The sequence below is a fragment of the Citromicrobium sp. JLT1363 genome (assembly GCF_000186705.1).
GTDB lineage: Bacteria > Pseudomonadota > Alphaproteobacteria > Sphingomonadales > Sphingomonadaceae > Alteriqipengyuania.
On the sequence record NZ_AEUE01000001.1, the window covers coordinates 393,908 to 507,217 of the forward strand.

General features: G+C 64.5%; 105 protein-coding genes, 1 tRNA gene and 1 riboswitch (2 of these 107 only partly in view). Of the genes, 54 read left to right on the top strand and 52 right to left on the bottom strand.

Translation table 11 applies throughout. From position 1 onward, the window contains the following. From ADAD_RS0101815 to ADAD_RS0101835, 5 genes are all read right to left on the bottom strand, one after another. Window positions 1-17: the 5' end (the start) of an NUDIX domain-containing protein gene (locus ADAD_RS0101815; protein WP_010408621.1), read on the bottom strand. It extends 448 nt beyond the left edge of the window; the window shows 17 of its 465 coding nt (coding positions 1-17); its start codon is at window positions 15-17; the stop codon falls past the left edge of the window. An 81-nt stretch (window positions 18-98) separates the two neighbouring features. Then, window positions 99-560 carry a Dps family protein gene (locus tag ADAD_RS0101820; RefSeq protein ID WP_010408622.1) on the bottom strand — a complete coding sequence of 154 codons (462 nt, stop codon included), beginning with the start codon at window positions 558-560 and terminating at the stop codon, window positions 99-101. Window positions 561-717: 157 nt separating this feature from the next. Then, window positions 718-1,269: a TMEM165/GDT1 family protein gene (locus tag ADAD_RS0101825; RefSeq protein WP_010408623.1), complete on the bottom strand. Its 552-nt coding sequence runs from the start codon at window positions 1,267-1,269 to the stop codon at window positions 718-720. Window positions 1,270-1,287: 18 nt separating this feature from the next. Beyond that, complete coding sequence (locus tag ADAD_RS0101830; RefSeq protein ID WP_010408624.1) at window positions 1,288-2,286, bottom strand: GGDEF domain-containing protein; 999 nt, start codon at window positions 2,284-2,286, stop codon at window positions 1,288-1,290. A 212-nt stretch (window positions 2,287-2,498) separates the two neighbouring features. Then, window positions 2,499-4,835: a YadA-like family protein gene (locus ADAD_RS0101835; protein ID WP_010408625.1), complete on the bottom strand. Its 2,337-nt coding sequence runs from the start codon at window positions 4,833-4,835 to the stop codon at window positions 2,499-2,501. Window positions 4,836-4,950: 115 nt separating this feature from the next. Here ADAD_RS0101835 and ADAD_RS15380 point away from each other — a divergent pair, with 115 nt between their 5' ends. After that, window positions 4,951-6,678 carry an alpha/beta hydrolase gene (locus tag ADAD_RS15380; protein WP_010408626.1) on the top strand — a complete coding sequence of 576 codons (1,728 nt, stop codon included), beginning with the start codon at window positions 4,951-4,953 and terminating at the stop codon, window positions 6,676-6,678. A gap of 154 nt (window positions 6,679-6,832) precedes the next feature. Then, window positions 6,833-6,944, top strand: a riboswitch (TPP riboswitch). 49 nt (window positions 6,945-6,993) lie between these two features. Then, window positions 6,994-8,889, top strand: a complete 1,896-nt coding sequence (gene thiC, locus ADAD_RS0101845) for a phosphomethylpyrimidine synthase ThiC (protein ID WP_010408627.1) — start codon at window positions 6,994-6,996, stop codon at window positions 8,887-8,889. 69 nt (window positions 8,890-8,958) lie between these two features. On the opposite strand, the gene ADAD_RS16270 is transcribed toward thiC, so the two are convergent. Beyond that, on the bottom strand, window positions 8,959-9,777 hold the full coding sequence (locus ADAD_RS16270) for a hypothetical protein (RefSeq protein ID WP_010408628.1): 819 nt from the start codon (window positions 9,775-9,777) through the stop codon (window positions 8,959-8,961). Between the two features lie 272 nt (window positions 9,778-10,049). On the opposite strand from ADAD_RS16270, the gene ADAD_RS0101855 reads away from it, so the two are divergent. Beyond that, complete coding sequence (locus ADAD_RS0101855; RefSeq protein ID WP_010408629.1) at window positions 10,050-10,655, top strand: hypothetical protein; 606 nt, start codon at window positions 10,050-10,052, stop codon at window positions 10,653-10,655. Then, complete coding sequence (locus ADAD_RS0101860; protein ID WP_010408630.1) at window positions 10,652-11,017, top strand: hypothetical protein; 366 nt, start codon at window positions 10,652-10,654, stop codon at window positions 11,015-11,017. Before ADAD_RS0101855 ends, ADAD_RS0101860 begins: the two co-directional genes overlap by 4 nt. 52 nt (window positions 11,018-11,069) lie before the next feature. On the opposite strand, the gene ADAD_RS0101865 is transcribed toward ADAD_RS0101860, so the two are convergent. Together ADAD_RS0101865 and ADAD_RS0101870 are read right to left on the bottom strand one after the other, a co-directional pair. Further along, window positions 11,070-11,888, bottom strand: a complete 819-nt coding sequence (locus tag ADAD_RS0101865) for a hypothetical protein (protein ID WP_010408631.1) — start codon at window positions 11,886-11,888, stop codon at window positions 11,070-11,072. Between the two features lie 17 nt (window positions 11,889-11,905). Continuing rightward, a complete protein-coding gene (locus tag ADAD_RS0101870) occupies window positions 11,906-12,883 on the bottom strand; it encodes an asparaginase domain-containing protein (protein ID WP_083825532.1) in 978 nt (325 codons plus the stop codon). Between the two features lie 327 nt (window positions 12,884-13,210). Between ADAD_RS0101870 and ADAD_RS0101875 the strand changes: the two genes are divergently transcribed. Then, window positions 13,211-13,501: a hypothetical protein gene (locus ADAD_RS0101875; RefSeq protein ID WP_010408633.1), complete on the top strand. Its 291-nt coding sequence runs from the start codon at window positions 13,211-13,213 to the stop codon at window positions 13,499-13,501. A gap of 274 nt (window positions 13,502-13,775) precedes the next feature. Here the strand turns inward: ADAD_RS0101875 and ADAD_RS0101880 are convergent, their stop codons facing one another. Next, window positions 13,776-14,213, bottom strand: coding sequence for a PRC-barrel domain-containing protein (locus tag ADAD_RS0101880; protein WP_010408634.1), 438 nt, complete (start codon window positions 14,211-14,213; stop codon window positions 13,776-13,778). A gap of 319 nt (window positions 14,214-14,532) precedes the next feature. Between ADAD_RS0101880 and ADAD_RS0101885 the strand changes: the two genes are divergently transcribed. The 3 genes from ADAD_RS0101885 (at window position 14,533) to ADAD_RS0101895 (ending at window position 15,992) form a co-directional block, all read left to right on the top strand. Next, a complete protein-coding gene (locus ADAD_RS0101885; protein ID WP_010408635.1) occupies window positions 14,533-14,745 on the top strand; it encodes a cold-shock protein in 213 nt (70 codons plus the stop codon). 85 nt (window positions 14,746-14,830) lie between these two features. Beyond that, window positions 14,831-15,040 carry a hypothetical protein gene (locus ADAD_RS0101890; RefSeq protein ID WP_010408636.1) on the top strand — a complete coding sequence of 70 codons (210 nt, stop codon included), beginning with the start codon at window positions 14,831-14,833 and terminating at the stop codon, window positions 15,038-15,040. A 370-nt stretch (window positions 15,041-15,410) separates the two neighbouring features. After that, a complete protein-coding gene (locus ADAD_RS0101895; RefSeq protein ID WP_029139833.1) occupies window positions 15,411-15,992 on the top strand; it encodes a fasciclin domain-containing protein in 582 nt (193 codons plus the stop codon). A 99-nt stretch (window positions 15,993-16,091) separates the two neighbouring features. Here ADAD_RS0101895 and ADAD_RS0101900 read toward each other — a convergent pair whose 3' ends face one another. Continuing rightward, window positions 16,092-16,586 carry a hypothetical protein gene (locus ADAD_RS0101900; protein WP_010408638.1) on the bottom strand — a complete coding sequence of 165 codons (495 nt, stop codon included), beginning with the start codon at window positions 16,584-16,586 and terminating at the stop codon, window positions 16,092-16,094. A 166-nt stretch (window positions 16,587-16,752) separates the two neighbouring features. Between ADAD_RS0101900 and ADAD_RS0101905 the strand changes: the two genes are divergently transcribed. After that, the gene (locus ADAD_RS0101905; protein ID WP_010408639.1) at window positions 16,753-17,178 is read left to right on the top strand and encodes a COG3650 family protein; all 426 of its coding nucleotides are present in this window, start codon (window positions 16,753-16,755) and stop codon (window positions 17,176-17,178) included. Between the two features lie 9 nt (window positions 17,179-17,187). Here ADAD_RS0101905 and ADAD_RS0101910 read toward each other — a convergent pair whose 3' ends face one another. After that, window positions 17,188-17,532, bottom strand: a complete 345-nt coding sequence (locus tag ADAD_RS0101910) for a DUF962 domain-containing protein (protein WP_010408640.1) — start codon at window positions 17,530-17,532, stop codon at window positions 17,188-17,190. 158 nt (window positions 17,533-17,690) lie between these two features. Here ADAD_RS0101910 and ADAD_RS0101915 point away from each other — a divergent pair, with 158 nt between their 5' ends. Then, a complete protein-coding gene (locus tag ADAD_RS0101915) occupies window positions 17,691-18,767 on the top strand; it encodes a PAS domain-containing protein (RefSeq protein ID WP_010408641.1) in 1,077 nt (358 codons plus the stop codon). Then, entirely contained in the window at window positions 18,764-19,141 is a 378-nt protein-coding gene (locus tag ADAD_RS0101920; RefSeq protein ID WP_010408642.1) for a response regulator, read from the top strand. The genes ADAD_RS0101915 and ADAD_RS0101920 overlap by 4 nt, the downstream gene beginning before the upstream one ends. A gap of 50 nt (window positions 19,142-19,191) precedes the next feature. Here ADAD_RS0101920 and ADAD_RS0101925 read toward each other — a convergent pair whose 3' ends face one another. Then, window positions 19,192-20,604, bottom strand: a complete 1,413-nt coding sequence (locus ADAD_RS0101925) for a S41 family peptidase (RefSeq protein WP_010408643.1) — start codon at window positions 20,602-20,604, stop codon at window positions 19,192-19,194. A gap of 164 nt (window positions 20,605-20,768) precedes the next feature. Here ADAD_RS0101925 and ADAD_RS0101930 point away from each other — a divergent pair, with 164 nt between their 5' ends. Continuing rightward, window positions 20,769-21,353 (top strand): YbhB/YbcL family Raf kinase inhibitor-like protein, encoded by a 585-nt coding sequence (locus tag ADAD_RS0101930; RefSeq protein WP_010408644.1) that lies wholly within the window; start codon window positions 20,769-20,771, stop codon window positions 21,351-21,353. Here the strand turns inward: ADAD_RS0101930 and ADAD_RS0101935 are convergent. Together ADAD_RS0101935 and ADAD_RS0101940 are read right to left on the bottom strand one after the other, a co-directional pair. Continuing rightward, a complete protein-coding gene (locus ADAD_RS0101935; protein ID WP_010408645.1) occupies window positions 21,350-21,748 on the bottom strand; it encodes a DoxX family protein in 399 nt (132 codons plus the stop codon). The two genes, ADAD_RS0101930 and ADAD_RS0101935, sit on opposite strands and share 4 nt — an antisense overlap. 15 nt (window positions 21,749-21,763) lie before the next feature. Further along, window positions 21,764-22,201 (bottom strand): cupin domain-containing protein, encoded by a 438-nt coding sequence (locus tag ADAD_RS0101940; protein WP_010408646.1) that lies wholly within the window; start codon window positions 22,199-22,201, stop codon window positions 21,764-21,766. A gap of 70 nt (window positions 22,202-22,271) precedes the next feature. Between ADAD_RS0101940 and ADAD_RS0101945 the strand changes: the two genes are divergently transcribed. Then, on the top strand, window positions 22,272-23,543 hold the full coding sequence (locus ADAD_RS0101945; RefSeq protein ID WP_010408647.1) for a dipeptidase: 1,272 nt from the start codon (window positions 22,272-22,274) through the stop codon (window positions 23,541-23,543). A 21-nt stretch (window positions 23,544-23,564) separates the two neighbouring features. Here the strand turns inward: ADAD_RS0101945 and ADAD_RS0101950 are convergent, their stop codons facing one another. From ADAD_RS0101950 to dapD, 4 genes are all read right to left on the bottom strand, one after another. Next, window positions 23,565-23,756, bottom strand: coding sequence for a DUF3008 family protein (locus ADAD_RS0101950; protein ID WP_010408648.1), 192 nt, complete (start codon window positions 23,754-23,756; stop codon window positions 23,565-23,567). Between the two features lie 3 nt (window positions 23,757-23,759). After that, window positions 23,760-23,990, bottom strand: a complete 231-nt coding sequence (locus ADAD_RS0101955) for a DUF2945 domain-containing protein (protein WP_010408649.1) — start codon at window positions 23,988-23,990, stop codon at window positions 23,760-23,762. Window positions 23,991-24,040: 50 nt separating this feature from the next. Then, on the bottom strand, window positions 24,041-24,328 hold the full coding sequence (locus ADAD_RS0101960) for a hypothetical protein (protein WP_010408650.1): 288 nt from the start codon (window positions 24,326-24,328) through the stop codon (window positions 24,041-24,043). A 70-nt stretch (window positions 24,329-24,398) separates the two neighbouring features. Continuing rightward, window positions 24,399-25,220 (bottom strand): 2,3,4,5-tetrahydropyridine-2,6-dicarboxylate N-succinyltransferase, encoded by an 822-nt coding sequence (gene dapD / locus ADAD_RS0101965; protein WP_010408651.1) that lies wholly within the window; start codon window positions 25,218-25,220, stop codon window positions 24,399-24,401. A 281-nt stretch (window positions 25,221-25,501) separates the two neighbouring features. Between dapD and ADAD_RS0101970 the strand changes: the two genes are divergently transcribed. Next, a complete protein-coding gene (locus ADAD_RS0101970; protein ID WP_272941318.1) occupies window positions 25,502-27,856 on the top strand; it encodes a S8 family peptidase in 2,355 nt (784 codons plus the stop codon). 4 nt (window positions 27,857-27,860) lie between these two features. On the opposite strand, the gene ADAD_RS0101975 is transcribed toward ADAD_RS0101970, so the two are convergent. The 4 genes from ADAD_RS0101975 to ADAD_RS0101990 form a co-directional block, all read right to left on the bottom strand. Further along, complete coding sequence (locus ADAD_RS0101975; RefSeq protein WP_010408653.1) at window positions 27,861-28,931, bottom strand: phosphotransferase family protein; 1,071 nt, start codon at window positions 28,929-28,931, stop codon at window positions 27,861-27,863. Continuing rightward, window positions 28,931-30,016, bottom strand: a complete 1,086-nt coding sequence (locus ADAD_RS0101980; RefSeq protein ID WP_010408654.1) for a Zn-dependent alcohol dehydrogenase — start codon at window positions 30,014-30,016, stop codon at window positions 28,931-28,933. Before ADAD_RS0101980 ends, ADAD_RS0101975 begins: the two co-directional genes overlap by 1 nt. A 139-nt stretch (window positions 30,017-30,155) precedes the next feature. Continuing rightward, the gene (locus ADAD_RS0101985; RefSeq protein ID WP_010408655.1) at window positions 30,156-31,448 is read right to left on the bottom strand and encodes an acyl-CoA dehydrogenase family protein; all 1,293 of its coding nucleotides are present in this window, start codon (window positions 31,446-31,448) and stop codon (window positions 30,156-30,158) included. A gap of 99 nt (window positions 31,449-31,547) precedes the next feature. Continuing rightward, a complete protein-coding gene (locus ADAD_RS0101990) occupies window positions 31,548-33,014 on the bottom strand; it encodes an MFS transporter (protein ID WP_010408656.1) in 1,467 nt (488 codons plus the stop codon). Between the two features lie 225 nt (window positions 33,015-33,239). Between ADAD_RS0101990 and ADAD_RS0101995 the strand changes: the two genes are divergently transcribed. The 3 genes from ADAD_RS0101995 (at window position 33,240) to ADAD_RS0102005 (ending at window position 36,532) form a co-directional block, all read left to right on the top strand. Further along, entirely contained in the window at window positions 33,240-34,418 is a 1,179-nt protein-coding gene (locus tag ADAD_RS0101995) for an acyl-CoA dehydrogenase family protein (protein ID WP_010408658.1), read from the top strand. 4 nt (window positions 34,419-34,422) lie between these two features. Continuing rightward, window positions 34,423-35,562: an acyl-CoA dehydrogenase family protein gene (locus ADAD_RS0102000; RefSeq protein WP_010408660.1), complete on the top strand. Its 1,140-nt coding sequence runs from the start codon at window positions 34,423-34,425 to the stop codon at window positions 35,560-35,562. A 163-nt stretch (window positions 35,563-35,725) separates the two neighbouring features. Next, window positions 35,726-36,532, top strand: coding sequence for an SDR family oxidoreductase (locus ADAD_RS0102005; protein WP_029139834.1), 807 nt, complete (start codon window positions 35,726-35,728; stop codon window positions 36,530-36,532). A gap of 234 nt (window positions 36,533-36,766) precedes the next feature. On the opposite strand, the gene ADAD_RS0102010 is transcribed toward ADAD_RS0102005, so the two are convergent. The 5 genes from ADAD_RS0102010 to ADAD_RS0102030 all read right to left on the bottom strand — a co-directional run bounded on the left by ADAD_RS0102010 (window position 36,767) and on the right by ADAD_RS0102030 (window position 40,077). Continuing rightward, a complete protein-coding gene (locus tag ADAD_RS0102010; RefSeq protein ID WP_010408663.1) occupies window positions 36,767-37,861 on the bottom strand; it encodes a hypothetical protein in 1,095 nt (364 codons plus the stop codon). 57 nt (window positions 37,862-37,918) lie between these two features. After that, complete coding sequence (locus ADAD_RS0102015) at window positions 37,919-38,311, bottom strand: hypothetical protein (protein ID WP_010408664.1); 393 nt, start codon at window positions 38,309-38,311, stop codon at window positions 37,919-37,921. Window positions 38,312-38,382: 71 nt separating this feature from the next. Continuing rightward, window positions 38,383-39,060 (bottom strand): guanylate kinase, encoded by a 678-nt coding sequence (gene gmk, locus ADAD_RS0102020; protein WP_010408667.1) that lies wholly within the window; start codon window positions 39,058-39,060, stop codon window positions 38,383-38,385. A gap of 56 nt (window positions 39,061-39,116) precedes the next feature. Continuing rightward, window positions 39,117-39,515: a hypothetical protein gene (locus tag ADAD_RS0102025; RefSeq protein WP_010408668.1), complete on the bottom strand. Its 399-nt coding sequence runs from the start codon at window positions 39,513-39,515 to the stop codon at window positions 39,117-39,119. A 52-nt stretch (window positions 39,516-39,567) separates the two neighbouring features. Next, complete coding sequence (locus ADAD_RS0102030; RefSeq protein ID WP_010408669.1) at window positions 39,568-40,077, bottom strand: SspB family protein; 510 nt, start codon at window positions 40,075-40,077, stop codon at window positions 39,568-39,570. Between the two features lie 85 nt (window positions 40,078-40,162). On the opposite strand from ADAD_RS0102030, the gene hisB reads away from it, so the two are divergent. The 15 genes from hisB to ADAD_RS0102105 all read left to right on the top strand — a co-directional run bounded on the left by hisB (window position 40,163) and on the right by ADAD_RS0102105 (window position 51,837). Continuing rightward, complete coding sequence (gene hisB / locus ADAD_RS0102035) at window positions 40,163-40,756, top strand: imidazoleglycerol-phosphate dehydratase HisB (RefSeq protein ID WP_010408670.1); 594 nt, start codon at window positions 40,163-40,165, stop codon at window positions 40,754-40,756. After that, on the top strand, window positions 40,749-41,366 hold the full coding sequence (gene hisH / locus ADAD_RS0102040; RefSeq protein WP_010408671.1) for an imidazole glycerol phosphate synthase subunit HisH: 618 nt from the start codon (window positions 40,749-40,751) through the stop codon (window positions 41,364-41,366). The genes hisB and hisH overlap by 8 nt, the downstream gene beginning before the upstream one ends. Next, on the top strand, window positions 41,363-42,091 hold the full coding sequence (gene hisA, locus ADAD_RS0102045) for a 1-(5-phosphoribosyl)-5-[(5-phosphoribosylamino)methylideneamino]imidazole-4-carboxamide isomerase (RefSeq protein WP_010408672.1): 729 nt from the start codon (window positions 41,363-41,365) through the stop codon (window positions 42,089-42,091). Before hisH ends, hisA begins: the two co-directional genes overlap by 4 nt. Further along, on the top strand, window positions 42,088-42,357 hold the full coding sequence (locus tag ADAD_RS0102050) for a hypothetical protein (RefSeq protein ID WP_010408674.1): 270 nt from the start codon (window positions 42,088-42,090) through the stop codon (window positions 42,355-42,357). Before hisA ends, ADAD_RS0102050 begins: the two co-directional genes overlap by 4 nt. Next, window positions 42,354-43,142: an imidazole glycerol phosphate synthase subunit HisF gene (hisF, locus tag ADAD_RS0102055; protein WP_010408676.1), complete on the top strand. Its 789-nt coding sequence runs from the start codon at window positions 42,354-42,356 to the stop codon at window positions 43,140-43,142. The genes ADAD_RS0102050 and hisF overlap by 4 nt, the downstream gene beginning before the upstream one ends. Before the next feature lie 35 nt (window positions 43,143-43,177). Further along, on the top strand, window positions 43,178-43,516 hold the full coding sequence (locus ADAD_RS0102060; RefSeq protein WP_010408678.1) for a phosphoribosyl-ATP diphosphatase: 339 nt from the start codon (window positions 43,178-43,180) through the stop codon (window positions 43,514-43,516). After that, window positions 43,506-43,880, top strand: a complete 375-nt coding sequence (locus ADAD_RS0102065) for a histidine triad nucleotide-binding protein (protein WP_010408679.1) — start codon at window positions 43,506-43,508, stop codon at window positions 43,878-43,880. The genes ADAD_RS0102060 and ADAD_RS0102065 overlap by 11 nt, the downstream gene beginning before the upstream one ends. A 107-nt stretch (window positions 43,881-43,987) precedes the next feature. Further along, window positions 43,988-44,470, top strand: a complete 483-nt coding sequence (locus ADAD_RS0102070) for a YbgC/FadM family acyl-CoA thioesterase (RefSeq protein ID WP_010408680.1) — start codon at window positions 43,988-43,990, stop codon at window positions 44,468-44,470. Continuing rightward, the gene (gene tolQ / locus ADAD_RS0102075) at window positions 44,471-45,190 is read left to right on the top strand and encodes a protein TolQ (protein WP_010408682.1); all 720 of its coding nucleotides are present in this window, start codon (window positions 44,471-44,473) and stop codon (window positions 45,188-45,190) included. Between the two features lie 109 nt (window positions 45,191-45,299). Then, window positions 45,300-45,743 carry an ExbD/TolR family protein gene (locus tag ADAD_RS0102080; protein ID WP_010408683.1) on the top strand — a complete coding sequence of 148 codons (444 nt, stop codon included), beginning with the start codon at window positions 45,300-45,302 and terminating at the stop codon, window positions 45,741-45,743. Window positions 45,744-45,818: 75 nt separating this feature from the next. Beyond that, window positions 45,819-46,565, top strand: a complete 747-nt coding sequence (locus ADAD_RS0102085; protein WP_337442405.1) for an energy transducer TonB — start codon at window positions 45,819-45,821, stop codon at window positions 46,563-46,565. Between the two features lie 2 nt (window positions 46,566-46,567). Continuing rightward, window positions 46,568-47,992: a Tol-Pal system beta propeller repeat protein TolB gene (tolB, locus tag ADAD_RS0102090; RefSeq protein WP_029139836.1), complete on the top strand. Its 1,425-nt coding sequence runs from the start codon at window positions 46,568-46,570 to the stop codon at window positions 47,990-47,992. Between the two features lie 75 nt (window positions 47,993-48,067). Next, window positions 48,068-48,577 carry a peptidoglycan-associated lipoprotein Pal gene (pal, locus tag ADAD_RS0102095; RefSeq protein WP_010408687.1) on the top strand — a complete coding sequence of 170 codons (510 nt, stop codon included), beginning with the start codon at window positions 48,068-48,070 and terminating at the stop codon, window positions 48,575-48,577. Window positions 48,578-48,797: 220 nt separating this feature from the next. Then, entirely contained in the window at window positions 48,798-49,331 is a 534-nt protein-coding gene (locus ADAD_RS0102100) for a J domain-containing protein (protein ID WP_010408688.1), read from the top strand. 103 nt (window positions 49,332-49,434) lie between these two features. Continuing rightward, window positions 49,435-51,837, top strand: a complete 2,403-nt coding sequence (locus tag ADAD_RS0102105) for a TonB-dependent receptor (RefSeq protein WP_010408689.1) — start codon at window positions 49,435-49,437, stop codon at window positions 51,835-51,837. A 58-nt stretch (window positions 51,838-51,895) separates the two neighbouring features. Here ADAD_RS0102105 and ADAD_RS0102110 read toward each other — a convergent pair whose 3' ends face one another. Further along, window positions 51,896-53,212, bottom strand: a complete 1,317-nt coding sequence (locus ADAD_RS0102110; protein WP_010408690.1) for a cystathionine gamma-synthase family protein — start codon at window positions 53,210-53,212, stop codon at window positions 51,896-51,898. Between the two features lie 163 nt (window positions 53,213-53,375). Beyond that, window positions 53,376-54,782 carry an SLC13 family permease gene (locus ADAD_RS0102115; protein ID WP_010408691.1) on the bottom strand — a complete coding sequence of 469 codons (1,407 nt, stop codon included), beginning with the start codon at window positions 54,780-54,782 and terminating at the stop codon, window positions 53,376-53,378. A gap of 127 nt (window positions 54,783-54,909) precedes the next feature. Between ADAD_RS0102115 and ADAD_RS0102120 the strand changes: the two genes are divergently transcribed. Further along, window positions 54,910-55,569: a hypothetical protein gene (locus tag ADAD_RS0102120; RefSeq protein ID WP_010408692.1), complete on the top strand. Its 660-nt coding sequence runs from the start codon at window positions 54,910-54,912 to the stop codon at window positions 55,567-55,569. Between the two features lie 9 nt (window positions 55,570-55,578). On the opposite strand, the gene ADAD_RS0102125 is transcribed toward ADAD_RS0102120, so the two are convergent. From ADAD_RS0102125 to pdeM, 3 genes are all read right to left on the bottom strand, one after another. After that, window positions 55,579-56,181: a hypothetical protein gene (locus ADAD_RS0102125; RefSeq protein WP_139020297.1), complete on the bottom strand. Its 603-nt coding sequence runs from the start codon at window positions 56,179-56,181 to the stop codon at window positions 55,579-55,581. 65 nt (window positions 56,182-56,246) lie between these two features. Then, on the bottom strand, window positions 56,247-56,789 hold the full coding sequence (infC, locus tag ADAD_RS0102130) for a translation initiation factor IF-3 (RefSeq protein WP_083825533.1): 543 nt from the start codon (window positions 56,787-56,789) through the stop codon (window positions 56,247-56,249). Window positions 56,790-56,899: 110 nt separating this feature from the next. Next, on the bottom strand, window positions 56,900-57,616 hold the full coding sequence (pdeM, locus tag ADAD_RS0102135; protein ID WP_010408697.1) for a ligase-associated DNA damage response endonuclease PdeM: 717 nt from the start codon (window positions 57,614-57,616) through the stop codon (window positions 56,900-56,902). A gap of 72 nt (window positions 57,617-57,688) precedes the next feature. On the opposite strand from pdeM, the gene hemF reads away from it, so the two are divergent. The 3 genes from hemF to ADAD_RS0102150 all read left to right on the top strand — a co-directional run bounded on the left by hemF (window position 57,689) and on the right by ADAD_RS0102150 (window position 62,735). Next, window positions 57,689-58,543, top strand: a complete 855-nt coding sequence (hemF, locus tag ADAD_RS0102140; RefSeq protein ID WP_010408698.1) for an oxygen-dependent coproporphyrinogen oxidase — start codon at window positions 57,689-57,691, stop codon at window positions 58,541-58,543. 72 nt (window positions 58,544-58,615) lie between these two features. Further along, window positions 58,616-60,538: a M1 family metallopeptidase gene (locus ADAD_RS0102145; RefSeq protein WP_010408701.1), complete on the top strand. Its 1,923-nt coding sequence runs from the start codon at window positions 58,616-58,618 to the stop codon at window positions 60,536-60,538. 106 nt (window positions 60,539-60,644) lie between these two features. Continuing rightward, window positions 60,645-62,735, top strand: coding sequence for a RelA/SpoT family protein (locus tag ADAD_RS0102150; RefSeq protein ID WP_010408702.1), 2,091 nt, complete (start codon window positions 60,645-60,647; stop codon window positions 62,733-62,735). Window positions 62,736-62,761: 26 nt separating this feature from the next. On the opposite strand, the gene ADAD_RS0102155 is transcribed toward ADAD_RS0102150, so the two are convergent. Continuing rightward, window positions 62,762-63,850: a peptidylprolyl isomerase gene (locus tag ADAD_RS0102155; protein ID WP_010408703.1), complete on the bottom strand. Its 1,089-nt coding sequence runs from the start codon at window positions 63,848-63,850 to the stop codon at window positions 62,762-62,764. A 147-nt stretch (window positions 63,851-63,997) separates the two neighbouring features. Further along, window positions 63,998-64,408, bottom strand: coding sequence for a metallopeptidase family protein (locus tag ADAD_RS0102160; RefSeq protein WP_010408704.1), 411 nt, complete (start codon window positions 64,406-64,408; stop codon window positions 63,998-64,000). A 77-nt stretch (window positions 64,409-64,485) separates the two neighbouring features. Here ADAD_RS0102160 and ADAD_RS0102165 point away from each other — a divergent pair. Continuing rightward, window positions 64,486-64,576 (top strand) — tRNA-Ser (locus tag ADAD_RS0102165). Between the two features lie 147 nt (window positions 64,577-64,723). Here the strand turns inward: ADAD_RS0102165 and putA are convergent. The 7 genes from putA to ADAD_RS0102200 form a co-directional block, all read right to left on the bottom strand. Beyond that, on the bottom strand, window positions 64,724-68,305 hold the full coding sequence (putA, locus tag ADAD_RS0102170; protein ID WP_010408705.1) for a bifunctional proline dehydrogenase/L-glutamate gamma-semialdehyde dehydrogenase PutA: 3,582 nt from the start codon (window positions 68,303-68,305) through the stop codon (window positions 64,724-64,726). A 95-nt stretch (window positions 68,306-68,400) separates the two neighbouring features. Continuing rightward, window positions 68,401-70,047 carry a hydantoinase B/oxoprolinase family protein gene (locus tag ADAD_RS0102175; RefSeq protein ID WP_010408706.1) on the bottom strand — a complete coding sequence of 549 codons (1,647 nt, stop codon included), beginning with the start codon at window positions 70,045-70,047 and terminating at the stop codon, window positions 68,401-68,403. After that, window positions 70,044-72,065 (bottom strand): hydantoinase/oxoprolinase family protein, encoded by a 2,022-nt coding sequence (locus ADAD_RS0102180; RefSeq protein ID WP_010408707.1) that lies wholly within the window; start codon window positions 72,063-72,065, stop codon window positions 70,044-70,046. The genes ADAD_RS0102175 and ADAD_RS0102180 overlap by 4 nt, the downstream gene beginning before the upstream one ends. A 42-nt stretch (window positions 72,066-72,107) precedes the next feature. Next, the gene (locus ADAD_RS0102185; protein ID WP_029139839.1) at window positions 72,108-72,617 is read right to left on the bottom strand and encodes a peptidylprolyl isomerase; all 510 of its coding nucleotides are present in this window, start codon (window positions 72,615-72,617) and stop codon (window positions 72,108-72,110) included. Between the two features lie 74 nt (window positions 72,618-72,691). Next, on the bottom strand, window positions 72,692-74,944 hold the full coding sequence (locus ADAD_RS0102190; protein ID WP_010408710.1) for a TonB-dependent receptor: 2,253 nt from the start codon (window positions 74,942-74,944) through the stop codon (window positions 72,692-72,694). A gap of 170 nt (window positions 74,945-75,114) precedes the next feature. Continuing rightward, complete coding sequence (locus ADAD_RS0102195) at window positions 75,115-77,799, bottom strand: LuxR C-terminal-related transcriptional regulator (protein WP_010408712.1); 2,685 nt, start codon at window positions 77,797-77,799, stop codon at window positions 75,115-75,117. Between the two features lie 101 nt (window positions 77,800-77,900). After that, window positions 77,901-79,130, bottom strand: coding sequence for a metal-dependent hydrolase family protein (locus tag ADAD_RS0102200; protein WP_010408714.1), 1,230 nt, complete (start codon window positions 79,128-79,130; stop codon window positions 77,901-77,903). Window positions 79,131-79,564: 434 nt separating this feature from the next. Between ADAD_RS0102200 and ADAD_RS0102205 the strand changes: the two genes are divergently transcribed. The 8 genes from ADAD_RS0102205 to ADAD_RS0102240 all read left to right on the top strand — a co-directional run bounded on the left by ADAD_RS0102205 (window position 79,565) and on the right by ADAD_RS0102240 (window position 86,318). Next, window positions 79,565-79,993, top strand: a complete 429-nt coding sequence (locus tag ADAD_RS0102205) for a nuclear transport factor 2 family protein (RefSeq protein WP_010408716.1) — start codon at window positions 79,565-79,567, stop codon at window positions 79,991-79,993. A gap of 41 nt (window positions 79,994-80,034) precedes the next feature. Then, on the top strand, window positions 80,035-80,829 hold the full coding sequence (locus ADAD_RS0102210) for a CoA-transferase (protein ID WP_029139841.1): 795 nt from the start codon (window positions 80,035-80,037) through the stop codon (window positions 80,827-80,829). A 115-nt stretch (window positions 80,830-80,944) separates the two neighbouring features. Then, window positions 80,945-81,721 (top strand): enoyl-CoA hydratase/isomerase family protein, encoded by a 777-nt coding sequence (locus tag ADAD_RS15390; RefSeq protein WP_010408719.1) that lies wholly within the window; start codon window positions 80,945-80,947, stop codon window positions 81,719-81,721. A 60-nt stretch (window positions 81,722-81,781) separates the two neighbouring features. Next, window positions 81,782-82,675, top strand: coding sequence for an SDR family NAD(P)-dependent oxidoreductase (locus tag ADAD_RS15395; protein ID WP_033193086.1), 894 nt, complete (start codon window positions 81,782-81,784; stop codon window positions 82,673-82,675). A 5-nt stretch (window positions 82,676-82,680) separates the two neighbouring features. Continuing rightward, window positions 82,681-83,850: a thiolase C-terminal domain-containing protein gene (locus tag ADAD_RS0102225; protein ID WP_029139842.1), complete on the top strand. Its 1,170-nt coding sequence runs from the start codon at window positions 82,681-82,683 to the stop codon at window positions 83,848-83,850. Window positions 83,851-83,854: 4 nt separating this feature from the next. Further along, window positions 83,855-84,277, top strand: coding sequence for a Zn-ribbon domain-containing OB-fold protein (locus ADAD_RS0102230; protein ID WP_010408724.1), 423 nt, complete (start codon window positions 83,855-83,857; stop codon window positions 84,275-84,277). A gap of 34 nt (window positions 84,278-84,311) precedes the next feature. Next, complete coding sequence (locus ADAD_RS15400) at window positions 84,312-85,199, top strand: CoA transferase subunit A (protein ID WP_010408725.1); 888 nt, start codon at window positions 84,312-84,314, stop codon at window positions 85,197-85,199. Window positions 85,200-85,325: 126 nt separating this feature from the next. After that, complete coding sequence (locus ADAD_RS0102240) at window positions 85,326-86,318, top strand: AraC family transcriptional regulator (protein WP_158005181.1); 993 nt, start codon at window positions 85,326-85,328, stop codon at window positions 86,316-86,318. Between the two features lie 6 nt (window positions 86,319-86,324). Here ADAD_RS0102240 and ADAD_RS0102245 read toward each other — a convergent pair whose 3' ends face one another. Next, window positions 86,325-87,128: an enoyl-CoA hydratase/isomerase family protein gene (locus ADAD_RS0102245; protein ID WP_010408730.1), complete on the bottom strand. Its 804-nt coding sequence runs from the start codon at window positions 87,126-87,128 to the stop codon at window positions 86,325-86,327. Between the two features lie 285 nt (window positions 87,129-87,413). Between ADAD_RS0102245 and ADAD_RS0102250 the strand changes: the two genes are divergently transcribed. The 3 genes from ADAD_RS0102250 (at window position 87,414) to ADAD_RS0102260 (ending at window position 92,762) form a co-directional block, all read left to right on the top strand. Beyond that, window positions 87,414-89,075, top strand: a complete 1,662-nt coding sequence (locus tag ADAD_RS0102250; RefSeq protein WP_158005182.1) for an AMP-dependent synthetase/ligase — start codon at window positions 87,414-87,416, stop codon at window positions 89,073-89,075. Between the two features lie 69 nt (window positions 89,076-89,144). Then, complete coding sequence (locus ADAD_RS0102255) at window positions 89,145-90,320, top strand: acyl-CoA dehydrogenase family protein (protein ID WP_010408737.1); 1,176 nt, start codon at window positions 89,145-89,147, stop codon at window positions 90,318-90,320. Between the two features lie 195 nt (window positions 90,321-90,515). Then, window positions 90,516-92,762, top strand: coding sequence for a TonB-dependent receptor (locus tag ADAD_RS0102260; protein WP_010408739.1), 2,247 nt, complete (start codon window positions 90,516-90,518; stop codon window positions 92,760-92,762). A 264-nt stretch (window positions 92,763-93,026) separates the two neighbouring features. Here the strand turns inward: ADAD_RS0102260 and ADAD_RS0102265 are convergent, their stop codons facing one another. From ADAD_RS0102265 to ADAD_RS0102275, 3 genes are all read right to left on the bottom strand, one after another. Continuing rightward, window positions 93,027-94,109, bottom strand: coding sequence for a DUF2855 family protein (locus ADAD_RS0102265; RefSeq protein WP_010408742.1), 1,083 nt, complete (start codon window positions 94,107-94,109; stop codon window positions 93,027-93,029). 135 nt (window positions 94,110-94,244) lie between these two features. Next, window positions 94,245-95,372, bottom strand: coding sequence for a serine hydrolase domain-containing protein (locus ADAD_RS0102270; protein WP_010408744.1), 1,128 nt, complete (start codon window positions 95,370-95,372; stop codon window positions 94,245-94,247). Continuing rightward, window positions 95,372-97,630, bottom strand: a complete 2,259-nt coding sequence (locus ADAD_RS0102275) for a TonB-dependent receptor (protein ID WP_010408747.1) — start codon at window positions 97,628-97,630, stop codon at window positions 95,372-95,374. The genes ADAD_RS0102270 and ADAD_RS0102275 overlap by 1 nt, the downstream gene beginning before the upstream one ends. A 150-nt stretch (window positions 97,631-97,780) precedes the next feature. Between ADAD_RS0102275 and ADAD_RS0102280 the strand changes: the two genes are divergently transcribed. The 5 genes from ADAD_RS0102280 to ADAD_RS0102300 all read left to right on the top strand — a co-directional run bounded on the left by ADAD_RS0102280 (window position 97,781) and on the right by ADAD_RS0102300 (window position 105,935). Further along, the gene (locus tag ADAD_RS0102280; RefSeq protein WP_083825537.1) at window positions 97,781-99,049 is read left to right on the top strand and encodes a TetR/AcrR family transcriptional regulator; all 1,269 of its coding nucleotides are present in this window, start codon (window positions 97,781-97,783) and stop codon (window positions 99,047-99,049) included. Between the two features lie 314 nt (window positions 99,050-99,363). Further along, the gene (locus ADAD_RS0102285) at window positions 99,364-99,912 is read left to right on the top strand and encodes a nuclear transport factor 2 family protein (RefSeq protein WP_010408752.1); all 549 of its coding nucleotides are present in this window, start codon (window positions 99,364-99,366) and stop codon (window positions 99,910-99,912) included. Between the two features lie 83 nt (window positions 99,913-99,995). Then, complete coding sequence (locus ADAD_RS0102290; RefSeq protein ID WP_010408754.1) at window positions 99,996-102,242, top strand: TonB-dependent receptor; 2,247 nt, start codon at window positions 99,996-99,998, stop codon at window positions 102,240-102,242. A 19-nt stretch (window positions 102,243-102,261) separates the two neighbouring features. Continuing rightward, window positions 102,262-104,085: a DUF885 domain-containing protein gene (locus tag ADAD_RS0102295; protein WP_010408757.1), complete on the top strand. Its 1,824-nt coding sequence runs from the start codon at window positions 102,262-102,264 to the stop codon at window positions 104,083-104,085. Window positions 104,086-104,102: 17 nt separating this feature from the next. Continuing rightward, window positions 104,103-105,935, top strand: coding sequence for a M14 family metallopeptidase (locus tag ADAD_RS0102300; protein WP_029139846.1), 1,833 nt, complete (start codon window positions 104,103-104,105; stop codon window positions 105,933-105,935). Between the two features lie 107 nt (window positions 105,936-106,042). Here ADAD_RS0102300 and ADAD_RS0102305 read toward each other — a convergent pair whose 3' ends face one another. From ADAD_RS0102305 to ADAD_RS0102330, 6 genes are all read right to left on the bottom strand, one after another. Beyond that, window positions 106,043-106,447 carry a RidA family protein gene (locus ADAD_RS0102305; protein WP_010408762.1) on the bottom strand — a complete coding sequence of 135 codons (405 nt, stop codon included), beginning with the start codon at window positions 106,445-106,447 and terminating at the stop codon, window positions 106,043-106,045. Window positions 106,448-106,473: 26 nt separating this feature from the next. Next, window positions 106,474-106,959 carry a VOC family protein gene (locus ADAD_RS0102310; RefSeq protein ID WP_010408763.1) on the bottom strand — a complete coding sequence of 162 codons (486 nt, stop codon included), beginning with the start codon at window positions 106,957-106,959 and terminating at the stop codon, window positions 106,474-106,476. A gap of 84 nt (window positions 106,960-107,043) precedes the next feature. Continuing rightward, entirely contained in the window at window positions 107,044-108,453 is a 1,410-nt protein-coding gene (locus tag ADAD_RS0102315; RefSeq protein WP_010408766.1) for an FAD/NAD(P)-dependent oxidoreductase, read from the bottom strand. Next, the gene (locus tag ADAD_RS15405) at window positions 108,446-108,745 is read right to left on the bottom strand and encodes a 2Fe-2S iron-sulfur cluster-binding protein (protein ID WP_010408768.1); all 300 of its coding nucleotides are present in this window, start codon (window positions 108,743-108,745) and stop codon (window positions 108,446-108,448) included. The genes ADAD_RS0102315 and ADAD_RS15405 overlap by 8 nt, the downstream gene beginning before the upstream one ends. Further along, a complete protein-coding gene (locus ADAD_RS0102325) occupies window positions 108,742-109,995 on the bottom strand; it encodes an NAD(P)/FAD-dependent oxidoreductase (protein WP_237700710.1) in 1,254 nt (417 codons plus the stop codon). The genes ADAD_RS15405 and ADAD_RS0102325 overlap by 4 nt, the downstream gene beginning before the upstream one ends. Beyond that, window positions 109,934-110,860, bottom strand: a complete 927-nt coding sequence (locus ADAD_RS0102330) for a dihydrodipicolinate synthase family protein (protein ID WP_010408771.1) — start codon at window positions 110,858-110,860, stop codon at window positions 109,934-109,936. The genes ADAD_RS0102325 and ADAD_RS0102330 overlap by 62 nt, the downstream gene beginning before the upstream one ends. A gap of 135 nt (window positions 110,861-110,995) precedes the next feature. On the opposite strand from ADAD_RS0102330, the gene ADAD_RS0102335 reads away from it, so the two are divergent. Further along, window positions 110,996-111,886, top strand: a complete 891-nt coding sequence (locus ADAD_RS0102335) for a LysR family transcriptional regulator (protein ID WP_237700711.1) — start codon at window positions 110,996-110,998, stop codon at window positions 111,884-111,886. Window positions 111,887-111,902: 16 nt separating this feature from the next. Here ADAD_RS0102335 and ADAD_RS0102340 read toward each other — a convergent pair whose 3' ends face one another. Next, a protein-coding gene (locus ADAD_RS0102340; protein WP_010408775.1) for a sodium:solute symporter family protein crosses the window boundary here: on the bottom strand, window positions 111,903-113,310 show its 3' portion. Its footprint extends 50 nt past the window's final position; the window shows 1,408 of its 1,458 coding nt (coding positions 51-1,458); the start codon falls outside the window, past its right edge; the stop codon is at window positions 111,903-111,905.

Sequence of the window (113,310 nt, forward strand, 5' to 3'; positions counted from 1 at the left end):
GGGAGAAGGTGGCGCACGCTTGCCGAGGATAAAGCAAAGGGCCGACCCGGCAAGCGCCGGATCGACCCATGATGACGTTCGAAAAGCAGAGGTCGCGATCAGCCGAGCGTCGACTTGAGGAACCAGGCGCGTTCTTCCGCCATGTCGGTCCAGTCGTCCAGCAGGCCGTCGGTCGCGTTGTCGCCAGCCTCTTCGGCCAGCGGCTTCATGCCCTTGAGGCGCTTGACCATCGCCACATTGTCGTCGTGCAGTTCCTTGACCATCGCGTCGCCGTCCAGATCGGTCGAATCCTGGTCCTTCACCTGCGTTGCGCGCGCGACCGACCCGATGGAGGTCAGCGTGACTTCGCCCAGCTTGCGCACACGCTCGCCGATCGCATCGATCTGGTCGCGCAGTTCGATCGCCTGTTCGTCGAACAGCAGGTGCAGATCGCGGAAACGCGGGCCCTTCACATGCCAGTGGAAGTTCTTGGTCTTGAAGTAGAGCGCAAGGTGATCGGCGAGCAGGCCGTTGAGTTCCTGCACGAGTGCGGTTTTCGAATTATCGCCGGCTTGGGCCATGATCGGTCTCCTTTTTCTGGTCTTTTGGCTCGATGCTCCAAATGGGGGCTCGGAGGCTTCGTTTCCATAACGAGCGGGCGCGCGCGGGTTTCCCTCAAGAGCTTCGATCACAGTGATTGGTGCCGCACGGATCGGCGATGCAGGCCTCGACGTGCCGTCAGATGAGCCCGCGCGCGCCAAGGCCCAGCAGCAGCCCGCCGATCAGCACGATCGCCCCCATCGCCAGCCGGAAGCCCCGCAGCGGCAGCGCTTCGAGCTGATCGCCCAGAGCCCATCCCCCCGCCAGCGCGAGCGCGGCGCCCGCCGCCCCGCCAAGCGCGACATATTCGGGCAGGGCCGTGGCCGCCGCCAGCGCGAACAGCAGGAACCGCGCGGCGTCCCCCCATTGCCGCGCCATCAGCACGACGAAGGCCGCGAACGGCGAGCGGGTGGGCTCTTTGGGGCGTTTCTCCCGCGTCGGCCAGAACAGCTCCGCCGCCGCGACCAGCAGCGCGATGGCCACCAGCATCTGGCGCGCGGCCACCGGCAGCAATTGCGCAATCGTATCGCCTGCCAGCGCCATGAGGCCCGCGGTAAAGACCGCCGCCAGCAGGCCGGCGAGCAGGATCGCAGCGCCGAGATGCTGGCTCAGCCGCGCCACCAGCAGCTGGTCGCGAGCGCCGATCGTCAGCAGCAGGGCTGCGGCAAATCCGAAGAGGAAGGACGACATGCCCGGGTTGCGCCCGCCTCAGGCCGCGTCCTGCGCCGCGTCGCCGGGCCCGGCGCCTTCGACCAGCACCTTGTTGCGCCCGGTCTTCTTCGCTTCGTACAGCAGGTCGTCGGCCTTGCGCAGCGTGGCCTCGCTGGTCTCCGCATTGACGGCGACCCCGGCGGAAAAGGTGATCGGCGACATTGGCTCGTCCGTCTCGCGCACCTTGAGATTGCGTTCGGACAGGGCTTCCTTGGCCGCCTCCACCTGCTCGGCAAGCTTTGCGGCGTCGGGCGTTTCGGCAAGGACGAGGAACTCCTCGCCGCCCCAGCGCGATACGGGCCATGGCTCCAGCGCTTCGGTCAGCGCCTCGGCCACCAGCCGCAGCGCACGGTCTCCCACTGCGTGGCCGTAGGAATCGTTGATCGCCTTGAAATGATCGATGTCGATGATCGCGGCGCAATAGCGGACCTTGCGGATTTCGAGATCCTGGATCAGCCCGCGCGTCGCGCGGCGGTTGGGAATGCCGGTCAGCTCATCGACCAGCGCCTTGTTGCGCGCCTCGTCCAGATCGCGCTGGAGGCGGTCGATCCGGCTGGAAGCGGTGGAAAGCTCACGCTCGGCCTCGGACGCGCGGTCCAGAATTCGGCGGATCGCGCCCTTCAGGTCCTCCCCCTCGGCGCCCGCGCGGATCGCCTGGCTTTCCTCGGCAATATCGCGCCCCACGCCATCGGCCTGCCGCTTGGTTTCGCGCGCCAGGTCTCCCGCAGCGTTGAGAAACATCTCCACCGCTTCGTCGCGCGCCGCAATGCGTTCTTCGGGATCGTCGGAAGCAGAGGCGTGCTTGCCCATGATCTCCACGATCGTCTCCTGCTTCATGCGCAGGCCGTTCTCGATATAGGTGTCCGTCTCGTGGCAGATCACCTTGCTCGACCGGGTGAGGTAGAGATAGCCGAAGCGATAGTTCAGCGGTGTGGGATCGAGCAGATTCCCGGAAAGAAAGGCGAGTACGTCGCGCCCGATTGCATCCTGTTTCATGCGCCAACCATTGTGTCTGCCCCCGGTGCGGGGGCGCCAATGCCGCCCGCACGAAGCGCAACCATACGACCCGCAGGTGAATTTTTACTCAAGGGAATCCTTGAGCGCCAGAGGCTTGGGCCCTGGAAAAGGGGATATCTGCGTCGAGCGCGCAGGCGGCGGCGAGACGATGTCTTGCGATCGCCCCGCCGCCGTCATCGCCTTGCGTCGTATCAGAAGCCGAAACTGGCCGACACGGTGCCGCCGAAGCTGTCGTCGCCCGTGTTTCCGGAGACGCCGGCGGAGATATAGACCTTTTCCGAAACGCGCCCCGTCAGCGAACCGGCGAAGCCCTGCTGGCCGTTATAGGTCGCCCCCGCGACGGTGACCGAGAGATTGCTGTCGGGCACGATCCTGGCCTGGCCCAGCGCCATGGCCGCCGCGATGCCGCCCGAAAGCGCGCGGTCCAGTTCGTCCATCCGGAAATTGTTGAGCGTGACCTGCCCCTCCAGCGTGCCGACCCGGTTGGTGAGGCCGCCCATCTGCCCTTCCAGCGTGCCGACGCGGCTGTCGAGAGCGTTGAACTGCGCATCGGTGACGGCCGCGACGGGCATGGCAGCGGCGAGGCCACGCTGGAAACCCGCGCTGCCGCCAAGACTGCTCATGTTGAAGGCGGTGCGGCCTAGCGTGCCCGACTCGTCGGCGGTGACGAGGTAGATCGTGCCTTCCTGCTGCGCGGTGGCATTGTCCAGGCTGGCGACTTCCACCGTGCTGGTCGACGTGCCGATAGCGATCTGGTTCGCCGCACTGGTGGTCGCGCCCGCGCCCAGCGCGGTGGAACCGGTAAAATCGGCGGTCGCGCCGGTGCCGAGCGCGGTGGCGCCAGAGGCGCGGGCCAGTGCAGCGCGGCCCAGCGCGGTCGCGTTCTCCCCGGTCGCTTGCGCGCGATTGCCTACCGCCGTCGCCTGCAGCGCCGGGGCAAAGCTGGAATAGCCCAGCGCGGTCGAGAAATTGCCACGCGCCTGCGAAAACGCACCGAAGGCCAGCGCTCCGGTCCCCGATGCGCCGGCACCCGAACCGAAGGCGGCGGCCTGCACGCCGGAGGCGGTCGTGCCCTGGCCCACGGCGGTGGTGTTGAGGCCGGTCGCCGAAGAGTTCGCGCCCATCGCCGTCGTCAGATCGCCGTCGGCGAGCGCTTGCCGACCCATCGCGACCGAATACTCGCCCGTGGACGAGGCATCGTTGCCGATCGCGATCGCTCTGTTGCCAACGGCTTGGGCGCCTTCACTACCAGTTTCACCGCCGCCGATTGCGATCGCGTATGACCCGGTGGCCCGCGCCCGGTCATTGGGGCTCACTGACGCGCCCAGAGCCACCGATCCCCGCCCTTCGGCTGCAGCCCAGGCGCCCACCGCAAGGGCGGCCGTACTGCTTGCGACAGAGGATTTCCCGAGAGCCTGGGAATTGCCCCCGCTGGCGGTCGCACCCTGACCCAGCGCTGTCGCTCCGATAGCGCTCGCGCTTGCCATCTGGCCGAAAGCGCTGGCGCCGGACCCCGTGGCTTCCGCACGCGAGCCCATGGCGGTGCTGCGATCACCTCCGGCCTCGACGCTGTAGCCGACCGCGGTCGTCTCGGAGCCCGTCGCCGCCGCCAACGTGCCGATTGCAGTGCCGCTTTCGCCGGTGGCCGACGCACTGGCACCGACTGCCACATTGTAACGGTCCGTCGCTTCGGAATTGCTGCCGATCGCGACCGTATTCACGTCCGTGGCGCCACTTCCTTCCCCGATCGCGACCGCACCGGTCGATGCTTCGGAATTGGCCCCGAAAGCAACGGCTCTGAGCGCAGCCTGGGCGGAATGGCCGACTGCGGTTCCCCCGCTTGCGCTGCTGTTGGCGCCGATCGCGATGCCGGTGGTGCCCGAAGCCGTGGAAAGGGACCCTATGGCAATGGCGTCGTCGTCGGTCGCAGAGCTGTTAATCCCGAGGGCAACCGAGCGAAATCCCGTTGCACTGGCCAGCGTACCCAGCGCGGTGGCATCGATCGTCGCCTGCGAATCCGACCCCACGGCCACACCATTGTTGAATGCCACGCTGATGAAACCGATCGCGGTGCCATTTTGCAAGGAACTTGCGCCGCTGCCGAATGCCGAGGCCCCGTCGCCGCTCGCCGAGGTCTGACCGCCGCCGTTATTGTCCGAATCGCCACCGACCGCCACGGCGCCGATGCCGTTCGCCGAAACGTCGTTACCGATGGCCGTCGTGCCCGGGCCGCGCGCGGCTGCGTTGTGGCCAAGTGCGACCGCACCATCGCCCTTCGTGTTTTCCGGGTCGGCCAGCGAATTGGTTCCGCAGGCGAGCGACTGCCCGTTGGAGGTGCTCGCGTCATTGGCGCCGCCTGTCGTATCGACACCGTCGTCGGCATCGCCGTCGCCATTGGTGTCGAGCAGACATTCGGCCGCCGCAACCTCGCTGGTCGGCATGCCGAGCGAAAGGATCGCGGCAAAGCCGAAAGCCGCTCCGCCGATCGCCGTCCGCACCGAAAGTCCCGCCTTTTTTGAAATTGCCATCGTCAGTCTCGCTATTGCTGGTCGTGATGGCGCGGCTTTTGTTAGAGGCGGGGGGACGTGTCATATCCCGTTTGGGGTATGCGGCGGCGACCCGGACACGGCATGGAAGGACGCGATGCCCGATCGTGAAATCGACCTGGAGATCGTCTCCGCCTCGTGGCAGTCGCTGACCGACACCGAGGGCTATGATCGGATGATGCAGGCGTGGGACCGCAAGCTCGCCCATGCCGCTCGTTCGCCCGGGCTGCTCGACCGGATCCTCTCGCGCCAGTTGCATGCGATCGACGATCTCCTGTCGAGCGACATGGATATCAAGGTGGAGGACCCGATAGAGGCGGCGGTGCGCGAAACCCCGGCGCCCGCTATGGTGCTTTCGCCCGATGGCCGGGTCATCACGACCGGCGGCGGGGGAGAGCACTGGTTCGGGGTCAAGCAGGGCGCCCTGGCGGGGACGGAATGGCTGCGCGACGATTCCCGTAGGAACTACGAAGCGGTCCGGCGCACCGCAGGCGGACGCGGCAATGCGGCCTATGCCATCGTGCGGACGGTGAACGGGAACGGCGGCGAACAGCTGGCCGAGGTCTATGCGCTGACGGTGCGCGGGCATGACCGGGGATACACCGTGGTCCGCTCGCTCGAGCTTGAATGGTATCCCGAAGTCTCCGCCAATCTGTCGCAGGCCTTCGGGCTGACCGATGCCGAGACCGAGATATGCAAGTTGCTGTTCCGGCTGCGCGAAACGCCGTTGATCGCGGACGAACGCGGCGCGCAGGCCGAAACGGTGCGCACCCAGCTCAAGCGGATCTATGCCAAGGTGGAAGTCGGATCGAAGGTCGATCTGGTGCGCATGCTCGGCCTGCTGTGCGCACGCGCCGCGCTCAATCGTGAAACGCGCTCCATGCATTATGCCGATCCGCTGGGGCGCGAAACGATCCTCCATCGCGCGGACCGCAGACGGCTTGCCTATACCTGGTGCGGGGCGGAACACGGGACGCCGATCCTGTTCGTCCACGGTGAAATCCCCTACTTTGCGCTGCCGGAATCGACCCGTGCCATGCTGCGCGCGCGCGGGCTGAAACTCATCTGCCTGTCGATGCCGGGGCACGGGAATTCGGATCCCGATCCATCCCGGGAGCAGATCGACGATGGCGTCGCCGCGATTGCCGAGTTCTGCGATCGCCTGGGGCTTCGGGGGCTCGGCGCCTTTGCCAGCTATAGCGGGCAGTTCCCGCTCACCCGGGCCGCCGCGCGCCATCCGCGCCTGTTCTCGGGCGTGATGGTGCTCGGCTTTCCGTGGAACCTGTGCGAGACGCGGTTCAGGGCAATGCCGCTCGCCCAGCGGACGCTGGCCGGGCTGGCGCGCAAGGCGCCCGTAGCGTTCGAGCTGGTGATCCGTCTGGCGCTGCGGCGAATGCAGGAGGAAGGGCCCGATTTCTACCTCTCGCGTGCGTTCGACGGCACGCCGATCGATCTCGCCGCGATCCACGATCCCGAAATGCAGGCGCCGCTGCGTTCCGGCTGCCGCCACCTTGCCAATCAGGGTCACCACGCCTTCGTCCGCGAACAGCTGATGGTGGCGCACAACCATCTTTCGGACTGGTTCGGCGAGATTGAATGCCCGGTGCATTACCTGCTGCCGCCCGACCTTGGCCGGTTCCGGCGCGAGGACTACGAAGCGCTCAAGGCGCTCGGCCCGACGGTGACGGTCGAGCAGGTGCCCGATGCGGGGGAGCTTCTGCCCTACCAGCGTCCCGAACTGTTCGTCGAACGGCTTGCCGATCTCGCGGGCGAGGCACCGGGCCACGTGTTCGCCGCGCGCGACAGCGGCGTGGCGGCGACCTGATCGGGCGCGGAAAGAGGGGCGGCGGAACAGCGTTCTTGCCCGGAATGATCGGCGTATTGTCCATCCCCCATGCTTCGCGGAGGGCATGACCGGGCTGAGTGGGCGTTCGACCGCCGCTGGGCGGTTTACCTGTGGCCGCGAAACGCCTACACCTCTCCCATCCCCGGGGAGCCTGCCGCGCAAACGCAGGTTGAGAGCGGAATACACCGCGACCCGTCGAACCTGATCCCGGTAATACGGGCGGAGGGAGGGAGCGGTTTTCGGAAAAACGCCCGGTCTCCGCCCTCGCTCCGACTTTGTAAGGAGCGTTTTTTCATGGCCGACATTCCCGCACGCACAGAAATCGGCGTCACCACCGGGCCCATTCGCGGCAGCCGCAAGGTCCACGTCGCCGCGCGCACCGGCTCCGGCGTGCGCGTCGCGATGCGCGAGATCGACCTGGAGGGCGGCGAGCCGTCCTTGCGCGTCTACGACACCTCCGGCCCCTACACCGATCCGAACGCCGCGATCGACATCAATGCGGGGCTTCCCGAACTGCGCCGCGAGTGGATCATGGGCCGCGGCGATGTGGAGGAATACGACGCGCGCGAGGTGAAGCCGGAGGATAACGGCCAGCTTGGCCCCGATCGCTCGGGCGGCGTTCCGCAGTTCCCCAACGTGGTGAAGCGGCCTCTCCGGGCCAAGGCGGGCCAGAACGTCAGCCAGATGCACTATGCGCGCAAAGGCATCATCACGCCCGAGATGGAATATGTGGCCGAACGCGAGAATCTGGGCCGCGAACAGATCGCTGCCGAGCGCGATGGGCAAAGCTGGGGTGCCGAGATCCCCGACTTCATCACCCCCGAATTCGTCCGCGACGAGGTTGCGCGGGGCCGCGCGATCATCCCCAACAACATCAACCACCCCGAGAGCGAGCCGATGGCGATCGGGCGCAACTTCCTGGTCAAGATCAACGCCAATATCGGCAACTCCGCCGTGGCATCGGATGTCGCCAACGAGGTCGACAAGATGGTCTGGTCGATCCGCTGGGGCGCAGACACGGTCATGGACCTCTCCACGGGCCGCAACATCCACGACACCCGCGAATGGATCATCCGCAACAGCCCCGTGCCGATCGGCACCGTGCCGATCTACCAGGCGCTGGAAAAGGTCGGCGGCGTGGCCGAGGATCTGACCTGGGAAATCTTCCGCGACACGCTGATCGAACAGGCCGAGCAGGGCGTCGACTACTTCACGATCCACGCCGGGGTGCGCCTGCCCTATGTCCCGATGGCGGCCAAGCGCATGACCGGGATCGTCAGCCGCGGCGGCTCGATCATGGCCAAGTGGTGTCTCGCGCATCACAAGGAATCGTTCCTGTACGAGCGCTTCGACGAGATCACCGAGATCATGAAGGCCTACGACATCGCCTACTCGCTAGGCGATGGCCTGCGTCCCGGATCGATCTACGACGCCAATGACGAAGCGCAGTTCGCCGAACTTTACACGCTGGGCGAACTCACGAAAAAGGCGTGGGAGCAGGACGTGCAGGTGATGATCGAAGGGCCGGGCCACGTGCCCATGCACAAGATCAAGGAGAACATGGACAAGCAGCTCGAAGCCTGCGGCGAAGCGCCCTTCTACACGCTCGGGCCGCTCGTCACCGACATTGCGCCCGGCTACGACCACATCACCAGCGGCATCGGCGCGGCGCAGATCGGCTGGTATGGCACGGCGATGCTCTGCTACGTGACGCCGAAGGAACACCTCGGCCTGCCTGATCGTGATGACGTGAAGGTGGGTGTGGTCACTTACAAGCTCGCCGCCCACGCGGCGGACCTCGCCAAGGGCCACCCGGCGGCGCAGGTGCGCGACGATGCGCTGAGCAAGGCGCGCTTCGAGTTCCGCTGGCGCGACCAGTTCAACCTCTCGCTCGACCCCGATACCGCCGAGCAGTACCACGACCAGACGCTGCCCGCAGAAGGCGCCAAGACCGCGCATTTCTGCTCGATGTGCGGGCCGAAATTCTGCTCGATGAAGATCAGCCAGGAAGTCCGCGAGTTCGCCGCCAGGCAGAACAGCGACAGCTATCTGGCGAGCGAGGATCTGAAGGGTGAAAACTCGCCCGACCAGCGCGCCGAGAACGAGAAGGGCATGGAGACCATGAGCGAGGTCTACCGCGCCAAGGGCGAGCGTCTGTACCTGCCGGAAGAGGAAACGAACGAGGGCTGAGGGCGCGCCCTTCAACTGATACCGCGTGGTCGGGCGGTCTCATCCCCGCCCGACCGCGCTCGGTATCGCTCACGGCTCATACATCGGATCCTGCAAGCCGCGCGGTTCGACCTGATCGAGCCCCTGCTGGATGCTCAGCGTCTGCTGGGTCATCGCCGTCATCAACGACTGGCTTTGCAGGATGAAGGTCATGAACTCCCCGAAATGCTCGGCGATTTTCTGCGCCGCTTCCTCGTCGGGCAGCGTGCCGTGGCGGCGCAGGTCGACCTGGTCGGGATGTTCGAACGAGACATCGAAATAGCGCGCCGTGGGCACGAACCAGCCACCCATTGCCGCAAAGGTATCGCGCGGCGCGACGAACATCTCGAAGCTCGCGCCCGCTTCGGGGCCCGTCGGGGTCTGCAACCAGAGCCCCGCCACGCGCACCGGGCCCTCGCGCCCGGTGGCATCGGCTATGAAGGTGGAATAGCGCCCGCCCGCATTGTCGATCGCCTCGCTGAACATGTCCGGAATGGAGCCGGTGAGGTCACGGCGTGCAACCACTCTTGGCCCGGTCACGCCCTCATGCGCCAGCGCCTCGCGCAAGCCCTGTTCGAAATCGACCGGCGCACCTTCCACCGTGAAGATTGCGGCACCGGCAAAGGCCGGATCGTCGGGCAGGATGCGATTGGAGGAATAGGCGGTCGGCGCGTCGTGCCATCCGGCCAGAATGGTGTGCGAGCCGTCGCGCTGTACCGGCTCGGGGACGAGCCGCGGGAAGTCCCGCGACGCCGGGGTAGCTGCGCTCTCGTCCGAGACGCCCTCCGACCCGTTCTGGGCGGATCCGCTTTGGGGCGCGCAGCCCGCTATCAGCAGCGCCAGCATGGCATGGCGGAACGAGACGGGCATGGACGATTCCTCTGGCAAGTTTGCTTCGGCGCGAGGCGCTAGCTACTTCTGCCGTCCGGGCAACAGGCGAAGGGCGAGCCGTGGCTCGGTCCGGACGGCTGCCCCTGACGCAGGGTGAGGCGGAGTAGCCGCCCGATCCGGGGCGCAGAACGAGAAGGGCATGGAAACCATGAGCGAAGTCTACCGCGCGAAGGGCGAACGGCCGTACCTGCCCGAAGGGGAAGCGGAATAGGACGCAGGAGAATGCCGGGGCGGGCTGGAGGGCGGGGCGAATGGAAGAATACCTGATTTTCTTCGCCCTCGTTCTCGGCGTGAACATGCTTCCCGCCTTCGGGCCGCCGACCTGGTCGATCATCGCGCTTTACGCGTTCAACAGCGACCTCTCGCTCGCCGCGCTGGTCGGGACGGGCGCGCTGGCGGCGGCGAGCGGGCGTTTCCTCCTCGGCCATGCGACCCGCGCGCTGGGCACGCGCTTCCTGCCCGCAAAGACCAAGGCCAACCTCGCCGCCGCGCGACGCGCGCTGGAAGAGCGGCGGCGCGGCGGCCTGCTCGCCCTCGGCCTCTTCGCACTCTCGCCCGTGCCCTCGGCGCAACTGTTCGAGGCCGCCGGGCTCGCGCGCCTGCCGCTGCTGCCCTTCACCGCCGCCTTCTTCGCCGGGCGGATCGTGAGCTATTCGATCTACGGCCTCACCGCGAAGACCATCCGCGCGACGAGCCTGGGCGACGTGCTGCGCGAGGCGGTCAGCAGCCCGCTGGGCATTGCGCTGCAGGTCGCAATGCTGGGCGCGCTGGTGTTGCTCGCGCGGATCGACTGGAGCAAACACCTGCCATCGCGCGGCCAGCGCGGGGGAGAGCGCGCAGGAGAGGATCGACCGTGAGCGACCAGCCGACCGACACCGATGCCGAGGCCATTCTCGACGACCCCTACGAGGAGGAACGCCGTGAGCGCCGCCGCCTGCCGGTGATCGGCCTGTGGCTGACCGCGCTCTATGGGGTCGGGCTGGTGATCTACCTCGTCGCGCAAGGGCAGAACCCGGCGGACCTCAAGCTGAACGAGCTGGGCGACTTCCTCGGCGGCATATCCAGCCCGCTCGCCTTCCTGTGGCTGGTCCTCGGCTTCTTCCAGCAGAGCCGCGAGATCCGTCTGAGCAACAAGGCGCTGCATCTGCAGGCACGCGAAATGCGGCGCAGCGTTGACGAGCATCGGCGGATCGCGGGTGAAGTGTCACAGCCCGAGTAGCCGCAGTATAGTGCGCGTCGTGGAGAGCAGATTGCGTTTCGCTGCTGTGTGCCTAAGCCCCGCCGTCGTGCTCGGCGTCCACGATTTCCAGATTCGCGAGAGAGGAAAACAGTTCCGGTCGATAGTCGCAGTTCTTGTCGCTCGATGACAAACAGGTGACTAGCTCGGGATCGATGGGAGCGTAGTGTGTCGGGCCCAGAGCAAGCGATTTACGCTCGTTCCAGAGTTTCTGCCGCAGCGCCTCGAAGTCGTCTGCACCGAGGCACGTGGTGAGGTCGTCATTACGGATCGACTCGATCAAGCGTCGACCCCGATTCGACTTCGCCTGATGCCCCAGTACGAAGGCAAAGTCGTGCGGCTCCGTTCCTCTGGCGAGCATCGGGCCGCTTACCATTTGCTGTTCGAAAACCGTCTTGCGCGTACCGGCGTCGATGACGCAGAACATGCCAATATTTTCGAATGAACTATTTATATATACGAAGAATTGGTCGGGATAGGCTCGTTTGAGCCGTTCCAGTCGCATTAGGTAATTGACCGTCATCGTGCTGACGATCTGATAGCGATGAACAGTAATGCCACGGCCCAGGGCGCGCTCGATTGCCGATTCTATCGGTGCGGCATTCTTGAGGCTTTCGGCGTTTCTGAGATTAAAGCCGTCGCCGGTGATAACGATTTCCGATTTGGCCTTGTCGATGCATTTGCGGAAATAGGCGTAGAAATCTCTTTTATCCGTCGGGAATTTGACCTGGGTGAACTTGTGCTGCCGGCGTTTGGAGCGCCACAGAAGGATCGGCGAAATTATCGCCCATCCGAAAACCGCCAGTGAGATGAACGTCTCAAGGTAGCCGATCTGTTCGAAAAAATCTGTCATACCCCCCCCGAGGAAACCTACCTTGTAAAGAACTTCTCCAGATAAGGCTCTACTTCGAATCCGCTCATTCTCGCGGAAAGATCTATTTGCAGCTTCATCCGTGCTTTGAGATAATTGAGTGTGAAAAATTCGCGATAGATGAACCGGCCCCTGTCCAGCTTCTCGGTCGAGTTTCGATAGAAATACTCGTTGAAAGCCGAGCCGCTCGGGCAGCGTGTTGAAACGACGCATGGGATATGGGCGGTCAGGTCTTCCTCGATTTTGGACCGGACGTCGTCGGGCATGGATCCGGTTCCCATTCCTGCAATGACGAGACCATCGAGCCGCCCCAGGCTCTTCGTGTCCAAGTCCATGTCAACGTGTGTCATCAGCACGCCGACACGCGCGATCTTTTCGAAGGTCTTACCGTCGTTGAGCGTAACGCCATGGGTCGCTGAATCGCGCGAGCAATTGAACGGAATGCTCGCCTGCCCGTTGCGCATCTCGCCAATGGGTCCCGGCGAAGCGGAGAACCCGTCGAGCAATTCGGAATCCTGCTTGAACAGCCTCGAGGCGTCGAAAAAGCGGTCCGCGATCGTGAACACCACATCCCCTGCCCGAAGAGCCGAACTCTGGAGCGCCGTGATCGCATTGTAGAGGTTCGAAACGCCATCATAACCCTGAACCTGGGTCGGCTTGCTCGCCCCCACCAACACTACTGGCCTGGGATAGGGGCCAAGATAATCGATGGCGAAGCCTACTTCCTCGGCAACGTCGGTCCCGATCGTAATGATGGTACCGGCCACGTCGTCGGCCGAATGCAGCACGTGGGCCACCTGCATGATATCGCGAAGGGTGAAATTCGCCGCTAAGCCTGAAAACAGCTCCTCTTCGCGAAAGTCGATATCGAGCCCGGTTCTCTCGATCAGATTTGCAAGGGAAGCTGTCCAGGCCATTTTCGCATCACTGTGCTCTTGAACGATCGTGCCGCCGCAATTGAGGAACAGTAATTTCATGCAGTCAGTCTCATCTATGGACGTGCGTGGCAGCCCGGTGATGGGCGGGACCGGAGTTGACTAACATGCCCCCCGTGGTGCGGCTAGGTCGGAAACCCTTCCGGATAGGAGCCGCATTGTCGGCTCACGGTATCGTGCGGCGATACGTTGTTCATGATCGAGAGAATGACCGTGATGCTGTCGGCGACGCGTACACGGAGAGCAGCAGAGCCAGGCGCAAACCATCGCCTATTTAAGTGTTGCGGGTTCCGTCGGTCACATACCGGGTGCCGACCAGGCTCCCCCGCCGTTACCCCTCCGCAGCACCCGGCTGCCGGAGTGCCCCCAATGACCAAGCCCGCCCCCAAGACCTGGCCCGAACTCGCGGTCGAGAGCTGGATGCTCGGTGCCGAGATGGGCATGGTCGTCTGGCTTCGCTCGCTGCGAATGATGGCGGGCGGGAAGCTGGCCGAGCGGGAGGCGCAGCGGATGGTGAGCGAGAAGGTGAGCGCCGCGATGACCTTGTGGCCTGCGATGATGGCTGGGGGCTTCAGCCAATCTCCCGAGGAGGCGACGGGCCGCGCGCTGGCGCATTACGGCAAGCCGGTACGCGCCAACCGCAGGCGGCTCAGCCGGTAGGGATCGCTCGGCCAACTTCGCAGCCTCTTCGCGTCTCCGCATGAATAGAACGCTGGAGCCCGGATCCCCCGCCTGCGCGGGGGCAGGCAAGTCCGGGGTGACGATTGGGGGGCATGACGCGCGGCGGCGCGGTTCGGCAAGGGCGGCGCGCGTAATCGGCGCTTCTGTCACCCTGTCGCCCCGGCGACAGCGCGAAAGCCGGTCACACGAAAAACCCGCCCCGGCGCGGGTGGCCGGGGCGGGCATGTGTCGCAAGCTATCGTGCTGCGCGTGTTTACATCGCGGCGGGCATCTCCGCGTCGGGCAGTTCGGCGAGCTGGCGCGCGCTCTGGGTGGTCTGCACGTTCATGTCCCGATCCATGTCGTCGTCGTCGGTTTCGGGACGCGCGACGAGATCGTTCATGGGCACGAGGACGTAGCGTTCGGTGCCTTCGAGTTCGACGACCAGACCTTCGACCGTGCCCATGGCGTTGCGGCGGACCTGCTCGATATCGCCCAGATCGTTGCCGTCGGCATCCACGAGGTCGGCATCGATCAGCTGTGCTTCGGTCATGCCGAGGGCCGCTTCCTCGTTGCCCGATTCGGCTGCGCTCTGTTCGGCCTGCATCTCCATCTGGTCCTCGGCCATGTCGGCTTCCTGCTCGGCCTGGGATTCGCAGGCGGTGATCGCCAGAGCGGCCAGCGGAAGGACGACGAACTTCGAAAATTGCATTGGTTTCTCCTCTTGAAAGCGACAGAATGAGCCGCGCGCCCGTGCGTTCCTGACAAATGTTACGCAGAGCGGACGGAAACCGGCGCGCCGAAAATCCATCGTTAGGTTATCGGGCGAAGGCGTGCTAAAGAGCTTGGGCTGACGTCGAAATTTGCGACGGACTTCGGAATTTGCCTCGCCGCTTGCCACAAGAGCCACCAGCTCAGAACCGGCCCCGGCGTAAACCAGACGACGTTTTCCTTTCTTCGGACGACCTGATGCACGACCCAGGGGGCACTCTGCCTTGCGGGCAACCCTACGTTCTCGAAAGGAACATCACATGGCCAAGACTGGCACCGTAAAATTCTTCAACGCCGACAAGGGCTACGGCTTCATCCAGCCCGACGATGGCTCGCCCGACAGCTTCGTGCACATCACCGCCGTGCAGGCGGCGGGCATGCAGTCGCTGGATAAGGAACAGCGGCTCAACTACGAAGTCGAGCAGGGCCGCAATGGCAAGGAAAGCGCGGTCAACCTTTCCGCCGCCGACTGAGCGTTTTCAAGGGGCGTCGCATCGATCGGATGCGGCGCCCTTTTTATTTTTCCGACACTCCCCCCTCCAGCACGGAAGACAGCCCATGGCCCAGAGCTACGAATTCTACTGCCAGCGCGCGGACGAAGCCGCCGCTGCCGCCAGCGCCGCCAAGCTCGACATGGTGCGCGAACGCGAATTGCGGGCCGAGAAGACCTGGCGCGGTCTGGCCGAACACGCGCGCGGGGTGGCCGAGGAACGCGCCAAGATCGTGCGCGACAAGGCGGAAGCTGCCACCAGCGACGAGGCTGCCTGAGGGGCCCTGCCTGAAAAGCCTTTCCTACACCGGCCCGCCTGTGGCCTATCGTCCCCGATGATTGCGCTGCCAGCCATCCCGGATCCCATGGAGAATTCCGCGAGATAGGCCTGGCGCATCCGAAGCACTTTTTCCTGTCCTGAACACTGTGTCAGGTGTGTCAGGGGGCTGCGCATTTGGCCTGGCCCACATGATACCGATTTTTGCATGGGTCCCCCTGGACGCGGCCCGGACTACCTCCTTTGGTGCCATGTTGTCGCCATTATCGGAACATCGCCCCGAGCGATCGATTGGTTGGGTGGACGGCGCGACTATCCTGTTGTGCCGCAAAGCCAAGCCCCCAAAAAACGACCCCGAGGATGACAACCCCATGAAAAAGCTTAGCATTATGCTCGCCTCTGCCGCGGCTCTCTCGCTTGCAGCCTGCGCGGAAACGGACACCACCGCAGACGATACCGCAATGGCGGACGACATGACGGCCGATCAGATGGCCGTTGACGACACCGCGGCCGGCACGATCGTCGAAGTCGCGCAGAACAATCCCGATTTCTCGACGCTGGTCGAAGCCGTGACCGCGGCCGATCTTGGCGAAACGCTCTCGAGTGGCACCTACACCGTCTTCGCGCCGACCAACGCCGCGTTCGATGCGCTGCCCGACGGCACGCTGGAGACGCTGACCACCGAAGATACGGACCAGCTCGGCTCGATCCTGACCTACCACGTGATCGAGGGCGAAACGATGGCCGACGCGCTGACCGCCGCGATCGAAGGTGCGGGTGAGGAAGGCTACACGCTGACCACCGTGAACGGCGCCGAACTCACTGCGATGATGGAAGACGGCAATGTCGTCCTGCGCGATGCGGCCGGCAACACGGCAACCGTGACGCAGACCGACATCGACGCCTCGAACGGGGTGATCCACGTGATCGATACGGTGCTGATGCCCGAATAAGGCACGCCGCCATACCAACGCAAAAGGGCTCCCGGACGGGAGCCCTTTTCATGTGCGCTGTGCTCATGTTGCCCGCAAAGGGGCATGACCTGCTGCGGTTCAGTGACCCGCCCCGCTGGTGTCCTGAACCACCGGGCGGGAGACATAGCGGACCTTGGCTTCGGAGACTTCCGCCGGACGGTCGAGCTGAAGCGGGCGCTGCGCGGTCGTCGTGGTCACGACGCGCGTCCGGGTGCCTGCCCGCCGCTGCTCGGCTTCCCAGCGCTGCTGGTCGGTCTGTGCGGCGGCAAAGTCGAAATCCTCGGCCTGCGTCTCAGGTTCATAGGTCTCGTAGGCGTCGGCGTAGCGCTTCTGGCTGTAGAGCCCGCGTTCGCGCAGCTCGGCCACGTCGTAGGTCTCGCCGTCGGTTTCGAGGGGGTAGTGATTGGCGGTCAGCGCCCGCTTGCCGCTCGTCATGTCGATGTCGTTGCCGGGGGTGGGCAGATGCGATGAATCGAAGATCTCGCGTGGGGTCGTGTCGATTGCGGCGCCTGCGACCGCGCCGCCGATTGCAACGATCACGGCGGTACCCGCGAAATAGGGCAGGACGCGCATGTTCTTGGACTCCCACAATGAATTGCCTTCGTGGACCCAACCGACAATACGCGCCTGGCGTTCCCCGAAGGTCCGGAGCCTCGGCCCACTTCCGCTGCGCCGCGCGACACGATAGTGAACGCAATGCATACGCCAAGCCCCGAGATGTTGCCGGAGAGACCCTGCCATGCGCCTGCTGCTGATCGCCACCTCCCTGCTGCTCGTCGCCTGCCAGACGGAAAACGGCGCGAACGCGCCCGGCAACTCGCCCGAAGGTTTCACCGGCATCGGCCCGGACGAGACGATCCACTTCCTGGGCACGGAACCCTTCTGGGGCGGATCGACCACCGGCACGCAGCTGACCTACGAGACGCCGGAGAATATCGAGGGCACTACCTTAGCGGTCGAGCGCTTCACGGGGCAGGGCGGGCTGGGCTTGTCCGGCCGCCTAGATGGCGCGCCTTTCGACATGACCGTCACGCCCGGCGCCTGTTCCGACGCCATGAGCGACCGTACCTATCCCTACACGGTGACCCTGCGGATCGGCGAAGACATGCGCCGGGGTTGCGCCTGGACGGATGCGCAGCCGTTCGAAGGGCCCGAGCAGCCCTGACGATAAAGCCTAGCGCTTCTTGCGGGCGACACCCGCGCGGTCGAGCTCGGGGCCGAGCCGCCCGCCGAGCCACATGAAGAACATGCGGAAATCGGCTGCCAGGCTCCAGAGCGGATAGGTGAAGGTCGCGGGGCGATTGCGCTCCACCCTGAAATGCGCGACCCAGGCGAAGAAGTACCCGGCGACCGGCAAGGCCACCAGCAGCCACCATGTCCCGCTGGCCACCGCCAGCACCGCCAGCGCGATCACCAGTGCAGTGCCGATATAGTGCAGCGTCCGGGTGGCGGACCGACTATGTTCGCGCAGGTAGAAGGGCCAGAATTCGGCGAAGGTATCGTACGCGCGTTCGGCCATGGGCTTTCTCTCCTCCATTCTCGGAACGCGTCCGGCGCCAGATTTGTTTCATTCTGGCGCGTTTATGCAGGTTGCGTGGAACGGGTGGCGTGCATCGTCGTTCAGCAAGTTCATGCTCATTCCACCTGCCAAAATACGGCTGAATCTACTGGATTTCTATGGCTGACTATCCCGAGGTGCCCAGCCAGGCCAGCACCAGCGATCCGCAGGCGCGCCCGCGCCGCGACATGAAGGAGGTCGGTCAGGAGGATCGGTTCTCCGACAGTTCCGGCGTGCTCTTCGAGCAGGCGATGGCGCAAACCCGCATGGCCGTGTGCCTTAGCGATCCCCATCAGCCCGACCAGCCGATCGTGTTCGCTAACCGCGCTTTTCGCCGACTTACCGGGTACGAGGAAGAGGAAATCCTCGGCCGCAATTGCCGGTTCCTGCAAGGCGCGAAGACGGACCGCGATGCAGTCGCCCGGGTGCGCGAGGCCATCGAAAATGAAGACGTGCTGGTCATCGAACTGCTGAATTATCGCAAGGACGGCACGCCTTTCTGGAACGCGCTCCACCTCGGTCCGATCTACGATTCCAACGGCAAGCTGATCTACTTCTTCGGCAGCCAGTGGGACGTGTCCGATGTACGCGCGGCGCGCGCGGAAGAACGCCATGCGCGTGAAATGGCGCGCGAACTTTCGCACCGGATGAAGAACATGTTCGCCGTGATTTCCGGGATCGTGAACGTGGTGGGCAGGGTGCGCGGCATCGAGGATGCCACTGGCGAGATCAACAGCCGCATTCACGCCCTTGGGCGCGCCTACGAGACGACGCTGGACGAAGCGTCCGTCGGGGTGATCGAACTTGGACCCGCAGTGAAGGCGATCCTGGAGCCCTACGCGGTGGGCGAAAGGCTGAAGTTCCTGGGCAATGGCGTACAAGTGCCGTTTTCGGCCATGTCGCTGATCGGGCTTGTGCTGCACGAACTGGCAGGCAATGCCACGCGCTTTGGTGCTTGGGCCGAAGAGGGCGATGGGCAGGTGAAGCTGGATTGGCAGCGGCATGGCGGGCAGGTGGTGCTGACCTGGATCGAGAGCGGTGGCCCAACGCCGGGTGGCCCGCCGGAGGAAACAGGGCCGGGAGCGGTCATCATGGACAGGATGGTGGCCGCCGCACGCGGTACGATCGAACGGGAATGGAAATCCGGTGGTCTGCACGCCGTCCTCACCGTACCCATCGAGGGAGAGCAAGCGTGAGCGAAGGGTGCCGTATCCTGCTGCTGGACGACGAGCCGCTGATCCTGATGGATCTCGAGTTTGCCGCAGAGGACAAGGATTGCAAGCCGCTGACGGCTACCAACGTGAAGGAAGCCCTGGCCCATATCGAGGCCCATGGCGGTGTTTCCTGCGCGGTGCTGGATGTGACCTTGCGCGATGGAGAAACCTGCGTGCCCGTGGCGCGCGAGCTTGAGCGTCGGTCGATCCCCTACATTCTGCATTCGGGCGATCTCAACCGGCAGGAAGGCACGCTGGCGTCGCTCGATGCGCAGCTGATCGCCAAGCCTGCCTGCTCGCGCAGGGTGGTGGATACGGCGCTGTCTCTCGCGACGGAAACGACCAGACCCAACTGAGACCGGCCGCGTCAGATCACTTGTGGGACGCGCCGCCTGGTCGGCAGGTTCTAGAACAGGCCGGGTATCTGGTACTGCGCGGCTGAGGGTGCATCGGACTTCATTACCTGAACCCTGCGGCCCGAGGCCGCACCCTGCGTTCCGCTCGCTGTGATCGCGGTACATGTCCCGCCGCGAAGGAAGCTCAGAGAGGTTGCGGTGGAATCCTCTGCCACCGATCCCAGCTGATTGAGGTAATCGTCCCGCGCCGCGCAGGTCGCCGGATAAACTTCGGCGAGGCCATTATAATAGTCTCCGCCGCCAGCCGCGTTCACCGTGCGGAAGGCGAGAACGCGCAGCCGATCGTCGCACGCGGGACGATCGCGTGCGATCTGGCCGGAGGGCTTGCCGAACGTATTGCTGCCGACCAGCGCGGTGTCGTTGCCCAGATAGGGGATGAAGGCATTGCCGACCAGTTCGCTGGCCGAGGCCGTGGCGCCGGTCCCGATCAGGGCGATCCTGGTTGCAGGGATGGCCCCGGCTGCCGGTTGGAAATACTTGATCTCGTTGTTGTTCGACAGCGATTGCCGGAAGAGCGTCTGGCTGAAAACATTGCGATTCTGGGCAGGGGTCGCATCCGTTGTCGCCTTATCGGCGCCGAGCAGATCGCCGAGCAACTCGGCCACCGAAACCAGTCCGCCACCATTATAGCGGAAATCGAGGATGACTTCGGTCACACCCTGCTGGCGAAACCCGTCGATCGCGGTGCGCAGCTGCGGCCCCGCGCTCTCCACGATGAAAGTCCGCAGGTTGATATACCCCACCAACGTCCCGTTGTTATCGATCACCTGCGCCCCGTAGCGGTCGGAAATCGGATCGAGAGAATATTCGGCCTTGGTGACCGTCACGCTGCTTTGCGTGCCCCCGGGCTGCCGGACCGTGAAGCTGCGCGTCACGTCGGGCTCGCTGGGGCCGAGCGCGGCGCTGAAGGCAGCGGAGCCGCCCGAGGCGAGCAGACTGGCGGTCGTTTGATCACCGACCGAGAGGATTTCGGTGCCACGATCGAAACCCTGCGGGAAGGCGGGCGCATTCTCGAAGGCTTCCAGAACGAAGACGCGGTTGTTGACCGTGTCGTATCCCAGACGGAAACCGAACCCTGCCGAGGAGCCGGAATTGATCAGATCCTGCTCTTCCTGGATCGAGGTTATGTAGGTGAACCCGCGATCGCGGCCCGCAGCGCGCGCAGGGGCGACGAGCGCATCGATGTAGCTCTGCACCGAGGCGTAATTGTCCGGATTGACGTTGGCCGCCAGCAGATCGGGAAAGAGATAGTAGGTCTGCAGCTGGTCGAGCACCCAGGCCTTGCGGTCGGAAAGCGAACATGCCGTGGGGGTGTTTGCCCTGGGCGGTGTGGCGCCATCGCTCCCACAGGCGGCCAGAGCGCCGGCAAGGAAGAGCGAAAGCAACGCGCGAACGGCGGACATTCTTGACATCCTCTCCAAAACTTTAACCTCTAATCTATTCGGAGGGGCCGCAGATTGTCCATCAGCAATCGCTTGCGGCTCCATGGGTTGAGGAGTGCACCACCACCCTTACATCGCTGCGCACAAACGCCTAGCAAGCCCCTCAAGTTACGGAGAATCGACGCATGACCGACTGGCTTTCCGCCATTCTGCCCTCATCCTGCCCGGCCAATAGCGGGCTTGCCGTGGCCCGGCTCGCTTCGCGCGAAGTGATCGGCAAGGGCGGCTTTTCGCTTTCGAGCCCTGCTTTCGGGCAGGGCGAGGAACTGGACCCCTGCTTTACCGCGGACGAGGAAGACGCTGTCGCTCCGCCCATGGAATGGACCGCGCCGCCCAAGCTGGCGGAGGAAATGGTTCTCGTGGTCGAGGATGCGAGCACGGATGAACCGACCTGCCACTGGCTCGTCTGGGGGCTGACGGCCCAGCACGGCAAGCTGCTGGAAGGCGAGGCGCCGCCGCGTACGGGGAAGAACGACCAGGGCAATTCAGACTGGCTGCTCCCGCGGGTCGATCCAGAGGGCAAGCCACATAATTTCGTGTTCCAGCTCTTTGCTCTCGACCTGCCGATCGCTCTGATGCCCGGCGCGGGCAAGGCGGAGCTGTTCGCTGCGATGGAGGGGCACGTCATCGCCGCCAGCGTGCTGACCGCGACCTATAGCGGGTCGGACGAAGAGGACTTCGTCGATCTGGAAGACGACGCCGAAGGCTAGGCGCGTGGCGTGAAGGGCCAGTCGATTACGCGGCCTGCCCACAACGCGGCCCAGATGATGATCGGTTGCGCGATCATGCGGGGGATGTGGTAGGCAGGGCCGAGCCCGCCACTGCCGCCCAGATCGTCTATCATGTGCTGGATATTGGCGGGCCACACACACAGTGCGTAAAGCGCCAGGCCGATGGCGGCCGCACGCCTCAGGCCAGGCGACGCGCCCTGCGCCAAGCCGATCGCACCGAGGATTTCGGCCACGCCCGTCCAGAAAACGACCGTTTCGGGCAGGGGTACGAAGCGCGGCATGATGCCGAGGAACGGTGCTGGCACCGCAATGTGCAGCACCCCCGCCGCAAGGTAGGCGGCCACCAGAAACCAGCGCGTGATGATGCGTGCCACAGGTCGGGTCCGCGATCAGGCGCGTCTGGGCGCCCAGCCGGGCGCGGCCAGTTCGAACCCGGCGAATTCGAAACCGGGCGCGACGATGCAGCTGACGAAGGCATAGCCATGCGGCCCGGGCAACGGCTGCGCTGCCTGCCACTGGTCTTGGGGCACGACACCCTGCCACAGCCGCACGGGCCCTTCGGTATCCCCCAGAACGAGGGTTTCGACCGCTGCGTCCTCGTCCTCCGCGATCCGCAGGGCGAGTGGATCGCCCGCGTGCCACAGCCAAAGCTCGTCGGCATCCACCCGATGCCAGTGAGAGCTCTGGTGCGCTTCCAGCAGGAAATGGATCATGGTCGCGGTGGCACGGCCATCGGGTGCCGGCCCCCGCCAGGTCTCGCGGTACCAGCCGCCCTCGGGGTGGGGTTCGAGCCCGTGGGCCTCGATCAGGGTGCGTGCTTCGGTCATCTCGGTCTGCTGCTTCCCTTTTGCTCGCGCGGCGGTATGCCTAGCCGCGAACTTGTCCGGGAGTCACCACATGCTGCACCGTTGCACCACCAATCTTCTTGGCGCCTGTGCGCTTGCCGCCCTCGCGTGTGCACCGCTCGCCGCCCAGAGCCCCGAGGAAATCGCCGAGGCAGCGCTGGAAGCCGCGCCGGTGTGGGATGGTCATAACGATGTCCCTATCCAGCTGCGCAGCCGCGCGGGCAACGAGATCGAGGATTTCGATTTCGAGCATACCGGGCACACGCAAACCGACACGCGCAGCGCGATGCATACCGACCTTGCGCGGCTGAGGGCGGGCAAGGTCGGGGCTCAGTGGTGGTCCGTATACGTACCCGCTTCTCTCGACGAGCCCGAAGCGGTGCAGATGACGCTGGAGCAGATCGACGTGACGAAGCGCCTGATCGCCCGCTATCCGGAGGACATGTCGCTCGCGCTGAGTGCGGACGACGTCGAGCAGGCACGCACGCAGGGCAAGATCGCAGGTCTGCTGGGTATGGAAGGCGGCCACTCGATCGGATCGAGCTTCGCGGTTCTTCGCCAGATGTACGATCTGGGTGCCCGCTACATGACACTCACCCACAGCCGCAACACCCCCTGGGCCGACAGCTCGACCGACGATCCCGAGCATGGCGGGCTGACCGGCTTCGGCAAGGATCTGGTGCGCGAGATGAACCGGATCGGCATGGTGGTGGACCTGAGCCACGTGTCCGAAGCGACCATGATGGACGCGCTCGATGTGGCGCGCGCACCCGTGATCTTCAGCCATTCTTCCGCGCGCGCGCTCAACGGCCATGCGCGCAATGTGCCCGACGCCGTGTTGCGTCGCCTGGGCGAGAACGGCGGAATCGTGATGGTGACTGCGGTCCCCGGCTTCATCAGCGAGGATGCGCGTGTGTGGAATGCAAACCGCGATGCGGAGGAAGCCCGACTCAAGGCATTGTGGCAAGGCCAGCCGGAAGCGGTCGCGGCGGCTCTGGCGGCCTGGGACGAGGCGAACCCCTATCCGCCTGCCGACCTTGGCGACATGGCCGACCACATAGACCACGTGCGGGCGGTCGCCGGGATCGATTCGATCGGCATCGGGGGGGATTACGATGGCATCCCCTTCGCGCCCGACGGGCTGGAGGATGTCTCGACCTATCCAGCGCTCTTCACCGAGCTTGCCCGGCGCGGCTACAGCCAGGCCGATCTGGAAAAGATCAGCTTTCGCAACATGATGCGCGTGATGCGCGCGGTGGAGGCGGCCAGCGCGGCGATGGCGGATGTGCCGCCCTACGAATATGCGATCGATGAGGAGCGCTGACGGGCGCTCCAGCGTGCGAGACTAGTCGTCGTCGGCTTCTTCGGGCAGGTCGTCCCGGTCGGTCGACGCCATTTCCTCAAGCTCGTCCTCGGTCATGCTTTCGTACATGCCGACCGACGCACCCTGAAGGTCTGACTTCTTCTGCTCGCCGCGCTTGGCGGCGAGCGCTGCGCCCGCCGCCTGTTGCTGTTTCTTGGATTTTGCCTTCGGCATCGTTCAGGTCTCCTGTGCTTCGATTTCGGAGCCCAGCTTGAGCACCTCGTCACCGTCGTCCTGTTTGATGAGGTAGGCCGGATTATCCTCGCTGCCCTGCTTGGTAATCTCGCTTCCCTGCAGGGTGCGGGTCACTTCACGTTCGAAGCGTTCGGTGATCTGGCCCTTGGCGGTGCCATTGCCCCAGTCCCACTGGACGTACTGGTCGCTCTGGAAGCTGTTGGAATTGCTCATCGAAAAGAGGCTCCTGGCCGCTGTCACGTCTCGACCGGATCAACCCGCAGTCAGTCGGCGGGTTCCTCGCTGAAGCCTTCGTCGCCGAGGTCTTCTTCAAGGACGACGCCGTCCGTGTCGTTACCTTCGCTGTCGCTCGTCGCTTCCATCGTCCCGGCAACGGTCGCTTCTTCCTCTGCATCGCCCTGCGTCAGCGCGGGGATGATCCAGATGAGGGACAGGGCGACCACCGCGAGCACGAGGCCCACGCCAAGGACCCAGCGTACCACGCCTTCCTTGCTGCCCCCGGTTACGTCCTGTTCGCTGATGTGAGTTTCGCCGTTCTTGTTCTGAGTCATTGTTTTTCCTTTCCCGTCCACCGCGCTCATCAAACGGCTTGGCCGCCGCGCAGTTCCGCTATGGGTCTTGTCAGTCGCGCAGCAACTCGTTGATTCCGGTCTTCTCGCGGGTCTGCGCATCAACCGTCTTGACGATCACCGCGCAGGCGAGCGCCGGACCGCCATCCTTCGCCGGGAGCGTACCGGGCACCACGACCGAATAAGGCGGAATATGGCCGCGCAGCACTTCGCCGGTCTCGCGCACCACGATCTTGGTCGACTGGGTGATGAACACGCCCATGGCGATCACGCTGCCTTCGCCCACGATCACGCCTTCGACGATTTCGGAGCGCGCGCCGATGAAGCAGTTGTCTCCGATAATGGTCGGGTTCGCCTGCAAGGGCTCCAGCACGCCGCCGATCCCGGTTCCGGCGGAAATATGGCAATTTGCACCGACCTGCGCGCAGCTGCCCACGCTTGCCCAGGTGTCGAGCATCGTGTTCTCACCGACATAGGCACCAATATTGGTGAAGCTGGGCATCAGCACGCAGTTCTTGCCGATAAAGCTGCCGCGCCGTGCGATTGCGCCCGGCACGACGCGGAAGCCCGCTTCGCGGAAGCGCTCTTCCCCCCAGCCGGCGAACTTGCTCGGCACCTTGTCGAAGGCGGGCGAGCCCACGGCACCGTCCATCAGGCGATTGTCGCTCAACCTGAAAGACAGCAGCACCGCCTTCTTGAGCCACTGGTTGACCTGCCAGCCGCCTTCTCCGTCCGGCTGCGCAACGCGGGCGCTGCCATCATCGAGGCTGGCAATCGCCGCATCGACCGCATCGCGCAGATCGCCATCGCCGGTATCCAGGTCGGCACGATTGTCCCACGCCTGTTCGATCACCAGCCGCTGGTCGTCACTCATCCTCGCATGCTCCTGTCGCTTCTCGCCCCATATTCCGGCGTCCGCCCACGCGTCCGCGAGGGCAGGGGCAGGTTGCTAGCCGCGCGGTGACAGCGGCACAAGCCGCCCTCGCGTGCCATGATATTGTTCCGAACCCTCCGGCCAGTCTTGATGCAGAGCCCTGATCCGCGCCCGGCTGGTTCAGCCATCGTTTACCACATGGCTCTAGCGTGCGTGCCACCGTCGAAAAAACACTGGCACAATAGGGGCTTGTCTTGATCTCATATCACCGCGGAACGGTCTTGAAGACCGGCGTTGCCCTCAGCGCCATTGTGCTGCTGGGCGCCTGTTCCGGCGGCTCCGGAGGCGGCGGCGTCTCCACCCTGCCACCTCAGCCGGCCCCGGCGCCCGCGCCTCCACCACCTCCCCCGCCGCCGCCGCCACCGCCGGTAACCAGCTTCGATACGCGGGAAGTGGAGCGGTCCGACGGGCCGGAGTTTCACAATGCCATAACCCCCTGGCAGCAGGGCATCACGGGCCGGGGCTCCGCGATCGCGATCATCGACACCGGCATCGACAGCGATAGCCCCGAATTTACCGGCCGCATCCTGCCGGCATCGCGCGATGTCGCAGGATCGCGCGGTATCGACGGGGTCGACGATCACGGGACCAATGTCGCGCTGATCGCGGCCGCCGCGCTCGACCACGCGGGCATCGTCGGGCTGGCCTACGAGGCCAGCCTGCTCGTCCTGCGTGCCGACCGGCCGAACAGCTGCACGGCAGACGAAGGCGACGGCGATCTCGCCGGGTGCAGGTTTGCCGACGCCGACATCGCCCGCGGCATCGATGCTGCAATCGCCGCCAACGCGCGGGTCGTGAACCTCAGCCTGGGGGGTGGGACGCCCAGTCAGGGCCTGGTGGACGCGGTCCGCCGCGCCGCGCAGGCAGGTATCGTCATCGTCGTGGCCGCGGGGAATGACGGCGACACTACGGACCCCGCGCTCGACCCCGATAATCCCGATCCTTTTGCTGTCGGCACGCTTGCAGGGGGCAATGGCGCGGTCATCATCGTCGGGTCGGTCGACGAGAATGGGCAGATATCCGATTTCAGCAATCGGGCTGGCAACTTCGCCACAGACTATCTCACCGCCCGGGGGGAGAGACTGTGCTGCGCCTACGAGAACGGCGTCCTCAAGGTCGAACAGCAGGGCAATTCCAGCTTCGTGACGCTGTTTTCCGGCACCAGCTTCGCCACCCCTCAGGTCGCGGGGGCGGTGGCTCTGCTGGCGCAGGCCTTTCCCAACCTGACGGGCCAGCAGATCGTGGAAATCCTGCTCGATACCGCCCGCGATGCAGGGGCAGCCGGCACCGATGCTATCTACGGGCGGGGCATCCTCGATCTGGTCGGAGCCTTCGCTCCGCAAGGGGCTACGAGCATGGCGGGAACGCAGCGCCCGCTTTCGCTGGCAGACGATATCGTGATCGCCTCGGGGCCGATGGGTGACGCGATGCGTGGGGCGTCGCTTCCGGGGATCGTTCTCGACAAGTACGACCGGGCCTATACCTACGATCTGGCGTCGCGCGCGCGCGTGGCGAGTGCCGACCGATTGCTTGAAAGGGCGGCGCAGACCGGGTTGCGGCGCGTTGCGGTGGGCAGTGAGCAGGTGGCGATGGCCTTCACGCTGGACCAGCGGCGCATGGACGAGCGTGAAACGCCTCTGACACCCCTTCGCCTTTCGCATGAGCAGAGCGACGCGGCGCGCGTTCTGGCGGCCAGGGTGGCTATGCGGATTGCGCCCGATACCAAAATCGGCCTCGCCTTTGCCGAGGGACCCGAAGGGCTTTCGGCCCAGCTGCAGGGCCGCGAGCGGCCGGCATTCCTGATCGCACCGGGGGCTGCGGGCGAGCTGGGCTTCGCCCACCGCGACCGCCAGAGCGCGGCGGTTCGCCGCGACCTCGGCCCAGTCGCCATCACCCTGAGCGCGGGAACCGGCGAGGCGCTGACCGGCGCGGCACGGCAGGGGCGCGATATCATCGGGCTGCGGCGCGAAGGCTTCGGCCTGACGCGGGTCGGCGTGACGGCGGACCGGCAGTTCGGCCCGCTCGACCTGACGCTGGGTGTGGACCTGCTGCGCGAGAATCGCACCGTGCTGGGTGCGTATCTGCATGACAGTTTCGGATCGCGCGGCGCGCAGAGCATCTTTGCCGATGGGGCCGCCGCGCTCGATCTGGGCGATGGCTGGAGCCTTGGTGCGCAGGGCCGATACGGCACGACCAGCGCCAATGCCGGTGGAAACGTGGACGCGGGTACACGCTTCAGCAGTCTCGCCTTTTCCTTCGACGCCAGCAAACGGGGCCTGTTCCAGGCGGGGGACCGGCTCGGCTTCCGGTTTGCCTCGCCGCTCAGGGTAACGACTGGCGCTCTGGTACTCGATCTGCCCGACAGCTACGATTACGCGACGCAAAGCGCGGATTTCGCCCTGCGCCGCGTGTCTCTGGCGCCCGACGGGCGCGAGCTGATGGGCGAAATCGCCTGGACGGGCGAGGTGCTCGATGGCGTGCTCGCCACCAGCCTGTTCTACCGCAGCGAGCCCGGCCACATCGCCGCCGCGCCCGACGACGCGGGGCTGATCGTGCGATGGAGCCGGGGTTTCTAGCGGATCAGTCCATCCCCGCGCGTTTGGCGAAGCCGTAGGCGGTCTGCACCAGCGGGCGCACGCGTTCGCTCATCTGCTTGGCATGGGCCGAGGATGCCGTGCCGTCGATCACGCGCTTCTTGATGCCCTGAATAATGCCCGCGAACTTGAACAGGTTGAAGGCGAAGTACCAGTCCATGTCGGGCACGGGGTAGCCGGTCCGCTCGACATAGCGCTGCGTCACCTCTTCCGCCGACGGGATGCCGAGCTTTTCGATATCGACCCCGCCCAGGCCCGCGCGGCCATCGGACGGATTGTGCCAGTTGAGCACGAAGTAGCTGAAATCCGCGATCGGATCGCCCAGCGTCGACAATTCCCAGTCGAGCACGGCGGCAACCGAGTTGGCCTGCGGCTGGAAGATCATGTTGTCGAGCCGGTAGTCGCCATGGACGATGCCGCTTGCGTGCTGTTCGGGCACGGTTTCCGGCAGCCACGCGATCAGCGCTTCCATTTCCGGTATCTCTTCGGTCTCGGACAGCTTGTACTGCTTGGTCCAGCGGGCGATCTGGCGCGCGCAGTAATCCTGCGGCTTGCCGTAATCGCCGAGGCCGATTTTCTGCGGATCGGTGGTGTGCAGATCGGCGAGCGTATCGACCATGGCGTGGTAGATCTCGCGGCGCTCCTCCGGCGAGGAATCGGGCAGCGAGCCGTTCCAAAGGTTGCGCCCCTGGATCAGTTCCATGACGAAGAACTTGGAGCCGATCACGTCGGTATCCTCGCACAGGCCGAAGGTGCGCGGTACGGGGAAGCCGGTCGGACCCAGCGCGCTCATCACCTTGTATTCGCGGTCCACCGCATGGGCGGAGGGCAGCAGCTTGCCGAAGGGCTGGCGGCGCAGCACGTAGTTGCGGTTGCCGGTTTCGACCTTGTAGGTCGGGTTGGACTGGCCGCCCTTGAACTTCGAAAGCGCCATCGGCCCTTCGAAATCGTCGACATTCGCTTCGAACCAGGCGGTCAGCGCCGCTTCGTCCAGCTTGTCGGCCTCGGGCACGTCGATCGTGCCGACCATTTCCTTTTCGTAGTCGATCTTCGCCATCAGTCGAACATCACAATGCTGCGCGCAGAGTGCCCCTCTCTCAATTTGTCGAAGCCCGCGTTGATGTCTTCCAGCCCGATCCGCTCGGCGATGATCGTGTCGAGATCGAGCAGGCCGCGCATGTAGAAATCGACGAGGCGCGGCAGGTCGACCGGGAAGTGGTTCATCCCCATGATCGCGCCCATCAGCTTCTTGCCGCCGAGCAGGTCCATCGCGCCGAGGCCCACCTTGCAGTCGAGCGGCATCATGCCGAGCACCACCGCGGTACCGCCGCGTCGCAGACAAGCGACCGCCAGGTCCGCCGAGGCCTGCCTGCCGACCGCCTCGATCCCGTAGTGCACGCCGCCGCCGGTCAGTTTGACGATCTGCGTCGCCGCGTCCTCGGCCAGCGCGTCTACCGTGTGCGTCGCGCCCAGCGTCTCGGCGAGCGCGCGTTTCTCGGGGAGCGGGTCGGCGGCGATGATCATGCCCGCGCCCGCGATCTTCGCGGCGTTGATCGCGGCAAGGCCCACGCCGCCGCAACCGATCACTGCGACTGTTTCGCCCGGCGTCAGGCTGATCGCATTGAAAATGGTACCCGCGCCGGTGGTCACCGCGCAGCCGAGCACCGCCGCACGATCCATCGGCATGTCCTTGTCGATGGCCACGCAGGCGTGTTCGTGGATCAGCATCTGTTCGGCAAAGGCCGACAGGTTGAGCAGCTGGTGCACCGGCGCCCCATCCTTCGACAGGCGCGGAGCGGCGTCCTTGGCGCGCCGGGTGCCCTGGCCAAGGCACAGCGCCATGCGACCGGTGACGCAGAATTCGCACTGGCCGCAGAAGGCGGAAAGGCAGGTGACCACGTGGTCGCCGGGCTTCACCATGGTCACTTCGCTGCCCACCGCGCGGACCACGCCCGCGGCTTCGTGCCCAGGGATCAGCGGCAGCTGGTGCGGATACTTGCCGTCGATGAAATGCAGGTCAGAATGGCACAGGCCGCACGCCTTCGTGTCGATCAGGACTTCATGCGGTGCCGGGTCGGCGACTTCGATCTCGCCGATCACCATCGGTTCGCCGGGTTTTTCGAGAATGGCTGCTTTGGTCATTTTTCCTCCTGAGCCCCCCTCTTCCTCGCAAGGAGGGGCAGCGAGACTTGGCGGCGTGCTGCCTGGTCGAAGCGGGGTGGTGCGCGGGTTGGCGCTGGCATCCAGACCCCCTCCTCAGCTGAGGAGGGGGTGAGTTGCGTTAGCGCGTGGCGCCCATGTCGCCCGAGCTGTAGGTCTCCATCTCGTCCTCGCTCGGCGCGTGGCGAGCGAATTCCATGCGCGCGATCGAGCGGGCGTGGACCTCGTCCGGGCCATCCGCCAGCCGCAGCGTGCGCTGGTGGGCGTAGGCCTGCGCCAGGCCGAAGTCGTTCGACACGCCCGCGCCGCCGTGGGCCTGGATCGCATCATCGATAATCTTGAGGGCCATGGTGGGCGCGGCGACCTTGATCATCGCGATTTCCTGCTTGGCGGCCTTGTTGCCGACCTTGTCCATCATGTCGGCGGCCTTGAGGCAGAGAAGACGCGTCATCTCGATATCGATGCGGGCCTGCGCCACGCGCTGTTCCCAGATCGAGTGCTTGTAGATCGGCTTGCCGAAGGCTTCGCGCGCCTGCAGGCGCTTGCACATCTTTTCCAGCGCCTCTTCCGCTACGCCGATCGTGCGCATGCAGTGGTGGATGCGGCCCGGGCCGAGGCGGCCCTGCGCGATCTCGAACCCGCGGCCTTCGCCCAGCAGCATGGCCGAGGCGGGCACGCGGACATTCTTCAGCGTGATTTCCATGTGCCCGTGCGGCGCATCGTCGTAGCCGAATACCGGCAGGTGACGGTCGACCGTCACGCCTTCCGCGTCCAGCGGCATCAGGATCATGGACTGCTGCTGGTGACGCTGGGCGGACGTATCGCTCTTGCCCATCACGATGGCGACCTTGCAACGCGGATCGCCGGCGCCGCTGGACCACCACTTGCGCCCGTTGATGACGTATTCGTCGCCCTCGCGGATGATCGAGGTTTCGATGTTGGTCGCATCCGAGCTGGCGACCTGCGGTTCGGTCATCAGGAAGGCGCTGCGAACCTTGCCGTTCATCAGAGGGTCGAGCCACTGTTCCTTCTGCTCGCGCGTGCCGTAGCGGTGGAGCACTTCCATATTCCCGGTGTCGGGCGCGGAGCAGTTCATCGTTTCGCTGGCAAAGCCGATCCGGCCCAGCTCCTCGGCAACCATCGCGTATTCAAGGTTCGTGAGGCCGGGGCCCTCGAACTCGAACGTCTCGTCAACGTGATGGTGGCTGTCGTTGCGCGGGGGCATGAACATGTTCCACAGGCCCTTGGCCTTGGCCTTTTCTTTCAGCTCTTCGACCACAGGGATCACCTTCCAGCGATCGCCCTCGGCATCCTGCGCCTTGTAGGTCGGGACGGCGGGGCGCACTTCCTTCTCGATGAAATCGCGCACGCGGTCGCGCCAGTGGGTCTGCCGTTCGGTCGGTTGGAAATCCATGGATGGCCTCTCTTGTTTCGGACTGTCTTCGAATATCAGGTATGCGATTAAAACGTCTGGTGGCAGAGCCGCGCGCCTGCGCCAACCCTGTTGCGTCAATTATGGCGGCAGCACCTCGCCTTCCGCGTCGGCCCGTGCCGCATCGTCGAGGAGCGCGAGCCGCGCCTCGTGGCTTTCGCGCGTGATCGGGAAGCGGGCGAGCCAGTAGGCGGCGATCACCGCGAGGATCAGGGATACCCCTCCGTAAAGCAGGATCATCGGGGTCAGCACGTCCATCCCGACCTCGCCGGCCTTGGCCTTTGCGGGCATCTGGGCGAGCGCGATGATCTGGCCGGAAATGAAGATCCCCGCGCCGGTCGCGCATTTCTGGACCAGCCAGTTGCCTGCATAGAACTTGCCCTCCGCCCGCTCCCCGGTGCGTTCCTCGAACAGCTCGATGATCTCGGCCACCATCGAGGACGCGGAGATCATCGAGACGATGCCCGATGCGTTGGCGAAGACCAGGAACAGGTAGAACAGCATGGTCGAATTGAGCGTGCCGACCTGCGGCCATGCGCCGAGCAGGAACAGCATATAGGGGATGAAGGCGAGCACGAAGGCCGCCAGCGCGCCGCCCGCGGCGGTATAGGCCTTGCCGAAGCGGCGGTGCAGCGGGCTGACCACGATGAACATCAGTACCGCGCTGAGGAACAGCACCAGTGGATAGGCGGTCAGCCCGGTCAACCGGATCGGCAGGCCGGGAATCTCCACCTGGTCGAGCTGCCAGACGAACACGTTGAGATAGTTGGAGATCGAAAACGTGGTCCCCTGGCTGATATAGGCCGCCATCGCCCCGGCGGCGAAGATCAGGAACGCCTTCTCGCTGAACGCCTCCTTGATCTCCGCAAAGGCATCGCGCCAGCGGAACGGGGGCGGGCGCTTGGCCGGCGGATGCGCGACCAGCTTGTGCAGGCCCAGCGCCGATCCGATGACGGAGAGTGCCATGATCGCCGCGCCTGCGATACCGAAGCCGACATAGCCTTCCGGCTCCAGTATCCCGTCCGGCCCGCGCATGAACACAGTGTAGGCCAGCACCATCATCAGGATACCGCCGCCCCAGCCCATCAGGTAACGATACCGGAACAGCGTGGTTCGCTCGTCATAGTCGGCAGTGATTTCGGGCAGCAGGCTGACCTGCGGCACCTCGCAAGCCGACAGCAGCACGCGCACGCCCACTGCGATGCCCAGCAGGCCCAGGAAGCTAGGGGCTTCGCCGCCCGGCGGCGACCACAGCAAGATCCACATGATCGCCAGCGGCCATGGCGCGATGTACAGCCACGGCAGGCGGCGGCCCCATTTGGTATAGGTCCGGTCGGAGAAATAGCCGATCAGCGGGTCGAGCACCGCGTCAACCACCAGCGCCAGTGCCAGCGCCAGCCCGACCAGCCCGGCATCCATGCCGAGCACCTGGTTGTAGAAGATCAGCAGGAAGAAGGAAAAGCCGCTGTCCTTCACGCCGAAGGCCATCGCGCCAAGCCCCTGGGTCAGCCGCAGGCGGATCGGCAGCGGGCCTTGGGTGAAAGCCATGGTGTGAAAATCTCTCCCGGCGGCGCTTTTCTGGCCGCGTCTTACGTACACGTAACACTAAGGGCTGTGTCGTTGCGTGCAAGCGCAATCGCCCTGCCGCTACGGCATACCCGTTTTACGAATGTGCGCTTGCAGCAGGGGCTCGCTTGCCTTTACGAAGGCGTCAGCAAAGCATCGGCGGCGAGAGTCTACGACCGCTCCGCCGCGTACCGAGGAGAGAGATACATGGCCGATCTGGAGCAATTCCGCGCGGAAACGCGCAGCTGGCTCGAAGCCAACTGCCCGCCCGAAATGCGCGAGCCGGTGGAAACCGACAAGGACGTCTACTGGGGCGGGCGCAACGCCCAGTTCAAGAACGACGCGCAGAAGGCGTGGTTCGAAGCCTGCCGCGACAAGGGCTACACCGTGCCCATGTGGCCGAAGGACTATGGCGGCGCCGGACTTTCGGCGCCCGAGGCCAAGGTCCTGCGCGAGGAAATGGCGCGGATCAACGCGCGCCCGCCATTGAGCTCGTTCGGCATCTGGATGCTCGGCCCGGCGCTGCTGCACTTCGGCACCGAAGGCCAGAAGCAGCGCTTCCTCAACGAAATCGCCCGCGGCGAGATTCGCTGGTGCCAGGGCTATTCGGAGCCGGGCAGCGGATCGGACCTCGTCTCGATGCAGACCTATGGCGAGGACAAGGGCGATCACTGGATCGTCAACGGCCAGAAGATCTGGACCTCCTATGCCGACGAAGCAGACTGGATCTTCTGCCTCGTCCGCACGGACAAGGACAACAAGTACCAGGGCATCACCTTCATGCTGTTCGACATGACCAATGACGGTGTGTCGACCAAGCCGATCAAGCTGATCAGCGGCAACAGCCCCTTCTGCGAAACCTTCATGGACGATGTGAAGGTGCCCAAGTCCTACGGCGAGGATATCCCGGCCTATGTCGGCGAGATCAACCGCGGCTGGGATGTCGCCAAGTACCTGCTCGGCCACGAGCGCGAGATGATTTCCGCCACCGGTGGCGTCGACCGTGCATCCTCGCTGGGTGCCGTCACCAGCCGCCAGGGCGAGCTCGACCCGGTGCTGCGGTCCGAGATGGCGCTGTTCGATGTCGACGCGCTGGCCTTTACCGCGATGAGCGAGAAGTTCCTCGACGAGGTGAAGATCGGCAAGGGCCATCCCGCCCAGCCCAACATGCTCAAGTATGCGGGCACCGAAATGAACAAGCGTCGTCACGAACTGCTGATGGCGGCGGGCGGCTCCCGCACCCTCGAATGGGAAAGCGAGGAGACCGAAAACGGCAAGCCCGCGCGCAGCTGGCTTCGCACCAAGGCGAACAGCATTGAGGGCGGCACGTCCGAAATCATGCTGAACGTCATTTCCAAACGTATCCTCGAACTCCCGGGAGCCTGAACCCATGCCACTTTACTACGACGACGATCAGGCGATGCTGGCCGACAGCGCCAGCGATTTCATGCGCGAGGAAGGCGCAATCGCCAAACAGCTGCGCCACTGGCGCGACCGCGACTGCAAGGATGGCTTCGGCCATGGCCTGTGGGAGCAGTTCGGCGAGATGGGCTTCACCGGCATCCTGCTTCCCGAAGAGGATGGCGGACTGGGCATGGGCCAGGTCGAGGCGAACATCGTGCTGGAGGAGATCGGCGCGAACCTCACCCCGTCGCCCTTCCTTTCCAGCTCCGTGCTCGCCGCCACCGCCCTGAAGCACGGCAGCGACGATACGCGCGGCCGCTGGCTGCCCGATCTGGTCGCGGGCAAGAACGTCTACGCGGTCGCGATCGACGAAGGCCCCAAGCACCGGCCCGAACGCATCGCCTGCAAGGCGGAGAAGTCGGGCAACGGCTTCAAGCTCAGCGGCAAGAAGGACTTCGTGGTCTACGGCGCCAGCGCGGAGATGATCGTGGTCGCCGCCCGCACCTCGGGCAGCGATAGCGACACCGACGGCATCACGCTTTTCGCCGTGCCGCAGGATGCGAGCGGAATGAGCCATGACAGCGTGCGACTGGTGGACTCTTCGATGGCCAGCCACATCACTTTCGACGGCGTCGATCTCGATGGCGATGCGGTGATCGGCGAGGTCGATGGCGGGCGCGAAGTTCTCAACGCGATGCTGCGTGCGGGCCGCGTCGGCGCGGCTGCCGAAGGCGTGGGCGTGGCGCGCGGGGCGATGGACATGACTGTCGATTACCTCAAGCAGCGCAAGCAGTTCGGCACGCTGATCGGCACGTTCCAGGCGCTCCAGCACCGTGCCGCGCACCTTTACTCCGAGGTCGAGATCGCGCGGGCCGTGGTCCTCAAGGCTGCACAGCTGGTCGACGGCGAGAGCGAGAAGGCCGAACTGATGACCTCCGTTGCCAAGGCCAAGGTCGCCAAGGCGGCCGGCCTTGCGGTGCGCGAAGGCGTGCAGATGCACGGCGGCATCGGGATGACCGACGAATACGACATCGGCCTGTACATGAAGCGCGAGCGCGCGCTGCAGGAATTCCTCGGCGACATGTACTACCACGCTGGCCGCGTTGCGGAACTCAGCGGGTATTGAGTCTTTCACTCCCCCTCCTTTCAAAGGAGGGGGTTGGGGGGTGGTTCGCGACGCGCCAGCGTCGTTCTGCGTGATCGCACCACCCCGTTGCGACTAGGCGGCAAGCCGCCAAGTCTCACTGCCCCTCCTCTCAAGAGGAGGGGGTAAGGGAGAGAAAACAATGATGAAACTCACCGACCTTTTCGGTCTCGAAGGCAAGATCGCGCTGGTTACCGGCGGCAGCCGCGGGATCGGGAAGATGATCGTGGAAGGCCTGCTCGAAGCGGGCTGCGCCAAGGTTTATATCGTCGCCCGCAAGAAGGAGCAGGTGGACGAAACCAGCGCCGAACTGGGCGACAAGGTGATCGGCCTGGTCGGCGATCTGTCGCAGATGGAAGGCATCCAGAAGCTGGCCGATGAACTCGCTGCCCGCGAGGACAAGCTCGATCTGCTGGTCAACAATGCGGGCGCCGCCTGGGGCGAACCCTTCGAGGATTTCACCGAGGCTGGCTGGCACCGCACGATGGACCTGAACCTGAAAACGCCGTTCTTCCTCACCCAGAAGCTGCACGGCCTGCTGAAGGCCGCGGCGACGCCGGAGCGCCCGGCCAAGGTGCTGATGATCGCCAGCATCGACGGGATGAAGTCCAACCCCTGGGAAACCTACCCCTATCAGGCGAGCAAGGCGGGCCTCATCCACCTCACGCGCAGGATGGCCGCGCGCCTCATCAACGACAACATCGTGGTCAACGGGATCGGGCCGGGCGCCTTCCCCAGTGCCATGAACCGCGCCGCGCGCGACAATGCGGAGACCGTGAAGCGCGGCATTCCTTCGCGCCGCGTGGGCGTGACCGAGGATATGGCGGCAGGCGCGATCTACCTGCTGAGCCGGGCGGGCGACTACGTGGTGGGGACGACGATCCCGATCGACGGCGGCGTGGTCAACGCCAATATCGGCGCGGGCAACTTCGCCGATGCGTCCGGCGAATAGCGTGGGCCTGACACACCTGACACAGTGTCCAGGGGGTGAAAAACTGCTGCCCTTGCGAAGGGGGCAGACCGCGATTTCTTCAGAAGGGGCGGGCCGCAAGGTTCGCCCCTTTCTGCGTAAAGTGCGCCAACGATGCGAAAGAGCCCACCCCGTGCCTAGCGCAGCTGCGCGAAGTAGGAAAATCGGCGCTGAACAGGGGAGCGGACCCTCGCAAAAGCCCGCTCCCCCGCGCGATCAGAATGCCTTCTGGTAGCCCAGCGTCAGCATCCAGTCGCCCGCCATCTGCGGGCCGTTGAGGTCCTGATAGACCGGCGCGCCGATCTCCAGCGCAAGGCGATGGCCGGCCAGCGGGCCATGCGTGCCGACAAGGTTGATCCCGCCGATCAGATCGATGCGTTCACCGCCCTGGAAATCGGGATTGGCGGTCTGCACCGGCCCCATGATGTTCGGATCGATTCCTTCGACCTGCCCCATGGTGCGCCCCTTCACGCGGCCCGACAGGCTGAGCCACTGCGCGGGCCGATAGCTGAGCCATGCGGTCCCTTCGTACGCATCGCCGAAGGCATAGCCCCACTTGTTGTCGTCCAGCCTGATCGACGCGCTGGCCTGCGCGCCGAAGCCGATCCTTCCGCGACGGCCCTTGTAGGTGATCGCCGGTTCCAGATCGAAGGTGCCGCTGCCCGCCTGCATCATGTAGGGCGCACGCACGGTCGGCGTGCCACCCATGGGCGTGAGGATCTGCGCGGTCTCGTCGGTCGATCCGGTCGGCAGGCTGACGCCCGCCTTCAGGGTCAGCTCGTCTGTGTCCATGGAGCCCGCTTCCGGGTGGCCTAGCAGCGGGAACAGTGCCGAAACCTTGGTATCGCCCAGCGCCTTGGGGTTGGTCTGGAACGTGCCCCGCACATTCGTGCCCATGCCGCCCATGTAGGTGACGTGGTCCATCTCCTTCTCCAGGTAATTGGCCATCACCATCAGCGTCACCGCGTCGGCCGGGGCGTACATCGCGCCCAGCATCACCATGTCGGTGCGCATTTCGGTCGGCACGATCCGCAGCGTCGGCGGCTGGCCCGGCATTCCCGCAAAGCGGTTGGGCACGGTGGTGACGATGGTATCGGGCGACACATCGTCGGTGCCGATCTGATTGCCGCTCATCTCCATGTGCATGACGCGGGCGGAGATCATGAATTCGCCCTTCTTGTGGGCATGATCGCCCATAACCCCGATCGGGGCATGGTCGTCCGCATGGACATTATGTGCAGAGGCGGAGGTGGCATTGGCGGACAGGGCGAGAGCCAGCGTGGCCCCCGCCAGAAAGTTGACGGTCTTCATGTGATATTTTCCTGTCTGAAAGGGAATCGAAACCGGCTTTCGCGCCGGAAACGTGTGTCAGACAGTGGGCGGCGGCCCGGTGGATGGCGGAAGGCTGGCAGGAAAAATCCCGGTCAGCGTATCGGGCAGGTCCGGCACCTCCATCGCAGGCACCGGCATGCTTTCGGGTACCACGGGGCCATCGGGCAGCGACGCGACGGCGGCGACCGCGTAGTTGCACCGCGTTTCATGGTCCGAAGCAGCGTCCGGGCTGTCGCCGGGGGCATGGCCGTCCGCATGCATCGCCATCGCGCTCGCTTCACCGGCGGCGCCGTGATCCATCGGCATCGTGCCGTCGCATATCCGCAGCACGAACGCGCCGTTCTCTGCCCGGTCCGGCATGTAGCCGAACGGCATGCTCGCCAGCGAGACGATTGCGAGGATCGAGAGGAAGACGAGGGCGCGAAGCACGATCGGCCCGCTAGCCGCTCGGCGCAGCCATTGCCAGCGGGACGCGACGAATTGCAGCGCGTATTGCCGGCCTAGCCCATCAGATCGCGGACGAAGTCGATCAGCCCGGTCTGGCGCTGGCGCTTCATCCGCTCCGCATTCAGGATTTCACGCACCTTGGCAAAGCACGTGTCGACGTCGTCGTTGACGACCACGTAGTCGTAACCATCCCAGTGGCTGATCTCTGCCCGCGCGCGGTCCATGCGGGCATCGATGATTTCCTGGCTGTCGGTTCCCCTGCCGGTCAGGCGGCGGCGCAATTCCCCAAGGCTGGGCGGGAGGATGAACACGCGGACCACATCCTGCTGGTCCTTCTGGTAAAGCTGCTGCGTGCCCTGCCAGTCGATATCGAACAGGAAATCCTGCCCGTCCTTCAGCGCGGCGCGGATATGGCCCTTGGGCGTGCCGTAGCGGTGGCCGAAGACATGCGCCCATTCGTAGAAGCCGTCTTCTTCCAGCAGCCGGTCGAACTCCGCATCGTCCACGAAATGGTAATGCACGCCGTCTTCCTCGCCCCGGCGCATGGGGCGGGTGGTGGCGGAAACCGACAGCTTGATCGCCGGGTCCGCTGCCAGCAGCATGTTGGAAATGGTCGTCTTGCCCGCGCCCGAGGGGGAGGAGAGGATGAACATCAGCCCCCGGCGGTGCAGGGTGTCGGGGGAAGCGCTGGGTGCTGCGGGAGTATGCGAAAGCTCGGCCATGTCCGCCATTGGACGCCGCAGGGGCCATAGATCAACCCCGCGTTTTGCCGCGTTCCCCCGTGGGGTCAGTCTTCGGCGGCGCGTTCCAGTATCTCGGCATCGCCCTTGGCGCGCGCCTTCTTGGCCTGCCGCCGGTCGTACAGCGTCTTGGCCAGCATGCCGCTGCCGACCATGATCGCACCCGAGGTGGAGCGCGATGCCATCTTCGAAAGCGCGAGCGCGGTCAGAGTCGATCCCAGCCCCTGGTTTTCCGCCGCCGCTTCGGCGGTTTCCTTGCCGTAGCGGTTGCGAAGCATGCGCTTGTCGACCGCCTTGCGCAGCAGGATGGAGCCCGTGCGCACGATCGCATTGGCCATGATCAGGTTGCTGGCCGGATTGGGCGAGAGGCCGGTCACAGGCTCACCACGCGCGCGTGCCTGGCCGCGGGCGACTTTCCTGCGCAACTCTTCACGCTTCTTGCTCATGCTGGTGGGCCCCCATGCTGGCGGGCCGTGCGCACCAATCGCGGCGCGAGCCCTATTTCTTGCGGCCGAAATCGACCGTCACGACGTTCGATCCGTCCTCGCTCTTGCCAACGGCCTCGTCGCGCGCGTGTTCCGAGTCATCGCCGTCGTTCTCCGCCGGGTCGATGGGGGTGGCCGGCTCTTCGGCGGCGGTCGCCTGGAACTGCAGGCCGAAATCGACCGCCGGATCGACGAAGGCGGTAATGGCGGAGAATGGCACCACCAGGTGCGAGGAAATCTTGTTGAAGCTCAAGCCCACCGAAAAGCCGACATCGGTGACGTTCAGGTCCCAGAACTTGTTCTGGAGGACGATCGTCATCTCGTCGGGGAAGCGCTGGCGCAGGTGATCGGGAATCTCCACGCCCTGCACCCCGGTCTTGAAGGTGATGTAGAAATGGTGGTTGCCCGGCAGGGTGCCGCCGCCCGCCTCGATCTCACCCAGCACGCTGCCGACCACGGCGCGCAGGGCCTCCTGCACGATCTGGTCGTAGGGGATCAGGCTGTCGGGCGCGTCATCACTCATAGTGGGGTTTAGGTGAAGGGGAGCGGGCGTGTGGTCAAGCGCAGAATGCTTGCGCACGTGCCTTGCGGGAGATAGCGCGCTCACCATGCGAACAGGCTCGATCGAACGCGATACCAAGGAAACCCGCATCCGCGTGGCCGTGAACCTCGACGGGACGGGCAGCTACGATGTCCATACCGGGATCGGCTTTCTCGATCACATGGTGGAACAGTTCTCCCGCCATTCGCTGATCGACGTGGAAATGCGCGTCGAGGGCGACCTGCATGTGGACCAGCACCACACGACGGAAGACAGCGCGATCGCGCTGGGCCAGGCGCTTTCGCAGGCGCTGGGCGACAAGGGCGGCATCGCGCGCTACGGCCAGGCCTTCTCGCCCATGGACGAAACGCTGGCGCGCGTCGCGCTCGACATTTCGGGGCGGCCCTGGTGCGTGTGGCGCGCCGGCTTCAGCCAGACGAAGCTGGGCGAATGGGACACCGAGCTGATCGAGCACTGGTTCCAGTCCGTCGCGCAGACCGCCGGGCTGACGCTGCATGTCGAGCTGCTGTACGGCAGCAACAACCACCATATCTGCGAAGCGATCTACAAGGGCTTCGCGCGCGCCATGCGGCAGGCGGTGGAGATCGACCCGCGCAAGGGCGGGGCCATTCCCTCGACCAAGGGCATCCTGGGTGGCTGAGGCTGTCGCGCTGATCGATTACGGCGCCGGGAACCTGCATTCGGTCGAAAACGCGCTGAAGCGCGTAGGCGCGCAGGTCGCTCTGGTGTCGGACGGCGATGCGCTGGCGCGGGCGGAGCGGATCGTGCTGCCGGGCGTGGGCGCGTTCGGCGCCTGCTATAACGGGCTGGCCGGCCTGCCCGGTGTGATCGACGCACTCGAACAGCGGGTGTTGCGCGATGGAGTGCCCTTCCTCGGCATATGCGTGGGCATGCAGCTGCTCGCCGACCGTGGGCTGGAGCATGGCGAGACACCGGGTCTCGGCTGGATCGGCGGCACGGTGCGCGCGCTGGAGCCGTCCGAACACGTAAAGGTGCCGCACATGGGCTGGAACGATGTGGTCGTGGCCGACGATGCGTCGGGCCTGATCCGTCCGGGGGAGGCCTATTTCCTCCATTCCTACGCCTTCGATGTGACGAATAACGCCCACGCCGCCGCGCGCACCGACCATGGGGGATCGGTGACGGCGGCGGTGGCGCGGGACAATATCCTGGGGGTGCAGTTCCACCCGGAGAAGAGCCAGGCCTACGGGCTGGCACTGCTGGAGAGGTTCTTGAGGTGGCAACCATGATCATCTTCCCCGCAATCGACCTGAAAGCAGGCAACGTCGTGCGTCTCGCGGAAGGCGATATGGACCGCGCGACCGTGTACGGCGACGATCCGGGCGAACAGGCCGCGCGCTTCGCCATGGCGGGCGCGAGCTGGCTGCATGTCGTGGACCTCGACGGAGCCTTCGCGGGCGAGCCGGTCAACGCGCATGCGGTCGAGAGCATTCTCACCCGCTTTCCGGGCAAGGTGCAGCTGGGCGGCGGCATCCGCACGCGCGAGGGCGCGGAACGCTGGCTGGAGCTGGGCGTGGCGCGCGTGGTGATCGGCACCGCGGCGCTGAAGGACCCCGAACTGGTCAAGGCGCTGGCGAAGGACCATCCGGGCAAGGTCGTGGTCGCGGTCGATGCGCGCGACGGCATGGTCGCGACCGAGGGCTGGGCGAGCGTGTCGGATCTGCCGGTGGAAGACCTTGCGCGCCGCTTCGAGGATGCAGGCGTTGCCGCGCTGCTGTTCACCGACATTGGCCGCGACGGGCTGCTCAAGGGCTGCAATGTCGAGGCGACGCTTGCGCTGGCAAAGGCGCAGTCGCTGCCGGTGATCGCGAGCGGCGGGGTCGCGGGAATCGAGGATATCCGCGCGCTTGCCCCGCATACGCAGGACGGCATCGAGGGCGTGATTACCGGCCGCGCGCTCTACGACGGGCGGCTCGATCTGGCCGAGGCCTTGCGGCTCGGGGCGGAGATGTGACCATCGCCGATATCGCCCTGATTGCCACGGTCGTGATTCTCTGCGTCGCTGCGATCGACGCGGTGCGTGGGAAGACCGCGCTGGGCAAGTTCCGGCTGAGCAAGAAGGACGAAGACCCGACGCGCTTCTGGTTCGCCATCGTACTCTACATCAACATGGCGTTCGGCATGTTCTGGCTGGCGGGGCAGGTGCAGCAGGACGAGCCGCCGCAGGCCACGCCCGCCGACGAATCCTCAACCATTACCGTAACGGCAGCCAGCCTATGACCGTCCGCATCCGCGTCATCCCCTGTCTCGACGTGGCCGAGGGCCGCGTGGTCAAGGGCGTCAACTTCGTCGATCTGCGCGATGCGGGCGATCCGGTCGAGCAGGCGCATGCCTATGACCTCGCCGGGGCGGACGAGCTGTGTTTTCTGGACATTTCCGCCAGCCATGAAGGGCGCGCGACGCTGGCCGATATCGTCCGGCGCACGGCTGAAGTCTGCTTCATGCCGCTGACCGTGGGCGGGGGCGTGCGCAGCGTCGAGGATGCGCGCACGCTGCTGCTTGCAGGCGCAGACAAGGTTGCGATCAACTCCGCCGCCGTGGCGCGGCCCGAACTGGTCGACGAGATCGCGCAGCGCATGGGCAGCCAGTGCGTCGTCGCGAGCGTGGACGCGCGGAAGAACGAGAGCGGACGCTACGAGATATTCACCCACGGCGGCCGCCGCGCGACGGGGATCGACGCGCTCGAGCATGCGACAAGGCTCGCCCGGCTCGGCGCGGGCGAACTGCTCGTCACCTCGATGGATCGCGACGGCACGAAGGACGGCTACGACCTGGACCTGACCCGGATGATCGCGGATGCGGTCGATATTCCCGTGGTCGCCAGCGGCGGGGTCGGCACGCTCGATCACATGGTTGCAGGCGTGCGCGAAGGCCATGCCAGCGCGGTGCTCGCCGCAAGCATCTTCCATTTCGGCCACTACAGCATCGCACAGGCGCAGGATGCGCTGCGCGCGGCGGGCTTGCCTGCGCGCCACCCGGAACCCTACGCAGGCACGCGCGCTTGAGCCGAAGCGCAAAACCAGAAAGAGGCCCACTGCCCATGGAAACTCTCGCCCGCCTTGAACAGATCATCCTCGAACGTCGCAGCTGCGATCCGGAAACCAGCTACGTCGCGCTGTTGAAGCGCGAAGGGCGCCCGACGATGGCGCGCAAGCTGGGCGAGGAAGCGGTCGAGGCAACGGTTGCCGCGCTTTCCGGCAGCGATGAGGACATGGTGGGCGAATCCGCCGACTTGCTGTTCCACCTGATGGTGCTGCTGGCCGACCGCGACATCGCACTGGCGGACGTCATGGCCGAACTCGACCGGCGCGAAGGCATTTCGGGGATCGAGGAAAAGGCGAGCCGCCCGAAGCAGGGGGAGACGACGAATGCCCATTGATCCGACCGCACCCTATGATGACGACAATATCTTCGCCAAGATCCTGCGCGGGGAGATCCCGTGCACCAAGGTGTACGAGGACGAATGGGCCTTCGCGTTCGAGGATATTGCCCCGCAGGCCGAAATCCACACGCTGGTGATCCCCAAGGGCAGGTATGTCAGCTGGGACGATTTTTCGGAGAAGGCCTCCGACGAAGAGATCGCCGGGCTGGTCCGCGCGGTCGGCACGGTGGCGCGGGCCAAGGGCCTGGTGGAGCCAGGCTACCGCCTGCTCGCCAATGTGGGCGAGAACGGCGGCCAGGAAGTGCCGCACTTCCACGTGCACATCTTCGGCGGGCAGAAGCTGGGGCGGATGATCGCCTGATCGCTGGCATCCGGCGCACTCGGCGCGCCAAATCGCTCCCACACTGCGACAGGCCGCGCGATAGTGATTGCCGCGAAGACTCGCTTTGCCGTAAAGGCGCGGCCTGCATGACCAGCTCGACCAATCCAGTGGCCCCGAACCCTCCGGGTGGCGTATTCGACGGTACGCTGCACCTCTATGCCGTGCGGGTCTATTACGAAGACACCGATCTTTCGGGCATCGTCTACCACGCCAATTACCTGCGCTGGTTCGAACGTGCCCGGTCCGACGTATTGCGCATGCTGGGAATAGACCAGCGCGCCGCGATCGAGGCGGGGGAAGGGGCCTATGCCCTCGCGGATGTGCAGCTGAAATATCTGCGCCCCGCCTTGCTGGACGACGATATCGTCATTCACACGCGGTGCAGCGAACTGCGCGCAGCAAGCGTGCGGATGGCACAGGAAGCGAAGCGCGATGGCGAAACGATCTGCACCGCTGAAATGCGGGTCGGCTTCGTCGCACCCAATGGCCGCCCGCGCCGCCAGCCCGAGGCGTGGCGCGATGCCTTCAAGAAGATTCTCGATGATCGCTCACCAGGGGAGCATGCCTGAATGCTGTTGTTAGACCTGCTTGCCGCCGCCACGCCCGCTTCGGTTCCGGCGCCGCCGACCCGGCTCGAGCCGGTGGAGCTGTTTCTCGATGCCGATATCGTCGTGCAGGCGGTGATGGCGGGGCTGCTGCTCGCCTCGATCTGGAGCTGGATGATCATCATCTCCTTCGCGCTCAAGATCGGCGGGGCGAAGAAGCGCGCGCGCAAGTTCGAACAGGACTTCTGGGCCTCGGAAAATTACGAGGAAACGCTCGACGCCTATCGTGACCGGGATGTGGCTCCCGCACGCATCGCGTGGGGTGCGATTACGGAGTGGAAGAAGTCCACCAAGGGCGGCGTGAAGGACGTGCGCGGCGCGCAGGGGCGGATCGCGGCGGCGATGGACAGCCATGTGGCCGAAGAGGCGGACCGGCTGGCCAACCGTCTGACCTTCCTTGCGACGCTGGGCTCTGTCGCGCCTTTCGTGGGCCTGTTCGGCACCGTGTGGGGCATCATGAACAGCTTCTTCCAGATCGGCGCGCAGCAGAACTCCTCGCTCGCAGTGGTGGCGCCCGGCATTTCAGAGGCGCTGTTCGCCACCGCCATCGGGCTGTTTGCCGCCATCCCGGCAGTGATTGCCTACAACCGCTTCGGCGCGAGCGTGAACCGCTACGAGGCGATCCTGCAGCGCTTCGCCGACCGCTTCAACGCGAACCTGGGCCGCGAGCTGGAGCGCGTGTGATGGTGTTGATTTCGGCACCAGCCCACACCCCCGCCCGGCCAGCCCAACAGGATAATGCCATGGGTTGGCCGGGCGGGGGTGTGGGCCGGCACCGCGAAGGAGAATTCTGATGGCGATGGGCGTTCACACCCACAAGCGCGGGCGCAATGCCAAGCGCGCGCCGATGGCGGAGATCAACGTCACCCCGCTGGTCGACGTGATGCTGGTGCTGCTGATCATCTTCATGGTCACGGCCCCGCTGCTGACCGCTGGTGTGCCGGTCGATCTGCCGGACAGCCGAGCCAACGCGCTGCCGCAGGAAGACGAGCCGCTCAATGTGGCAATCGCCAGCGACGGGACGATCTACGTGGGCGAGGATGCGGTGCCGCAGGGCGAGCTGGGCGCGGCGCTGGCCGCTGCCAGCCAGGGTGTTGCCTGCTCCGAGCGGGAGGTCGTGCTGCGCGCCGATCGTACGCTCGACTACGGCCGGGTGATGGGCGTGATGGGCGAACTGAACCGCATGGGCTGCAACGCGATCTCGCTGGTCACCAACAGTTCAAGCGAATCGCTTTAGGCCGACAGGTCGATGCAGGCGAAATCGTCTCTGGGCCTCGATGCCGTTGCGCTGATTGTCGCAGGGCTCCTGCATGTGGCGCTGGTCGCGGTGCTGCTGCTGCAAGGCGCGACGCGCGAGCCGATTCCTGTCCCGGAACGGATCACCGTGAATTTTGCCGAGGAGGTCGGGATGACCTCTGCCGCGCCCGATCCGGTGCGCGAATCGCAGGCCTCCGTCGCGCCCGAACTGGGCGAGCAGGCGGCCCCACCACCGATCGAATACACACCGCCTCCGCCCCTGCCGCAGCCCACATCCGCCCCTGCGCCGCGCCCCCAGCCGACGGCCCGCGCAACCAGCCGTCCGCAACCCCGGCCGACCGCCCGCGCGACCTCTCAGCCGCGCCCGCAGCCTCGCCCTACGGCGCGTCCGACGCGCTCGGGCGGAAGCCGTGTGGGCGATGATTTTCTCGCCGGATCAGGTAGTTCGACGACCACATCGGACACCCGCATCCCCGCCTCGCAGGTGGGTGCGAGCGCACGCGCCAGCATTGCCGCTGCGATATCCCGCCAGCTCAAGCCGCATTGGGCGCCGCCGAGCGGACCCGATGCCGAAAAGATCGTCAGCGTCATCGCCTGGCGCCTGAACGAGGACGGGTCGCTCGCCGGGCGTCCCAGGCTCGTCCGGCAGACGGGCATAAACGATACAAATCGTGCGCAGGCGGAACGTCACGCCGAACAGGCCATTCGTGCCGTTCAACTGGCCGCCCCCTTCGATTTGCCGCCCGAATACTATAACGCGTGGAAAAACGTTTCCGCGTTCAGCTTCGACTGGAACCTGTGAACATGACCATTCGCTCGATGCTCTCCCTGGCTCTGGCCGCCCTTCTGGCTGGCATGCCGAGCGCGCTTTTTGCCCAGAACGAAGATCTCGGCGCGGCCCCGCCGGTCGGCGGCGAGGTCGAAACCGTCGAGATGCCGGACAGTGCGGCGGACGATGAAGGTGGCCTCACCGGGTCGGTGTCGTTCGAAGGCAGTCTCGACAATCTCGCCATGGCGATCCCCGCCTTCGCAGCCGAACGCGATGTGGCCACTGCGGCCAATGCGCGTGGCACGGCGGCGCTGGGCGCGGAACTGGCGCGCGTGGTGACGGCCGACCTGCAGAACAACGGCCTGTTCGATCCGACCGGGCCGGATGCGCTGCCCCGGCCCACCTATCCGCAGATCACCGATCCCGTGTGGGGCATGTGGAGCATGCGCGGTGCGGAAATGCTGGTGCAGGGCTATGTCCGCCCGCGTGCCGACGGCAAGCTGGTGGTCGGCTGCTATCTCTACGATGTCGCGCTGCAGGACGAACTGGTCCGTTCCGGCTGGGTCGTCCCGCCTTCCGACTGGCGGCGCGCGGCACACAAGTGCGCGGACCTGATCTATTCCCGGCTGACCGGCGAGAGCCCGTTCTTCGACAGCCGGATCGCCTATATTGCGGAGACCGGCCCGAAGGATAACCGCACCAAGCGGCTGGCGATCATGGACAGCGACGGGGCCAACCACCGCTTCATCACCACGGGCCGCGCCACCGCGCTGACCCCGCGTTACTCGCCCGACTACCGCAAGCTGATGTATCTCAGCTATGTCGACGGCAATCCGCGCATCTACATCTACGATATCGGCACCGGCCGCCAGACGCTGGTCACCGAAAGCGCCAACCCCACCTTCGCCCCGCGCTGGAGCCCGGACGGGCGCTGGGTGCTCTATTCGATGGCGGTCAACGGCAATACGGACATCTATCGCGTCTCCGCCAGTGGCGGGGCGAGCGAGCGGCTGACCACCGCGCCGGGCATCGACGTGGGCGGGTCCTACTCGCCCGACGGCAGCCGGATCGTGTTCGAAAGCGACCGTTCGGGCGAACAGCAGATTTACATGATGAATGCCGATGGTTCGAACCAGCGTCGCATCACCTTCTTCGGCGGACGCGCTGCGACGCCCGAATGGAGCCCGCGCGGCGACCAGATCGCGTTCACCTACATTCCGGGTGACTTCAACATCGCCACGATGAGCCCCGAAGGCCGCAATTTCCGCAAGCTGACCGATGGCTGGCAGGACGAGGCCCCCACCTGGGCGCCCAATGGCCGCGTGCTGCAGTTCTTCCGGACCGAGCGTAACACGGGCCGCACCGCGATCTATCAGGTGGACCTGACGGGCGAGAACCTGCGCCGCCTGCCGACTCCGGTCGATGCGTCGGACCCGGCCTGGGGCCCGATCCTGCCCTGATGCGTTTCGTGAAAGAGTGAGCAATTTCGTGGGGTCGCACCGACGAATGGGAAAGCACTTTTGGAGGAGAGACCTATGACTTCGCGTATCAAGTTTGCGATCATCCTTGCCGGTTCGGTATCGCTGGCGGCCTGCCAGTCCGGCGCGCCCGACCAGCTTCCGCCCGAACCCGGCGTGAGCCAGCCGGACACCGGCGGCGATTACACCAGCGGCCCGCGCGAGGGCACGCAGGAGCATTTCGTCGATGCGGTGAACGGCCAGAACGTCATCTATTTCGACACGGATCGCTACAACATCGACACCGCCGATGCCGCCGCCCTGCAAACGCAGGCGCAGTACATGGCCCGCTATCCCAATGTTACCGTCACGATCGAAGGCCACGCCGACGAACGCGGCACGCGCGAATACAACCTCGCGCTGGGCGAGCGCCGGGCCAACTCGGCGAAGAACTATCTCGTCAGCCTGGGCGTTGCGGCCAACCGCATCCGCACCGTGAGCTATGGCGAGGAACGCCCCGTGGCGACCGCCTCCACGCCGAGCGCGTGGGCGCAGAACCGCCGCGCGGTGACGGTCGTTATCGACTAACGCCCTTCCAGGCGTTCATCGACCAAAGCATGTCGGAAAGAGGGCGGGCGATCCAATCGGGTCGTTCGCCCTTTTCGTCAGGACAATAGCGGAGCGCTGCCTGCGCCGCCCTGTTCGAAGACCATCAAGCGGCCCGGCAGAGCGAGAAGATAGACACCGACCGGCAGGGCCGGGGCCACTCGATGGTTGCAGGTCCCGCCCATCGCTTTAGATTGGTGCGATGGCAAAGGCACGCAGATCGAACGACTGGGGCTTCCCCCGCTGGCGCGGGTACGACGAAGGCCGCGAGGCGGTGACCGTGCGCCTGTGCGATCGCCATGGATGCGAGGAACGGGGCGATTGCCCCGCGCCCAAATCGCCCAACAGCCCCGAACGCTGGTATTTCTGCCAGAAGCACGCCGCGGAATACAATTCCAAGTGGGATTATTTCGAAGGTCTCGACAAGGCAGAAAAGGAAGCGCGCGCAAAGAACGAGCGGCGCGACAATGCAGGCTATGCCGAAGCGTCGCACTACAGCTGGGGCGGATCGGGCGACGGATCGCGCTCCGCCGACGAGATGCGCGCGCTCGACCTGCTCGAGCTTGAAGCCGATGCCGATTTCGCCACGATCAAGCGCGCGTGGCGCGAAAAGGCCAAGACTGTGCATCCCGACGTGAAGCCGGGCGACAAGGAAGCCGCCGCCGAATTCCAGAAGCTGCAGGTGGCTTACGAGGTTCTCAAGGCGGGCGAAGCGCGGCGCGAATGGCACGGTTGATGCGGAAAAAACGGACCTTCACCAAAGCGTAACCTGACAGACGCGGTTCGGTCATGCGACCGGCCTAACGCCCCTTCGCACACGCAGCATAAGGGGTCTCGCCATGCGCTCTTCGTCCATTTCCACAATCCGTTTCGTCCTGCTCGGCACCGCCGCGCTTCTGCCCGCCGCCGCGCTCGCGCAATCGCCCGTCGCGCCGGAGGGTGAAGAAGCCGTGCCCGAAAGCGTGGGCAACGAAATCGTCGTCACCGCGCAGAAGATCGAACAGCGCGCCCAGGACGTGCCGATCACCATCAGCGCGCTGACCGGGGAGCGTATTTCCGATCTGGGCGTGACCGATCTGGACGAGCTTTCCAACTACGTCCCCGGCCTCAACATCCAGGAACAGAGCGCCAATAATCCCGGCATCGTGATCCGCGGGATCACGTCCGACAGCGGCTCCGCCCAGCAGGGCCCGCGCGTCACGCTGTACTACAACGGCGTCGATATCTCGCGTTCGCGCGGGTCGTACCAGGCGATCTACGACATGGAGCGGGTCGAGGTCATCAAGGGCCCGCAGGCCACCTTGTTCGGCACCGCATCGGCGGTCGGCGCGATCAGCCTCGTCTCCGCGCGCCCGAAGCCCGGCCTTTCCGCCGCGATCACCGGGGGCACCGGCAACTTCGACGCGACGCTGCTTTCCGGCTTCGTCAATGCCGGTTCGGATGTGGTTGCCGGGCGCATTGCCTTCGAATGGCGCACGCGTGACGGCTATGTCGAAAACCTCGCCACCAACCAGACCGAGGATCTGTACGCGAAGAACCAGTTCGGCGCGCGTGGCTCGCTGCGCTTCACGCCCACGCCCGACATCACCGTCGATCTGATCGGCACCTACGACCAGCAGCGCCACGGCGGCACGCCCTTCATTTCGGGCACGCTCCCGGCCTTTGCCGGCGCGCCCGGCGGTGCTGCGAACGCGTTCGAGGATGCCAATCTGGGCGGATCGCCCTTTTCCGCGCAGGCGCTGGGCGGCGACCAGCTTGGTCTCGAGCGCGAAGTCTATGACGTGAATCTCACGGCAGAATGGGTCTTCTCCGACAACTGGACCTTCACCACCGTCAACGGCTACCGCAAGTTCGACAGCGACGAGATCTTCGACGCCGATGGGTCCGCCGCGCCGTTCCTCGAATTCGCCGAAATTTCGCAGGGCGACCAGTTCAGCCACGAAGGCCGGTTCACCTATCTGGGCGACCGCCTGCGCGGTTCGTTCGGCTGGAACGTCTTCACCGAAGACGGCATCCAGAACGTGCCGTTCTCGACCGAGGAAGGCCTGTTCATTCAGTGCCTCACCACGGTTTTCGGTGCACCCGCCGTCCCCGGCGTTCCCTGCGTGGCACCCGACGGTTCGTCGCCGGCGACCGGGCTCACCGCGGCGCTGACCGGCGGTGCGCTCAGCGCGCTGCCCTACGCCTCCGTGTTCGAGAACCAGGGCCAGAACGACAGCTATTCGGTCTTCGCCGATGCCACCTTCATGCCGACCGACAGCCTGGAGCTGACGGCGGGCGTGCGTTACCTGTGGGAAGACCGGTGGTCGGGCTTCCGCGCGGATGTTCCCGTACCCGTCTTCCCGAGCCTTCTGCCTGCGGCTCTGCGCGCGCAGCTGCTGGGCGCTCTGCCCAGCCTGGCAGTGTCGCTGATCCCCGGGCAGACTGACACCGGCGGGCAGACGGTCACGGCCGAGGACAGCTTCGATGCGTGGCTGCCGCGCTTCAACGTGCTCTACCGCATCAGCCCCGATGTGAACGTGTTCGCCACGGTTTCGAAGGGCCGCCGTTCGCCGGTCGTCCAGGTGGATGCTGCCGGCCCCGATCCGGTCGCCGAGGAAACCGTGTGGAACTACGAAGGCGGGCTCAAGCTCGCTGCCGGCCCGGTCTCCGGCTCGCTTGGGGTCTATTACCAGGTCTATGACGACTTCCAGGTTTCCGTCGAAGATCCGAACAACCTCGGTTCCTTCATCACGCAGAGCGCAGGCAGCGCGAGCAATCTTGGCGTCGAGGCGGAAATCGCGGTGCAGGCGACCGACTGGTTCAGCCTGTTCGGCAATGTCGGCTATATCGACGGCGGGATCGACGATGAGGCGGGCAATGGCCGGTTCGCCGGGGCGCGCTTCCGCCTGCAGCCGGAATGGCAGGCGGCGGGCGGCTTCACGCTCGATGTTCCGATCGGCGATGGCGCGCGCTTCTTTGCGACGCCTAGCGTGACGTACCGCAGCCGGATCGTGTTCGAACTGCCCAGCGCGACCCGCCCGGACCCGATCTCGCAGGGGCCGGTCACGCTGGTCAACGCGCGCGCGGGCATCTCGATCGACGACGAGCGGTTCGAGATCGCGGGCTTCATCCGCAATGCCTTCGACGAAGATTACCTGCTCGACGCGGGCAACACGGGCGGCTCCTTCCGCATTCCGACCTACATCCCGGCCGAACCGCGCCTGTTCGGCATCGAAGTGACCGCGCGCTTCGGCGATTGATGCAAAAAAATGGGCGGGGGCTCGAAAGCCTCCGCCCATTCATCCGTTTCCGGGAGGATCAGACCGCTTCGAGCGCCTGCTCGAAGTCCGCGATCAGGTCTTCGGCGTCCTCGATCCCGATGCTGATCCGCACCAGGCTGTCCGAAATGCCCAGCTGCTGGCGGCGGGCATGCGGCACCGAGAGGTGCGTCATGCTGGCCGGATGGCTGGCGAGCGTTTCCGTACCGCCCAGGCTGACGGCCAGCTTCGCCACTTTCAGCGCGTCGAGGAAGCGGAAGCTCTCCTCTTCGCCGCCCTTCAGGAACAGCGAGAAGGTGGAGCCTGCACCAAGGCAGTGGCGCGCGTAGATGTCCTTCTGCCGCTCGTCCTTCAGCATGCCGAGATAGCCGAGGCCTTCGACCTTGGGATGCTTGGCGAGGAATTCGCACACCTTCTCCGCATTCTCGCCCGCGCGCTGCATCCGCAGCTCGACGGTTTCCAGCGAACGCAGCAGCATCCAGGCGGTGTTGGGATCGGCGATGCCGCCCATCGTGTTGCGGATCATGCGGACAGGGTTCATCCACTTCTCGTCACCGGCAATGCTGCCTGCCACGAGGTCCGAGTGGCCGCCGACATATTTGGTCAGCGAATAGCACACGATGTCCGCGCCGTGCTCCAGCGGGCGCTGCCACAGCGGCCCGAGGAAGGTGTTGTCGATGGCAATCGGGCAATCGGCGGGCAGCGCCGCATCGCGCGCATCGCGGACCATCTCGATATCGACCAGTGCGTTGGTCGGATTGCCCGGGCTTTCGAGGTAGATCATGGCGACCTTGCCGCCATTCTCGCTCGCCATGTCCTTCGCCTTGGCGAGAACCTCGTCGAATTCCTCACGCGTGGCGCCTGCGGGGAAGTCGATATATTTGACGCCGAACTTGCTCAGAACCTTGGCCACGAAGCCTTCGCTGGCGGCATAGAGCGGGCCGGAGTGCACGATGACATCGCCCGCACTGCAATAGGCCATCATCATCACGCAGATCGCGGTCATCCCGCTGGAGAAACACAGCGCGTCCTCCGCACCGTCCCAGATGGCGAGGCGATCTTCCAGGATTTCCTGGTTGGGCCCGTTGAAGCGCGAATAGACGAGGCCTTCGGCACCGCCTTCGCGCATGCCGGTGATCCCTTCGAAGTGGCGCTTGCCTGCGGCCGCGCTTTCGAAGGCGAAGGTGCTGGTCAGGAAGATCGGCGCCTTGAGCGATCCTTCGGACAGGGCGGGGTCGTAGCCATGGCCCATCATCAGCGTGGACGGCTTCATCTTGCGCCCTTCGATCTTGGTGATCTCGGGCTTGGGCTTGCGGCGGGGGGTAGGGGTTTCGACTGCGTCGACGGCGTCGGTCATGCGAACGGCCTCCTCAAATGCACCCCCAGGGAGGCGGGGGCTCGGGTTCGAGGCATGGCCGGAGGCGGCCCGTTCCTAACCTCCGCAGGAACGCATCTCCACCGGCTGCCGATTGTCGAACGCGCGACTAGCCGGGCGGGTTTCCACGATCAAGTAGCGTGCATCAAACCAGCGAGGCGACGGCCCAGACCACGCCCACGATCAGGACTATGCCGAGCAGGTCCAGCACCAGCCCCGCAGTGACCATCCGCCCGATCCGGATTCGCCCGGTGGACCAGGCAATGGCGTTCGGCCCGGTCCCGGCGGGCAGCATGAAGCCCCAGCTTGCCGCCAGCGCAACCGGCAGGGCAAGCAGTTCGGGCTGCGCGCCCAGCGCCACGATCAGGCTGGCGACCACGGGCACGATGGCCGATGCGGTGGCGACGTTGCTGGCAAACTCGGTGATGAGGATCACCAGCGCGACCACGCACAGGGCCACCAGCAGCAGGGGCACGGCGGCCAGCGGCAGCAGCGCGTCGCCCAGCCAGGCGGCCAGCCCGCTGGCGGTCATCCCCGCGGCCAGCGCCAGCCCGCCGCCGAACATCATGATGACGCCCCAGGGCGCACGGTTGGCCTCCTCCCAGTCGAGCAGCGCGCGGCCCGTGCCGTCTGGCAGCAGGAACAGCGTCAGGCTCGCGGCGATGGCGATGGTCCCATCGGTCAGCGAGCCTTCGGGCAGCAGCGGGCCCAGCAAAGGCTGGCCCATCCAGAGGAGGAAGGTGACGGCGACCACGGGCACGAGGCGCCTTTCGGGCGTGCTCCATGTCCGCTCGACCGGGATGGCAGCGCGCGCCGCAGCTGCATCGAAGGCCTGCTTGCCCACGCACTGCACGCGCGCGATGATCGCGGCAGCCAGCGGAATGCCGAGGATCACCACTGGCAGGCCGTACAAGGTCCACGCGGCAAAGCTGATCTTTTCCCCGATCGTCTGGTCCAGCAGTCCGACCGCAATGGCATTCGTGGGCGAACCCACCAGCGTGCCCAGCCCGCCGATACTGCACGCAAAGGCAATGCCCATCGGCAGCGCGCCCGACAGGCCCTCGGTATCCCCCTCGGCCAGCCCGGCACTCGCGATCACGGCGAGCGCGACGGGCATCATGATAAGCGCGGTCGAGGTGTTGGAGATCATCATGGAAAGGATCGCCGCGCTGGCCATGAAGGCCAGCAGCAGCTTTCCGGGGCCGGCGCGCGGCCCGGCCAGCCGCAGTATGCCGAGCGAGAGGCGGCGGTGCAGGCCGACGCGTTCGATGGCCAGTGCGATGAAGGCTCCGCCCAGCAGCAGAAACAGGATCGGCGAGTAGTAGGCGCTGGCCGTTTCCCGCGCGTCCATCACCCCGGCGAAGGGGAGGACGAGGAAGGGCATCAGCGCGGTCGCGGTCAGCGGCAGGGCTTCGGTGATCCACCATGCGGCCATCAGCACGACGAGCCCGGCGACAATGAACCCTTCGCGCGACAGACCCTCCGGTGTCGGCGCGAAGGTCGTCATCAGCAACGCGCCGGCACCGATCGCCAGCCCCGCCTTGCGAACCATGTTCCCCTCCCTCTCCACCGCCCGTGATAGGGCTTCGGGCGGTTCCGGCAAGAGCGCTGGCGATGGGCGGGGTGCGCAGGCCGGGCGTTCAGCGCGGATGCATTGCCCGTCTGCCAGGGCAGGAGCCATGAAAAGACGCAATTTCCTGGTCGGCGCGGGTGTCGCCGCGACCTGCTTCGCTGGTGTGGCGGCGACGCCGGGCGCCATGCTCATGGCGCAGACCGCAGGCGCCACGTGGTCGATCGGCCCGACGCTCAGGGGCAAGAACCACTCGCCCGGGCTGCCCGCCACAATGCGCGAGACGCCCGAGGGGCCGGCGTTCGATTTTCCTTATCCGCGCGCGAGCGCAGGACATGTGCACTATGTCACCGCGCCTGCCGGTTCGCTCGCCGGGGCGAGCCGGATGGTGATTCGCTACCGGATCGACGCGGCACCCGGAACGCGCTTCGTGGCGCAGGAAGATCCGCAGGGCACGGCGACGATCTCCCTCTATTTCCAGCGCGCGGGCGACACATGGACCATGCGCACGCCGCGCTATCGCTGGTATTCGCCCGAGGATCGTCTGGTTCCGCTCAGCCCCGGCACGCACGAGATCGCCATCGATTTCGATGAGGAATGGCATGCGATGACGCACGAACGGCGCTCCGCCATTCCGGGTGCGTTCGAGGCAGCATTGGCCCGCGCCGAAAGAGTGGGCTTCACCTTCGGCTCCGCGCCTCTGCGCGGACACGGCGTCTACGCCACCGGCCCTGCGCGTTTCACACTGCTGGATTTTCGGGTGGAATAGGCGGCTGCGTCAGCCCGGTTCGACATCGAACTGGCGCACGTGCCAGCGCAACTGATCGGCGGAGGCGCCGGGCACGTCGTTGACCCGGCTCAGTACGATGTCGCCCGTCAGCTCCTGGCCGTTCGATCCGGTGATCGTGATGGGCGCGCTGTAATAGGTCGTGCCTGCCGCGCCCTCCAGCTGGCCGCCGGATGCGGAGACGGTGATCGTGCCGAAATCGGCAAACCGCTCGGTCAAGGCGGCGCCGCTGGTGCCTTCGCGCGCCTGGCCGCGCATCAGCCCATAGGCCTGCTCGAATTCCTTGAGCTCCAGCGCCCGCACGAAGGCCTGCAGGACGTTGCGCGCACCCTTTTCGCCGCGCTCCGCCTCATCCTCCAGCGGCGCCGGGGTCAGATCGGGATAGCCTTCGTTGACGCCCGAACCATCGGTGTAGCCCGGCGGCGGCGTTTCGCTGCCCGGTTTTTCGTCAGAGGTGGGCGTAGCTGACGCGACCGCGCCCGAATCATCCCCGATCGGGGGCGAAGGCTGCGGGGCATTGGCCGCATCGCATGCGGCAAGCGACATTGCGGAGAGGCCAAGGCAAAGGGCGGCGAGACAGCGTGCAGTGCTCATGCAAACTCAATTCGCATTCTTTCGCATCCGTTCCGCCGCCGCGTCGGGCTATCCGATTGCCGGACCTACTTGGGCGCGAGAACCATCAGCATCTGACGGCCTTCGAGGCGCGGGAACGCTTCGACCTTGGCGATTTCCTCCACATCGTCGCGGACGCGGTTCAGAAGGTCCATGCCGATCTGCTGGTGCGCCATTTCACGACCGCGGAAGCGCAGGGTGACCTTCACTTTGTCGCCGTTCTCGATGAACTTGTTCACGTTGCGCATCTTCACGTCGTAATCGTGCGTGTCGATGTTCGGACGCATTTTGACTTCCTTGATGTCCTGCGTCTTCTGCGTCTTGCGCGCGAGGTTCGCCTTCTTCTGCGCTTCGTAGCGGTGCTTGCCGACATCCAGGAACTTGCACACGGGCGGGTCTGCGTTGGGCGAGACCTCGACCAGGTTCAGGCCCACTTCCTGAGCGCGCTCGATCGCTTCGCGCGTGCTGAGGACACCGATGTTCTCCCCGGTGTCGTCGATGACGCGGACCTTGGGGCTCTGGATAAAATTGTCGTAGCGCGGGCCGCTCTTGATAGGCGGCTGAAGGGAACGACGGGGGGGACGTGCTATGGGATGCTCTCCTGAAGTCTTTCGAATGGAGCGCCGTATTTAGGTCTTTTTTGCGCGATGCGAAAGGGGGGTAGGGCGGCGCACGCGCGAAATTGCGCGGCGCGTTGCAATCAGGCTGCGCGTTCCTCCGCCCGCCAAAGCGGCAGGCGGACCAGCCGGTCGCGTACCGCGCATGCCGCCTCGATGGTTTCGGCGGGGCTCAGACTGGCGCGAATCGCCGCGTGCCCGGCGTCCATCCCGCCCGTGAATGCCCCGAATGCAGGCAGCACCATGCGCGGGCCGTATCCCTCGTGCCGGGCGACCACGGCGCAGGGGCGGCGGATGCGGCGCCCGCGTACCGTCACGTCGAGCTTGGGGTGCCAGTGGCCGGAAAGCTCGCTCCGCGTCTCGCCCGCGCGCGCCTCGTGGCGACAGATCACGCCGCCGATTTCGATCTCGGCGAATTGCTCGCCCCCGCATTCGGCAGGCGCGCCGTCGGTGTGGGCGGAGGCATCGTGATTGCCCGTCACCCAGATCCATTCCACCTCGTTCGTCAGGCTATCCAGCAGATCGCAGGCGGCAGGCTCCAGCCGTGCCGCGCCATCGGGATCGTGGAAATTGTCGCCCAGCGTGACGACCCGCCGTGCCTCCGTCTCTGCCACGGCCCGCTCCACCCGGTGCAGGGTTTCGCGGCTGTCGTAGGGCGGCAGCGGCTGGCCGTGCTGAGCGAAGAAGCTGGCCTTTTCGAGGTGCAGGTCGGCAACGAACAGCGTGTCCTCGCGCGGCCAGTAGACCGCACCGTCGCCGCGCAGAAGCAGCTCCGCTGTGCCGAACGAAAGGGGAACCATGGCCCTCCCTTGCCCAAGGCTGGCAGGCTTGGCAAGGGGAGGGGGCGTCAAGTATACAACGACAGGAAGACGATGCCCGACTGGTCCGAACAAACCCGAGAAGCCCGTGGCTGGTTCGAGGACCTGAGGAACCGGATATGTGCCGAGTTCGAGGCGATCGAGCGCGAGGCAGGGTCCGAAGCGACCTTCGAATACACGCCCTGGAACCGTGAGGAGGAAGGCAATGCCGATCCCGGCGGCGGTGTGCGCGGGGTGATGAAGGGCCAGGTGTTCGAAAAGGTCGGCGTCAACGTGTCGACCGTGCAGGGCAGCTTCGCGCCCGAATTCGCCAAGACCATCAATGGGGCGGAGGACGATCCCAGCTTTTCCGCCACCGGCATCAGTCTCGTCGCGCACATGGCCAACCCGCACGTGCCCGCCGTGCACATGAACACGCGCTTCCTCGTCACCGCGAAATCCTGGTTCGGCGGCGGGGCCGATCTCAACCCGCCGATCCCCTACGAGGAGGATACGCAGGAATTCCACGCCGCCTTCCGCGCCGCCTGTGCCAAGCACAACCCGACCTATTACGAACGGTTCAGCAAGTGGGCGGATGACTATTTCTACATTCCCCACCGGGGCGTGCATCGCGGGGTCGGCGGAATCTTCTATGACCATCTCGAGTGCGACAACGAAGCGGCCTTTGCGCGCAACCTCGACTTCACCAGGGATGTTGGCGAGACGTTTCTCGACGTATTCCCGCGCATCGTGCGCAGACGGATGGAGAGCGACTTTACCGAGGAAGACAGGCGCACCCAGCTCGACTGGCGCGGGCGCTACGCCGAATTCAACCTCGTCTACGATCGCGGCACGCTGTTCGGCCTCAAGACCGGCGGCAATGTCGATGCCATTTTGATGAGCCTGCCGCCCCACGCCACCTGGGCCTGATCCGGCCCGTTCAGCCCAGCTTACAGCGGGCTATGCCAAATGCCGTGCCACGCTTTTTATCCGGAGAACTCCATGCGCATTGCCGCAGCAGCCCTTGCCCTTTCCTTCACCGCAACCGCCTGTACCACGCCAGATGCCGCTTCGCAGTCGGCCAGCATGACGCAGCCCATGGTCTCGCCGATCCTCACCACCGCGCAGGCCTTCGACGACCAGACATACGCGCAGCCGCAGGTCGCGCGGGTGACGCATGTCGACCTCGATCTGGATCTCGATTTCGAGGGCCAGCAGGTCGGCGGCAAGGCGACGCTGGATGTGCTGGCCGCGCCGGGTGCGAAGGAAATCGTGCTCGACAGCAATGGTTTGCAGATCGCTTCCGTTACCGATGGTGCCGGTCGCCGGCTGAGCTACTCTGTGGGCGCAATGTCCGATGATGGCGGCAAGGGTGCGCCCCTGACCATTCAGCTCGACGGTGCCGAACTGATCGTGATCGACTATCGTGCGGCCCCGAACGCCGCCGCGCTGCAATGGCTGATGCCCGAACAGACCGCGGGCGGCGAATATCCGTATCTGTTCAGCCAGGGGCAGGCGATCCTCAACCGCACGTGGATCCCCACGCAGGACAGCCCCGGAATCCGCCAGACATGGGAAGCGCGCATCACTGCGCCCAAGCCGCTGGATGTCGTGATGAGCGGCGTGCGTCAGGGCGAGCCCGAAGACCTCGGCAATGGCCGCCGCGCCTTCCGTTTCGTGATGGACAAGCCCGTGCCGCCCTATCTGATTGCGATTGCTGCGGGCGATATCGATTTCCGCGCCATCGGCCCCCGCAGCGGCGTGTGGGCGGAGCCGGTGATGCTCGACCGCGCATGGCGCGAGGTCAACGATACCGAGCAACTGATCGAGGCGGCGGAGGAACTTTACGGCGACTATCGCTGGGGCCGCTACGACATGATCGTGCTGCCGCCCGCCTTTCCCTACGGCGGGATGGAAAACCCGGTGATGACCTTCCTGACGCCCACCTTCATCGCGGGCGACAAGTCCAACAACGGCCTGATCGCGCACGAACTTGCGCATAGCTGGTCGGGCAATCTGGCGACCTATTCCAGCTGGCGCGACGGCTGGCTGAACGAAGGCGTCACCTCCTATTTCGAGAACCGCATCACCGAGCAGGTCTACGGCGAGCAGCGGGCGGAGCAGGAATATGCGCTCAGCTATGCCTCGCTGGTCGAAGGCATCGAAGAGGCCGGGGCCGACAGCCCCACCACCGCCATGCGTTCGCCGGATTCGATCAGCCCCTTCGAAACGGAAGGCGTCGCGATCTACGACAAGGGTACGGTGTTCCTGCGCACGGTCGAGAACATGGTCGGCCGTGACAGGTTCGATGCCTGGCTGACCCAGTGGTTCGACAATCACGCCTTCGAACCGGTGACGTCCGAGATGTTCCTTGCCGATCTGCGTGAGAAGCTGATCGGCAACGACGCGCAGCTGGAAGCGCGCCTGATGCTGGACGAATGGGTCTACGGCACCGGCCTGCCGTCCAATGCCCTGAAGCCCGATCCGCAGACCTTCGCGGCGGTGGACAATGCGGTGGCGGCCTACGCGGCCGACGGCACGCTGCCCACTGCCAATACCTGGACCGGATGGACGGCTGCGGAACAGCGGCGCTTCCTGGAGCGGATGCCGGAAGAGCGGACGGACGAACAGCTGGCCGCACTCGATGCGAGGCTCGGCCTGTCCGAGGCGGGCAACAACGAAGTGCTGTTCCTCTGGCTGGAAGCTGCCCTTCGCAATCAGTACGATCCCGCCGTGCCGCAGGCCGAACGCTTCCTGTCGCAGGTGGGCCGCAACAAGTTCGTCAGCCCGCTGTTCACCGCGCTCAGCGAAAGCGACTGGGGCAAGCCCATCGCGCGCCGCATCTATGCCGAGACGCGCGACAGCTACCATTCCTACACCCGGGGCCGGGTGGACGCCACGCTCGGCATGACCGCGGGCGAGTAACCGCGAAGCGTCGGCGCGCAGCGGTTGCCTGCGCGCCGACATTCGAAAAACGGCAAGCAATTAACGCGTTGCAATAGTTTGTACTGCACCGCACATCTGAAGAACGATGCTGAGGCAATACGAACTTGTTGAGCGGGTAAAGGCCTACGACCCGGACGCCGACGAGGCGATGCTGAATCACGCCTATGTCTATACCGTGCAGAAGCACGGCAGCCAGAAGCGCGCCAGCGGCGACCCGTATTTCAGCCATCCGGTCGAGGTTGCGGGCCTGATGACCGACCTGAAGCTGGATCAGCAGACGATCGCCACCGCGCTGCTGCACGATACGGTCGAGGATACGCTCACCACGATCGACGATATCAAGGCCAATTTCGGGCCCGAGATCGCGCGACTGGTCGACGGCGTCACGAAGCTTTCCAAGATCGAACAGATGCCGGAGGACGAGCGCGCGGCGGAAAACCTGCGCAAGTTCCTGCTGGCGATGAGCGAGGATATCCGTGTGCTGCTGGTGAAGCTGGGCGATCGGCTGCACAACATGCGCACGCTCCACTTCATCAAGAACGAGGACAAGCGCCGCCGCATCGCGCGCGAGACGATCGACATCTACGCGCCCTTGGCAGAGCGTATCGGCATGTACGAATACATGCGCGAGATGCAGGCGCTGGCGTTCGAGCATCTCGAACCCGATGCCTTTGCCACGATATCCGGGCGGCTCGCGCAGATCCGCGAGCAGGAAGGCGGGCAGGTCGATGCCATCGCGCTGGCGATCAAGCAGGCGCTGGCCGAAGCGGGCCTGAAGGTGGAGGTGCAGGGGCGCGAGAAGCAGCCCTATTCGATCTGGCGCAAGATGGCCGAACGCCATGTCAGTTTCGACCAGATCACCGACATTTTCGCCTTCCGCGTGCTGTGCGAGAAGCCGGAGGATTGCTATCTTGCGCTGGGCACGCTGCACACGACCTGGCAGTTCATCCCGGGGCGCTTCAAGGATTACATCTCCACGCCGAAGAACAACGGCTACCGCTCGCTCCATACCGCCCTGATCTACTCGGGCTCGATGCGGGTGGAGGTGCAGATCCGCACGCAGGAAATGCACCGGACCAACCATTTCGGGCTGGCCGCGCACTGGGCCTACAAGCAGCACGACGAGCCCGACGGGCAGGTCGCCTGGCTGCGCGACCTGATAGAGATCGTGGATGCGAGCCATGATCCCGAGGAGCTGCTGGAGAACACGCGGCTGGCCATCTACCAGGATCGCATCTTCGCCTTTTCCCCCAAGGGTGCGCTGTTTCAGCTGCCCAAGGGAGCGACCCCGGTCGACTTCGCCTTCGCCGTCCACACCGATCTGGGCGCGCAGACGATTGGCGCGAAGATCAACGGGCGGCACATGCCGCTGCGCACGCCGCTGGCCAATGGCGACGTGGTGGAGATCATCAAGGGCGGCGATGCCGAACCGCAGCTTTCGTGGCTGGGCTTCGTCGTCACCGGCAAGGCGCGCGCCGCCATCCGCCGCGCGGTGCGCCACAAGGAGCGCGAGGAAGTCGCCGAACTGGGCGCCAAGCTGTACGACCAGATCGCCGCGCGCACGCCCGCCAAGGTGGGCAAGAAGGCGCTGCGCGAGGCGCTCAAGCGGCTCGACATGGAAGAGGAAGAAGACCTCATGTACGCCATCGGCGCGGCCAAGATTTCCGACCACGAGGTCATGGAAGCCCTCGTGCCGGGCAGCACCGCCGATTTCGAGGACAACACGGACGACCGGCACAACCGGCAGCCCATCTCGATCCGCGGCCTCAAGCCCGGTAACGCCTATACGCTGGCCGATTGCTGCCACCCCGTTCCCGGCGACAGGATCGTGGGCCTGCGCCGCAAGGGGGAGAGTGTGGAGGTGCACAACATCCAGTGCCTCAGCCTTGCCAGCGGTATCGACAACGACTGGCTCGATCTGGACTGGGGCGACCGGTCGGGCGTTGCGATCGGCCGGCTGGTGGTGACGCTGTACGACCGGCGCGGGACCATTGCCGAGATGGCCAATATCGTCGCGCGCAACCATGCGGACGTGCGCAGCCTTGAACAGGTGCGGGTGGAGAACCCCTTCGCCACCTACGAGATCGACGTCGAGGTGCAGGATCTGGCGCACCTCACCCGGCTGCTCAGCGCGTTGCGCGCCAGCGATGCGGTGGCGCAGGCCGAACGGGTCTGACCGCGTTCAGGCTCTGGCGAAGGGCGTCACCCCTCTTCCGCGACGATTTCGAAGCGCCGGACCGGCACGGGGATATTGCAGATATCCGCGCCGCCCGCAGGCACGATGAAGAACGGATCGCGCCGGTTGGCGCGTGCGTCTGTATATCGTGCGAAGCTCTCGCTGTCGGTCGCAAGATATTCGAAGCGCGGCTGCTCGGCTTGCGGCAGGTCCGCACCTATCCGGACCGAAACGATCGGCACGCGTTTCTCCGGGTCCTCGTAGAAGCCCAGCGGCCCCTTGCCGCGCGGCAGGCTGGAGAGATGCTCGATCCCCTCGATGATCCGCCCGACAACCGCGATATTACGGTCGAGATGGCGCGGCGCGTGGCCTATCACGGTGTAAAGCTGCGATCCGTCGCCGGTATCGGGCGACATGTTCCGACCCACGCCGACCATGCCGTAGCAGTGGACGGGCCACCAAGGAGCATCGCCGCTTTCACCTTCGGTCGCAACTGGCCAGCCTCTGAAAAACTCGACCCATTCGGCGTATGAGTCACGTTGGTGCCAGCCCGCGAATGTGCCGGAAGTCTGCGTCGATTGCACATCGGGACTGGTATTGTGAAACGCGGGGTCCTCGTTCTGCGACCAATCCATGTTGCCATAGTCGGCCCGATTCTCTTCGGCCAAAGGTCGATTGTTCCAAGCCAGATTCACATCGATCGTGTCCGCCGTATAATCCCCCTCATCCATCACCTTCAGCCCCGCAGGCACGGGCTTGGCCTCGACACCCATGTCCGGGTCGGGTTGGCCCCACTGAACCACGTAGTTGTCCTGCACCCGCAGGATCGCGCTGCCGTCCCAGTACCGTGCGCGGGCGAGGGTGCGGATGTTCTCGACCCAGCCTTGCGAGAAAGGCTCGCCGATCAGCTGCATCACCACCTTGCGCTCCGTACCATCCTCCAGCGGGGGAAGGGTCATCACGACAAGGTCTTCTGGATCGATGATGACCCATTCATCCTGCGACGCTGCGTTCACGATCTCGCCCGGTGAGGGTGCGGGCGTTTCGGCCTCCTGCGCGATGGATGCAGTGGTGAGTGCGAGGGTGGCGACGGCGAGCGTGATGGCGTGCTTCATGGCTGATGGTCTGCCACTAAAACCCACCAACACAAACCCCGCTCGTGCTGAGCTTGTCGAAGCACCGTACTTCTTGAAGAAAAACGACCGTTAGAGCTCCGCGCCCTCTTACCCTCCGACAGGCTCAGGGTGAGCGAGTTCGGGTGTTCAATCCCCTGCCATGTCTTCCAGCGCGTGCATGTCGTCGTCCGACAGGCCGAAATGGTGGCCGATCTCGTGGATCACCACGTGGCGCACGAGGTGCTCCAGCGTTTCGTCGCCGCGCTCTGCCCATTCGTCCAGGATCGGACGGCGGAACAGGCGGATGCGGGTGGGCAGGGTGCCCGACATTTCGATGCTGCGTTCGGTCAGGGCATGGCCTTCGTAAACGCCCGTCAGCTCGAACGGATTTTCCATGCCCAGCTCGCGCAGCGTTTCCTCGCCCGCGAAATCTTCCACGGCGAACACCACGTCGCCCAGCTGTTCGCGGAAGGCATCCGGCAGGCCCGCAATCGCCTCGCGCCCCAGCTCTTCCATCTCTTCCAGCGTGACGGGCGTACCGAAGTTTCTCATGGCCATACGTCTAGCGCTCCATCACTGCCTTGCGAAGCGATCACATCGCGGCTAGGTGCGCTGGCTTCCCGAACGGGCGATGCGGAGCGGTGGCCGAGTGGTCGAAGGCGCACGCCTGGAAAGTGTGTATACGGTAACCCCGTATCGAGGGTTCGAATCCCTCCCGCTCCGCCACCGGCCTTTTCAAGCCGATCCCATCTTCACCGCTTATGCGATTACGGTTTAAATCGATTCCAAAGTACCTTTGAGCGGTCAGCATCTTCTGGTCGCCACCGTGTCTGGGTCAGCGACGAATCGAATGGGAAGCCGCTCCAATCCCTATCAAGCCACAGCCATCAGGCTCGCATTGCCGCCAGCGGCGGTGGTATCGATCGAAACAACCACTTCTTCCAGCATCCAGGCCGCCATGTAGCCGGCGCCTCTACCGCCAAGTTGTACGATGGGGATCGGACCGTCACCGGCGGCAATCGCCTTCAGAACCGGGCAGATGTCATCGCCATTGTCTTCGATCAGCACGTGGGCAAAGTCACACGCTGTCTCCCAGTTTGGGGCCCAGGAAAGCCCGCTGGTCAGTTCTGGCCCAACAGCTGCAAACAGTTCGCGCGTGGCAGGTTCGTCGGGGAGGACGGGAATATTCCCCGTCGCGCTTATCAGCCCCAGCTGCTCCTCGAGACCAGCCGCCGTCCTGGCGAGCAGGAGCACGCGCCCGCGCGGCCTGACGCTGTAAAGGTTGCGTTCGCCGACGGGGCCCGGAAGCCCGGTCATGGCCCCCAAGCTCCGCGTATCGCCCGGATCGTCGATCCTGGCTGAGTTTCCGCAGTCCGGCTTCACCAACCGCGACAGATAGAGCGGACCGCCCGCCTTGGGGCCCGTGCCCGAGAGGCCGCGGCCGCCGAATGGCTGAACGCCCACGATAGCGCCGATGATGTTGCGGTTGATGTAGATATTTCCCGCCTCGGCCCCGGCGACCACCTCCGCAATGGTCTCGTCGATGCGGCTGTGAATCCCGAACGTCAGACCATAACCGGTGGCGGAGATCTGCTGCATCAGCCTGCCCAGATCGCGGCGGGCGAAGCGCACCACATGCAGGACCGGGCCGAAAACTTCGGGACCCAGTTGGTCGATCCTATCGATCTCGATGATCGTGGGCGGCACGAACGATCCGTGCTCGGTAGCGCCGTCGAGCGTCAGCTGTTCGACGCGGAGCCCCTTGGCCCGCATGGCCTCGATATGGGCGACGATCCCGGCCTGCGCTTCATCCGAGATGACAGGGCCGACATCGACGCACAGCCGGTCGGTCGCCCCCACCTGCAATTCTGCCAGCGCGCCGCGCAGCATGGTCAGGAGTTGGTCGGCGATGTCATCCTGCACGCACAGGATGCGCAGGGCCGAGCAGCGCTGGCCCGCGCTGTCGAAGGCGCTGGCGATCACGTCCCGCACGACCTGTTCGGGCAGGGCGGAGGAATCGACCACCATCGCATTCTGCCCGCCCGTCTCGGCAATCAGCGGGATCGGTGCGCCATCGGGCAGGGTGCGCTGCGCCAGTTGCCGCTGGATCAGCTTGGCCACCTGAGTCGATCCGGTGAAGATGACGCCGCAGGTCTGAGGAGCAGCGACGAGCGCTGCACCGATCTCGCCAGCGCCGGTCACCAGTTGCAGCACCGCAAGCGGTACGCCGGCCTCATGCAGGATCTGCACCGCCTGTGCGGCGATCAGCGGGGTTTCCTCGGCTGGCTTGGCCAGCACCGTGTTCCCCGCCACCAGCGCCGCAGCGACCTGCCCGACGAAGATGGCAAGCGGGAAGTTCCACGGGCTGATGCAGACCATCGGCCCCACCGCTTGCGCCCCGGCCAGACCGCCCCGCGCCTCGTTGGCATAGTAGCGCAGGAAATCGACCGCCTCGCGAACCTCGGCAATGGCGTTTGGGGCAGACTTGCCCGCCTCGCGCATGATCAGGCCCAGCAACGCCTCCATCCGCTCGTCGAGCAGATCGGCCGCGCGATCGAGGCACGCGGCCCGATCGGCCACCGGGCTCGCGGCCCAGGCGGGAAAGGCATCCGATGCGTTGCGCGCCGCGATCTGCACATCGCCGGGAAGCGCGTTGCGAACATGCCCCACGATGTCGTCCCTGCGCGCAGGGTTGCACACCGGCTCGGCCTGCCGGGCACCCTCAATGCCGGGGATGAGCGGCGCGGCCTGCCAGTCCGTGACCGCGCTTTCGCACAGAGCCTCGCCAAGCTGTGCCAGCACCGTTTCGTCGCTAAGATCGAGCCCGCGCGAATTGCGGCGGTCGGGGTAGAGATCGGGCGGAAGATCAATCACCGGATGGCTCGATCCCACAGGTTCGATGGCTTCGGCCTCTACCACAGGATCGGTAACCAGCTGGTCGATCGAGAGATCCTTGTCCCATATACGGTTCACGAAAGACGAGTTCGCGCCGTTTTCCAGCAAGCGTCGCACCAGATAGGCGAGCAGCGTTTCGCGCGAGCCGACCGGGGCATAGATGCGGCACGGACGGTCGAGCCGGTTGGGGCCGACCACTTCGCCATAGAGCTTCTCACCCATGCCGTGGAGGCACTGGAACTCGTAGTCTCCCACCGCGAAATCATCGCCTGCCAGATGGTAGATCGTGGCCAGCGTCTGGGCGTTGTGGGTGGCGAACTGCGGGAACACGTGCTGGCGCGCGGCCAGCAGCTTGCGCGCGCAGGCGATGTAGCTCACATCGGTGTGGACCTTGCGCGTGAAGACCGGGAAATCCGCCAGCCCATCGACCTGCGCGCGCTTGATCTCGCTGTCCCAGTAGGCGCCTTTGACCAGCCGCACCATGATCCGGTGGTCCGAACGCTCCGCCAGATCGACGATCCAGTCGATCACATGGGGGCAGCGCTTGCCATAGGCCTGCACCACGAAGCCCAGCCCGTGCCATCCGGCCAGCGCCGGATCGAGCGCCAGCGCTTCGAGGATATCGAGCGACAGCTCCAGCCGGTCGGATTCTTCGGCGTCGATGTTGAACCCGATGTCGTAGTCGCAGGCCAGCAGGGCCAGAGCGCGCACCCTGGGCAGCAGTTCGCCCATCACCCGGTCCGCCTGCGCGCGGGCATAACGGGGATGCAGCGCGGATAGCTTGATCGAGATTCCCGGCCCGGCATAGACGCCGCGCCCCGAGGATGCCTTGCCGATGGCATGGATCGCGCGCTCGTAGTCGGCATAATAGCGATCGGCATCGCGCATCGTCATCGCCGCTTCGCCGAGCATGTCGTAGCTGTAGGTGAAGCCGCGCTTTTCCTGCTTCCTGGCCCGTTGCAGCGCCTTGCCGATGGTCTCTCCGGTGACGAACTGATCGCCCATCATTTCCATCGCCATGTTCACCGCGCTGCGGATCACCGGCTCGCCGGCGCGCTTGATCAGGCCGGCAAGCGACGCCGACAGGCCACGTTCGCGCAGGGGAGCTACGAAGGAGCCTGATACGACCAGCCCCCAGGTCGCGGCGTTGACGAAGATGGAGCGCCCATCGCCCAAGTGATCGCGCCACTTGCCATGCGCGATCTTGTCGCGGATCAGCCGGTCGCGCGTGGCGCTGTCGGGGATGCGCAGCAGCGCCTCGGCAAGGCACATCAGCGCCACGCCTTCCTGCGTGGAGAGCGAATATTCCTTCATCAGCCCGTCGACGCCGCCGGGCTGGCCGGTGCGCCGCAGCTTGCCGACGATATTGCCTGCAATCCCGGCGACCGCCGCGCTTTGGGGCGGGGTCAGCCGCGCTGCTTCGATCAGCGGTGCGACGGCCTCAGGCTCCGCCAGACGATAGGCATTGGTGATCGCGCTACGCAGCGGCGTCGGCATGGCAACCGGCGGCGCAAAGCGGGCGAAAGCCGGGCTCGGGCCGAGTTCGAACATCTTTCCCATGACTGCAAACTCCGGGCAGGCGCAGCCGTCCATGCCCGCCGGTTGCACGGCGGGCATGGGTCGGTTCTGGTTTGTTGAGGGTTGAAGGAGAGCGGCTAGCTCACGTAACCGTTTTCAAGATCGCGCTGGCGTCGTTCGGCGCTGCGCTGTGCTGGGTCGCCGAAGCCGCCCCCGCCGCCGGTCGCCACGCGCACCACGCTGCCCGCCTTGAGCGGCAGGGTGCTGGTCTTGAGCAGGTCGTCACGCACCGTGCCATCGGGGGCAACGATCTCGACCTGGGGGCCAAGCCCTTCCGATCCGCCCGAGAGGCCCCATGGCCGTGTGAGCGAGCGTTCGAACCAAAGCGACAGCGTGGTGTCGCCGTCCAGCTCGTATTCGCGGTAGCTGCCGTTGCCGCCGCGGAACTCGCCTTCGCCGCCGCTGTCCTGGCGGATACCGTACTTGGTGATCCGCATGGGATAGCGGTGTTCGAACACCTCGATGGGATAGTCGCGGAAGCTGCCGTTGACGTTGTTGATCAGGCAGTCCTGCCCGTCGCCGCCGTTCCATGCGCCCCAGCCGCCGCAGTTCGCCTCCACCGCAACGAAGAAGGCATCGTCGTTGCGCGCGTCGGTGCCGCTGAAGATGGTGACCATCGAATCGCCGTAGTGCGCTGCGGCGGCGCGCTGCGGCAGCGCCGGTGCCAGCGCCTTCACCACCATGTCGATCAGCATGCCCAGCGAGGAGAAGTACCAAGAGCACGCCGCCGGAGCCGCCGCGTGAAAGATCGTTCCTTCCGGGGCGACGATGTTCAGCGCCCGGAAGGTGCCGCCGTCCACGGGGCGCTCCGGGTTGATCAGCAGCTTGAATGCCACGCGCAGGGCCGAGACCGTCTGGGTGAACCCGCAGTTCACCCCGCCGACGGTCTGCTTGGACGAGCCGGTCAGGTCCATTTCCATGGTCTCGCCGCTCACGCGCACGGTCAGCTTCACGGGCACCGGATCGGTCGAGATGCCATCATTATCGAGCGCGCCCTCGGCGGTGTATTCGCCGTCGGGGATGGCGAGGATCGCCTGGCGTTCCAGCTCGGCCGACTGGGCGAAGATGTCGTCGCGCGCCGCCTGCACCGTCTCGTAGCCGAACCGGTCGATCAGCGCGCGCATCCGCATCTCGCCGGTGCGTCCGGCCGCGATCTGCGCGTGCAGGTCGCCGATCAGGGCGTCGCCGAAGCGGCTGTTGGCGCGCATGAAGGCAAGGATGTCGTCCTGCGGCACGCCCTTGCGATAGACCTTGGTCGGCGGCCAGCGCATGCCTTCCTGATAGATCTCGCGGGCATCGGTGGGAGAGCCTGCATCCTTGGCCCCCACATCCAGCCAGTGTGCGCGCGAGGTGGCGAAACCGATCCGCTTGCCCTCCCAGAAGATCGGCATGATCACGGTGATGTCGTTCAGGTGTGTGCCCGCGATATAGGAATCGTTGAGGAGGATTACGTCGCCCTCCTCGTAATAGTCCCAGCCCTTCATCTCGGCGACGATCTGCACGCACAGCGACAGATTGCCGAGGAACAGCGGCAGCCCCAGCGACTGGCCGAGCACGTCGCCGTTCTCGTCGAGCAGGCCGACCGCGCAGTCCTTGCCTTCGTAGATGATCGGCGTGAAGGCGCTGCGGATCAGCGAGGCGTTCATGTCTTCCGCGATGGCGTTGAAGGCATTGCGGATGATCTCGGTGGTGACCGGGTTGGAATGGGGATTGCTGGTGGTCATGCGCTTTCTCCTGCCGCGACGAGCATGTTCCCGAAGGTGTCGATGGTGATGGTGTAGCCGGGAGGCACGACGGTGGTGGCGCTCTCCTCTTCAATGATTGCCGGGCTGGCCATCGGCTTGCCGGGCACGAGCCGCGCGCGCTTCAGGATCGGCGTGCTGTGGGTTTCCCCGTCGAAGATGACATCGCGCGTGCCGACCTGCGGTTCGCCTTCCTCGGGCGTGAAGCTGGCCTCCTCGCCGCCATGCTCAAACTGGCCGGTGGCCGCCAGCCGCAGGCTGATGATCTCGGTTTCCGATTCCGGCTGCGAGTGGCCATAGCGCCGCTCGTAAAGCGCATGGAAACGGTCGAGCATGTCGGCCAGGGTGTCCCCGTCTTCGAGGGGCACGGCGATCGAATATTCCTGTCCTTCGTAACGCAGGTCCACAGCGCGGGCGAAAGCCATCGCGCCCTCTGCCACGTTCTCTTCACGCAGCCTCTCGCGGCCCTGTTGCTCCAGATCGGCGAAGGAAGCCTCCAGCTCCTTCTCGTCGACGGCGCTCATCACGCCGATGTGGCTGGCGACAAGATCGTGGCGGATATCGCTCTGCAACATTCCCCAGGCGGAGAAGGTGCCGGGAAAACGCGGGATGAGGACCTGCGTCATGTCCAGCTCGCGCGCCAGTTCGACCGCGTGCATCGGGCCCGCCCCGCCGAAGGCGACGAGGGTGAACTCGCGCGGGTCGATGCCTTGGCCGACGGTGATGGTGCGCATGGCATCGGCCATCTTGGCATTGCTGATCGCAAGGATGCCTTCGGCCAGCTCGCGGTCCGAAAGCCCGATCTGCCTGCCCAGTCGCTCCATCGCTTTGCGCGTTGCTTCGCTGTCGAGCTTCATCTTGCCATCGAGCAGCGAATCATCGCCCAGACGGCCGAGGAACAGGTTGGCATCGGTCACGGTCGGCTCGGTGCCGCCGCGCGAATAGCTGACCGGGCCGGGATAGGACCCGGCGCTTTGCGGCCCCACGCGCAGACCGCCGGCCTCGACCCAGGCAATCGAACCGCCGCCGGCGCCCACGGTGTCGATGCTGACGATCGACATCAGCAGCGGCAGGCCTTCCAGCACCGTCTCCGAGGTCATTTCCGGCTGGCCGTCGATCACGAGGCTGAGATCGAACGAGGTGCCCCCCATGTCGACGCACAGCAGATTTTCCAGACCCGTCCGCCGCGCCAGCTCGCAGCCGCCGATGCTGCCGCCCACGGGGCCGGACATAAGCGTGGCAATCGGCCGCTCCTTGGCGAGGCGGTCGGTCATTACGCCGCCGCTCGATCCCATTACGTGGACGGTCTTTTCCATCCCCGACTTGGCCAGTTCCGCCTTGAGCGTATTGAGATAGAGTTCCACCACCGGCGCGACATAGGCGTCCATCACGGTAGAAGAGGCACGTTCGACCTCGCGCCATTCGGGCGCCACCTGGTGCGACAGCGAAACCGAGACATCGGGCAGGGCCGCCTTCAGGACCTCGCGCGCCCGCAATTCGTGCGCGGGGTTGGTATAGGCGTGCAGCAGGCACACCGCGATGGCCTGAAAGCCCTCTGCCTTCGCCTTTTCGATGATCGGGGCGAAGTCTTCCTCGGCCAGCTCGGTGATGACCGAACCGTCCCAGGCGAGCCGCTCTCGCACCTCGTGGACATTGCGCCGCGGGACCAGTTGTTCGGGCTTGCGATAGTGCAGCTTGTACAGCTCTTCGCGATGGCCACGGGCGATGGTGTAGGTGTCGCTGATGCCGCCGGTCATCACCAGCATCGTCTTGGCACCGCGCCGCTCGAGGAAGGCGTTGAGGCCGACCGTGGTGCCATGCACGAAGAAGTCGATCTCGGACGGGTCGCCGACCAGCTGGCCGATGCCCTGCAGCACGCCCAGCGCCGGGTTCTCCTTCGTCGTCGGGACCTTGCCGATGCGCACTTCGCCCGCATCGTCCTCGACCACGATATCGGTGAACGTGCCGCCAATATCGGCAGAAACCTTGAATTTAGCCATTGTTTCAGTTCCACTCTCTGGGCGCCTGCACGCCCGATTTTTCTAACAGTCGTGGACGACCGTGAGCGTGATCGGCTCGCTCAGGTAATCCGTGTCTTCGGCGCGTTCGTAGATGCGCCTGAGGGTGTCGAAGCCCGACGTGACCCGTCCGAAGACGGCGAAGCCCTCGCCATCCGGTTGCCGGGTGCCGCCGTGATCCAGTTCCGGTTCGTCGCGCATGCAGATGAAGCAGCTGGGATAGACTTCGCCTTTCCCGAAGCGGGCTGCGGAAACCGCCCACTGCTCGTGCTTCAGTCCGCTGGTGTCCGTGCCTTCATGCGCAATGCGGTCCAGCGGTCGGTCGTGGTGGTCCAGACCAACCTGGATGACCTCGATCGGGACTCCTTCGCCCACCGATGAATTCGTCGGGGTGACGATGCGAAACACGCTCGCATCGACGAATTGCGGCTGCGCGAACTGGCGCGTGAAATAGGCGCAGGTCGCAGGTGCAGCCTCGGGGGCCAGCGTGATGCCGAAAGAACCGAGCGCGCTGATGAAGCGGTAGCTTGCCATCGCCTCCTCCTGGGTCGGCCCCATGGCGGGGCCACACCGATCGTCAGACCGGCACTGCCCCGCCACCGGGACCATCAGAAGTTGAACCGAAGGTCGGCCCGGAACACGTCCGGCTGGGCCGCATAGGCATAGCCGCCGGTCACGAACTCCGCGTTGTAGACCTCATCGAAGATGTTGCTGCCCGAGAGCGTGAAGCTCCAGCGGCCATCCAGATCCTCGATCCCCACGCGGGCATTGACCAGCTGGATCGCAGATCGCGCGGTGCTGTTCTCCGGATCCCAGAACTGGCGCCCGCGATTTTCGAAGTCACCACGAACGAAGAAGCCCAGCGTGTTCGAAATGTCGGTACGATACTGAAAGCCTGCGTTGATCGTGTTGCTGGCGATGTAGGGGGCCTCATTGCCCACCAGCGCGGGATCGACGGCGTATTCCTTGATCTCGGCATCGGTGAAACTGACCCCGAGATAGGCCGTCAGCCCGTCGGCGATCTCGGCCGAGCCTTCCAGTTCGACCCCGAAGATGTCGATCTGGTCGATCGGCACCAGCACCTGCGCGCTGACCGCGCCAATGAACACGAAGTAGGGCGCATTGCTGAGATCGGTCTTGTAGACCGCGCCGCTCACGCTGGTGCGCGGCGCCAGCTGGGCCCGGAAACCGGCTTCCAGCGTCTCGGTCTCTTCCTGCGGCAGGACGTCGGACACGCCGTTTACCCCTGCACCGGCGGCAATCGCACCGACGCCGTTGGGATTGAACTGCCCGCTGCGGAAACCCTTGCCCCAAGAAGCATAGACCGTCGCCGTGTCGGTGGGCTGGTAGCGCAGCGTCACCTTGGGCTGGAACATGTCGAACGTCGCCTTGTTGACGGCGCCCGGCTGGCCGATCGGACCCGTCACATTGCCCGCCCCGTCATACAGCCCTTGCGCGGGATCGACGTATTGCGTGCGCTCGTCCTTGTCGTAACGACCGGCCACCGAAATCTCGAAGCTGTCGGTAAGGTCGTAAGCCGCGTTGAAGAACACCGCCCAGGCCTGATTGTCGTTATCGTCGGCAATGAAGCTGGTCAGCGGGTTGGACGGATTGGTCACCGGAGCACGCCGGATGCGGATGATCCCCTGTTCCAGATCGCTCATGATCGAGGACGAGGTGAAGCGGCTGGTGTCGAGATAGTAGCCGCCGACCATCCAGCGGAAGGACTGGCTCGAGTTCGAGGTCAGCCGGACCTCCTGGCTGAACGTTTCCACATCGAAGAACTGCGACTGGGTCGCGTCGTAGAACGGAAACGCCGGCGACGGAGTAATGCTACTCGCCGCAGTGTAGGGGAACTGGTCGCTCCCGGTGCTCTGCGTGATGCGATCATAGGCGGAGATCGACTTGAGTTCGCCGAACCCCAGATCGATCGCCACCCGCAGCGATACCTGGTCGATATCGCGATCATCGAGACCCAGGTTGTTCGCGTAGAAATCGCGGTCCACCAGATCCGCGTCGTTGATCGTGAAATCGAATGCGGTCGGCAAGCCCGTGGCCGGATCGATGATCGCCGGCTGGTAGGTGTAATTGAGCGCCCCGGCCTCTGTCCGGACGAGCGAACCGCGCAGATCGATCGTCACCGCATCGGCGGGCAGGAACCGCAGGTGACCGCGTAGGGCGATGTCTTCCAGCCCGTCGACCTTCTCGCCGAGAAACAGGTTGTCGAAATAGCCGTCGCGATTGGTATAGCTGCCGGACAGGCGGAACAGCACCGCGTCCTTTGCGATCGGCCCCGAAACCGAAACCTCGCCACCATATTCTCCGCCGGTGCCGCCACCCAGGCTGACATAGCCTTCGAAATCATTGGTCGGCATCTTGGTGTTGATGATGATCGCGCCGCCGGTCGCGTTGCGGCCGTAAAGCGCGCCTTGCGGACCGCGCAGCACTTCGATGCTATCGAGGTCGAACAGCGGCTGGTCGAAGCTGCGTGAGTTCACCTGCAGCACATCGTCGACGACCACGGCCACGGGCGGTTCGCCATTGCGCGTCTGCGACAGGCCGCGAATGGAGATGAAGTTGGTGCCCGCATCCTGCGCGTTCGAGAAGGTGACACCCGGCGTCAGTGCGATGAAATCGTCGGTGCGCGAAATATTGGCATCCTCGATCGCCGCCGAATCGTAGGTCGTCACCGAGACGGGCACGTCGAGCAGTGTCTCTTCGCGACCGCGCGCGGTGACGATGATTACGGAACCTTCGCTATCGGCCTCGCTTGCCGGGGGCGCACTCTCCTGCGCACTCTCCTGCGCGCTTGCAGGGGCGACAAGCAGGACGCCGCCCAGGCTCAGTATGGTTGTTGTCAAAGCTGTTCGCAGGATGGTGCTCACGTTTCCCTCCGATGATACCCGATCCGATTGGACTTCCGACTATATCGACGTCGATCGCAGATGCTCTGGTCGCGACGGGTAGGCCTGGGATGGAGAAGAGTAGGCGCGCGTCACACTCCCACCCGATCGGGTGGGGGCCCTGGCGATTACTCGATCAGCTGGGAATCGCGGGCCTTTGCAATCGCCTGCGTGCGGCTGTTCACGCCCAGCTTGGCGTAGATGTTCTTGAGGTGGAACTTTACCGTATTTTCGGTCAGTTCGAAGCGGCGAGCGATTTCCTTGTTGGCCCTGCCAGAGGCCAGCTGTTCGAGAATTTCCTGTTCGCGCGCGCTCAGCAGACTGTTGTCCGACAGCGGGCGCACCGCACGGCGATGCTTGGTCACCTGCGAGACGAAGTTCAGCAGGAGGATGCTTTCCTGATTGAGGCTGAGATCGGACTTCACCCCAGCAAGGATCGCCGTGATCGGCTCCAGCCCGATGAACGGGCCGAACGCCCGCTCGGGTGCGGCGATCACCAGCGCCTCTCGCAGCCTTGCGACCGAGTTGTCCTGCTTGTCGAGCTGCCACAGCAGCAGTGCCTCTGCCACCAGCACGCGGATGGCGAACAGACGCGCTCCGCGCTCCTGCGCATCGGCGATCGCCCGGCGCACCGCGCTCGCCGCAACGGACAGCGACATCGCCCGCGCGATCGCGAGGTTGCTGGTCGCCATGAGATGGTTCTGCCAGTCGCGCGCCGCCGTCTTGAGATCATGCGAGGAGACCCATTCCGACACCTCGCCTGCCAGCCGCGTCACCTCTTGGGCATGGCCGCGCAGATAGGCCGCGCGCAGCTTCAGGATTTTTGCCTGCCGTTCCAGCCGCGTCAGGTTGCGACGCTGGGCAAGGCGCAGCATCCGGTCGCAGATCTCCGCAGCAGTTGCCAGATCGCCATGCTGCTCGCTTGCAGCAAAAGCCGCGTCCAGACCGACCAGATAGATCTCGCACCACCCGTCGTTGTTCTCGATATGCGCAAGCGCTTGCGAGAAAGCGTCGATATCGCTCTGATCGGTTTCCCCGCTCCATGTCCGGATCGCGAACTCCATCACCTGCGCCATGCGCTTGAGGCCGCTATCCGATCCGAAATTGTTTTCGGCCAGCTCCAGCGCCTGTGTGGTGTTGGCTTTCGCCAGATCGAACTTGCCCCGGTAAAGAGCCAGCGTTGCCGCATGGAGGTAGCAGTAATTGAGGCCCAGGACCGAACCACTCTGCCGCATCTCGCGAAAGGCAAGTTCGAGATTGACTTCCGCCCGGTCCAGCTCGCCGGTGGAGAACAGCGCAATCACCGCCTCGCACAGCAAGGTTCCGGCTTCCAACGGGGTCCACTCGTCGAGCTGGCCCGGCATGTCGCGCCGCGCCGTTTCCAGCGTCCATTCGCGGGTGTCTTCGTAAGCCCCCAGCATCGCGCCAACCAGGCGGCGGTCGCGCTGGTACAGCTCTTCCCCGCCGGTCGAACGCAAGGCCTGCGAGGCGTCGAGCAGGCCGCGCGCCTCCTGATACTTGCCGTCCTTGCACAGCAGATAGGCCTTCGCCAGCATCAGCCGCGGGCTGCCCGAGAACTGCATTTCGGGCACCAGTCGTAGCAGCGTGCGCATCACGTTGATGCCCTCGGTCAGGATGATCGACCACCCGCCAGCATCGAGTATCAGCCGCTCGACCAGCGCATTGTCTTCGGCCAGCCGCGCATAACGCACCGCAGGGATCAGCTGCCCTTCGCTTTCGAACCAGCGGCTCGCCGCCTGATAGATTTCGATCGCCCGGTCGGGGGCTTCGGCGAACAGCGTCTCGCGCAGGTACTCGGCAATCAGATGGTGCAACCGGATCCAGCCGCCGCGCGCTCCGGTGGGGACCAGCAGCGCGTTGATCGTGTCCAGCTCGCGCAGCATCGCCAGGCTGTTGCGGGTGCCGCGCACGGCATCGGCCAGCGGCGCGTTGAACTGTTCGAGCACGCTCATTTCGAGCAGGAACTCGCGAACATCATCCTCCAGCGAGTTGAGCACCTGCCGCGTCAGATACGAGGCGATCAGGCCGGAAGACACCTGAGGCTTAAGCGCGACATTGGGCTGGGCCTGCTTCTTCACACGCGCAAGCTGGACTGCAACCGGCCATCCCTCGGTCAGCTCGAAGATCTCCAGCGCGAGGCTTTCGGGGATTTCGCTTCCCAGCGCGGCCCATGATTCCTCTTGGGTCAAGCGAAGCTGCTCCGCGCCGATCTGAATCGCATCGCCCGCCGCGACGAAGCTTGCCACGTCGATCGCCGGAGGCACGCGGCTGTTGAGTACGAGAGAAAAGTTCTCCGGCGCTTCGCGGATCATCTGCTCAAGCAGCGCATCGGTTTCCGGAGAAGCCGCGAGGTGCATGTCATCGAGGATCAGCACGCACTTATGGGCCAAGGCGGCGATGCGGCGCATCAGACTGCTGAGAACAACCTTCGGGCGCGAGTCTGAAAAGCCGTTGCGCGCAGCCGCCTCGAACTGGTCGAGATCCGCGCCGGCGGCCGCCAGTGCGAGCGTCACATAAGACAGGAACTGTTCGGGCGCGACGTCGGATTCATCAAGACTCAGCCATCCATAAATATCGCCCGAGGCATCCTTTGACGCGTACCACTGGTACAGCAGCGACGACTTGCCGAACCCCGCAGGCGCAACCAGAAATACCGCCTTGGTCGCCACGCCTGCTTCAAGACGTTCAACCAGACGCGTCCGGTCGACGAGGCTGACGTTCGGCCTGCTGGGCATGAACTTGCTGGCCACGATCCAGCTTTCATCCCCGCCAAAATCCTCTTCGTCCGCCATTTCCTGTCGCCACCCTTCCGTCGACCCACTGGCATAGCGTGACGGCGCCGAGGGTGCCAGCGGGGCACCGTTGCGGCCTGCGGGGATGCGCGGCGGGGCGTTCACAGGCGGTTCTTGAAGACGCTGCCATCCTTCACGATCAGCGGCATGTGCGCGCCCTGCTCCTGAAGGACGCCAAGATCCTCGAGCGGGTTGCGGTCGAGCAGGATCATGTCGGCGATAGCCCCCTTGGCGATCACGCCCAACCTGCCTGACTGTTGCAGGATCTCGGCGTTCACGCGGGTCGCGGAATCGAGGATCTGCGCGGGGCTTTCGGCCTGAGCGCGGATCGCGAACTCACGCGACTGGTGATCGAAGCTGTCGCCGAGCAGATCGGTGCCAAAGCCGATCTTCACCCCGGCCGCGCGGCAAATCCTGATCGAATTCAGCCCCGCCTCGCGCACCCGCGCCAGCTTTTCCAGCATCTCGCCGCTCCAACCGCTTTCCTCGGCGGTATCGCTCAGCACGTCGTAGGTGCTCAGCGTGGGGACGAGATAGGCCCCCTTGCTCGCGGCCAAAGCGGCGGTTTCCTCGTCGATCATATTGCCGTGCTCGATCGAGCGAACCCCGCATTCGAGCGCCACCCGGATCGCATCGGCGGTATAGGCATGGGCCATGACATAGGTGCCGCGCCGCTGCGCCTCCTCCACGATCACCGCGATTTCCGACGGGCTGTACTGGTTCTTGTCGAGCGGATCGTGTGGCGAGGAGACCCCGCCCGAGACCATGATCTTGATCTGGTCCGCCCCCCGGCGCAGCTCTTCGCGCACGGCCCGGCGCACATCGTCGATCCCGTCGGCAATGCGCGAGGTGAAGGCCAGGGCGTGCTGGCAATGGCAGACGTCGCGATCGTCGGTCAGCGCGCGAAAATCGCCATGGCCGCCGGTCTGGCTGAGGGCTCTGCCTGCGATGAACAGCCGAGGACCTGCAATCAGTCCATCCTCGACCGCCCGTTTGATACCCCAGTCGGCCCCGGCAGCATCTCGCACGGTTGTAAAGCCGCGTTGCAGCATGCCCTCCAGAATGCGGCCCGCCCTCGCGCTCATCAGAGTGGGGGGCACTTCGTTGAGGCGCGCCAGATTGGCATCGGCAAGGAATGGGTGGACGTGGCAATCAATCAGCCCCGGCAGCAGGAAGCGGCCGCCGCCTTGGATCCTCTGGCCGTCCTCGGCGCCAAGGCTGGTGCCGATTTCGGCGATTTGATTCCCGAGAATCGCGATATCGACAGGCTCGGAAGCGGTCCCCTTATCCGGCGCAACGATCCGCACATTCTCGATTGTCAGTTCGCCCATCTTCGCACTTGTCCCATCTGCCATTCCCGTAGAATCAGTATCATGCACGGCATGCAGTGATCTGGTAGCTATCCATTCGGGTGGCCTTGATTGCCGGGTCCGCCTCCCGCCAATGGCGACCGCTCGGCAGCAGGCGACGGATCGAGCGGCAACCATATGCCCGCACATCCTTGGTTTGAGGCATGCGCCAAACTCGACCGACCGCGAAAACAGGGCAAATACAGCAAGAACCACTGTCTCCCGTTCGCTGAAACTGAATAGCGGGGGCACCGGTTCTTGAACCGAAATGCCCAAAACACTTTCTCGCGCGGACAATCCGCCAGCGGGCAGCCGCGGCTATCCCAGCGGTAAGGGATCACCTCGTCGATCGCAGCGCATCGGCGAGGTGATCGCAGGTAAGGCTTCCGATCAACGGGAGGCGCCGGGGGAGTCGCATGGATTATTCGGATCACGTGGCCATTCAGGGCCATCTCGCCAAGTACTGTATCCTCGTCGACACGGCGGAACCCGCCGCAATCGCGGAGCTGTTTTGGGACGATGCCCGACTGGAGTTCGGCGGGGAATATGAAGGCAAGGACGCAATCCTGGCCTGCTTCGAAGCCTGGGCGAAGGATATGCGCGAACCCATCGAAGGGCTCCGCCACTTGCTCCACATCCCGCATATCGAGATCGACGGCGAGACCGCGACTTCGAAGTCCTACGCCGATGCCGATGGCCACGCGAAGCGCAGCGGCAAGCCGATCCGCAACCGCGCGATGTATGTCGACGTGCTGGAGAAGCGCGAGGGCGCGTGGAAATTCAGGGACCGCCGGATCGTGTGGATGCGCGGGCTCGACGGTGCCGCGCCGCCAGCGGGGCACTGAGCCTGCCACGAGCCATGCCAATCGCGAATGAAGGAACGACGATGAACCAGCAGCCCGGAGAATACGCGATCAAGGAACTGCTCGCCGCTTTCATCTGCGGCGAGATTGCGGATGACGATGCGGTGTCCTTCCCCGCGGGCATCCCGGAGATCCGCGCCGGGGTTTTCCTCGCCAACCTGATGCACGCGCCGAACCTCAAGATCCAGACGACAATGTCCGCCGTCAACGTCAGCCAGGCGGACCGGATGGAGGATTTCGATTCCGCGATGGACTGGCGCTTCCACCGCTTCGCCGAAGGGTACTACCTGCACCACGAATGCTTCGACTTTCCGGCCAAGCATTCGACCGCGTTCTTCGTCGGCGGGCTGCAGATCGACAGGTTCGGCAACACCAACCTGATCGGCACCGGAAGCGACCCGAAACACCTCGATTTTCGCGGGCCGGGCTCGCTCGGCTCGACCTCGATGGCGACGCAGGCGGGCCGCTATTACATCTACACCAACGCCCATTCGAAGCGCATTTTCGTCGAGAAATGCGACTACATCTCTGCCTTCGGCTGGGGCGAGGGCGGAGCAGATGCGCGCAGCAATCTGGGCCTGCCCGGGGGCGGCCCGAAATACGTCATCACCCCGCTATGCGTGATGGACTTCGAAGAGCAGACCAAGGCGCTGCGCCTCAAGCATCTCCACCCGGGCGTGTCGAAGGACGATGTCGTCGCGAACACCGGATTCGAGGTGATTATTCCCGAGGCCGTCGAGACCACGCCCGTGCCGACAGCGGACGAACTGCACCTGCTGCGTGAGCGCGTCGACATTGCGGGGAGGCTGCGGAACTAGGCCGGAGAGCCCGGTCCGAAGGTGACTATTTTTCTTGTCTGTGCGGACCATCGGGGGCGGCGCGGGTGCTGACATACCGCGAGCCATAAGAAGAATGCGAAGGGGGGAGAGGCCCGTGGAATTCAGCAACATCATCCTAGAGACGTCGGATCGTATCGCCACGATCACGCTCAACCGGCCCGCTGCGCTCAACAGCCTTAGCGCCGCGCTGCTCGGCGAGCTGGAAGCGGCGCTGACGAAGGTCGAGCGCGATGACGAGATCGACGTCCTGATCCTGACCGCCGCCGGTGAGAAGGGCTTTTGCGCGGGGATGGACCTGCGCGATTTCGAGGCGGGCAAGACCGATCTTACCTCGACCAAGCGCGTGCTCGACAAGCTGGAGGACTTCGCAAAGCCGACGATCGGCGCGATCACCGATGGCTATTGCATCACCGGCGGGCTTGAGTTCGCGCTGTCATGCGACATTCTGGTCGCGTCGGACAAGGCGGTGTTCGGCGACACCCACGCGCGCATCAACGTGAGCGGTGGCGGTGCGACCGCGCGGATGCCCCGGCTGATCGGCCTGATGCAGGCCAAGTACCTGATCTTCACGAGCCAGTTCATCGATGCCCACGAAGCCAAGCGGCTGGGGCTGGTGATCGAGGTGTTCCCTTCCGCCGAGCTGCTCGAGGGGGCACGCGCCATGGCGGGCCGGATGCTCAAGCAGAACCAGCCGATCCTGCGCAAGATGAAGGAACTGCTCAACCGCAACTGGCGGACCGATCTCTACGGCGCGTGGTGCCTCGAAGAGGCCGAGTGCCGCCGCGGGATGGAAGCCCAGATGGCGAGCGGTTTCAAGATGGACGAAGCGGTCGGCCAGGCGCGGTCCGAGGCGGCTTCGAAGGCGCAATAGCGTCGCGCCCCAGGGGCAGGGAAGCTCGGGGCGATAGAGACAAACGGGAGAGTGAAGGCAATGCAACGGTTGAGCGGCAAGGTCGCAATCGTCACCGGCGCGGGCAGGGGCATCGGACGCGCGCATGCGCTGGCGCTGGCCGCGCAGGGCGCCAAGGTGGTGGTCAACGATTACGGCGGTGAGCTGGACGGGGAGGGCGTCTCGACCAGCCCGGCAGCGGAAGTCGTCGCCGAGATCGAGGCGCAGGGCGGCGAAGCGGCAGCCAATTTCGGCAACGTGGTGGAGCCCGACGGCGCGCAGGGGATCGTCGAGACGGCGCTGGAGGCGTTCGGGCGGGTCGATATCTTGGTCAACAATGCCGGGAATTATCGCCCCAAGATGATCTTCAACATGCCGTTCGAGGATTGGGACGCGGTCGTGAAGGTGCACCTCTACGGTCACTTCAACTGCATCCGCGCGGTCGCGGGCCTGTTCCGCGAGCAGCGCGGGGGGCGGATCATCAACACTGCCTCCGAGGCGTGGCTGGGCGAAGCCGCCGTGTCGAACTACGGCGCGGCCAAGGCGGGCATCGTCGGGCTGACCCGCGTGGTCGCCCGCGATCTGGGCAAGTACGGCGTCACCTGCAACTGCATCGCCCCGCGCGCGTCGACCCGGATGACGGCAGGCCTCGCCTTCGACCAGAGCGCCGAGCGTGAAGGCCTGTCGGATACGCTGGCCAAGCTGCAGCCCGAAGATGTCAGCCCGCTGGTCGCCTACCTTGCGACGGACGAGGCGAAGGACATCAACGGGCGCGTCTTCCTCGCCAGCGGGGGCACGATCGCGCTGTTTTCCGAGCCGAAGCCTGAACACACGATCAGCAAGGATGGCCGCTGGACGGTGGACGAGCTCGCCCGGCTGTTCCCCGAAACGCTCGCCGCCGGGATCCGGAACCCGGCCCCGGCGCAGGAGAGGTGAGCGCGATGGGTTCGCTGAGCAACGTGTGTTCGATCGTCGGGATCGGGGAGACCGATTACCTCGTCAACTCGGGTCGCGATCCGCTGCTCCTCGCGCTGGAAGCGATCCGCAAGGCGGTCGATGACGCGGGACTGGAGCCGAAGGATATCGACGGGATCGTATCTTCCTCGATCGATGCGTCGGGTTCTGAGCAGTTCATCGCCTCCAACCTGGGCTTGTCGAACGTCAGCTACACATCCGAGGTGACGGGACTGGGTGGAGCGGCCTGCGCAACAGTCGCCCACGCGGCGATGGCCGTGGCGAGCGGCATGGCCCATACCGTGGTCTGCTTCCGGGCTTTCACCCCATACGACTTCACCGTGGGGGCCAAGCACAACCAGTCGACGCTGTGGGCCAAGGCTTCGGGCGTCGGCGAATTCCTGCGCCCGTTCGGCTGGTCGGCGATGGTCGATACCTTCGCGATGAATTGCCGCCGGCACATGCACGAATACGGCACGACCAGCGCGCAGTTGGGCGCGATCGCGGTCGCGATGCGCAAGCATGCCTCGATGAACCCGGCCTCGATCAGGTCCGAGCCGATCACGCTGGAAGACCACCAGAACTCGCCCTTCATCACGCAGCCGCTGCGCGAACTGGACGGCCTCATTTCCAATAATGACGGTGCCTGCGCGATGATCGTCACCACGACCGAGCGGGCGAGGGACCTGCGGCAGAAACCGGCGAAGATCATGGCCGCCGCACAGTCTCTCGGCTCGCATCCGGGGCTGTTGTGGGAGCTGTCGCCCTTCAAGCCGACCATCACCGAGAGCGAGGCTGCGCATATCGCGCCCCGGCTCTACGCGATGGCGGGGCTCACCCCGCAGGATATCGACGTCGCGCAGATCTACGACTGCTACACCTACACCGTCCTGACGATGCTGGAGGACTACGGCTTCTGCAAAAAGGGCGAGGGCGGCAGCTTCGTGGAAGGCGGGCGGATCGAGATCGGCGGGGAGCTGCCGGTCAACACCCACGGCGGCCATCTGGGCGAGGCCTATATCCACGGGTTCACCCACATCGTCGAAGGCGTGAAGCAGATGCGCGGCACTTCGACCGCGCAGGTCGAGGATGCCGAGACCACTCTCGTCGCCAGTGCCGTTCCCGGCCCCACCAGCGCGCTGATCCTGGGGAGGTGATGCAATGACCGACTATGCCAAGCCGCTGCCCAAGGTGACCGACGAGTCCGCGCCTTTCTGGGAAGGGTGCAGGGCGCAGGAACTGCGCATCCAGCGGTGCGATTCCTGCGCGCGCTTCCGCTTCCCGCCGCAGAAGATGTGCCGCCACTGCAACTCGGTCGAGTTCACCTGGGCCCCGGTGAGCGGGAAGGGGACGGTCTACAGCTTTACCGTGCCGACCAACACCTCGCCCGGCGAGTTGCCCGCGCGCGGTTTCGACTATCCATACGCCGTGGCGCTGGTCGAACTGGAGGGGACCGACGGGGTCCGGATCGCGAGCAATATCGTCGATTGTCCGGTGGACGAGATCGCCATCGACATGCCGGTCGAGGTCACCTTCGACCAGGTGACCGACGAGATCACGCTGCCGAAGTTCCGCCGGGTCTGACCTGCGGTTGCCATAGCGAAAGAGGGACGAAGACGTGCGCAAGAGCAGAATTCTTGAAGAGGACGATGCGCTCGACCTGATCGAAAGCGGGATGACCGTGTCGATTGGCGGGCACCTCAATTCGGCGCACCCGATGCTGCTGATCCGCGGCATGATCCGCCGGGGCCTGCACGATCTCACTATCGTGACCTCGGCGCAGGGCGGGCCGGAGATCGGCTTCCTGATCGCCGCGGGCTGCGTGCGCAAGCTCATCACCTCGGGCGTGCATGCCGAAAGCCTCGCCGCAATCGATCCGTGCTATCGCTACGCCGCGCAGAGCGGCGTGGTCGAAATCTGGGAGGCGGACGAGGGCATTTGCTACGCCGGGCTGAGGGCCGCTGCGCAGGGGCTGCCCTTTACTGTGTGGCACGGCGGCGTGGGCACCTCGATCCCCGATCTCAACCCGGACCTGAAGGTCATCGAAGACCCCTTCACCGGCAAGCCGATCTTGGCGGTGCCCGCGATCAAGCCCGATGTCGCGATCCTCCACGCGGCCTGCGCGGACGAATACGGCAACGTCCAGCACATCCACGGCTGGGGCGACCGCGCGCATTACCGCGCGGCGGACAAGACGATTGTGCAGGTCGAGAAAATCGTCGCCAATGAGGACATCCGCCGCGATCCCTCGCGCACCTCGATCATCGGCGCGGATGTCATCGTGCGCGCTCCCTTCGGCGCGCATCCCTTTGCGAGCCCGGGCCATTACCTGGAGGACCGCGAGTTCATCGGCGAATATGTCTCCACTGCGAGCCAGGCCCACAAGACGGGCGAAATGGCCCCTCTCGATACATTTGTGAAAGAGAGATTTGCTTCACCCGGCAACCATGTGGAATACCTAGAAAACATCGGGTTGCGGCGTTTGCTGTCGCTGCACGAATACTGAAAGCCGGCAGGCGGATAAGGCCCGATAAAGGGCCGGGCGTCATGTCGGTCGAGGAGAGGAAATGGGCCTGCTGCCATGCTGGCCACCATCGCAGCGTCGCCCCCGGGCCGCGCTCCGGGGTGGTGGATGAAATATACGACCTATTCCGGGTTCCAGGCCATCGTCCGGGCGATGGAGCATTACGGCATCGCGCGTGAGGCCGTGATCGACGAGCACGGAATTGCGCTCCCCGAGATTGCCGATAGCGGCCAGCATATTTCCCCGAAACTGACCGAGCAGTTGCTGCGCCTCGCGGTCACCGAGATCGACGATGCGGCCTTTCCGCTCAAGGTCGCGGAATTCATTTCGCCCAGCACCTTCGGCGAATTCTCGCTCGGGCTGCTGACCAGTTCCAGCCTGCGCAACTTCCTCACCCGGCTGACGAAGTATTACCCCTACATCGCGACTACGCAGAAGCTGCGCCTTGTGCGGGGCACGGACGAGGTCGTCCTCCTGAGCCATTTCGCCGAAAAGTCGATCGACGAGGATCTGCGGTCGGTCTGGACCGAAGTCACCCTCGCCTTCGTATTCCGCTTCATGCGGCTGATGGGCCGGCCCGATTACAAGGCGTCGAAGATCGAGCTGACCCGCCCGTTCTGCGGCCAGGATATCGCGAGATATCGCGACTTCTTCGGTGTGGAGCCGACCTTCGGCGCCAGCCGGAATGCGATGCATCTGCCGCTGGCGGGCCTCGACGAACACCTTGCCAATGGCGGTTCGGAAATCGCCATCGAATACGAGCTGCGGATCGCGGACAAGATTTCGGCCATCGAAGACAGCAACCTGCCGCTGCGGGTGCATGCCCTGCTGGTGAGGGAGCTGCCCCGGCAAATCCTGTCCAAGGAAATCGTCGCGTCGCATTTCGCGATGAGCCCCAAGACCTTCCAGAACAGGCTGGGGGAGGCGGGGACGAGCTACCAGCGCCTGCTCGACGAGGCGCGGCGCGAGCTGGCCGAGCTGTATCTGCCGTTTCCGGATATCACGCTGGCCGAGGTTGCCGATCTTGTCGGCTATTCCGATGCGAGCAATTTCTGCCGTGCCTACAAGCGCTGGACCGGGCACGTTCCGCGCTCGGACTGACAGGCCTCAGCGCTTGCCGAAGGAATCGATCAGCTTGCGCGATTCCTCGGTCAGCACCAGTTCCGCCTGAACCCGGGCTTCGTCGCGCAATGCCTCGTCGAGCGTTGCGGTCGCGGCGAAATCGAACTGCCGTTTCATCGCTGCGAGTGCCGGGGCGGTTGAGTTGGCGATCATCTCCGCCGCGATGGCTCTCGCGCCGTCGAGCAGCTCGTCTTCGGCAAAGACCTCCATTGCCAGCCCCCAGTCCTTCGCGGTCTCTGCATCGAGCGCGGCGCCCGTCAGCGCCATTTGCCGCGCGCGGTGCTGCCCGATGGATCGCATCAGCGTCCACGAAGCGCCCAGATCCATGCCCACGCCGATCTTGCCGAAGCTGAGGATGAACCTTGCGGATTGCGCGGCGACGATCAGGTCGCAGGCCAGCGCGAGGCTGCATCCGGCCCCGGCCGCCGGGCCCCTTACCGCTGCAATCACGGGCAGGGGCGAACCGGTGATCCGCTGGGCGAGTGGATTGAGATGATCGTTGATCCACGTCTCGAACGCGCCATCGCGCATGTCGACGATCTCGGACGTCAGGTTCGCGCCCGAGCAGAAGCCGCGCCCCGCGCCGGTCAGGACCACAGCGTCGACCTGCGCGCTCCGTTCGCACTCGGTCAGCGTGTCGAGAAACGCGGTCATCATGGCAGGATTGAGCGCATTGAGCGTCTGCGGATCGTTCAACGTGATCGTGGCGACACCATCTGCGATGTCCGTGTTCACATAGCCGCCCATCATGTCCCTCCAGCGCCCGCGCGCTTTTTCGCGCTGGCGCATCCCTACCCTACGCGACGCATCAAATGGGGCAGCAATTTCGGTCATACCGGCGATTCCGCGCCCGCCCATGGGAGCGGCCAAATACGCTGCCTGTTGTGACCAATAGAATTGTCCGGGCAGACAATCCGGCTCGTCCCGAATGCCATATTGTCGGGAGACAGAGGCACCTGACCCGACGCGGGCAGAACAGGGGCCCGAAACAATCAGGCCTGCCCGGATCCCGCCGCGATGCGGGGCCGGAAAACGATCGAAGGATCGCAGCTGGCCGGTGAGGGAGAGTCGGGCATGCTCATGGCATCCGGGGAAGTCGATCTGCTGGCCGCTTTCCGGCGACACCGGGCGGAAAAGGGCGACGAGCCCTACCTGATAGATCGCGGCACCCGATCGTACACCTGGGCAGAAGGCGTCGATCTCATCGAAGCCATCGCCAGATCGCTTGCTGCAGTCGTGGGCGGTCGGGGCGAGCGGGTGGCGATCCTTTCGAACAATTGTTCCGCCTGGGTCCTGGCCGACTGGGGCATCATGCTCGGCGGCCATATCTCGCTGCCGCTGTTCCCGTCGATGACCGCGGACAAGGTCTCCGGCGTATTCGAAAGGGTCGGGCCGCGGCTGCTCTTCATCGGCGAGGCGGCTAACTGGGAAGCGGTGAAGGCCGTGTTGCCCGCTGGCATGACCGTGGTGGCGCTGCCGCACATCGAGCCGCCCGAGGGTGCGATGTCCTTCGCCGAATTCCTGCGTGCCGGCGAGGGCGAGGAGATGCCCGTGGACGTTTCGGCAGACGACCTGTGCACGCTGATCCTGACCTCGGGAACGACCGGGCACCCAAAGGCGGTGATGCATTCGCAGCAGTCGCTGACCAACATCGCGACCTCTTTCGTCAAGCTGACCGGTCAGGACCGGCTCGAGGACATTCACCTCTTCTGCCACCTTCCGCTCGGCCATATCGGCGAGAAGACGGTCAGCGTTTACCAGTCCGTGCTGACGGGTGCGACGATCACCTTCAGCCGGGGCCCGGCATTCTTCCTCGAAGACCTCCGCCATGCCCGCCCGACCCTGATGCTCGCCGTGCCCCGCTTGTGGGAGCTCCTGCTGGGGACCGCGTCCGAGAAGTTCGGCCTGTCCGCCGCGCAGGTCTCGCAACTCGCCGCGAACCCGGATCCCGAGCTCGGTCGGAAGGTGCGGGAATTCCTCGGCGTGGACCGGGTCGAATGCGCGATCAGCGGCGGGGCGATCTGCCCGCCCTACGTCAAGAACTGCTTCAAGGCCTTCGGATTCCAGATTTCGGACTTCTACGGGCAGACCGAAATCCTTCCGCTTGCCTATGACGGCGATGGCGAGGCGAACGACAGCGTCGGCCGCGCCGCCCCCGAATTCGAGCTGCGCATCGCACCCGATGGCGAGATCCTCGGTCGCGGGCCGGGCATGGCGCTGGGCTACTTTCGCGACGAGGAAAGCACGCGCAGGACCTTCCGCGACGGCTGGGTCCACACCGGCGACAAGGGCCGGCTCGACGATGCCGGCAACCTGTTCATCACCGGCCGTGTCAGCGAGGAATTCAAGACCGCAAAGGGCAAGTTCGTCGCGCCCGGCCCGATCGAAAAACGCTATTCCGGGATCGCGCTGGTCGAACAATGCGCGCTCGTCGGCCTCGGGCTGACCCAGCCGGTCATCCTGTGCACCTTGAGCGCCGCCGCCCGGGCGATGGAGCGTGCCGAGATCGAGCGCCAGCTGCTGGCCGGGACCGACAAGCTGAACCAGGAGCTCGAGAAGCACGAAAGGATCGCCGGCATCCTGATTTGCGGCTCGCCCTGGACCATCGAGGACGGCCTGCTCACGCACACGCAGAAGATCATCCGGCCCAAGCTCACCGAGAGGTTCGCGGACGAGATCGACCGGTTCGATGTGCCGCTTTCCGCAGGTGAGCGGGGCATCGTGCGGTGGGCCTGACCGGCCGCGACCGACCGCTCCGGCACCGCCTCATTTTCTGATCACAACGCACGGCAGATTGGCAGCACAATGTCCGACATTTCCAGATACGGCTTCGATGACGAGTACCAGCAGCTGTTCGATATGGTCGATCGCTACGCGCGGGAGAACCTGCACGAGCTCTCGGCCAAAATGGACGACGACGACTGGTTTCCGAAGGACGAGTACGCCAAGCTCTCCCAACTCGGAGTACTCGGCATCACGCTGCCGTCGGAATTGGGCGGCGCCGGAATGGATGAGGCCGCGCAGGCGATGGTCGCGCACGCGCTCGCCAAGTGGAACCCGTCGCTTTCGCTCAGCTACCTCGCCAGCGACAATCTGTGCGCCAACAATCTCAACCGCCACGGCAGCGATTTCCTGCGCGAGAAATACCTGCCCGGCTTCTGCGACGGCACGATTCTGGGCGCGCTGGGCATGACCGAGCCGGGCGCGGGCTCCGATGCGCTGGGAAGCATGGCGACCCGGGCACGGCGCGACGGCGACAATTACATTCTCAACGGGCGCAAGCTCTGGATCACCAATGGCCCCGAAGCCGACGTCGTCCTCGTCTATGCGAAGACCGACCCCGAGGCGGGCAACCGGGGCATATCCGCCTTCCTCGTGGAAACGGGTTTTCCCGGTTTCGGGGTCGACAAGAAGCTCGACAAGATGGGCTATCGCGGCAGCCCGACCGGTGAGCTGGTGTTCGAGGATTGCGTCGTGCCCGCAGAGAACCTCGTCGGCGAAGAGAACAACGGCGTGCGCGTGATGATGAGCGGGCTGGACCTCGAGCGGGCGCTGCTCGCCGCCCACTGCGTAGGCATTTGCGAGCGGGCGCTGGAACTGTCGATCGACTGGGCAAAGAACCGCGAGCAGTTCGGCACGGCGATCGGCAACCAGCAGCTGGTCCAGCGAATGCTCGCGCACATGTATACCGATACGGCTTCGGCCCGAAATTTCTGTTACCAGATCATCCGCGAGTGCGAGGGGCTCACCGACGATCAGGTGGGCCGCGGCGAAATCCATATGCGCACCGCTGCCAGCGTGCTGCTGGCGGGAGGCGCAATCAACCGCGTGCTCGACAACGGCATGCAGATCCATGGCGGGATGGGCTTCATGCGGGAGATCGAGATCAACCGGCTCTACCGCTGCGCCAAGATACTCGAGATCGGGGCCGGCACGCGCGAGATCCGCGAGCTGATCGTCGGTGGCGAACTGGTCAGGTAGGTGGCGAGCCTTCGCGTCCCGATGCGACCATCCGCCCACCCGAAATGACCAACCGAATTGCCACTTATGATTTTCTTGCCGGGTTAGCCTGAGGGCACTTGATCGCAAGTAATGGCTGAGACGTCCGACCGAACCAGGGCGCCAGCCGGGAGAACAAACGCCGGAACAACGCGGCGTATCGGGGAGGATAGCGCGATGCACAAGACTTCTAAGACCACGCGGCGGAGCAAGCTGCTCTTTTCGGCGTGCGCACTGGCACTGGTCACCGGGTTCACTGCGACTGAAGCGTCGGCGCAGGTGGAGGGATATTCCAACGAGATCATCGTCACGGCGCGCAAGAAGGAGGAGAATCTCCAGGACGTCCCGCTATCGGTCGCGGCACTGGGCGAAGAGCAGATCGACGCCCAGAAGATCCGCGACCTGTCGGACGTTTCGACCGGGATACCTAACGTCTCATTCCAGGATGTCGGCACGCAGAAGGGCACCGCCAACTTCTCGATCCGCGGGCTTGGGATCAACAGCTCGATCCCGTCGATCGACCCGACCGTCGGCACCTTCGTCGACAATGTCTATCTGGGGGTGAATGCTGGCCTCGTCTTCGATGTCTTCGATCTCGAAGGGATCGAGGTTCTGCGCGGGCCGCAGGGCATCCTGTTCGGGCGCAATGTCACCGGCGGCGCCGTACTGCTCAGGACGAAGCGGCCCGGCAACGAGTTCGAAGGGCAGGCCCGTGTGGCCGTCGACGGTGGCGGCGATGGTGGCCTGAACACATATGTCATGGGCAGCGTCGGCGGGCCGATCGGCGACAATGTCAGGGCCAAGATTGCAGGCTATTACAACAAGGACGACGGCTGGTTCGAGAACCTCAACACGGGCGAGAACTTCGGCAAGCTCAAGCAGTTCATGATCCGCCCGGTGATCGAGTGGGAGCCGAGCGCCAACACCGAGCTGTTCCTGAAATACGAATATACCGAGATCGACGGCGACGGTCCCAACGGCCAATCGCACACCAACGGATCGGGCGTGCCGGGCTCGCCCGTCAATTTCGATCGCGACAGCTTCGACTTCAGCATCAACACCGAAGGCTATCACCGCTCCAAGAGCCATTTCGCGACCGCCGAATTCAGCGTGTTCGTGGGCGCGAGCGGGCAGATCACCAATATCGCCGGATACCGCAACCTGAGCCAGGATTCGCTCGCCGATCTCGACGCGCAGCCGATCTCGCTGTTCGACGCCCGGTTCCAGGTGGAATCCGAACAGTTCAGCAATGAATTGCGCTACACCGGCCCGGTGGCCGAAGGTCTCGATCTCACCGCCGGGCTCTACTACTTCCAGAATCAGGTCGGCTATGGCGAGGGCCGCCGCCTTCTCGGCGCAGCCACGCCCACCGGTGCCCCCGCACTGACGCAGGACGGCGGCGGCGATTACAATGTGAAAACCTACGCCGCTTTCTTGACGGTGGACTATGCGCTGAGTTCGCAATGGTCCATCCTTGGCGGGCTGCGCTACACCTTCGAGGAAAAGTCGGTCGAGATCGCCTCGCTGAGCCTCAACGTGAACTCGCCATGCAGCATCATCGATGACACCTGTGCCTTCGACTTCACCGACGACGCGAGCTGGAAGAGCCTCGACCCCAAGATCGGGCTGAGCTTCGAGCCGCGCGGGGATGTACTGATCTATTCGCACTGGGCGCGCGGGCACCGTTCGGGCGGATACAACCTGCGCAATACGGCTGCCGACACGGCGAACTTCGGGCCCGGCCCCTTCGACCAGGAGACGGTCGACAATTTCGAGATCGGCTGGAAGACGAACTGGGATTTCGGGCGCATCAACGGCGCGGTGTTCTACAACAATATCCGCGACATGCAGCGCGAAGTGCTGCTGACCGACCCGACCTCGGGCGTGGTTCAGCTGGTCCGCAACACCGCCGATGCGGAGATCCTCGGCTTCGAACTGGACGGGGTGTTCTTCCTGTCCCCGTCGCTCGTCCTCGATGCCTCGATCGGCTATATCGATGCCGACTACACCGACATCTTCTTCGACCTTTCGGGCGACGGAGTGATCAACCAGACCGATTATGAGCTGGCCATTCCGCGCGCGGCGGACCTGACCTGGTCGATCGGCCTCAATCACGATCTGCCGATCGGATCGTGGGGTACGCTGTCTTCCAGGGTCAGTTACTCCTATCGCGCCGAGGAGGCCTTCTCTGACGATAATCGCGGCTATATCGACCCGCAGGACATCCTGAATGCCGGGCTCGATCTTCGCACCACGGACGATCGGTGGACCTTCTCGATCTACGGTCGCAACCTGCTCAACAGCGTGAAGCATGGGGGCGATGGGCAATTGCCGTCCAATCTCGGGCCGTTCCCCCTTGGCGGAACCTTCGCTCCGCTCACCAAGGGACGCGTGATCGGCGCGCAGATCACGCTGGATTTCTAGGATGACTGGGCCGATCCGCTCAGGTCGACGGACATGAGCGGATCGGGGCCTGTCGCAACTGACCGGGCGGATCAGGGGACCTTCCGATCGCCTGCAGTCGGCCGTGCGGCGTCTGGAGGCAGGCGATAGCGGTGCGGCGCCCCTGCCATATACGGAGAGTCGGCTCTCGGCCCAATTCCAGCCGTTCCGAAGCGCTTTCGACAGTCATCTATGCCGCGAGTGTAGCCGGACAAAATTTGCGGCCGTGAGAGCATCGCTTGCGGGCTAAAAACCGACCACCCAGGCCTCGTCCGCCGGGGTCTTCCCCAGAGCGACTGCACTCCATGCCTGCTTCACGGCATCGGCACCTTCCTCGCGGTGGATCGTCAGCCAGTCGCGCGATTTCAGCGCGGTGTCTTTCCAGAAGTCGTGCGCGCGCTTTTCGAACACGCCCGCGCCCCACTCCTTGTGGCGCTTCTGGATATGGCCGGGCGCAAAGAACATCTCGCTGCGGTCCCGGATGAAGCCGCGCGGCATGGTGTTCGCGTCATAATGGGTGACGCCAACGTTGGAGGTATATTTCATGGCGTCGCCCAGATGCTGGTGCAGCCGCCCGAGCACGCCGCCATCGCCGGACATGTCGATGATGACGGTCGGTATGCTCGCGTCGATATTGTCCAGCGCGTCGTAGGTCAGGACCTCGTCGTAGAGGCCCAGCTTTTCGACCGAAGCGGCATTGCGGGGCGACGTGACGCCGACGCTCCTGGGCGCAGACGCATCGGCGGAGATCGCATAGGCGCAACCGATTGCGGTCTTGGACGACGCGCTCAGCACGACGACCTGCCTGGCGCCGTACCAGTCATGGTCCTGCATGAAGTCGTAGATGCAGAAGGATGTCGCATAGAGCGGGAACAGCACCATGCGCGCATCGTCCAGGTCGCCGTCGTAGCCGGGCTCTGTGGCGACACGGGTGTAGGAATTGTACACCGGCGGCAGCCCGGCGCGATGCTCCGCGCCATCGACGAAGCGGCCTTCGCTGACCTTTGCCGGTTGCATGACGAGGTGGCTCGCCATGGGGAAGAAGCCGTAGATCCGCTCTCCAACCGGCACCTCCGGATGGGTGGATTCAACGATCTCGGCAAAACCCCATACGGGAATGACGCCCTCACCCTCGCTTTCGGCGGGAAAGAACTTCCAGTATCCGATGCGCTCTCCCATCACGCCATAGGTGACATTGTTGGCGGTCAGCGCGAAGCGGTCGATCCGCGCGAGGACCTCTCCATCGTTGAGCGGTGACAAGTCCCGCGTTGCGATGCGGCCATCGGAAAGGTCGTTCTTGCGGACAACAAATTGGGTGATCGTGGTCATGGGCGGGTTCTTTGCCTGGCGTGGAGGGGCAGGGATACCCTGAGGGTATGTCGTCGTTTGTCGAGAGACGGAAGGCACCTTCGCGGGAGAAGGCAAGGGCGCTTCCGCCTCTCGTCCGCACGACGGGCTTGGCCGTCAAAGCGACTGATAAAGCGCTTCCAGAAGGCGCAGCGTGCGCGGATCGCCGACCAGATCGGTGCCCATCGCATTCATCACATAGGAGAACGCGAGGCCGCTCTCGGGATCGGCGAAGGCGAAGGAGCCGCCCCAGCCCGAATGACCGAAAGCCCCCTCATGCGGGCCGTAGATATTGAGCGAATTGCGCAAGAAACCTGCGGCCCAGTTGGCGTCGATCGTCAGCACCGCATCGGGGCCGCTCATCCGCACGCGGGTCGCCTGCTGCAAGGTCTCCTCGGACAGCTTCAGCCCGGCCTCGGGTGCCCCGAGGGTGATGCTGGAATAGAGGCCGGCCAGCCCGCGGGCATTGGCGAACCCGTTGGCGGAGGGAATCTCCGACTGCCGCCAGCCTGCCGTGTTCGCGGCATCCGGCTCGAGCGCGGGGTTGCCCAATGTCGCAGCCTGAAGCGCGTTCAGATCAGGCACCACGCCTTCGGCGTTCATTCCGGCTGGCGGTACGATGGTCGCCACGCGCCCCAGTTCGGAATTCGCGATCCCGATATGCAGATCGAAAGGCTTCAACTCCCGCTCGACGAAGCTGGTCAAGCTGGCGCCCGTTATGCGGCGGAAAAGTTCCACTGCGAGGAAGCCGATGGTGACCGCGTGATAGCCCGACTGCGAGCCGGGCTCCCACAGCGGAGATTGCGCCGCGAGGCTGTCCGCCAGCCTGCGCCCGTCGACGAAGTCATCCAGCGAAGTAGGCTCCGCAAAGGCGCTGAGCCCCGCCTGATGGGAAAGCAGCTGCGCAATGGTCACCTCGTCCTTGCCGCCAGCGGCGAACTCGGGCCAGTAATCGGCGACCTTGTCGTCGTAGGCGCATTTCCCGCGATCGACGAGCAGGGCGAAGCAGCTCGCCGCGACGCCCTTGGTCGTGGACCAGACGTTGACCAACGTATCTTCCTGCCACGGCACGGTCTTGTCCGCGTCGCGAAAGCCCGACCACAGGTCGATCACCAGTTCGCCATCAAGGTAGAGCGCGATGGCAGCGCCGATCTCCCTCCCGTCGTCAAAATTGGCGCGGAACGCCTCTTCGACCGTGTGGAATTTCGCCGCACAGCGGCCCGAGATTGCTTGATCCTGCGCCATCAGTTGAAGTGCTTCGTGAGAGTGAGGCCGTAGGTGCGCGGTGCGCCATAGACCCTGTAACCGAACCCGAAGGACAGCTGGTTCACAGCCTGCGTCACATAGCGTTCGTCGGTGATGTTCTTGCCCCACACCGACACGTCCCAATCGTCCTCGCTGAAGACCGAGAGCCGGGCATCGAGAGTCCAGTACCCGTCCGCCTTGATGAGGGGATCGTTGAGCGCGTCCTTGAACGAACTCGACTGATGCCGCCCGTCGACCGACAGACGCAGGGCGATATCGCTGCCAAGCTCCGCCTCGTAGGACGCGCCGCCGTTGAAGCTGAACGAGGGTGCGTCGGGCAGTTCGTTGCCCGCCGGAACAGGTCCGGTACCGGCGGTGAAGGCGCCCAGCTCGGTATCGAGCAGCCCGATGCCAGCGTGCAGGTTGAGGCCGGGCAAGGCGAGCGGTGTCCACGCCAGATCTGCATCGAGGCCGTAGATGGTGGCGCTATCGACATTGCCGAGACGCTGGACCGGAATGCCGCCGATGTCTTCGCGGATGAAGGTCTGCACGTCGCTGTAATCGTAGTAGAACCCGCTGACCGAGTAGTTGAGGTCAGCCGCGCGCAGCCTGCCCTTGATGCCCGCCTCGTAGGCGACCAGCTTTTCCGGGCGATAGGGCTCGAGCTGCGCGGAGTTCGTCGCCACCCCCGCGAAGAATCCACCGCTTTTCCAGCCTTGCGTCGCGCTCGCGTAGATCAGCGTATTGTCCGCAGGCTTCCAGTTGAGGCCGAGCTTCCACGACCAGTTCTCGTCAGTGATCTTCGCATCGCTCACTGCCAGATCGATCGGCGGAGAACCGAATGGTGCCATCGTGAGAAAGCTCGCCGGTGCCAGCGAGACAAGATCGGTCGTGGCGCCCAGATTGGTGCGTTCTTCGTCGGTATAACGCAGGCCCGTTACCAGGCTGAGCGACGAGGTCAGGTTCCACTCGGCGTTGGCGAAAACCGCCGCCGAGCTCGATTCCTGGTCGGAGAAGGTGAAGGACGTTGTGTTGAGCAGGTCGCTCAGATCGCCGGCGTAGGTCGTCCGGATATCGTCATGCGAATAGAACGCTCCCACCGTCCAGTTCGCGAAATCGGTTTCGCCAGACAGCCTGAGTTCCTGCGTGAATTGCTCGACATCGTCTTCGGAACGGAAATCCAGCTGGGCGAAAGGTGTCGCATCCGTATCGGCCGACCATTGCCGGTCGAAATCGATATAGCCGGTCACCGAAACGAGCGTGGCAAAGCCCAGGTCCGCTTCGATCCTGCTGGATAGGGTCAATTGGTCCATATCGTAGGAGGGATCGACCGACCACGCGCCACGGAACGGGTCCCCATCGAGATCGGCATAGCCCAGCGAGTCCGCACACTCGGGCGAGCCTGGGCAGGTGACGCCAGCGGGGGTCTGCGTGGTGGCCACAGCGCCGAAGAATTCGCCTCCGCCCAGCTCGGAGCGGCCCTGCTGCACCTCTGCCTTGAGCAGCCATTCGAACCCGCTCGAAGGCTCCCACAGCGCCTGCGCGCGGCCGAGCACAACGTCGCGGCGGCCGACGTCGCGGTTCAGGCTCTCGTTGAACCAGTAGCCTTCGTCCTGGAAAATACCCTTCCCCGCGAACCGCAGGCTCAGCGTATCGGATACGGGCAGGTTCAGGTTTCCTTCGACCTCCTTGAGCGCGTAACTGCCAACCGAGCCGCTGACCATGCCCGAGACCCCGCGAAAGTTGGGCCGCGCGGTGACGATGTTGAGCGCACCCGCAGTCGCGGTGCGCCCATAGAGCGTGCCCTGCGGCCCCTTGAGAACCTCGATCCGCTCCAGGTCGAAGAAGTCGAAGTTCATCAGCGCGAGCGAGCTGAGCGAGACTTCGTCGACATAGACGCCCGCGCTCGGATTGTTGGTCGCGCTGAAATCGTTGAGGCCGACCCCGCGGATCGTGAGGACAGGGACCAGCCCGGGGACGTTCTCCTTGATCGAGACATTGGGCGTGATCGCAACGACGTCGGTCGCGTCTTCGATGCGCTGGGTCTTCAGCGCCTCGGCATCGGCCACCGAAATATTGATGCCCACGTCGAGTGTGCTCTGCTCACGCCGCTGGGCGGTGACAACGATCACGTCGCGGTCCCCGACCGCTGGCTCTTCCATCTCTTCCTGCGCGAACGCCGACGTGGCCGAGCCCGTGGCGACCAGCGCAGCACTGCCAAGCAGGATGGCGCGCCGAGTGGTTGTGGGAATCTTCATCGCTTCTGTCCTCTCCGTGCCGTTTTCGACATTTGAGTATGCAGCTATACCCCGGCGGCCATTCCCGCAACTATTTTCGACATTGAGGTATGTGCGCGGACCCATGCGCAAATACTGGAGACGATGAGAAAAGCGGGCTAGGAACGCGAAATGCCAGACACTTCGGAGCACGCAGCGATGCCGGTCGCGACCCCAAAACAGGCCGAGCGGTGGCGGAAATTGCTCGAGTGCGCTGCGATCCAGATCAACAGCCACGGGGCCGGCGGGATCGGCCTGGATGCGGTCGCCAAGGCGGCGGGCCTGTCTCGCAACGCGCTGTATTACTACGTCAGCGACAAGTCCGAGCTGGCTTACCTGTGCCTTGCGCATTCGTGCGAGGCGATTCTGGCCGACCTCGATTCTGCGATGGCGGCATCCGACGATCCGGTCGCCCAGATCCAGCTGTTCGTCGAACGCAATCTGGTCGACCGAACGGGGAGCCTTGCGGTGCTTGGCGACTACGACGTGTTCGAGGGCGATCGGCGCGAGGATCTGCTGGCGAAGGAAAAGGCGATCCTCGATCGCGTGTGCGGTTGCGTTTCGCGCGGAATGGAAGGTGGGATTTTCAGACGCGGCGATCCGCATATCGTCGCGAATTGCCTGATCGGCATGATGAATTGGGTCCGCCTTGCGCCGCGCTGGCTGGGCGAACCGCTGGAAGAGGACAACGGCCGACGCCTCGCATCTGCGATCGACCAGCTGCTCCTGCGCGGCTGTGCGGCGGGTGAGCGACGGCCGACCGACCACTGGCCGGTGGCGCAGCAGCTGACCGCGACGGCGGTGAACCCGTTTGATCGCGACGAAGTCAGGGAACAGAAGCGCGAGCAGCTTCTCGCCACCGCCTCCCACCTCTTCAACCGTCGCGGGATCGGCGGCACGTCGCTCAACGATATCGTCGCGGAGCTGGGCGCGACCAAGGGTGCGTTCTACCACTATTTCAAGGACAAGACCGAACTGGTCGTGGAATGCTACGCCCGATCGTTCGAACTCTACGACACCTTCCTGGAAACGGCGCGCTCCTGCGGGGCGGACGGGCTCGAACGGGTGCTGATTACCCACCATCTCAACTGCCAGGCGCAGCTGGGATCGGCCCCGCCGCTCATGCTGCAGGCGGGGCTCGACGCGCTGCCCGAGGCCGTTCGCTCACAGTTTGTCTCCCGCTCGCAGGATATCTGGCTCAAGGCCCAGCAACTTCTCGCATCGGGTGTGGAAGACGGCAGCTGCATAGCGGACGATATCCGGCTGGTGACCGAAGTTTCGGCGGGCACATTTGCGTGGCTGGCGAGGGGTGGGCTGCGCGACGCCGATGTCTCCGAGTGGGATTTGGCTGACGCAGTGAACGACATTGTCGGCTACGGCATACTTGTCGATCGTGCATAGAGAATGTGTCGCTCGGAGTTCCAGGTTTGCGGTCTAAGGCCAGCAAACGCCCCTTAAACCGCCTAGCGGTTTTCTGATGTTTCCGATGACATTCGGCATGCCACCCTCCAACAGCGTAAGCGAGCACTCCCTCCGTATTGGCCTCTCCGACGCCGTTCTGCTTCCTTCCAGCTTTGCGCTAAACGCAACAAGCTTGCACTTTGTTGTGCATTGAACGAACACGCGCCCTTTGACACTCTCTCCCGACACATTCTGACAGTCGGGGCCGTCTGACTGTCAGGTTCGGAAAGTCTGGTTAACTCGGGGGGCGCTACATGCGACGATTTCACGCCAAGTCAATTCTGGTCGCAGCGATCATCGTTGCGGGCTGTTCCAGCGGAGCTTCCGACGATGCCACCCTCGATCAGCGCGAGGAGGCGGTCGCCGCGGCCGACACTGGCGCGCTGACGTTCGAGGAGCCGGTTCAGGACGACGTTCTGACCAAGATGTTCCAGTGGTGGAACGAAGCTTACAAGGATCCCGACGGCTTCACGACCGAAGCGTTCGCCCAGTATTTCACCGATGATAGCATAATGCGCATCAACGGCTCTGTCAGGGTGCGCGGGGTGGAAAACCTTGCCGAGCATTTCCGCAACATCCAGGCGAATTCGGACAAGGTCGTCATCAACCTTCCGTTCCTGCGGTCGTTCTCCTCGCCCGACGGCAGCAAGATCTTCACCTATCACACGATCGATGCAGAAGCCGATGGCAAGCCGTCGAAAGAGCTCGTGATGGGATACGCGGAGCTTCGGGACGGCAAGATATCTGTCATCGAATTCCTCAGCGTCGATGGCGAGCACGAGCCATACGCATCCGCTGAATAACCAGTTCCTGCATCACAGGGGGTCTCGCTTCGCGATCGGCTCGAAAGAAGCTTGGCGCGAAACGTAAAAGCAAAGGGATAATCATGAACCGCAAAAGCCTATATCGTTACGCGATCCTTTCCGGGATCTCATGCATCAGCCTGTCGACGTCCTGCCTGGCCCAAGAGGTGGAAGAAGAGGGTGCCAGCGAACCGACAGTGGCGAGCGACGAGATCATCGTGACTGCTCAGCGCCGCGCCCAGATCGCGACCGATGTGCCGATCAGCCTCACGACCTTCGATTCCGAAGACATCGACCGGCAGAATATCAAGGGGCTGGACGACTACTTCGCGAAATCCCCCAATGTCAGCTTCATTTCCACCGGCGCGCGCGACCGCAAGGAAATCAGTATTCGCGGGGTCACCAACCAGCTGAGTACCGAAGCCAATCCGCGCACCAGCACCTTCGGATTCTATATCGACGACTTCAATGTTTCGACCGGCACGGTGAACCCCGAGATCGTCGATATCGAGCGGATCGAGGTGCTCCGCGGCCCGCAGGGCACATACTTCGGACGAAACGCCATTGGCGGTGCGATCAACATCTCGACCAATCAGGCCAATCCGAGCGTCTACGAAGGCGAGGCTTCGATCGCCTATTCCAGCTTCAACACGATCGACACCCACGCCGTGTTCAACGCGCCGCTGGTCGAAGATGTTGTCGGATTGCGGATGGTCGGGCGCTATCAGCACAGCGACGGCAATATCGAGAATATCAACCCGATCGGCGGCGGCAATAATGCCGATTACTATTATGGCAAAGCGTCGCTGCGGATCACGCCGAGCTACGATCTGACTCTCGATATCACGGGCACATATACCCGGGAAGATGTCGGCATGCGCGAAGGCGTACCCTCGGGCGTCCTGGGCGACACTGCGCTCGCGGTGGTGTTTCCGGGTATCGAAAATCCCCAGGCCGATCCGGATGGCGTGGGCTTCTTCCCCGAAAACACGGACAAGGTGAATTTCAACCGTCCGCAAAGCATCGGCACCGAATTCTACTACGTTACCGGCCGCGCTGTGTGGGAACGCGAGAACTTCACGGTGACCAGCGTCACTGGCTACATCCATTCCGACCAGTTCCTGGAAGGCGACATCGACGGGTCCAGCAAGGACTACTACTACGAACAGAAGCCCATCCAGCGCGAGTCCTTCAGTCAGGAAGTTCGCGTCCAGTCGCCCGACAACGGCAGTGCCCTGTCATGGACGTTCGGCGGCATGTATGCCGAGGACAAGGGTGAACTGAACCAGTTCACCTTCACCGGTGCGGACAATCCCTTCGGCCTCCCTGCCGATCTGGCGATCACCAGCACGCTGAGCAACGGCAAATCCGAAAGCTGGGCACTCTTCGCGCAGGGCGAGTATGAATTTACCGACCGTCTGTCGCTGACGTTGGGCGGTCGCTTCACCCACGAGAAGGTGACGGTTACGCAATTCAACACGTCGAACGGCGAAATCAACGGTCAGGTGGATGACAGCGCGTCGTTCGACAATTTCTCCCCGCGGGCAACTCTGGCCTATGAACTCGGCTATCGCACCAATGTGTATGTGACGGCTTCGCGCGGGTTCAAGGCGGGCGGTGTCCAGATCAATCCCAACCTGGATGATACGTCCTACGATCCCGAAACACTGTGGAACTACGAGCTGGGATTCAAGACGCAGGCGTTCGACGGGCGCCTGCTACTGAACGCGGCGGCTTTCCACATGGTATGGTCGGATCTGCAGACGGCTTTTGCCCAGGCCGAAGTCGATGGGGATGACATCACCTTCTTCTCGGGGATCGAAAACGCCGCATCCGCCAGCAGCACCGGCGTCGAAATCGACGCCACGTATCGCATCATACCAGGTCTGCAGATCGGCGGTGCGATCGGCTATCTCGACGCGAAATTCGACGAATACGAAAATTCGTTCGTGAATGGCGAAATCGTCGATCTGAGCGGCTTCCGGATGCCGAATTCACCCGAATGGACGTTGAGCGCGTTCGGTGAATACGACGTCACCCTTTCGGACGACGTGGATGCCTTCTTCAGGGCCGAATGGACCTATCGCGACGAGATCTATTCCAGCAAGGAAGCGCTGGTTTACGACATCTGGCCCTATCGCGTTCCAAGCTTCGACGTGGTCAATCTGCGCGCCGGTTTCTCGTGGCAGAATTTCTCGGCCCAGGTTTATGCCGAGAATCTGCTGGATGAGAAATATTTCACCAACGCCTACGAGAAAGCCTTTGCCGGCGGCCTGTATGTGCAGCCCTCGGTGCGCAATTTCGGCGCGCGCGTAACGGTGACGTTCTAGGATGGGGTGGGGGAAAGACATGGATCGGCGCAGCGCGATAACGGTAATTGCAGGGGCGGTAGCCATCCCGGCAATCCTGCCGAGCCAATCGCTGGCCGCCATGTCTTCCCCCAATCCGGATGGCCAGCTGAAGGGGCTGCTGCAGGAGGCATATCTACGCACGATAGAGCTCAGCCCGATGCTGGGGGCGGCGGTCGGTTCGGCAGTCGGCAGGGATCGGTGGGACGATTTTTCCGCCGCCGGCGAGAAAACCGTGCAGCGCGCCGCGATGATCAATCTCGATCGCCTGCATGCGATCGACTTCGATGCGCTGACACCCGATGCACAGGTTCAATATCGTGCTTTCGAAAGCGACCAGCAGATCATTGCCGAACGCTATCGCTGGCGCCGCCACGATTATCCGCTCAACCAGATTGTGGGCCTGCATATCGACGTGCCCAATGTGCTGATCAATCAGCACCCGATCCGCAGCCTTCAGGACGCTGAAGACTACATAAGCCGGCTCAACCTCGCGTCGCAGGCGTTCGATCAGATGGTCGCGCGGTTGCAGGATCACGCCGCGCATGGCTTCTACATGGCGGCATCTGTTTATCCGCTTCTCATCGCCGGGGCGCGCCAGATCGTCACTGGAGCGCCTTTCGACCAGGAGAGCGACAGCCCGGTCTGGGACGACTTCAAGCGGAAGGTCGATGGGCTGGAGGCGGAACCCTTCGTCAGGGAGACGCTGCTGGCGCGGGCAAGATCCGCGCTCATCGGCCCTTTCAAGGGCGGCTACGAACGACTGATCGCAGAGCTTGAGGCACAGGCGAAGAAAGCGCCCGGCGATGCCGGTGTCTGGTCGCTGCCCGACGGCGACGACTATTATGCGTTTCTGATCCGCCAATTCACGACCACCGACATGACGCCGGAAGAAATCCACCAGTTGGGGCTGGCCGAAGTCGACCGCATCCACGGCGAGATGCACGGGATCATGGAGAGAGTGGGTTTTTCCGGCACGCTCCAGCAGTTTATGGAGCGGCTGAAGCAAGACCCGAAATTCTATTATCCGAATACGGACCAGGGCCGGGAAGACTACCTGGAACGCGCCCGCAACCTGGTATCCGCGATGTCACAGGCGCTGCCTCAGGCCTTCCACGATGGCGCGCCATTGCCGCTGGTCATAAGACGGGCCGAAATCTATCGCGAACCCACTCTACCGGCCGCTTACTTCGATCCGGGGTCGCCCGACGGGGAACGGCCCGGCTACGTCTATCTCAACCTTTCCGACATGGCCAATCAGGCTACGTTCGATCTGGATGCCCTGCTGTTTCACGAGGGCATTCCCGGGCACCACATGCAGATTTCGACGATCCTCACGAATGATGCGGTGCCCGAAGTGCGCAAGACCAATCAGTGGTGGCAGAATACTGCCTTCGTCGAAGGGTGGGCGCTTTATGCCGAAGCCCTCGCCAAGGAAATGGGCTTCTACAAGGACCCCTATTCCGATTTCGGGCGCCTGGGCGGGGAATTGTGGCGCGCATGCCGGTTGGTGGTGGACAGCGGACTTCACTACAAGAGGTGGAGCCGGGAACAGGCGACGCAATATCTCGACGAGAACACCGCAAGCACGCATGCGGCCAACAAGATCGCGGTCGACCGCTATCTGGCGGTGCCGGGACAGGCGACCGCCTTCACGATCGGGATGAAATCGTTTCAGAAGCAGCGCGCGCGGGCGGAAGCGGCGCTGGGCAACGCCTACGATATTCGCGACTATCACGACGTCGCACTGCATTACGGGTTTCTGCCGCTTTCGGCGCTTGAAACGGCTATCGATCACTGGATTGGCAGCGTCCAATCGAACTGAATCTTCTGGAGATAAAAATGCGCTCGGTTGTTTTGGCATGTCTGCTCGCGGGGATCGCGACACCCGCGATCGCGCAGCACGGAGGAGCGACGCAAGAGGGTACCCCTGTCGCGGCCCCCCTGCCGCCTGCGGTCGAATGGTCCGGCGCGAGCGAGGCGCTGATTGCAGATGGTGCCGATCCATGGATCACGCCTGCGGAACAATCGGGCATGACCGAAACCGCGACTTACGATGAGATGAAGGCCTATCTGGCTCGGCTGGCCGATGCATCACCGCTGATTCACCTGGTGACGATCGGGAAGTCCGCGTTGGGCCGCGATCTGGTTGCCGTCATCGCGACCAGGCAAGCGGGCGTCTCCGGACCCGCCGATCTCGATGATGTGAAGCCAACCGTGCTGGCGCAGGCGGGCATCCATCCTGGGGAGAGCGATGGCACGGATGCCGGTATGATGCTGCTGCGCGATATCGCGCTGCGCGGGAAGGACGACCTTCTCGATCAAGCGAACTTCGTGTTCGTGCCGATCTTCAATATTGACGGGCACGAACGCGCTTCGCGCTTCAGCCGTCCGAACCAGCGTGGCCCGGTAGAGCAGGGCTGGCGTACAACGGCGCAGAACATCAATCTCAACCGCGATTATATCAAGGCCGACGCGCCGGTCATGCATGCCATGCTGGGGCTGATCGATACGCTGGACCCGGCGCTTTATCTCGATCTGCATGTGTCCGACGGTGTCGATTTCGCTTACGACATCACCTTCGGATTCCAGGAAAAGGAGTACAGCTATTCACCCCAGCAGAATGCATGGCTGCATGACGTATTCCGGCCTGAGGTCGAGGCAGCGCTGACCGCGCAAGGGCATATTCCGGGGCCCTTGGTACTGGCGGTGGATGATCGCCATCCCGAACAGGGCCTGTATCTGCCGGGCTTCCCGCCCCGCTTTTCACATTCGTATGGAGACTTGCGGCACCTCCCCGCAGTGCTGGTCGAGGACCATGCCTTGAAACCCTATCGCCAGCGTGTGCTTGGCGATTATGTTCTGCTGGAGCAGTCCCTGCGTAGCATCGGCACGCACTGGGATGTGCTGAAAAGCGCCATCGCGCAGGACCGCAAGACGCCGGATCAGATGGTGCTCTCCTGGAAGGATAGGGCCGATCCTGTCCGGTCCATCCCGTTCCGCCAGATGGAAGCCGTACATTACGATTCCGAAATCTCCGGCACCGAGGAAATCCGCTATCTGGGGGAAGTCGCCCCAGAAAAGCCGTATCCGCTCTATGGCTCGGATGCCGGCGTAACGATCGACCTGCCCCGTGCCTATTGGGTGTCCGTTGCCTATCCCGAAGTGATCGAGAGACTGCGGCAGCAGGGCATCATGATGGAAGTGCTGGACGAGCCGCGCACCATCGAGCTCGACATGATCCGTATCGTCGATCCGCAAGTTTCCGACATGCCGCTGGGCAACCGTATCCGGGTGAGCGCGGGCGATTATCGGCATGAAACGCTCACACGCAGCTTCATGCCGGGATCCGTGCGCGTGCCGACGGACCAGCCGCTTGGTCAGCTGGCCGCGATGATGCTGGAACCGCAGGCGGATGACTCGCTGTTCCAGTGGGGCTTTTTCATGAGCATCCTCACCCGTACGTCCTACATCGAAGGCTACGTTGTCGAGCCGATGGCCCGCGCGATGATGGAGCGTGACCCGCAGCTCAAGGTGGCGTTTGAAGAAAAGCTCGCGAGCGATCCGGAATTCGCGGCGGACCCGGATGCCCGGCTTGGCTGGTTCTACGAACGCAGCCCCTATTACGACAGCGAGTACCTGCTGTACCCCGTGGGCCGCGAAGTGGGCAGATAGGGCGGGGACGGCGATCCGGACCAGACCCGGCTATCCTTCCGTTCGCGATGACGCGGGATGCGCAGGGTCCGGCCCCTCGCGCTCGTTGAGGCGAGGGGCCGGCGGGATCAATCCAGAACCGCAGTGGCCTCGATCTCGATCAGGAATTCCGGCATGGCGAGCGCCGCAACGCCGATCAGCGTATTCGCTGCGGGCGTAGCACCGTCGTAGAAAGCGCCGATTTCCGGCAGGACCACACCCAGCTTTTCCGGCTTATGGTCGACGATATAAGTGCGCAGCCGCACGACATGTTCAGGTCCGGCGCCCGCTTCGGCCAGCACCGCCTTGAGATTGGCCAGCGCCTGGCGGGTTTGCGCAGCCAGGTCATCCGCGCCCACAACGTTGCATTCCGGGTCCCACGCGACCTGTCCTGCGAGGTGCAAGGTACGTTGCCCTCTGCTCTCGACGGCATGGGAGAATCCGAACTCGACGGCATTGTAAAGCTGGCCTGGGTTGATGGGCTTATTCGGCATAGCAGTTACTCCAGATGCGCAGGATTTCAGTCGACAATCTCGATCGCGTTCCCGAAAGGATCGCGAAGATAGAGGTTCTTCTTACCGGCCAGGGGACCATCCTCGATCGCGATGATTTCCTGCACTTCGCAGCCGTGCGCGGCGAGGTATCGGGAGGCCTTCTCGACATCGTCGACCTTCAGGCCGAGATGATGGCCGCCTGCGTCGCAATGACGGGGACGCTCGATGCGCCTGTCATCGGGTTTCGAATACGCGATGAGCTGCAGGTTGAGATTATCGGTCAGGCGCAGCATGACCAGCGAGATGCACGCTCCCGGAACGCCAATATGCGCTTCGGTCCAGTCGCGGCCTTCAGCATCCCTGGGCAGGTCTGCCGCGTCCAGCGGACCCATTCGGAACAGCTCGCTGGCGCCGAACACGTCGCAATAGAATGAAACTGCCGGTTCGAGATCGTCGACCGTGAAAGAAACATGGTCGGCGGCCAGGAAACTGGGCTTTTCGGCGTCCTGCATGTGCAATTCTCCGCTGTTGCTACAGCGTGATGCTACGAAACGAGGCGTGCCATTCAAGAAACGAGAATGGCGTTTTCGTTGCGTTCAGGGCAACGGTTTCTCGAGCAGGTCGGCGATGCTGACCGGGCGGGCAGGGAAACGCCCCGTAAAACCCTTCATGGTTTCCAGGCCACGTCCTTCGGCAGCGGCGCTCATGCGGATGAGCATATGCTCGCAATTGCGGCCCTGGCACAGCCCCATGCCGCAGCGGGTGATCCGCTTCACCGCATTGACATCGGTGGTGGAGCCAAGCGTTTCCCGTACTGCGGACGCGCTCACCTTCTCGCAGCGACATATGGTGGTATTGCTCGCGGCGACCCGATCCAGTGCCTGCTTGGGGGCCGCGATATCATCCAGCATTGCTGCAAAACGCATGGCGGCCTTGCGACTTTGGCGGAATGGTGCGGCGCGTCTGGTCGCGTCCCGGTTCGTGATCAGCCCCAGGGCTGCGGCAATGCCAAGACCCGCGATACGGCCTTCATCCCTCGCAATCGGGGCTCCGGCTACTCCGGTGGTCTCGCCCGCCACCCAGACCCCCTCAACCGAGCTCTGCATCCATTGATCGTGGCACGTCGCCCAGCCGCCAGAAGGAGAAGACCACCGCACGGAAAGGCCCGCCTGCCGGGGCAGGTCCGATTGGGGAAGAAAGCCATAGCAAAGCCCGATGGAACCGCATGGCGTCGTCTCCGGGTGATCAGCCTCCCCGAACACGGCGCCGGTCACCCGATCCGCCCCGGTAATCTCCTGCAATGGGCGCCCGAAACGCACGGGGACGCCTGCCCGCCGCAGGTCCATCATGGCCTTGCCTGCTTCGCCCAGCAAAGAGCCATTTCGCAACGCGGTGGCACAATGCCGTATCATCGACTTGCCGATGGTCGCGAGGGATCGATCGAAGGCGACTTCGGCGACCTTGCCGCCAGCACGCGATATCTGCGCGGCAATCAGCAGCATCAGCGGGTGCGTACCGGCGAAAACGATTGGCTCGCCGGTTACGATGCCCTGCGCCTTCAACAAGGTCTGCATGGCGCCGGCGCCCATCGCGCCGGGCAATGTCCAGCCCGGCGCGGGATAAGGCATGTCATAGCAGCCCGCCGCGATCAGAACATGCGCCGCCGAAAGCTCTTGCAGCCCATCGGCGCCCGATGTGGTCAGCGAATGCCCCTGTGGTCCGGGTTGCAGACCGATGACCGAGCGGCGACCGAGCCATGCAATGGCGGCCTGGTTTTCGAACACGCGCAATTGCTGGCGCAGAGGGCGGTAGCTGTTTTCGTCGACCCAGTTCTGCGCGGCGAAAGAAACGGGCGGCTGCCGCAGGATCTGCCCACCGGGGCGAGCCTGTTCATCGATCACCGCACAGCGTGCGCCCACCGCTGCCAGTTCGAGGGCTGCGGCCTGTCCTGCCGGGCCGCCGCCGACGATCAACACATCATAGGATGTCTCGGCGTTATCAGTCATCTTGCGTGTGCGATCCGGTTGCTATGCGCATCCCATCCGTTGCTTCAAGAAGGCAGGCGCGCACGCGGCGCGAACGGCCATGTTCGAGCAATCGAACGAAGCACTCCGAACAGGTCCCCATGTTGCACCACAGGCCCCTGGCATCTCCGTCGCGATCGCGGCGGGACATGCCATCACGATGCAGAACCAGCAGCGCGGCCACGCTTTCCCCTTCGTATGCTTCCACCACCTCGCCATCCAGTTCGATGTGGATCGGGGCCGGGGGCTCGACGAATCCTATCCTCTTGCTCATCGCCCCATGAATCCGTTCAAGCTTTCGAAACGGGCCGGAGAGGCCACGCTGAGCAGTGCATCGGCCTCATCGCGCCGACGTTCCAGCATCTGGTCGGCTACCAACCGCGCAAAGGTGGGGCCGAGGGTGAATGCCGATCCGCCTGCTGCACAAAATAGGCCGGGCAAGGAGGGAAACTCCCCTGCGACGGGCAGCTGATCCTGCGTTACGGCGGTGATCCCGGTCCAGCTCCGCAACAGTTCGTGCTCGCCAATCACGGGCATCGTTTCGACCGCGGTCTGCAGATTGCCCGTCAGCGATTGCGGCACCAGTGCAGGCGCGCGCGAGAAGTCGAAGCCGGAGCCTGTGCGGTGCAACCGCGACGGCCAGCCCCCTCCGATCAGCAGATTGCCGGCCGCGGTCTGTTTGATCGAGAGCCGGCGGCCGACATGCTGTATCAGATAAGGAAGGAAGGCGGCCGTGCGCGCTGTTGCGTTCATCGTAAGGGGCGCGGGGAACAGCGGCAGGTGCAGGCCCGCCATTGCTGCGATCTGCGGCGACCAGATACCGGCGCAGATCAGCACCTTGGCGGCGGTGACGGTTTGGATCTCTTCCCCTTTTTCGAGCCTGGCTTCGAAAAGTGCGCCGCGTTTCTGCAGCGAAGCGACGCGCGTTGCGTCCAGAAGTCTGGCTCCGGCACTCTGCGCCGCATCGGCGAAGGCGGGCGCGATGATGCGCGCATCGGCATGGCCTTCATCGGCCATGAAGTTCGCAGCCAGAATATCCGGCGAGAGATACGGAGCCAGCGCTTGCACTTGCGCGCGATCGATCGTCTCGACGGCTAGGCCCATCGCCTGTTCGCGCGCCGCCTTGGTTTCCAGCAGGCGCACCTCCTGCGCGCTGTGCGCGACCATCAGGCCACCTTCCATGTGGACGCCCAGATTGCGGCCTATCTGCCGTTCCAGGTCTCTCCAGTCCTGCACAGCGAGGCGGCTCAGCTGTGCGGTCTGTTCACCTTCCCGACCGACGCCGTCTTCGCGTTCGAGGAAACGGCGTTCTATCTGAAAGTGCAGCGATCCCGCATTCTGACCGGAGGCCCCATGTCCGGGACTGGCCTGCTCGCATAGCCAGACCTTCGTTCCCGCGCTGGCGAGGTGCCAGGCGGAGGCGGCGCCGACGAGGCCGCCGCCTATCACCAAGAAGTCTATGTCAGACAGAAAGACATCCGAGTTCGTCCAGTGTTCGACGGACCTTCTCGCGATCTTCTTCACAGATGTCGAGCAGGGGTGCACGAACATGGCCGCCTGGCAGACCCCGGGCATCGAGCGCAGCCTTGAGGATTGCAGGCCCGGATCCGAATTTGCCGACGAGATCGGGCGTGTACCACTCTTTCATCAAGACGCGATCCATGCGGCCACACTGGCGGGCCTTCTCGATCTCTCCGGCCCATAGATGATTGTAGAAATCCGGCTGATACCGGCCAAGCACGCCGCCCGCGCCCATGGTGCCGTCGCCGCCGCGCGCTTCGAGAAGTGCCAGACCATGCTCATCCATCGCATGACCGAAGACGAGTACCTTTTCGCGCAAGGCGAAAAACGTCGCGACAAATCGATCGAGCCGGCTCGTGGATTGCTTGACCGCGATGATATTGTCGATGTCGGTCAACCGTTCGAGAAGGTCGAGTTCGCAGTCGATCCCGGTTCCGGGGGGCCAGTTGTAGATACAGACAGGCAGCGGCGATCCCTTCGCCACACTGCGGTAGAAGTTGGATATCTCGGTGGAACTCGGACAGATGTAAGGAGGGGGCGTGACCAGGATGCCGGAAAAACCGGCTTTGTGGGCTTCGGTGGCCATCGCGATGACGCGCTCTGCCGTGAATGCGCTGCATCCTGCCAGCAGCGGCAGCTTGCCGGACAGCTGATCGCCGACGGCGGCAAATACAGAGCATCTCTCGGCGTCGGACATCGATGTCCACTCGCCGGTCGTTCCCGCGACGACCAAGCCGTGCATGCCTTCACCGTGCAGCCAATCCAGCAAGGTGGCGAGGCCCCCGAAATCGATCGCGCCATCGGCAGCGAAAGGGGTGGTGATCGCCGGAATGTAACCTCGCCATTCAACGATTGAGCGTTTGTCCAAGAAAGCCCTCCTCATCTCACTTGGGCTATTGCCTAGGACCTGACGCTTCTTCGCCGCAATAACAACGAACGTTGAATATTGTTGCCGAGAGTGCAACATTGCCGCCACGGAGGGCTTATGTCGCAGATTGCACTGATGTATTTTTATGAAACTGCGATGCATGGAACCATGCGGCTTGCCAGCGACAAGATTGGCGTCGCGGTATCGTCTATCAGCCGCCAGATCGGGCAGTTGGAGCGAGAGATCGGCATGCCTCTGTTCGAGCGCGGTCGCCGGACGATAAAGCTGACTGCCGCAGGCGAACTGACGCTGGAATACTACAAGTCGACACAGGCAGAAAAGGACGCTTTCCAGAACCGCCTTGCCGATCTGCGTCACTCGCGAACCGGCAATATCCGCCTTGCCGTGGGCGAGGGGTTTCTCAACCGCTCCTTCACGACGATCATCGAGGAATATCAGGCAAGCAATCCCGGCATAGAAATCTCGATCAAAAGCGGGTCGACCGCCGATGTGACGCGGATGATCGTAGAGGACGAAGCGCATATCGGCCTGGTTTTCGAAGTCGGACCGGATCCCAAGATCCGGCTGCGCGCTTCCGCGCTTCAGCCGCTGTCCGTGATCTGCGCGCCCGATCATCCGCTGGCGAAACTCAAGGGGGTGAGCATGGCGGAGCTGGCCGAGCAGCCCCTGTGTCTTGCGCCACGCGGCTTTTCGATTCGCACCGCGTTGGCGGAGGCTGAAGCGCGCCAGAACGTCTGGCTCAGTCCCAAGCTCGTCACGGACTCCATCCATGTGATGAGGGAAATGGCCAAGAATGGGCGCGCGATCGCCGTCCTTCCGGCGATTAGCGTTCGCGCGGAGATCGAGGACGGCGTGCTGATCGCCAAGCCCATTATCGATGGCGAGCTCGAACATACGACGATCGGCTTGATCCATCGCCACGCTCGCCAACTGCACGGACCGCCGGTCGACTTGATGGCATTGCTTGAACGGCAGTTGCGCAGCTGGACCAATCCTGCGGACTGAACCGGTCGCGTTTCGTTCAGGCGGGAGCCTGGACGTTCGATTTGCGCTGCAATGCGTTGAAGAGCGGGCTCAATACGAGCACGACGACAGCGTTGCCTGCCATCGCCACGAGGCCCTTCTCCCATTCCGGGAACCAGACCAGTACGGCTGAGGCAGCAGGAAGCAGCAACACGGCATAGCCGGTGGCAATGCCGCCCAGCACCGCAAACGCATTGGTTTTGCGCCACAGGAATGCGAGGAAAACGCCCGGCGCCAACATGCCGATGGAGGCATAGGCGTTCAGCCCGATATCGACGAGCGACTGGTTGGCACCGATCGTCAGATAAACGGCTACCGCCGCACATCCGACCATCGACGCGCGCGAGATCAGCAATTCCGACCTGTCGCTGAGATCGGGCAAGACCGGCCGCACCACGTTGCGGGCGAAGATCGATCCCGCCGTCAGCAGCAGAACCGAACCGGGCACCAGGGCCAGCAGGCAGGCGGTGCCAGCGAACAGGCCGATAGCCCATGCCGGATAGCGATCGGCGACGAAGCTGAGCAATACCGCGTTCGGATCGCCCCCCGGTGGCATCGTTCCAGCCAGCAGCGCACCGAAGCCAAGCAGGATGATGAAGAAATAGGAGAGGGAATACAGCGGCTGGAAAACCGCGTTGCGGCGCACGGCCCAGGTGTCGGACGCGGAATAGGTGAGCTGAAACATGTGGGGGAAGACATAGGTGCCCAGCGCCACGTTGATCCCCGCGGTCATCATCCACACCGTAGACAGGCCGCTATCCGCGTCACGTCCGGGCAGGCTGCCGATCCCCGGGTAGGCGTCCTGAACCCGGGTGAAGATATCGCCAATCGAACTTGCCCCGACATGGCTTGCGACGGTGACGCACAGGGCGACCACGATCACCACCATCAGGATATCCTTTACCGCCGCGGCAAAGGCAGCCGAACGCAGCCCCGCCGACATCACGAACAGCAGCATGAGAGCGGCCGCTGCGATGGCGGAAGCAGTATTCGAGATATCGGCATCGACGGAGAGCCGCAGCACCAGGGCCAGCGCCGTGATCTGGATCTGCACATAGACAATCAGGGCCGCAATGCCTGCCAGTCCGACAATGACGCCGAGCCACCGGGCCTGGTAATGATGCGCAAAAAAGTCGGCCTGCGTGATGAAACCACCCTTTTTCCCGGCCTGCCAGATATGCGGTGTCAGCCAATAGCCGACGGCTGCGGTCAGCGAGACCGAGAGGAAAGCGAGATAGGCTGGCGCGCCATAGGCCCAGGCATACCCTGAAATGCCCAGCACGGCGAAGGTGGTGTAAATCTCGCCCGCATTGAGAAACCAGAAGATCAAGGTTCCCATCCGGCGTCCACCGACAGCCCATTCGGTAACTCCGCCCAATCCGCGATTGCGCGATCCGTACAGGACG

Coding starts and splice junctions, on each gene's coding strand:
- ADAD_RS0101890 (WP_010408636.1), top strand. CDS start 14,831: ATGGCCCAGAGCTACGAATTCTACTGCCAGCGCGCGGACGAAGCCGCC.
- ADAD_RS0102225 (WP_029139842.1), top strand. CDS start 82,681: ATGGGTTCGCTGAGCAACGTGTGTTCGATCGTCGGGATCGGGGAGACC.
- putA (WP_010408705.1), bottom strand. CDS start 68,305: ATGGGAAAGATGTTCGAACTCGGCCCGAGCCCGGCTTTCGCCCGCTTT.
- ADAD_RS0101830 (WP_010408624.1), bottom strand. CDS start 2,286: ATGAAACAGGATGCAATCGGGCGCGACGTACTCGCCTTTCTTTCCGGG.
- ADAD_RS0101955 (WP_010408649.1), bottom strand. CDS start 23,990: ATGAGCAATTCCAACAGCTTCCAGAGCGACCAGTACGTCCAGTGGGAC.
- ADAD_RS0102120 (WP_010408692.1), top strand. CDS start 54,910: ATGAAAAGACGCAATTTCCTGGTCGGCGCGGGTGTCGCCGCGACCTGC.
- ADAD_RS0101885 (WP_010408635.1), top strand. CDS start 14,533: ATGGCCAAGACTGGCACCGTAAAATTCTTCAACGCCGACAAGGGCTAC.
- ADAD_RS15380 (WP_010408626.1), top strand. CDS start 4,951: ATGCCCGATCGTGAAATCGACCTGGAGATCGTCTCCGCCTCGTGGCAG.
- ADAD_RS0102285 (WP_010408752.1), top strand. CDS start 99,364: ATGCGACGATTTCACGCCAAGTCAATTCTGGTCGCAGCGATCATCGTT.
- ADAD_RS0101910 (WP_010408640.1), bottom strand. CDS start 17,532: ATGGCCGAACGCGCGTACGATACCTTCGCCGAATTCTGGCCCTTCTAC.
- ADAD_RS0101875 (WP_010408633.1), top strand. CDS start 13,211: ATGACCAAGCCCGCCCCCAAGACCTGGCCCGAACTCGCGGTCGAGAGC.
- ADAD_RS0102060 (WP_010408678.1), top strand. CDS start 43,178: ATGGAAACTCTCGCCCGCCTTGAACAGATCATCCTCGAACGTCGCAGC.
- ADAD_RS0101930 (WP_010408644.1), top strand. CDS start 20,769: ATGACCGACTGGCTTTCCGCCATTCTGCCCTCATCCTGCCCGGCCAAT.
- ADAD_RS0102080 (WP_010408683.1), top strand. CDS start 45,300: ATGGCGATGGGCGTTCACACCCACAAGCGCGGGCGCAATGCCAAGCGC.
- ADAD_RS0102200 (WP_010408714.1), bottom strand. CDS start 79,130: ATGGGCGAACTGACAATCGAGAATGTGCGGATCGTTGCGCCGGATAAG.
- ADAD_RS0102105 (WP_010408689.1), top strand. CDS start 49,435: ATGCGCTCTTCGTCCATTTCCACAATCCGTTTCGTCCTGCTCGGCACC.
- ADAD_RS0102195 (WP_010408712.1), bottom strand. CDS start 77,799: ATGGCGGACGAAGAGGATTTTGGCGGGGATGAAAGCTGGATCGTGGCC.
- ADAD_RS0102230 (WP_010408724.1), top strand. CDS start 83,855: ATGACCGACTATGCCAAGCCGCTGCCCAAGGTGACCGACGAGTCCGCG.
- ADAD_RS0102335 (WP_237700711.1), top strand. CDS start 110,996: ATGTATTTTTATGAAACTGCGATGCATGGAACCATGCGGCTTGCCAGC.
- tolQ (WP_010408682.1), top strand. CDS start 44,471: ATGCTGTTGTTAGACCTGCTTGCCGCCGCCACGCCCGCTTCGGTTCCG.
- ADAD_RS0102005 (WP_029139834.1), top strand. CDS start 35,726: ATGAAACTCACCGACCTTTTCGGTCTCGAAGGCAAGATCGCGCTGGTT.
- ADAD_RS0102245 (WP_010408730.1), bottom strand. CDS start 87,128: ATGCGCCAGCGCGAAAAAGCGCGCGGGCGCTGGAGGGACATGATGGGC.
- ADAD_RS0102010 (WP_010408663.1), bottom strand. CDS start 37,861: ATGAAGACCGTCAACTTTCTGGCGGGGGCCACGCTGGCTCTCGCCCTG.
- ADAD_RS0101915 (WP_010408641.1), top strand. CDS start 17,691: ATGGCTGACTATCCCGAGGTGCCCAGCCAGGCCAGCACCAGCGATCCG.
- pal (WP_010408687.1), top strand. CDS start 48,068: ATGACTTCGCGTATCAAGTTTGCGATCATCCTTGCCGGTTCGGTATCG.
- ADAD_RS0102115 (WP_010408691.1), bottom strand. CDS start 54,782: ATGGTTCGCAAGGCGGGGCTGGCGATCGGTGCCGGCGCGTTGCTGATG.
- ADAD_RS0102255 (WP_010408737.1), top strand. CDS start 89,145: ATGTCCGACATTTCCAGATACGGCTTCGATGACGAGTACCAGCAGCTG.
- ADAD_RS0102180 (WP_010408707.1), bottom strand. CDS start 72,065: ATGGCTAAATTCAAGGTTTCTGCCGATATTGGCGGCACGTTCACCGAT.
- ADAD_RS0102260 (WP_010408739.1), top strand. CDS start 90,516: ATGCACAAGACTTCTAAGACCACGCGGCGGAGCAAGCTGCTCTTTTCG.
- ADAD_RS0102295 (WP_010408757.1), top strand. CDS start 102,262: ATGGATCGGCGCAGCGCGATAACGGTAATTGCAGGGGCGGTAGCCATC.
- ADAD_RS0102145 (WP_010408701.1), top strand. CDS start 58,616: ATGCGCATTGCCGCAGCAGCCCTTGCCCTTTCCTTCACCGCAACCGCC.
- gmk (WP_010408667.1), bottom strand. CDS start 39,060: ATGGCGGACATGGCCGAGCTTTCGCATACTCCCGCAGCACCCAGCGCT.
- ADAD_RS0101940 (WP_010408646.1), bottom strand. CDS start 22,201: ATGACCGAAGCACGCACCCTGATCGAGGCCCACGGGCTCGAACCCCAC.
- ADAD_RS0101900 (WP_010408638.1), bottom strand. CDS start 16,586: ATGCGCGTCCTGCCCTATTTCGCGGGTACCGCCGTGATCGTTGCAATC.
- ADAD_RS0102030 (WP_010408669.1), bottom strand. CDS start 40,077: ATGAGTGATGACGCGCCCGACAGCCTGATCCCCTACGACCAGATCGTG.
- pdeM (WP_010408697.1), bottom strand. CDS start 57,616: ATGGTTCCCCTTTCGTTCGGCACAGCGGAGCTGCTTCTGCGCGGCGAC.
- ADAD_RS0102290 (WP_010408754.1), top strand. CDS start 99,996: ATGAACCGCAAAAGCCTATATCGTTACGCGATCCTTTCCGGGATCTCA.
- ADAD_RS0102240 (WP_158005181.1), top strand. CDS start 85,326: ATGAAATATACGACCTATTCCGGGTTCCAGGCCATCGTCCGGGCGATG.
- ADAD_RS0101895 (WP_029139833.1), top strand. CDS start 15,411: ATGAAAAAGCTTAGCATTATGCTCGCCTCTGCCGCGGCTCTCTCGCTT.
- dapD (WP_010408651.1), bottom strand. CDS start 25,220: ATGAGTGACGACCAGCGGCTGGTGATCGAACAGGCGTGGGACAATCGT.
- ADAD_RS0101995 (WP_010408658.1), top strand. CDS start 33,240: ATGGCCGATCTGGAGCAATTCCGCGCGGAAACGCGCAGCTGGCTCGAA.
- ADAD_RS0101870 (WP_083825532.1), bottom strand. CDS start 12,883: ATGAAATTACTGTTCCTCAATTGCGGCGGCACGATCGTTCAAGAGCAC.
- hisA (WP_010408672.1), top strand. CDS start 41,363: ATGATCATCTTCCCCGCAATCGACCTGAAAGCAGGCAACGTCGTGCGT.
- hemF (WP_010408698.1), top strand. CDS start 57,689: ATGCCCGACTGGTCCGAACAAACCCGAGAAGCCCGTGGCTGGTTCGAG.
- ADAD_RS0102305 (WP_010408762.1), bottom strand. CDS start 106,447: ATGCCGAATAAGCCCATCAACCCAGGCCAGCTTTACAATGCCGTCGAG.
- ADAD_RS0102185 (WP_029139839.1), bottom strand. CDS start 72,617: ATGGCAAGCTACCGCTTCATCAGCGCGCTCGGTTCTTTCGGCATCACG.
- ADAD_RS0102270 (WP_010408744.1), bottom strand. CDS start 95,372: ATGGCGCAGGATCAAGCAATCTCGGGCCGCTGTGCGGCGAAATTCCAC.
- hisB (WP_010408670.1), top strand. CDS start 40,163: ATGCGAACAGGCTCGATCGAACGCGATACCAAGGAAACCCGCATCCGC.
- ADAD_RS0102250 (WP_158005182.1), top strand. CDS start 87,414: ATGCTCATGGCATCCGGGGAAGTCGATCTGCTGGCCGCTTTCCGGCGA.
- ADAD_RS0101865 (WP_010408631.1), bottom strand. CDS start 11,888: ATGACAGATTTTTTCGAACAGATCGGCTACCTTGAGACGTTCATCTCA.
- thiC (WP_010408627.1), top strand. CDS start 6,994: ATGGCCGACATTCCCGCACGCACAGAAATCGGCGTCACCACCGGGCCC.
- tolB (WP_029139836.1), top strand. CDS start 46,568: ATGACCATTCGCTCGATGCTCTCCCTGGCTCTGGCCGCCCTTCTGGCT.
- ADAD_RS0102160 (WP_010408704.1), bottom strand. CDS start 64,408: ATGGCCATGAGAAACTTCGGTACGCCCGTCACGCTGGAAGAGATGGAA.
- ADAD_RS0102310 (WP_010408763.1), bottom strand. CDS start 106,959: ATGCAGGACGCCGAAAAGCCCAGTTTCCTGGCCGCCGACCATGTTTCT.
- ADAD_RS15395 (WP_033193086.1), top strand. CDS start 81,782: ATGCAACGGTTGAGCGGCAAGGTCGCAATCGTCACCGGCGCGGGCAGG.
- ADAD_RS15405 (WP_010408768.1), bottom strand. CDS start 108,745: ATGAGCAAGAGGATAGGATTCGTCGAGCCCCCGGCCCCGATCCACATC.
- ADAD_RS0101980 (WP_010408654.1), bottom strand. CDS start 30,016: ATGACCAAAGCAGCCATTCTCGAAAAACCCGGCGAACCGATGGTGATC.
- ADAD_RS0101950 (WP_010408648.1), bottom strand. CDS start 23,756: ATGCCGAAGGCAAAATCCAAGAAACAGCAACAGGCGGCGGGCGCAGCG.
- ADAD_RS0101925 (WP_010408643.1), bottom strand. CDS start 20,604: ATGTCCGCCGTTCGCGCGTTGCTTTCGCTCTTCCTTGCCGGCGCTCTG.
- ADAD_RS0102070 (WP_010408680.1), top strand. CDS start 43,988: ATGACCAGCTCGACCAATCCAGTGGCCCCGAACCCTCCGGGTGGCGTA.
- ADAD_RS0101990 (WP_010408656.1), bottom strand. CDS start 33,014: ATGGCTTTCACCCAAGGCCCGCTGCCGATCCGCCTGCGGCTGACCCAG.
- ADAD_RS0102125 (WP_139020297.1), bottom strand. CDS start 56,181: ATGAGCACTGCACGCTGTCTCGCCGCCCTTTGCCTTGGCCTCTCCGCA.
- ADAD_RS0102065 (WP_010408679.1), top strand. CDS start 43,506: ATGCCCATTGATCCGACCGCACCCTATGATGACGACAATATCTTCGCC.
- ADAD_RS0102280 (WP_083825537.1), top strand. CDS start 97,781: ATGCCAGACACTTCGGAGCACGCAGCGATGCCGGTCGCGACCCCAAAA.
- ADAD_RS0101975 (WP_010408653.1), bottom strand. CDS start 28,931: ATGGCGAAGATCGACTACGAAAAGGAAATGGTCGGCACGATCGACGTG.
- ADAD_RS0102100 (WP_010408688.1), top strand. CDS start 48,798: ATGGCAAAGGCACGCAGATCGAACGACTGGGGCTTCCCCCGCTGGCGC.
- ADAD_RS0102315 (WP_010408766.1), bottom strand. CDS start 108,453: ATGACTGATAACGCCGAGACATCCTATGATGTGTTGATCGTCGGCGGC.
- ADAD_RS0101985 (WP_010408655.1), bottom strand. CDS start 31,448: ATGGATTTCCAACCGACCGAACGGCAGACCCACTGGCGCGACCGCGTG.
- ADAD_RS0101880 (WP_010408634.1), bottom strand. CDS start 14,213: ATGCAATTTTCGAAGTTCGTCGTCCTTCCGCTGGCCGCTCTGGCGATC.
- ADAD_RS0102155 (WP_010408703.1), bottom strand. CDS start 63,850: ATGAAGCACGCCATCACGCTCGCCGTCGCCACCCTCGCACTCACCACT.
- ADAD_RS0101960 (WP_010408650.1), bottom strand. CDS start 24,328: ATGACTCAGAACAAGAACGGCGAAACTCACATCAGCGAACAGGACGTA.
- ADAD_RS0102265 (WP_010408742.1), bottom strand. CDS start 94,109: ATGACCACGATCACCCAATTTGTTGTCCGCAAGAACGACCTTTCCGAT.
- ADAD_RS0101905 (WP_010408639.1), top strand. CDS start 16,753: ATGCGCCTGCTGCTGATCGCCACCTCCCTGCTGCTCGTCGCCTGCCAG.
- ADAD_RS0101820 (WP_010408622.1), bottom strand. CDS start 560: ATGGCCCAAGCCGGCGATAATTCGAAAACCGCACTCGTGCAGGAACTC.
- ADAD_RS0101945 (WP_010408647.1), top strand. CDS start 22,272: ATGCTGCACCGTTGCACCACCAATCTTCTTGGCGCCTGTGCGCTTGCC.
- ADAD_RS0101825 (WP_010408623.1), bottom strand. CDS start 1,269: ATGTCGTCCTTCCTCTTCGGATTTGCCGCAGCCCTGCTGCTGACGATC.
- ADAD_RS0102110 (WP_010408690.1), bottom strand. CDS start 53,212: ATGACCGACGCCGTCGACGCAGTCGAAACCCCTACCCCCCGCCGCAAG.
- ADAD_RS0102300 (WP_029139846.1), top strand. CDS start 104,103: ATGCGCTCGGTTGTTTTGGCATGTCTGCTCGCGGGGATCGCGACACCC.
- ADAD_RS0102210 (WP_029139841.1), top strand. CDS start 80,035: ATGAACCAGCAGCCCGGAGAATACGCGATCAAGGAACTGCTCGCCGCT.
- ADAD_RS16270 (WP_010408628.1), bottom strand. CDS start 9,777: ATGCCCGTCTCGTTCCGCCATGCCATGCTGGCGCTGCTGATAGCGGGC.
- ADAD_RS0102025 (WP_010408668.1), bottom strand. CDS start 39,515: ATGAGCAAGAAGCGTGAAGAGTTGCGCAGGAAAGTCGCCCGCGGCCAG.
- ADAD_RS0102000 (WP_010408660.1), top strand. CDS start 34,423: ATGCCACTTTACTACGACGACGATCAGGCGATGCTGGCCGACAGCGCC.
- ADAD_RS0102205 (WP_010408716.1), top strand. CDS start 79,565: ATGGATTATTCGGATCACGTGGCCATTCAGGGCCATCTCGCCAAGTAC.
- ADAD_RS0102150 (WP_010408702.1), top strand. CDS start 60,645: ATGCTGAGGCAATACGAACTTGTTGAGCGGGTAAAGGCCTACGACCCG.
- ADAD_RS0102175 (WP_010408706.1), bottom strand. CDS start 70,047: ATGACCACCAGCAATCCCCATTCCAACCCGGTCACCACCGAGATCATC.
- ADAD_RS0102275 (WP_010408747.1), bottom strand. CDS start 97,630: ATGAAGATTCCCACAACCACTCGGCGCGCCATCCTGCTTGGCAGTGCT.
- ADAD_RS0101855 (WP_010408629.1), top strand. CDS start 10,050: ATGGAAGAATACCTGATTTTCTTCGCCCTCGTTCTCGGCGTGAACATG.
- hisF (WP_010408676.1), top strand. CDS start 42,354: ATGACCGTCCGCATCCGCGTCATCCCCTGTCTCGACGTGGCCGAGGGC.
- ADAD_RS0101835 (WP_010408625.1), bottom strand. CDS start 4,835: ATGGCAATTTCAAAAAAGGCGGGACTTTCGGTGCGGACGGCGATCGGC.